The organism is Streptomyces sp. NPDC000151 (assembly GCF_040301705.1).
In the GTDB taxonomy this organism is placed as follows: domain Bacteria; phylum Actinomycetota; class Actinomycetes; order Streptomycetales; family Streptomycetaceae; genus Streptomyces.
This window is the reverse complement of sequence record NZ_JBEPFC010000008.1, coordinates 1-111,685: the sequence shown is the minus strand read 5'-3', so window position 1 is coordinate 111,685 and position 111,685 is coordinate 1. Positions and strand designations below refer to the sequence as shown.

Sequence of the window (111,685 nt, the reverse complement as noted above, 5' to 3'; positions counted from 1 at the left end):
GGGAGCCCGCGGCCCCGGACGTGCCCGCGGCGGGCCGGCCGGTGATCGCGGTCGCGGGCGGCGCCGCCTTCACGTTCTCGTACGCGGAGCACGCCGAGCTGCTGACGGCGGCGGGCGCCGAGGTCGTCACGTTCGACCCGCTGCGTGACGAGAAGCTGCCGCCGGACACGGCCGGGCTGGTGATCGGCGGCGGGTTCCCCGAGGTGTACGCGCCGGAGCTGTCGGCGAACGCACCGCTGCGCGCCGAGGTCGCCCGGCTGGCGGCCGCGGGGGCGCCGGTCGCCGCGGAGTGCGCGGGCCTGCTGTACCTGTCGCGGTCGCTGGACGGCAGGCCGATGTGCGGCGTGCTGCCGGCCGACGGGCGGATGTCGGAGCGGCTGACGCTGGGCTACCGGGAGGCGGTGGCCATCGAGGACAGCGCGCTGGCGGCGGCCGGGACCCGGGTGCGCGGTCACGAGTTCCACCGCACGGTGCTGGAGCCGGGCACCGGCGAGCGCCCCGCCTGGGGCTTCGTCCGTCCCGAGCGCCGCACCGAGGGCTTCGTCCAGGGCGGCGTGCACGCCTCGTACCTGCACGTGCACTGGGCCGCCGAGCCGTCGCTCGCGCACCGGCTGGCGGCGCGGGCCGCGGCGTGGGCGGCGAGCGCCTGATGCGTGCGGCGGCGTCCCTGTTCTCAGCCCGCCAGGCCGACCACCAGCCACATGAAGCCCACGCCGGCGGCCGTACAGCCCAGCGTCGACAGGGCGGGGTGGTCGTGGTGGGCCTCGGGCAGGATGTCGGAGGTCGCGAGGTAGAGCAGGACGCCGCCGAAGAAGCCCAGGTAAAACCCGAGCGGCTGCTCCGGCAGGGTGACGGCCAGCGTGATCGCCGCGCCCGCGAGCGGCGCCACCGCGTCCGCGCCGAGCAGCAGCAGCGCCTTGCGCCGGGCGTTCCCGTAGAGGCTGGCGATCGTGTACGTGTTGAAGCCGTCGGCGAAGTCGTGGGCGATCACGGCGAGCGCCACGGCCACCGCCATGTCGCTGCCCACCTGGTACGCGGCGCCGATCGCGAAGCCGTCCATGAGGCTGTGCACGACCATGGCGGCGGCGGCCGTCAGCCCCACCTGCGGGACGCGCTCCTCCGGGTCCATGCCGTGCGCGGCCTTCCGTACGGCCAGCAGCCGTTCGGCGGCGTGCGCGGCCAGGAAGCCCAGTACGAAGCAGAGCAGCGCGGCGGGGACGCCGAGAAGCCGTACACCGGCCGCCTCCAGGGCCTCCGGCAGCAGGTCGAGGCCGACGACGCCCAGCATCAGGCCGCCGGCGAGGCCGAGGATGAGATGGCGGCGGTCGGTGACCCGGTGGGCGACCCAGCCGCCGATGAGCGTCATCAGGAACGCGCCGACCGCGATGACCACAGGCACTGTCTCGCCCCTTCCGCCGCCGTGCCCGGAGGTGTACCGGTGCCGGTACCCGTGTCACCTGCTTAACGATCCCCGGCCGGTCCCGCATGTCCGGCTCCGCCCTGCTGAAAGGACCCGCCATGCCCACTGAGCGTGAAGCGGAAGGCTCCGGGCGGGACCTGACGGTGGGGATCGGCGCACGGCCCGGAGTACCGGCGGAGGAGCTGACGGCGCTGGTCAAAGCGGTGCTCGCGGAGGCCGGGCTGCCGCTCGCCGCCGTGCGCGCACTGGCCACCGTGGACGCCAGGGCCCGGGAGCCGGGGCCGGTGGCCGCGGCGGCGCTGCTGGGGGTGGAGCTGTGGTCGTACCCGGCCGCCGTGCTGGCCGCCGTGCCGGTGCCGCATCCCTCGGGCGCGGTGCTGGCGGCCGCCGGGACGCCGTCCGTCGCCGAGGCCGCCGCGCTGGCCGCCGCGGGTCCGGGCGGCACGCTGGCCGTGCCCAAGCGGAAGTCCGCGCCGGCGGACGGCGGCGCGGCCCGGGCCACCTGCGCGGTCGCCCGCCGCGCCGCACCGCACGACAGCAGCACGCATCCGACCGTACGCACGCACGAGGAGACGCCGTGACCACCCTGCCCGACCTTCGCCACCACGGGGACGCCGAGGTACGCGGCGCCGCGGCCGGCCTGACCGACCTGGCCGTCAACGTCCGTACGGGCACCCCGCCGGCCTGGCTCAAGGCCCGGATCGCCGCGTCGCTGGACGGGCTGGCCGCGTACCCGGACGGCGCGGACGCGCGCGCCGCGGTCGCCGCCCGGCACGGGGTCCCGGCCTCCCGGGTGCTGCTGACGGCCGGGGCCGCCGAGGCGTTCGTGCTGCTCGCGCGGGCCGTGCGCGCCGCGCGTCCGGTCGTGGTGCACCCGCAGTTCACCGAGCCGGAGGCGGCCCTGCGGGACGCCGGGCACACGGTGCGGCGGGTGCTGCTCACCGAAGAGGACGGCTTCCGGCTGACTCCGGAGGCGGTACCGGAGGACGCGGACCTGGTGGTCGTCGGCAACCCGACCAACCCCACCTCCGTGCTGCACCCCGCGGAGGCCGTGGCGGCGCTGGCGCGGCCGGGCCGCACGCTGGTCGTCGACGAGGCGTTCATGGACGCGGTGCCGGGCGAGGCGGAGTCCCTGGCCTCCCGTACGGACCTGCCGGGCCTGGTGGTGCTGCGCAGCCTCACCAAGACCTGGGGGCTGGCCGGGCTGCGCATCGGGTACGTACTGGCCGGCCCGGAGATCATCGAGGCGCTGGAGCGGGTCCAGCCGCTGTGGCCGGTCTCCTCGCCCGCGCTCACCGCGGCGGAGGCGTGCAGCGGCCCGGAGGCGCTCGCGGAGGCCGCTGAGGCGGCCGGGGCCATCGCGGCCGACCGGGCGTACCTGATCGCGCGGCTGGGCGAGTTCCCGAAGGTCACGGTGGTGGGGCCGGCCGAGGGGCCGTTCGTGCTGATCCGGCTGCCGGACGCGGCGGGCGTACGGGAGCGGCTGCGGGAGCTGGGCTTCGCGGTCCGGCGCGGCGACACGTTCCCGGGGCTGGGCGCCGAGTGGCTGCGGCTGGCGGTCCGGGACCGGGACACCACCGACCGCTTCGTGACGGCGCTGGCGAAGGCGGTCTGAGGCCCTCTCCGGGGTTCTGGGGCCTCCGGCGGCACAGGAGGCACACGCCCGGGTGACGGCGCCGCACGGTCGGCGGTATGTCCGTTTCGCCGGGCAGGGCGCGGGTACTGCGATCCAGTCGTCCGCCGTCAGAGTCCGCCATGGGGGGCTCCTTGTCCACCGCCGCCGCGCGCCTCTTCGAAGCGCCGCTGTCCGACGCCTTCCGCCTCGCCGACGCCTCGACCCGGGGCGACCTCTCGGCGGCCCGCGCCCAGATGGGCTTCTCGCTCGCCTGGCACATCGTGCTGGCGTGCCTCGGCGTCGGGCTGCCGCTGCTCACGCTGGCCGCCGAGTGGCTCGGCCGGCGCACCGGCGACCCGGCCGTCCAGCTGCTCGCGCGGCGCTGGGCCCGCGCGATGGGCGTCCTCTTCGCCGTCGGCGCGGTCTCCGGGACCATCCTGAGCTTCGAGATGGGCCTGCTCTGGCCGGGCCTGATGGGCAGGTTCGGGCAGGTCATCGGCCTGCCGTTCGCCCTGGAGGGCATCGCCTTCTTCATCGAGGCGATCTTCCTGGGCATCTACCTGTACGCGTGGGACCGGCTGCCGCCGCGGCAGCACATGCTGACCGGGCTGCCCATCGTGGTCGCCGGGGTGGCGTCCGCGTTCTTCGTGGTGTGCGCGAACGCCTGGATGAACCAGCCGCGCGGGTTCACGGTCCATGGCGGGCGGGTGACGTCCGTCGACCCGTGGGCGGCGATGCTCAACCCGGCCGCGCCGCCGCAGACCGTGCACATGATCCTGGCCGCCCTGATGGTCGCCGCGTTTCTCACGGCGAGCGTCTACGCGGTGGCGCTGCTGCGCGGCCGCGACGGCCGCTACCACCGCACCGGCTTCTTCCTGCCGCTGTCGCTCGGCGCGCTGGTCACCCCGTTCCAGCTCGTCGTGGGCGACTGGGCGGCGCGGTTCGTCGCCGACTACCAGCCGGTGAAGCTGGCCGCCATGGAGGGCGTGTACCGCACGGCCGACCACGTACCGCTCACGCTCGGCGGGATCGCCGGTACGGGCGGGCTGCAGTACGGGCTGGAGATCCCCAGCGGACTGTCGCTGCTCATCGGGTACTCCCCCGGCACGGTCGTCCAGGGCCTGGAGAAGGTCCCGCGCGCCCAGTGGCCGGCCGTGACCGCCGTCCACCTGGCGTTCGACGTGATGGTGCTGGCCGGGATGTTCCTGCTGGCCATGGGGGTGCTGCTGGCGGTGGCGTGGTGGTGGCGCCGGCGTACGGGCGCCGCCGGCCTCCTGGAGGTGCGCGGCATGCGGCTCTACCTGTGGCCCGCCGCGCTGACCGGTCCGGCCGCCGTGGTGGCCCTGGAGTGCGGCTGGGTCGTCACGGAGCTGGGCCGCCAGCCGTGGGTCGTGCAGGGCGTGATGACCGTACGGGAGGCGGTGAACCCGGCGCCGGGCCTGATGAACGGGCTGTGGCTGGTCCTGGTCGTGTACGCGGCGATGACCGTGGCCACGGTCTACGTGCTGCGCCGGCTCGCCCGGGAACGGCCGGTACCGGCCGCCCCGCAGGAGAGCGACGTGCAGCGGTCACCGGTCGTCTGAGGGGACGGGCCATGCTTGCCGACACCATGCTCGCGGTCATGTGGCTGGGGCTGACCTGTTACGCGCTCTTCGGCGGCGCGGACTTCGGGGCCGGCCTGTGGGACCTGCTGGCCGGCCGGGCGGGCCCCGGGCGGCCCCGGCGGTCCCTGATGGAGCACACGATCGGGCCGGTGTGGGAGGCCAACCACGTCTGGCTGATCTTCGTGATCGTGCTGCTGTGGTCCGGGTTCCCCGGCGTCTTCGCGGCCGTGCTCTCCACGCTGTACATCCCGCTGACCCTGGCGGCGCTGGGGATCATCGCGCGGGGCGCCGCCTTCGCGTTCCGCAAGGCGAGTACGGAGCTGTGGCAGCAGCGCCTGTTCGGCGCCTGCTTCGCCGTCTCCTCCGTCGTCACGCCGTTCTTCCTCGGCACGGTGGCGGGCGGCGTGGCCTCCGGGCGGGTGCCGCCGGGCCTGGCCCGCGGCGACGTCCTCACCAGCTGGCTGAACCCCACCTCGGCGCTGGGCGGCGTGCTCGCCGTGCTGACCTGCGGGCATCTGGCGGCCGTCTACCTGTGCGCGGACGCGGCGCGGGAGGGCGACGCGGGGCTGGTGCGGTGGTTCCGGCGCCGGGCGGTGGCGAGCGGACTCTTCGCCGGTGTCGTCGCGCTGGTCGGCATCGCCGTACTGCATGCGGACGCGCCCCGGCTGTTCCACGGGCTGACCCACCGGGCGCTGCCGCTGGTGATCCTCAGCTCGTGCACGGGCGTGGCGGGGCTGGCCGTGCTGCGCCGCCGCCCGGCCGCGGCCCGCGTGCTCGCCGCGCTCGCGGTCGCGCTGATTCTGTGGGCGTGGGGCGCCGCGCAGTACCCGGCCGTGCTCGTACCGGATGTGACCGTGGCGGGCGCGGCGGCGCAGCCGTCCGTGCTGACCGCGTGCCTGATCTGCCTGGCGGTGGGCGCCGTGCTGCTCGTGCCGTCCCTGTGGTGGCTGTACGCGATCTTCCAGCGTGCGGCTCCCGCCGCCCCGGAGCGGGCCCACGAAGAGGCCGGGGGCGGCCCGTGAGCAGCCGCGCTCCCCGTCCACCATCCGGAACCCCGTTGCTCCGTACACGTAAGGTCGCCGTAAGGTGCCGACGTGACGAACGAGCAGACGAACCAGAAGGCGGCGTCCGAGGGGCCCGCGCCCGCCGCGCCGCACGCGCCGGGGACCGGCGACCTCCCCGCCTCCGACCGCGCCGCGCGGCGCGCCGTCACGCTCTTCCCGCTGCTCGTGATCGTGGCCGGGCTGATCGGCCTGGTCTGGCCGTCGCACTTCACCGGCTGGGCCCCTTCCGTGCCCTGGCTGCTCGGCGTCGTGATGTTCTCGATGGGCCTCACGCTCACCGTCCCGGACTTCGCCGCGGTCGCCAAGCGGCCGTGGGCGGTCGGCCTGGGCCTGGTCGCGCACTACGTGATCATGCCGGGGCTGGGCTGGCTGGTGGCCACCGTGCTGGACCTGCCGCCCGCGCTGGCGGCCGGCGTGATCCTGGTCGGCTGCGCCCCGAGCGGTACGGCCTCCAACGTCGTGACCTACCTCGCCCGCGGCGACGTGGCCCTGTCGGTCTCGGTCGCCACCGTCTCCACCGTGGTCGCGCCCTTCGTGACCCCGCCGCTCACGTATCTGCTCGCCGGGCAGTTCATGCATGTGGACGCCGGGGTGATGGTGACCGACATCCTCAAGACCGTGCTCCTGCCGGTGGTCGCCGGGCTGCTGGTCCGGCTGGTCGCGGGCCGCTTCATCGGCCGGGTGCTGCGCGCGCTGCCGTGGCTCTCCGCGCTGACCATCGCGGTGATCGTGCTGGTCGTGGTGGCGGGCAGCGCGGCGCAGATCAAGGACGCGGCGGCGCTGGTGCTGCTCGCGGTGGTCCTGCACAACGGGCTCGGCCTGGCGCTCGGCTACGGCGCGGGCACCCTGGCCCGGCTGGGCCGCCCGGCGAGCCGGGCCATGGCCTTCGAGGTCGGCATGCAGAACTCCGGCCTGGCGGCGTCCCTGGCCACGGCCCACTTCAGCCCGGCGGCGGCGCTGCCTGCGGCGGTCTTCTCCGTGTGGCACAACATCTCGGGCGCGGTGGTGGCGGCGTGGATGGCGCGCCGCGATCGGATGAGCGCAGGCGCGTAGCCTCACCGCCAGGGCGCCGGGGTGGCCGGGGAGCGTTTTCGGCTACCTGCCGGTGGGTGCCGCTGCGCCCACCCGTGCCGCCCCAGAGGCACGACTGCCCGCAGCGGGGGGAAGGATGGTCAGCTCACCACCCGCCCCCGCAGAATCACCCGCCGCGGCGTACCGAGAACCCGTACGTCTTCCCGGGGATCCGACTCGTACACGACCAGGTCGGCCGACGCGCCCTCCACCAGGCCCGGCCGCCCGAGCCACTCCCGGGCCCCCCAAGCCGTCGCCGAGAGCGCGTCCAAGGCCGGAATCCCGGCCTTGACCAGCTCCCCGACCTCCTGGGCGACGAGACCGTGCGCGAGCGACCCGCCCGCGTCCGTACCGACGTACACCGGCACCCCCGCGTCGTACGCCGCCCGTACCGTGTCGTAGCGCCGCTCGTACAGCCGCCGCATGTGGTCGGCCCAGCGCGGGTACTTCTCGTCGCCACCGGCCGCCAGCTGCGGGAAGGTCGCGATGTTGACCAGCGTCGGTACGATCGCGACGCCGCGCTCGGCGAAGAGCGGAATCGTCTCCTCGGTCAGGCCCGTGGCGTGCTCGATGCAGTCGATGCCCGCCTCCACGAGGGGCGCGAGGGACTCCTCGGCGAAGCAGTGGGCCGTGACGCGTGCCCCCAGCCGGTGCGCCTCGGCGATCGCGGCCTCGACCGCGCCGCGCGGCCAGCAGGACGCGAGGTCGCCGGTCTCCCGGTCGATCCAGTCGCCGACGAGCTTGACCCAGCCGTCGCCCCGCTTCGCCTCCTGCGCGACGTACGCCACCAGGTCCTCGGGCTCGATCTCGTGCGCGAAGTTGCGGATGTAGCGGCGGGTGCGCGCGAGGTGACGGCCGGCGCGGATGATCCGCGGCAGGTCCTCCCGGTCGTCGATCCAGCGGGTGTCGGCGGGCGAGCCGGCGTCGCGGATCAGCAGGGTGCCCGCCTCGCGGTCGGTGAGCGCCTGCTTCTCACTGGTCGCCTCGTCGACCGCGCCGTGCGCGTCCAGGCCGACGTGGCAGTGGGCGTCGACCAGGCCCGGCAGCGCCCAGCCCTCGATGGTGGTGACGTCCCGCGCCCCGGGCGGCCGCTCGTAACTGACGCGTCCGCCGACGACCCACAGGCCGTCCCGTACGTCGTCCGGCCCGGCCAGGACCCTCCCCTTGATGTGCAGCACCGCGCTATCGCTCATGCACGCACTGTACGAGCCGGGCGTGAAGCGCTGGACAGGACGGTCGCCGAGGAAGAATCCCGGAAACCCCATGGCGCTCCGGGCTTTCCTTGCTGTACACCTGTTACCAGAGAATTGCCAATTCTTCAGGTGCGCAGCTTCCCGTATTCTTCTGCCCGCTTTTCCGCAGCTCAAACGCGTCGATTCGGGTGACCCGCAAGTCCCGTAATTCGGACGGATCTCGCGGCCGTTACGCACATGTGACCGACCCCACAGCCGGACTGATTTGCCCCGTATTTTCCGGGCAAACCAAGACATCCCAAGGGTCTTCCGTGCGCCCGTACGCCCCCGCGCGATAACACAGAACCCCCCGTCTCCGTAACCCCATCCCGCGATGCAATTTCGAATTTCCCTCGGTAAATTTAATTCGCATGACCGCCGCACAAGCAGACCTTGCACGTGCCCGAAGCGAATTCAGAGAAATGCCGGAGGGCTTCAAGCTCGATGCCCCGCGAGTGGAGGACGGGGCCGCCATCTGGCGCATCGCCCGGGACTCCCGCACGCTGGACCTGAACTCCTCCTACAGCTACCTGCTGTGGTGCCGTGACTTCGCCGCCACTTCCGTCGTCGCACGCGACGCGAAGGGCGAGCCGGCCGCCTTCATCACCGGCTACATCCGCCCCGCCCGCCCCGAGGCCCTCGTCGTGTGGCAGGTCGCCGTCGACGACGCGCACCGTGGCCGCGGGCTGGCGGCAGCTCTCCTGGACGGCCTCGCCGGCCGCGTCGCGCAGGAGCAGGGCATCACTCGCCTCGAAACCACGATCTCGCCCGACAACGCCGCATCGAACCGGCTCTTCGCCTCCTTCGCGGAGCGCCACGGCGCCTCCGTGGAGCGCGAGGTCCTCTTCGACGCCGGGCTGTTCCCCGAGGAGGGTCACGAGCCGGAGGTGCTGCACCACATCGGCCCCTTCGCCGCCCCTGCCCAGCCAGTGCGCTGAGCGCGCGCACCCCAAGACTTCCCTCTCTGTCACACCCCACATCCCAGGAGCAGCTGTGACCATCACCCAGCCGGATCTGAGCGTCTTCGAAACCGTCGAGTCCGAGGTGCGGAGCTACTGCCGCAGCTGGCCCACCGTCTTCGACCGGGCGCAGGGCAGCCGCATGTACGACGAGGACGGCCACGCCTACCTCGACTTCTTCGCCGGCGCCGGGTCTCTGAACTACGGCCACAACAACCCGGTCCTGAAACGCGCGCTGATCGACTACATCGAGCGGGACGGCGTCACCCACGGCCTGGACATGTCCACCACGGCCAAGCGGGCCTTCCTGGAGTCCTTCCAGAACGTCATCCTGCGGCCGCGCGACCTGCCGTACAAGGTCATGTTCCCGGGCCCGACGGGCACCAACGCGGTCGAGGCCGCGCTGAAGCTGGCCCGCAAGGTCAAGGGCCGCGAGTCGATCGTGTCCTTCACCAACGCCTTCCACGGCATGTCGCTCGGCTCGCTCGCGGTCACCGGCAACGCCTTCAAGCGCGCCGGCGCCGGCATCCCGCTGGTGCACGGCACCCCGATGCCCTTCGACCACTACCTCGACGGCCGCTACCCGGACTTCCTCTGGTTCGAGCGGCTGCTGGAGGACCAGGGTTCCGGTCTCAACACGCCGGCCGCCGTGATCGTCGAGACGGTCCAGGGCGAGGGCGGCATCAATGTCGCCCGCGCCGAATGGCTGCGCGCCCTCGCGGATCTGTGCAAGCGCCGTGACATGCTGCTCATCGTGGACGACATCCAGATGGGTTGTGGCCGCACCGGTGCCTTCTTCTCCTTCGAGGAGGCGGGCATCGTGCCGGACATCGTCACGGTCTCCAAGTCCATCAGCGGCTACGGTCTGCCGCTCGCGCTCACGCTCTTCAAGCCGGAGCTGGACGTCTGGGAGCCGGGCGAGCACAACGGCACCTTCCGCGGCAACAACCCCGCCTTCGTCACCGCCGCCGCCACCCTGGACACGTACTGGGCCGACGGCCAGATGGAGAAGCAGACCATCGCCCGCGGCGAGATCATCGAGTCCCACCTGCGGGCCATCGCCGAGGAGCACCCGCGGGCCGGCGTGGACTTCCGCGGCCGCGGCATGGTCTGGGGCATGGAGTTCGAGGACAAGACTCTGGCCAACAAAATCGCCAAGCGGGCCTTCGAGCTGGGCCTGCTGATCGAGACTTCGGGGCCGGAGAGTGAGGTCGTCAAGCTGCTGCCGGCGCTCACCACCACCCCCGATGAGCTGGACGAGGGGCTGCGCACCCTCGCCCGCGCGGTCCGCGACTGCGTCTGACCGACGTGTACGGGGCCGGCCGGCAGCCCGCCGGCCGGCCCTCGCGGATCTCACCACCCGCAGAACAGAAAGGTTTTGAACCACGTGATCGTTCGCTCGTTCAAGGACATCGAGGGCACCGACCGCCACGTCAAGTCCGCTTCGGGGACGTGGGAGAGCAAGCGCATCGTGCTCGCCAAGGAGGGTGTCGGCTTCTCGCTGCACGAAACCATCCTTTACGCGGGCACCGAGACCGACATGTGGTACGCCAACCACATCGAGGCCGTACTGTGCGTAGAGGGCGAGGCAGAGCTCACCAACCGCGAGACCGGTGAGAAGCACTGGATCGAGCCCGGCACGATGTACCTGCTCAACGGCCATGAGAAGCACACCCTGCGGCCGAAGACGGACTTCCGTTGCGTGTGCGTCTTCAATCCGCCGGTCACCGGTCGCGAGGACCACGACGAGAACGGCGTGTACCCGCTGCTCACCGAGCCCGAGGCGAGCTGACGCCGCTGGATCAGGCCCGCTGCCCCGTCCGGCAGTTGAGGAAGGCACGTACGAGAGGAGAGGAAGGCAACACCATGACCACCGCACCCGAGCGCACCGCCGACCTGTACCCGACCCGTGGGGCCACCGAGGTGATCACCCCGCGCCAGGATCCGGTGGTGTGGTCGCAGCCCGGCACGGCAGGCCCGTTCCAGCCGTCCGAGCTGAGCGACTTCGAACGCGACGGCTTCTTCGCCATCGAGGAACTGCTGACGCCGGACGAAGTCACGGTGTACCGCGCCGAGCTGGACCGGCTCACCCATGACCCGGAGGTCAAGGCCGACCCGCGCTCGATCGTCGAGGCGAAGTCGGACAAGGTCCGGTCCGTGTTCGAGGTGCACAAGATCAGCGAGGTGTTCGCCAAGCTGGTCTCCGACCCGCGCGTGGTAGGGCGCGCCCGTCAGATTCTCGGCTCGGACGTCTACGTCCACCAGTCGCGGATCAACGTCAAGCCGGGCTTCGGTGCCTCGGGGTTCTACTGGCACTCGGACTTCGAGACCTGGCACGCCGAGGACGGCCTGCCGAACATGCGCACGGTGTCCATCTCGATCGCGCTGACCGAGAACTACGACACCAACGGCGGCCTGATGATCATGCCGGGTTCGCACAAGTTCTTCCTGGGCTGTGCGGGCGAGACGCCGAAGGACAACTACAAGCGGTCCCTGCAGATGCAGGACGCGGGGATCCCGACGGACGAGGCGCTGACCAAGCTGGCCGACCGGCACGGCATCCGCCTGTTCACCGGCAAGGCGGGCTCGGCGACGTGGTTCGACTGCAACGCCATGCACGGCTCCGGCGACAACATCACGCCGTACCCGCGGAGCAACGTCTTCATCGTGTTCAACAGCGTGGAGAACGCCGCGGTCGAGCCGTTCGCGGCCCCGGTGCGGCGCCCGGAGTACATCGGTGCCCGGGACTTCACCCCGGTCAAGTGAACCGTCCCGCACGAGACGCCTCCTGTGAGACGTCCCGTAGGAGACGCGATCCCGTGGTGTCCTCTCCCTCGTGACGAGGCGCCCGGTTACGGGCCGGGGGGCCTTGGGTCCCCCAGGGGTCTCCGGCTCACAACCAGGCGAGTGACGCGGCCGTCGCCAGCACATGCTGAGCGGCGGCCGCGTCGCCTGCCTGGCCCCGGCTCACCTCCTGCGGGGTGAGCCGGCCGCCCACCAGCAGGCAGAGGTCGACCGCGTCCAGGACCAGTTCGGCGGCGACCGGCTCGGCGGCCGGGCCCAGTACCCAGTCGCCGCCCGCCTCGCCCTCCACCGCCAGCAGGACGGGCCGGGCCCCGTCCCCCAGCGCCAGGTCCAGGATCCGCACCGCGAGGGCCACCAGCCGCCGCAAGTGCACGGGCGGCGGCGCGGGCACGCCCAGGCCGAGCGCCCGCCCGATGTCCCGGGTGTGGATCCAGGTCTCGAACGCCCTGATTACATAGTGGTCGGCGACCGGCAGCCGGCGGCCCATCAGCGCCGTGGACAGCGCGGCCGGCTCCGCCTCCCGCGCCTCGGGCAGGTCCAGCAGCCCGTGCGCCTGCGTCCGCCACGCCTCGGCCGTCTCGGCGGGCGGCCGGGTGTGCTCGTACGTCACCACCTCTTCCGTACGCGCAGCCCAGCGCACCTCCCACGGCGCCGCGTCCCCGGCTCCCCCGGGTTCGGCGCGCGTCACCGGCAGCAGCCCCAGCCGCTCGGCCAGCGGCTCGTCCGCCGCGATCAGATGCGCGACCGTGCCCTGTACGTCCCAGTCGTGCACCACCGGCGTCCCCCAGCGCGCCGGCGTACCGTCCAGCTCGCGCAGCAGCGCCTCCAGGCTCGCGACCGCCGCGGCGTACGGAGCGGCGTGCGCGGCCGGCGCGTCGTGCCCGGTGCGCGCCGCGCGTGCCGACGCCATCAGCCGCCCCCGGCCGACCTTGTCCGCGCCCCGCTTGCCGCCCTTGGCCGGCTCGGGAGGCGGCCCGTCCAGCCGGTGCACCGCCTCCCGCAGCCGCGCCAGTTCCTCCGCGCACTCCGCGCAGTCCTCGACGTGCGCGCGGATGCGTTCCTCGTCGCCGGACATCACCGCGTCCAGCGCCCAGGCGGCGAGCAGCGCGTCGATCTCGGGGTGTTCCTCCGCGGGGTCCCAGCCCATCAGATGCCTCTCTCGACGGCCGGATCCGGCGGGTCGGCCAGCCGGTCGGCGAGGCTGCGCAGCGCCGCGCGCAGCCGGGTCTTGGCGGTCTCCTCGGGAATGCCCAGCTCCACCGCGGCCTGCCGGTAGGTGCGCCCCGCGAAGTACGCCAGGTGGAGCACCTGCCGCTGGGCCAGGGGGAGTTCGGCGAGCGCGGCGTGGAGCAGCGCGGCGTCGGCGAGCGCGGCCACGGGCTCGCGCTCCTCGTCGCGCACCCGGTCGACGGCCCGCCGGTGGGCGAACATGCTGAGCCAGGCGCGCAGCGAGCCGCGGGCCGGGTCGAAGGCGTAGGGGCGGGCCCACAGCTGGGTGAGCACCTCCTGGACGACGTCCTCGGCGGCGTTCGTGCTGCGGGTGACGCTGCGGGCGACGGCGTGCACCAGCCCGCCGAAGGCGTCGTACACCTCGCCGAGGGCGGACTCGTCGCCGTACACCAGGCGCCGGTGCAGGTCCTCGTCGCGCGGCGGGGTTGACGAACTAGCGGCTCTCCGGTCCACCGGCACCACCTCGTGAGGTCGTGCTGCCATTCGTAGCTCGCCGCGCCGCCGCGCGGTAGCCGTCCGCCCGGCCGAATTGCCCGGCGCCCGGGCGAGGCTAGCCTGACCTGGCGCCGTTCCGGCAGGGAACAAGCGGACACACGCGAACGACTCGAACCGAGGGAGCACCATGACCGTCGACCGGCGGCCGGGGATCGTCCTGACCGACCACGTCCTTCAGGTCCCGCTGGACCACGCGCGCCCGGACGGCGAGCGGATCGAGGTCTGCGGGCGCGAGGCCGTGGCGGCGGGCCGGGAGCACGAGCGGCTGCCGTGGCTGCTGTATCTGCGCGGCGGCCCCGGGCTGACGACGCCGCGCCCGCTCGCCCGGGAGTCCTGGCTGGACCGCGCGCTGCGCGAGTACCGCGTCCTGCTGCTGGACCAGCGCGGCACCGGCCGCTCCACGCCCGCGAACCGGCAGACCCTGGCCCGCCGCGGCGGCCCCTGCGAACAGGCCGACCACCTCGCCCACTTCCGCGCGGACTCCATCGTGCGCGACGCCGAGCTGTTCCGCCGCCACCTGATCGGCGAGGAGCGGTGGAGCGTACTGGGCCAGAGCTTCGGCGGCTTCTGCACGGTCCACTACCTCTCGTCCGCGCCCGAGGGGCTGCGCGAGGCCTTCATCACCGGTGGATTGCCCGGCCTGGACGCGACCGCACAGGACGTCTACCGGGCGGCCTATCCCCGCATCGCGCGCAAGAACGCGGCCCACTACGCCCGCTATCCGCAGGACGTCGAAGCGGTCCGGCGGATCGTCGCGCGGCTGCGCGCGCACGACGTCCGGCTGCCGGGCGGCGGCCCGCTGACCGCGGAGATGTTCCAGACGCTGGGGATGCTGCTCGGCGCCGGCGGCGGCTCGTACGTGCTGCACGACATCCTCGACGAGGCGTGGGTGCCGGGCGTCGGCGGTCCGGAGCTCTCGGACGTGTTCCTGGAGCGGGTACGCGCCCAGGTGTCCTTTGCCGCGCACCCGATGTTCGCCGTGCTGCACGAGTCGATCTACGGACAGCGGTCGGTGGATCCGGCCGGCACCGGCTGGGCGGCGCACCGCGTCCGTCCGGAGTTCCCGGAGTTCGACGCGGACCGGGCCCTCGCGGACGGCGGCCCGGTGTACTTCACGGGCGAGACGATCTTCCCCTGGCTCTTCGACACCGACCCGGCGCTGCGCCCGCTGAAGGAGACCGCGCAGGCGCTGGCGGAGCGGACGGACTGGCCCGATCTGTACGACGCGGAGCGGCTGGCGGCCAACGAGGTGCCGGTCGCGGCCGCGGTGTACGCCGACGACATGTACGTCGACCGGGAGCACGCGCTGCGCACGGCGGACCGCATCCGGGGCCTGCGGGTCTGGCTGACGAACGAGTGGGAGCACGACGGCCTGACCGCGAGCGACGGCGCCGTGCTGGACCGGCTGCTGCGGATGGTGCGCGGGGAGGTGTGACGGCTTCGGTCGGCGGTCCGGGCGGATGGCCGTAAGACACCCCCTAGGGCGCGGCCACCCGCCCGGGCACCCCCGTGCCGGCGGTCAGCCGGTGAGCGCCGGGTAGTCCACGTAGCCGCTGTCGTCGCCGCCGTAGAAGCTCTCCCGTACCGGCTCGTTGAACGGGCCGCCGGCCGCGAGGCGCGCGGGCAGGTCGGGGTTGGCGAGGAACAGCGCGCCGTACGCCAGGAGGTCGGCCTCGCCCTCCTCGACCAGGGACAGCTCCTCGGGCCCGGTGGGCCGGCCCTTGGTGGCGGGGTTCAGCACGAACGTGCCGCCGAAGCGCTTCCGCAGCCGCGCCAGCAGGTCCGCGTCCCACACGTCGCAGGTGTGCAGATAGGCCAGGCCCAGCGGCGCGACGGCCTCGACCAGCGCGGTGTAGGTGGCCTCGGGCTCGGGCTCCGACATGCCGTTGAAGGGGTTGCCGGGCGAGATCCGCAGGCCGGTGCGGTACGCGCCGATCTCCGCCGCGACGGCCTTGGTGACCTCGATGGCGAACCGGGCGCGGGCCTCGTCCGAGCCGCCCCACTCGTCGGTGCGCAGGTTGCTCGCGGGCGAGAGGAACTGGTGGATGAGGTAGCCGTTGGCGCCGTGGATCTCCACGCCGTCGAAGCCCGCCTCGATGGCGTTGCGCGCGGCGACCGCGAAGTCCGCGATGGTCTCGCGTACTTCGTCGTCGGTCAGCTCGCGCGGGACGACGCAGTCCTTCATGCCGTCCTGGGTGAAGACCTGCTGGTCGGCGGCGACCGCCGAGGGGCCGACCGGTATCAGGCCGTCCGGCAGCAGCACCGGGTGGCCGATGCGGCCGCCGTGCCACAGCTGCGCGAAGATCTTGCCGCCCGCGGCGTGCACGGAGTCGGTGACCGTACGCCAGCCCGCGATCTGCTCGGCGGTGTGCAGCCCGGGGGTGAGCGGGTAGCCGCGGCCCACGACGTTCGGCTGGGTGGCTTCGGTGATGATGAGGCCGGCCGAGGCCCGCTGGGTGTAGTAGCGGACCATGGACGGGGTGGGCACGCCGTCGGCGGTGGCGCGGTTGCGCGTCATCGGGGCCATGACGAGGCGGTTGGCGAGCGTCAGCCCGGCCAGGTCGACGGGGTCGAAAGCAGTGGTCAAGGCGTTCCTTTCACAAAAGCCTGTGCGGTCACCGGTCCCCAACACGGCCTGCCGCCGGGACATTCCCGACACCCCCAACTCACCGGTCCCGCTTGCTACTTGAGCAGCTTCAGCAGCCGGTCCACGTCGTCCGCCGTGTTGTACAGGTGGAAGCCGGCCCGCAGCTTCCCCGCCCGTACGGCCGCCACGACGCCCGCCTCGGCCAGCCGTGCGTGCGCGTCCGCGAGGCCGGGGACGGTGACGATCGCGGAGCCGGGTGCGGGCAGCGGCTCGTGCCCCAGCTCGGCGAGGCCGGCGCGGTACCGCTCGGCCAGCGCGGTGTTGTGCGCGTGCACCGCCGCCACCCCGATCTCTTCGAGGAGCGCGAGGGAGTGCCGGGCTCCGACGTACGAGAGGACGGCAGGCGGCTCGTCGTACCGGCGGGCGTCCTCGGCGAGCCGCTCGATCGGGCCGTAGTTGGACCGCATCGGGTCGGCGCCGGCCACCCAGCCCGCGTGCACCGCGGGCGGCTTCGGCGCGTCCGCGCCGACCACCAGGAACGACGCGCCCCGCGGGCACAGCAGCCACTTGTAGGCGCCGCCCACGACATAGTCGAACTCCCGGGCGTCCAGCGGCAGCCAGCCCGCGCCCTGCGTCACATCCAGCAGCGTCCGGGCGCCGTGCGCGCGGGCCGCGTCCCGGACGGCCGCAAAATCGGCGATCCGGCCGTCCAGCGCCTGCACCGCGGCGAAGGCGACCAGCACGGTGTCCGGTCGCACCGCGTCGGCGAGCCCCTCCAGCGGCGCGGTGCGCACCCGCAGCCCCGGCCGCATCGAGAAGGGGTTGGCCACCGAGCTGAACTCGCCCTCGGGGAGCAGTACTTCGGCGCCCTCGGGCAGCGAGGCGGCGATCAGCGCGCAGGACACGGCCACCGAGCCGCCGACGGCGACCCGGTCCGGGGTGGTGTGCAGCAGCCGCGCGAAGGAAGCCCGCGCCGCGTCCGCCGGGCCGAAGTAGTCGTGGCCCATCGTGCCGTACGAGGTGGCGACGTCGATCTCGTCGCGCAGCGCCGCCCTGGTCCTCGCGGGCAGCAGGCCGCTGGCGGGGGTGTTCAGATAGGTCGTCTCGGGCGCGAACTCCGCGCCGCCCAGTCGCTGTTGCGTCATTGCACCACTGTGATCGTTGCACGGCCCGGCGTCCATCCCGACAGTTCTTGGCCGGGCTCAAAGGACGGCTTGGAGAGGGGCCCGGAAGGCGTCTCCGTCGGGGTGGAGGGACCAGTTTTACGCACCCATGGGCGGTTTTGCGCTATCCTCCGGCGCTCGGCGATGCACTTGCCGTGCATCGGCCGTCCGCGCCGTCCTGCGCCGGTACGGTCCGGGCATGACTACGCCGCAAGAACGTCTCGGCTCCTGGGAGAGTGCCGGGACCGACCCCGCCGTCGGCCATCCCTTCGACCCCGCTGCCCTCCGGTCGCAGCTGGCACCCGGCGCGCGGGTGCTGGACCTCGGCTGCGGCAGCGGCCGGCGCACGGCCGCGCTCGCCGCACTGGGGTACGCGGCCGAGGGCGTGGACGGGTCGCGGACGCTGGTCGAGCGCGGGCGGCGGGAGCACCCCGGGCTGCCGCTCACGCACTGCCCCGGGCTGCCGCTGCCCTTCGAGGACGGGCGCCACGACGCGGCGCTGCTCTTCGCGGCGCTCGGCCGGGTGGTGCACGACACCGGGCAGCGCGCGCTCCTCGGGGAGCTGGCGCGCGTGGTGCGCCCGGGCGGGCTGGTGCACCTCAGCGACGTACCGCTGCAGACCGATCCGCGCGCGCGTGCCCGGTACGCCGCGTACGAGGACGAGTTCGGGGCTTACGGGGTCTTCCGCACCGAGGACGGCGCGGTGGTGCGGCACCACGAGCCGGAGCAGCTGCGGCGGCTGCTGCGGATGCACGGCTTCGCCGTCGCCGAGGAGCGCACCGACACCGTCGGCGCGCTGCACGGTCACTCCGTACGCCGGCTCCAGCTCATCGCGCGCCGGCAGTCAGCGTGAGCGCCAGGCTGAGGTGGGTGTCGTCGGGGGCCGGGCGGCGGCCCTCGTCCGGCCGCCAGCCGTGCCGGGCGTAGAAGTCGCGGGCCCGGCGGTTGTGCCAGTACACCTGGAGCCGGGCGAGGGGGTGGCCCGCCGCGTGCCAGGCGGCGACGCAGGCGTCGTGCAGCACGCTGCCGACGCCGCTGCGCCAGTGGCCCGGATCGACGTGCAGCTGGCTCAGCTCGACGCCGTCCGGGGGCACGTCCTTGCCGGGCCGGTACGCGGCGACGCCGACCGGCGCGCCGGACCGCTCGGCGCACAGCACCGTCGTCACCGGGCAGGCCAGGGCCCGCTCCCAGGTCTCGCGCGAACGGGCACGTTCGGCGGGCGTGTCCAGGAGCGCTTCGGGCAGCCGGGCGCTGAAGTACCGGGCGCGCGCCCCGGAGTGCAGCGCGGCCAGCGCGTCGAGGTCACGCGGGGCAGCGGCCCGGACGGTGAGGTCCGGGCCGCTCGCGGCATTCCGCACGGTGTCGTGTCCCGTCCGTCCGGCTACGCCTCGCGGACGCCGTCGACCCGGCGGGGCAGGCCGAGCGGGTTCTCCTCGCGCAGCTCGGGCGGCAGCAGCGCGGGCGGGGTGTCCTGGTAGGCGACCGGGCGCAGCCAGCGCTCGATGGCCGTGCCGCCGACGGAGGTGGAGGTGGAGGTGGTCGCCGGGTAGGGGCCGCCGTGGTGCTGGGCGGGGGACACGGCGACGCCGGTGGGCCAGCCGTTGACCACGACGCGCCCGGCGAGGGCGGTGATCTCGGCGAGCAGTTCGCCGCCGCGGCCCTCGCCCGCACCCTCGGCGGTGGAGAGCTGCAGGGTGGCGGTGAGGTTGCCCGGCAGCCGGCCGAGGACGGCGGTCGCCTCGGCGTCGTCGGCGTACCGCGCGACGACGGTCACCGGGCCGAAGCACTCCTCCAGGAGCAGGTCGTGCGGGCCGTCGGCGGCCAGCCGGGCCGCGGGCAGGGTGAGGAAGCCGGCGGACACGGTGTGCTCGCCGCCCGCGCCGGGCGTCACCGGGGCTTCCACGTCGGGGAGCTGGGCGCGGGCCTGCACCCCCGCGAGGAAGGCGTCCCGCATCCGGTGGTCGAGCAGCACGCCCGACTCGGTGTCGCTGACCTTGGCGGTGAGCTCCTTGACCAGCCCGTCGCCGGCCGCGCCTTCGGGCACCAGCACCAGGCCCGGCTTGACGCAGAACTGCCCGACGCCCAGCGTCATCGCGCCGGCCAGGCCCGCGCCGATCTGCTCGGCGCGCTCCTCGACGGCGTCCTGGGTGACCACGACGGGATTGAGGCTGCCGAGCTCGCCGTGGAAGGGGATCGGGTGCGGGCGGGCCGCCGCCGCGTCGTACAGCGCGCGGCCGCCGCGTACCGAGCCGGTGAAGCCGGCGGCGGAGACGAGCGGGTGGCGGACCAGCTCCACGCCCGCGTCGAAGCCGTGCACCAGGCCGACCACGGCCTCGGGGAGGCCGGTCTCGGCGGCGGCGCGGCGCAGCAGGGCCGCGCACAGCTCGGAGGTGGCGGGGTGGTCCGGGTGCGCCTTGACGACGACCGGGCAGCCCGCGGCCAGGGCGCTGGCGGTGTCGCCGCCGGGCACCGAGAAGGCCAGCGGGAAGTTGGAGGCGGAGTAGACCGCGACCACACCCAGCGGGATCTTGTAGCGCCGCAGGTCGGGGCGGGGCGGGGCGAGCTGCGGGTTCGCGTGGTCGATGTGCACGTCGAGGAAGGCGCCCTCGTCGACGATGTCCGCGAACGCGCGCAGTTGGTAGGTGGTCCGGGTCAGTTCTCCGGTGAGGCGGCCCGGGCCGAGCGCGGTCTCGGCGTCGGCGGCCTCGATGACCGCCTCGCCCGCCTGGTCCAGCAGGTCGGCGGCGCGGCGCAGGAAGGCGGCGCGCACGGTCCGGTCGGCGAGCGAGCCGCGGGCTTCGTGCGCGGCGCGTACGGTCGCGTCGACCTCCTCGGCCGTGGCCTCGGCCGCAACCTCCTCGCGCTGCTTCCCGCTGCGGGGGTCGACACTCCAGACTGGTGCTGCCACCGTGCATTCCTCCCGGGCCGAGTACTTCTGCAGTCCGGGCGTTGTTCGATATACTGAACTTCGTCCCGGAGTATGAATACTCTGGGACTCTATGACTGTCCGAACTGAGGGGTCAAGGGCGATGCCGGCTGCCGAGACCGGGGGATCACAGGTCAAGTCCGCGGTGCGGACGGTCGAACTGCTGGAGTACTTCGCGGGCCGCCCCGGGATGCACAGCCTCGCCTCCGTCCAGGAGGCCGTCGGCTATCCGAAGTCCAGCCTCTACATGCTGCTGCGCACGCTCGTCGACCTCGGCTGGGTGGAGACGGACGCCACCGGCACGCGGTACGGCATCGGGGTGCGCGCCCTGCTCGTCGGCACGTCCTACATCGACGGCGACGAGGTCGTGGCCGCCGCCCGGCCCACCCTGGACCGGCTCTCGGACGACACCACCGAGACCATCCACCTGGCCCGCCTGGACGGCACCAACGTCGTCTACCTGGCGACCCGTCAGTCGCAGCACTACCTGCGCCCGTTCACCCGCGTCGGCCGCCGGCTGCCCGCGCACTCCACGTCCCTCGGCAAGGCCCTGCTCGCCACGCACACCGACGAGCAGGTGCGCAAGATGCTCCCGGAGACGCTTCCCTCGCTCACCGAGCACACCACCACCGACCGCGAAGCGCTGATCGAGGAGCTGCACGCGGTACGGGAGCAGGGGTACGCCGTGGACCGCGAGGAGAACACCCTCGGGCTGCGCTGCTTCGGGGTGGCGATCCCGTACCGCACGCCGGCCCGCGACGCCATCAGCTGCTCGGTGCCGGTCGCCCGGCTCACCCCGGCCCACGAGCAGATGGTCAAGGACGCGCTCTTCGACGCCCGGGACCGGCTGACGCTGGCGACGCGCCGCCTGTAGTACTTCCGCCTTCTGCCTTCTGCGCGGCCGTGGCCGCTCAGGCGCCGGAGCCGCTCAGCTCCGTGAGGGCCGTACGGACCTCCTCCAGGTCCACGTCGGACGCCAGGCCCGCGTGGTACAGCCGCAGCTCGTCGGCGCCGGACGCGGCCGCGTGGGCGGCGTCGGCCGCGAGCGTGTCCGGGCTGCCGCCCATGCCCCGGACGACCGTGAAGTTCGCGGCACGGACGCCGCGCCCCGTGAACGGCGCCAGCGCCGCGGCACGGTCCGACGCGCTCCCGGTGCACGGCACGACCACCCCGTCCGCGTGGTCGAAGATCCGCTCGGGGTCGACGCCCGCGTTGGCGCCGCAGCGGTGCGGTGCGGGGTCGGCGTGCAGCAGGACGCGGAAGTCGGGCCCGGCGGCGGCCCGTACGGCGGCCACGGCGTCGCGCTGCAGCCGCGCGGCGGCCCGGTCCCGCCAGCCCGCGACCACCGCCGTGTACTCCTTGCCGAGCGCCTCGGCCACCTCGGCCCACTCCCCCGCACGGTCACCCGCTCCCCCGGCGCCGCCGCCCGCCCACACCGGGGCCAGCGCGCGCACCACGGCGCGGCGCAGCTCTTCGGGGTCGGCGCCCAGCGCCGCGTACCCCTGCCGGCACTCCGTACAGAAGCACAGCGACATCAGGTACTGCGCCGCGCCACTGAGGCCGACGCCGCCGGTCTTGTCGTGCGCGTGCAGGTGGGCGAGGCCGTACCAGCCGCAGGACTCCAGTTCGGTGCCGCGGGTGCAGGGCCGTACGGCGGCCTCGGCGGCCAGGGTGACGAGGTAGTCGTGCACTTCGGGGCGTGCGATGCAGGGCGCCCAGGGGTAGGCGTCCCCGTAGGCGTTGCGGACGACGGACTCCGGGTGCTCGGCGCCCAGCCGGGAGTTGTGCGCCAGCACCACCCAGGAGTGCACCTCCAGGCCCGCGTCGGTGAGCGCCCGGGCGGCCGCCGCGTACGGGTCGGGCCCCGATACCCAGTCCTGCGCATACGGGCGCAGCGCACGGCCGGCCCAACGCCCCGGGGACGGCGGGTAGAGGACGGCGGAGTGCCGGGCGGTGACGACGCGGTGCTCCGGGTGGCGCGGGGTGAGGGCGCGGGTGGAGTGGTAGGCGGCGGCGAGGGTGACCTGCCCGACGCCGAGCCCGGCGATGCGCCGCGCGGCGTCCGGGTCCCCGACGACGTCCCACGGGTAGAGAAAGGCGGCGGCGCGCATCGAGATCCCTTCGAAGAACCACAACCGCAGAGACGCGTACACAGACGCTGTGCAGACGCATCCATGGCCGGTGTCCATGTGAGTGAACGCGACGACGCTAAAACAGCGCACTCTGCGGGTCAAGAGCCCTTACCCGTCCACCATCTTGACCGGAGCACGTCCCTTCTTTACGTTGACGCCCATGACCGCACCCCGCACCGTCCTGCTCACCGGAGCCGCCGGCGGCCTCGGCACCCTGATGCGCGAACTACTGCCCTCGTACGGCTACCGACTGCGGCTCTTCGACCGCCTGCCCATCGAGGGCGAGCCGGACGCGATCGTCGCCGACCTCGCCGACCGGGAGGCGCTGCGCAAGGCGGTGCACGGTGTCGACGCGGTGATCCACCTCGCGGGCATCTCCCTGGAGTCCTCCTTCGAGAAGGTCCTGAAGGCCAACATCGAGGGCACGTACCACCTCTACGAAGCGGCGCGCGAGGAAGGCGTGCGGCGGATCGTCTTCGCCTCCTCCAACCACGCCGTCGGCTTCACGCCGCGCCCGCGCGACGGCTCGGCCGCGATATCCGTGAACACCCCGCGCCGCCCCGACACCTTCTACGGGCTGTCCAAGGGCTTCGGCGAGGACCTGGCCGCGCTCTACTGGGACCTGCACGGCATGGAGACCGTCTCCGTCCGCATCGGGTCCTGCTTCCCGCGCCCCACGTCCGTGCGGATGCTGTCGATCTGGATGAGCCCCGCCGACTGCGCCCGGCTCCTCCACGCGGCCCTCACCGCCGAGGAGGTCGGCCACACCGTCGTCTACGGCTCCTCCGCCAACACCCGGCTGTGGTGGGACCTGAGCAGCGCCCGCGCGCTCGGCTACGAGCCGCAGGACGACTCCGAGGAGTACGCCGCCGAACTCCTCGCCGCGCAGGGCGAGCTGGACCCGGAGAACCCCGAACACGCGCACCTGGGCGGCGCGTTCTGCACGGACCCGCCGATCTGGCCGTACTGAGGTCCGCCGCCCGTCGGTGGCCGATGGCGGCCGGTGTCGGCTGGTCGTGGCCGGTGGTGGCATACCGCACGGAACTTCGGGCGGTGTCCTCGCGTCCTTGAAGGCGTAACAACCCCTTGCAGGAACGAGGAACACCATCATGGGCATCGTCAGCTGGCTCGTACTGGGGCTGGTCGCCGGCGTCATCGCCAAGGTCCTGCTGCCTGGACGGGACCCGGGCGGCCTGGTCGGCACCACCCTGACCGGCATCGTGGGCTCCTTCGTGGGCGGCTGGCTCTCCACGAAGTTCCTCGACCGCCCGATACCGAAGGACTTCTTCGACCCGGCCATGTGGGTCGCCTCCATCGCCGGCGCCCTGGTCCTGCTGATCATCTACCGGCTGCTCTTCGGGAACTCCCGCGCCCGGAACTGATACGGCGCGCCTCGGTACTGAGGCGCGCGTCCCACGGCCGGCGGAGGATCGAGCGGGTAATGGAACCGTAAAGCGGTGCCGGTCGTTACTGGGGGCATGACCGCTATGACTCCTGGCTCGAATCTCCCGCTCTCCGCAGCGCGGGTCGCGGTGGACGTCACCGCTCCCGTGCGGCTGGACGTGTCGGGCCTGCTGCTGACCCCCGACGGCAAGGTCCGCTCCGACGACGACTTCGTCTTCTACAACCAACCGAGCGGTCCGGGCGTGACCCACACCGCGGGCACGAGCGGCGGCGGCGACACGATCACGGTGGACACCGCCGCCGTGCCGCCCGGCATCGACAAGATCGTCGTCACGGCGAGCCTCGACGCGCCGGGCGCCACCTTCGCCGGCACGGAGCCGACGGCGACGGTCCGCAGCGCCGACGACGGCAGCGTGCTCGCCACGTTCACCCCGCCCCAGCTGGGCTCCGAGACCGCCCTGGTGGTGGTCGAGGTGTACCGCCGCGGCGACGCCTGGAAGGTCCGCGCGGTGGGCCAGGGCTATGCGAACGGCCTGGCGGGCATCGCCACGGACTTCGGCGTCAGCGTCGAGGAGCCCGCGGCGCCGGTCGCGGCGCCCGTCGCGCCGCAGCAGCCCGCCACGCCCCCGGCGCCGCCGCACCCGGGCGCGCCGAGCGCCGGCCAGTGGGGCCCGCCCACCGGCGCCCCCGCCCCGCTCGCCCCGCCGACCGCCGTCCCCGGCGCCCCGGGCTCCCTGGGCACCCCCGCGCCGCCGCCGGCCCCGGCACCGTCCCCCGCCAGTGCGGGGAAGATCAACCTCGACAAGGGCCGCGTCAGCCTCCAGAAGAACCAGACCGTCTCCCTGGTCAAGGGCGGCCAACCGCTGCTCTCCTCCGTCCGGATGGGCCTCGGCTGGGAGCCCGCGTTCCGCAGCAAGGACATCGACCTCGACGCGTCAGTGATCGCGTACGGCCCGGACCGCAAAAAGATCGACAACTGCTTCTTCGGCAAGCTCGCGATCCTCAACGGCGCGATCCAGCACTCCGGGGACAACCTCACGGGTGAGGGCGCGGGCGACGACGAGGCGATCACGGTCCACCTCGGCGGCCTCCCCCCGGAGGTCACGGGCCTGGTCTTCACGGTGAACTCCTTCTCGGGCCAGAAGTTCACCGACGTCGCCAAGGCGTACTGCCGCCTGCTGGACGCCCAGTCCGGCGAGGAGCTGGTCCGCTTCGACCTGACCGGCTCGGAGAAGCGGACGGGCGTACTGATGGCCAAGCTGATCCGGCAGTACAGCGGCGAGTGGGAGATGACGGCCCTGGGCGAGTTCGTCGACTCCCGCACGGTCCGCGGCATGGTCAAACCGGCCGCCCAGGCGCTCTGACGGAGGCGAGTCGCTCCGCACGGAGGTCGGCGACGAGGGCAGCGTCCTCGACCGCACAAGCCAGGTACTGGACGGCCCTGCACAGTTCCGTCCTGGAGGCTGCCGAGTCGCCGACCAGCGCGCGAGCCCGGGACACGTCGGCCTTCGCCGTGCCCAGGATCTCGGCCTCCATGACATCGGCCAGGTGATTCACGATGCCGTCGCCCAACGGCACGTAGGCCGCCCGCCCTTCCTCGGTCCACGGCAGCCGTCGTAGGGTCTCCATGTCGTCGCTCCTTCGTAGCGTCGGCCATGCCCCGGGGCCGGGTGCGATCCGGCCGCCGGGGCCCTTTCGGGCCCAACCTTACGCGGTATCGCGGTTACGCGGTAGCACGCTGACGCGGCTCCGCGCACGCTGTAGGTATGGACCTTGATCGCTCAGTGCCGGTCTGGCCGCAAGTGGCCGCTGACCTCCGCCGTCGTCTCGATGCCGGAGAGTGGGACCTTGGTGAACGCTTCCCCGGCACGGTCACGCTGGCCGCTGAGTACCGCGTAACCCAGTCGACGGTCCAGAAGGCCGTCGTTCAGCTCCGTAAGGAGGGCCGCCTGCGCACGGTCCTGGGTGCCGGCAGCTACGTCACGGGTTGAGCGACCCCGCGACCCAGCTCGGCCACCGCCGCCAGCCGTCGGTAAGAGTCGAGCTGCGCGGCGCGGTCGTACGTGCTCGTGGTGACCAGTAGTTCGTCGGCGCCTGTGGTGGCGAGCAGGTCGGTGACGGCCGGGCGGATCTCGGTTTCCGTGCCGTGGATCTGGCCGGCCAGCGCCGCCTCGTAGAGCTGCCGCTCCTTGGCGGTCATCGTGGACTCGCGGGCGAGTACGGCCTCGGCCGGCTCCAGCGGCGGGAAGACCCCGTGCGTCCGGGAGTACGCCATCGACCACGCCTCCGGGAGCAGCAGCCGGCGGGCCTCCTCCGTGGTGGCGGCCACCGCGACGGTCGCGGAGACGACGACGTACGGCCGTTCCCAGAGCGGGGAGGGCCGGAAGGCCGCCCGGTAGCGCTCGACGGCACGCACCAGCGCCTCCCGGCCGCGCACGTCGCCGATCACCAGCGCGAGCCCGGCCTCCGCGGCGATGTCCGCGCCCGCCCCGGTGGCCAGCACGAACGCGGGGACGGTCAGTCCTTCGGCGGGCCGGGCGTGGACCTGCGGGTGGGCGGTCTGGGTGCCGGTGAACCAGCCGGTCAGCTCGGCGAGCCGGGCGCCGAAGTCCGCCGTGGCGTCCTTGCCGCTGCCCAGCGCCCGGCGGATGCCGTCGGTGAAGCCGACCGAGCGGCCCAGGCCCATGTCGATCCGGCCGGGGAAGAGCGAGGCGAGCACGCCGAACTGCTCGGCGACGACCAGCGGCCGGTGGTTGGGCAGCATCACGCCGCCGGTACCGACACGGATCCGCTCCGTGGCCGCGGCGACGGCCGCGGCGAGGACGGTGGGCGCGGAACCGGCCACACCCGGCACGCTGTGGTGCTCGGAGACCCAGAAGCGGTGGTAGCCGAGCTTCTCCGCCTGCTGGGCGAAGCGCACGGTTTCCTGGAGGGCTTCGGCCTGCGGCCGTCCGGCTCTGGTGCGGGACCGGTCCAGGACCGAGAATCGTGGGGCCGCTGTCGTCGAGTTCACCTTCCGTACAACGTTTTCCGCCGCCCAGGATTCCGGACGTCCGGCGGGCCGCCCCGGCGTCCCGGCGTCCGCCCGGCCGCACGCGAGGAGCCCGGATGCCCGCCGACCAGCCACCCGAAGTCCCCGCCCCCTCCCCCGCGCCCGTCCCCGCCCCTGTCGACGAGATCTACGGGACCTTCGACCTCAGTCATGTGCCCGCGTTCGCCGGTGGGTTCATCAACTTCGGGTACTGGGCGGACGCGCCGAAGGACGGTCCGCTGACCGAAGGCGACCGGATCCGTACGGAGCAGGAGCTGTACCGACTGGTCCTGCGCGCGTTCGAGCGTACGGAGGGGCAGGACGCCGTCGAGGTCGGCTGCGGGCTGGGGCTCGGCTCGGCCCTCGCCCTGTGCGAGTACGGCTTCGGCTCGGTCCTGGGGGTGGACGTGCATCCGGACCAGGTCGCCCGGGCACGGGAGCGGAACGCCGCTGTACGCGACGCGCACCCGGGGCGGCTGGACTACCGGCGCGGCGCGGCCGAGCGGCTGCCGCTGCCGGACGCCTCGGTGGACTGCCTGTTCTCCGTCGAGGCCGCCCAGCACTTCCCCGACGTGCCCGGCTTCGCGCGCGAGGCGGCGCGGGTGCTGCGCGCGGGCGGCCGGCTGGTGCTGACGACGTTCCTGGCCACCCACCAGGAGGCCGCCCGCGCGCTGCCCGGACTGCTGCCCACCTACGCCGACGGCCTGGACCTCGCCCACGTGGCGGACGACGTGACCGCCACGCTGGCGGCGGCCGGGCTGTCGGAGTTGCGGATCCGGACGATCGGGGAATCGGTGTGGGCCGCGTACGACCGGTACCTCGGCCAGGTCCCCGAGCTGCGCGACCTGTGGCCGCGCCGGTTCCTGACCGCGTACGAGAAGGGGCTGCTGGACTACTACGTGCTCACCGCCGACCGGCCGGAGAGCCCGGAAACCGGCTGATCCGGCCGGGCCGGGCTCCCCCCGGCCCGGCCGGTCGGGCGACCGGTCAGCGCTGCCGCCGCCAAGGACCGGTGATCGCGAGCATGATGCCCGGCTCCTGGATGTTGGCGAACAGGGTCTTCCCGTCGGGCGAGAAGACGGGCCCGGTGAACTCGCTGTACTCCGGCTCCTCCGCGGTGCCGATGTTCAGCTCGTTGCGCGCGACGGGGTAGGTCCGGCCGTCCTCGGTGGCGCCGAACAGGTGCTGCACGCCCTCGCCGTCCTCGGCGATGATCAGCCCGCCGTAGGGCGAGACGCTGATGTTGTCGGGGCCGTCGAAGGCGCCGTCCTGCTCGGGGTGCGGGTTGACGCCGAAGCGGACCTTCAGGGTCAGCGTGCGGCGCGCCGGGTTGTAGAACCACACCTGGCCGTCGTGCTGGACCGGGCTCTCCTCGCGGGCGAAGGAGGAGACGACGTACACGCCGCCGTCCGCCCACCACATGCCCTCCAGCTTGCGGGCGCGGGTGACCTCGCCGTCCTTGAACTGCTTGCGCACCGAAGTGGTGCGGGCGTCCCGGTCCGGGACCTCGACCCAGTCCACGCCGTAGACGGTGCCGGGCTCGGTCGCCCGGGAGAGGTCGTCGACGAAGCGGCCGCCGGAGTCGAAGCACTTGAACGCGGCGAGCACACCGGCATTGTCGGCCAGAGTGCGCAGCTGCCCGCGGCCGTGCTTGAAGCCCTGCGGCGGGGTCCAGCGGTAGAGCAGGCCGTTCGGGCCGGAGGCGTCCTCGGTGAGGAAGACATGACCGCGCTTGGGGTCGACGACGACGGCCTCGTGCGGGTACCGGCCGAACGCCTTGACGGGCTTGGGGTCCCGGTTGGCCTTCTGGTCGTACGGGTCGACCTCGAAGACGTACCCGTGATCCTTGGTCATGCCGTGGTCGCCGGCCTTGTCCTCGGTCTCCTCACCGGACAGCCAGGTGCCCCAAGGTGTGCGGCCGCCCGCACAGTTGGTGGAGGTGCCGGCGATGCCCACCCACTCGCTCACGTGCGAGCCGTCGTGCGCGACCTCGACGACCGTGCAGCCGCCGGACGCGGCCGGGTCGTAGACGTGGCCCCGGGTGAGCGGCACCGGGTGCGGCCAGTCGGCGCGCGGACCCTTGAGCTCGTGGTTGTTCACGAGCAGGGTCGCGCCGCGCTGACCCTCGAAGGTGGCGGTGCCGTCGTGGTTGGAGGGCGTGTACTCGCCGCTCTCCAGCTTGGTGACGCCGGTCCGGGTGATGATCTTGTAGCTGAAGCCGGCGGGCAGCGCGAGAATGCCCTTCGGGTCCTCGATCAGCGGGCCGTAGCCGAGGCGCGCGCCGTCCTGACCTGCGGGAACGTGCTGCGCCTCCGCGCCGACGGCGCCGGGCGCGGTGGCCAGCACCCCGACGCTGCCGGCCAGCGCCACTCCGGCGCCGGTGTACGCGGAGCGCTTGGCGAAGTCCCTGCGGGTGAGCGGCATTGTCGTCTCCAAGATGGCCGGTTCCTAGTCCCCTGTGTCTGCGCGGCACACGTTCCCGTGCGTCGCCGAACACCAGTTGAACGGGACACGACGTCCAGGAACCGTTTCTCCGCACGACGGAGAACCATGGCAAAGAAGGTCATCCACGGCATCCCACCGCCAACTACAAGATTTCTGGCTTTCCGCCTTGACCGCCGCGTTGCCCGGCAATAGACAGTGCCTACCCACGCACACGCGGTCCCCGCCCCGGGAGCCGTCGCCCGCCTGCCCGGCGCGCGCACGGCCGGGCGCCGGGTCGCCCACCGGGGAAGAGGTGGTCTGGTGTGAACCAGCCCGAGATGATGCGCGGCCCCACCGGCGGACAGGTCCCTGACACCGCACGCCAACAGGCGCTGGCGGACTTCATGAACCCGCAGCACCCGCTCGCCAACGTCGTCGGCTTCGGCCACGGCGTGAAGTGGACGGGCGGCGAGCCGACGGGCGAGGAAGCGGTCCTGGTCTTCGTGACCCAGAAGGTCCCCGAGTCGGTGCTGTCCGAACGGGACGTGGTCCCGCACGAGATGGACGACGGCACGCCGACGGACGTGGTGGCCGTCGGCCACGTCGCGGCCCAGCACCCCCGCCTCACCGCACCGGGCGGCACGGAGGAGCAGTCCGGCTTCGGCCCCGACGGCGGTACTTCACTGCTGGACCGGCCGCTGCTGGACGAGCTGGGCCGGGAACTCGGCCGGCTCCGCACGGCCGCCGAGCCGCAGCGCCTCACCCGCAAGATCCGCCCGTGCCCGGCCGGCTTCTCGGTCGGCAGCGTGCGGATCACCGCGGGCACGCTCGGCAGCGTGGTCTACGACCTGCTGCCCGACGCGCAGATCAACCCGCCGGAGCCCGGCACCGGCATCCCGGCGACGTACTACATCATGAGCAACAACCACGTGCTCGCGGACGCCAACCGGGCGCCGCTGGGCACCCCCGTGGTGCAGCCCGGCCCCGCGGACGGCGGCCTCGACCCGGCCGACCGGATCGGCACGCTGACCCGCTTCGTCGCGATCCAGTTCGCGCCGCAGGTCCCGCTGACGCAGCAGAACAACATCGTGGACGCGGCGCTGGCGAAGGTGGAGTTCCACGACGCCACCCGCCAGCAGTACTTCAACGGCCCGCCGCGGGCCTGGCGGCGCAAGACACAGGTGGCGGTGGGCGACCGGGTGAAGAAGGTCGGCCGGACCACCAACCTGACGATCGGCCGGATCCTCTCCACCGACGCGACCATCGACGTCTCGTACGGCACGGCCGGCACCGCGCGCTTCAAGGACCAGATCATCACCACCAACATGTCGGCAGGCGGGGACTCCGGTTCCCTGATCACCTCGGTCGACAATGTCGCCGTCGGGCTGCTCTTCGCGGGGTCGCAGCAGGTCACGATCGCGAACCACATCGAGAACGTCCGCGCGCTGCTGCGCGTCGAGATCGCCGAGCAACTGGCCTGACGGGGAGCGAAGCCATGACGAGCGCAGCCAGGAAGCAGGGCCAGGGGCGGGAGCACCGGTTCATCAACGCCCAGGGCTCCGAGGTCAAGACGCGCGACGAGGCCTTCGCCGCGCAGCGCGACGTATCGGCCGAGGCGCTGCGGGTCACCGCGAAGATGCGGCTCAACAACGGAGCGCTCACCTTCGACATGGAGGTGACCTACAACCCCAACACCTACCCGCACGTCGTCACCGGCGGCCGGATCACCTCCGGCATCTGCGGCGCCCCGTGGGACATCACCGGCGGCGAGCTCGGCCCCCGGCTGGTGCTGCGGGCCGCACGCCCCGGCGGATCGGGCACCTGTGCCCAGAGCATGACGGTCGTCGGCCAGTTCCAGGTGCCGCTGTCCTACCGCGGTACGTACGGCTTCAACGGCCAGTCCGCGTCCTTCCCGCACACGACGCAGTACTTGTGCTGAGGGCCCCGACGGACCGGCGGCCCGCCGGGACCACCCAGTACCGACGGGCCGTCAGCCGTCCTTCTTGGAGCGGGCCTTGAAGGCCGCCTTGCGGGCCTCCTTGGCCGCCTTCTTGTCCGGGTGCAGCCGGCCCATCGCCTCCAGGACGTCGGCGGTGGCCGGGTGGTCGACCCGCCAGACCGCGTCGAAGAAGCCGGTGTGCTGACCGACCAGCCCCTCGACCAGGTCCCGCAGCTCTGCCGCGTCCTCGTCGGCGGTGCCCAGCTGCGCCGCGAGGGTGTCCACGGTCAGCCAGAAGATCATCTCCTGGGAGGGCTCGGGGATGCCGGCCGCGCCGTGCTCGGCCAGCCAGACCCGGGCCAGCCCGCCCAGCTGCCGGTCGTCCAGTACCTCGCGGAGCGCGGGCTCGGCCTCCGGGCCGACCAGCGACAGGGTCTGCTGGCAGGCGAGCCGGCGCTGCGGCGCCCGGTCGTCGTCGCCGCGCGCGGCGGCCAGCAGGTCCCGGGCCGCGGTCAGGCCGTCGCGGGCCGCGAGCCACTGCTCGGACTCGGCCTGCGCCAGCGTCTCGGGGTAGTCGGGCAGCGCGCCGAGCAGCACGTCGGCGCCCTTGCCCGCGAGGTCGCCGACGGCCGGGGCCTCGACGCCCGCGTCCAGCATCCGCGCGCGGACCGCGTACATGCCGAGCGGGGTGAGCCGGACCATGCCGTACCGGCTGACGTCCTCCTCCTCCAGCGGCTCGGCGGACCGTACGGTCTCGCCGTCCTCGTCCAGCTCCTCGATGAGCGCCTCGTCCACCGGCTGGTACGCGACCAGGCCGATCGGCTCCAGCACCCGGAACTGGTCGTCCAGGCGCATCATCGCCTCGGAGACCTCTTCGAGGATGTCGTCGGTGGGCTCGTCCATGTCGGCCGGGACGATCATGGAAGCGGCGAGCGCCGGCAGCGGCACGCTCTGCTCCGGGTCCTCGGCCAGCGCGCAGAGCATGTAGAGGTTGCCGAGGATGCCGTCCAGCAGCTCGGCCTCGTCCTCCGGATTCCAGTCGATGGAGTCCAGGTCCAGCTCGCCGCCCTCGGCGATCTGCTCCACGAGGTCGCCGAGGTCGGGCGCCGCGGCGTCGGCCAGTACGGTCTCCATGCCGCCGAGCCAGATGGCCAGCACGTCCTGGGGGCTGCCGGCGGTCAGCAGGCGCAGCTCCTCGCCGGGCGTGGCGGTGCCGGAGGGGGCGCCGTCGGGCAGGTCCTCGTCCTCGCCCGCGTGCTCGTCGATCTCGACCAGGCCGGTGTCCACGGCCAGCTGCCACGCCTCGGCGGCGTAGCCGGTGCCGTCCTCGTCGACGGCCAGGCCGAGGTGGACGGCGGCCTCGGCGAGCTGCTCTTCGAGGAGGTCGCCGCCGACGCCGACCGGTACCTCGCGCTCGGCCCAGCGGGCGAGCTTCGCCGCTCGGGCGAAGAGGGGGGCGCTCAGCGCGTCCCTGGCCAGCTCCGCTTCGGGGTGCAGCCGCACCGGGGGAAGGGTGGGGCGCTCGTCGGACATCTAAGGTTCAGCTCCTCGGGCGGACTACTGCTGGTGCGTCGCCAAGCGTAGACGGAATCGTGATGATCCCGGGCTGTTCACCGGCCCGCCCGGTCCACCTTGACGGGCGGTTCACCGGCCCGCCCGGCGCCGTGCACCGGGCGAGTATTGACAACTACCGGCGGCACACAAGAGATTGACGCGCGTAGCGGACCGTCTCCGATACGCAGTTCCTCCCTCGTTTCCCCACGCTTCCGGAGGCCACCATGCCGTCCCGCCGAACGCTCCGCAGACCGCTCACGCTCGCCTCGGCAGCCGCCGCGGCCCTCGCCGCCGGCCTGCTCGCCGTCCCGCAGTCCGCCGCGGCGGCCGACGCCAGGATCCACGACATCCAGGGCGGTACCCGAATATCCCCGCTGGCCGGGAAGCAGGTCGCCGGGGTGCCGGGCGTCGTCACCGCCGTACGGGCCTTCGGGTCCGCGCGCGGCTTCTGGTTCCAGGACCCGCAGCCGGACCGCGACCCGGCCACCAGCGAGGCCGTCTTCGTCTTCACCGGGAAGCAGACCCCCGAGGTCGCCGTGGGGGACGCGGTGGAGGTGACCGGCACGGTCAGCGAGTACTACCCCGGCGGCAAGGACGCCGGGCTGCAGTCCGTCACCGAGATCACTGGCGCGAAATGGACGGTGAGCTCGGCGAAGAATCGTCTCCCCGCGGCGTTCACGCTGACCCCCGGGTCCGTGCCGAATCGATACGCCCCGGACAACGGCGGCAAGGACATCGAGCCGCTGAAGCTGCGCCCCCGCAGCTACGCGCTGGACCGCTACGAGTCGCTGGAGGGCATGCGGGTCGCGGTCTCCGACGCGCCGGTCGTCGGCCCCACGAACACCCACAACGAGCTGTGGGTGACCGCCGAGTCCGGCCACAACCGCACCGCACGCGGCGGCACGCTGTATGGCTCGTACGCCGATCCGAACCCCGGCCGGATCAAGATCACCTCGCTGATCCCGTTCGCCGAGCGGCCCTTCCCGGTCGCCGACGTCGGCGACGCGCTGACCGGCACCACCGCCGGGCCGCTGGACTACGACAACTTCGGCGGCTACACGATCGAGGCGAGCGACCTGGGCACGCTCGCCGACCACGGGCCGGCCCGCGAGACCACCCGCAAGCAGTCGGCGGACGAGCTCTCGGTGGCCACCTACAACGTGGAGAACCTCTCGCCCAAGACCGCGCAGGCCAAGTTCGACCGGCTGGCCGAGGCGCTGGTGAAGAACCTCGCCTCGCCCGACGTCGTCGCCCTGGAGGAGGTGCAGGACGACAACGGGCCCACGAACGACTCGGTGGTGACCGCGGGCGCCACGCTCAAGAAGCTCACCGACGCCATCAAGAAGGCGGGCGGCCCCGCCTACGAGTGGCGGCAGATCGACCCGGCCGACGACCAGGACGGCGGCCAGCCCGGCGGCAACATCCGCGTCGCCTTCCTCTACAACCCCGAGCGGGTCTCCTTCACGGACACGCCCGGCGGCGACGCGACGACGCCGGTGAAGGTCGAGAAGAAGGACGGCCGCCCGGCGCTCTCCGCCTCCCCCGGCCGCATCGACCCGGCCAACGCGGCCTGGAAGGACAGCCGCAAGCCGCTCGCCGCCCAGTTCTCCTTCCAGGGCAAGCCGGTCTTCGTGGTCGCCAACCACTTCAACTCCAAGGGCGGCGACCAGGGCCTGGACAGCCGCTTCCAGCCGCCGGCCCGCACCTCCGAGGCCCAGCGCACCGCCCAGGCCGAGGCCGTGCACGGCTTCGTGTCGGACGTGCTCGCCGTCGACCGGAAGGCCGCCGTGATCGTCGCGGGCGACCTGAACGACTACCAGTTCTCCCCGGCGCTGAAGAAGCTCACCGCGGGCGGCGTCCTCACCGACCAGGTGAACCGGCTCCCGAAGGCCGAGCGCTACGGCTACGTCTACAACGGCAACTCCCAGGCGCTGGACCACGTGCTGACCAGCCCGGCGCTGTCCCGCGCCGACTACGACATCGTGCACCTCAACGCCGAGTTCGCCGACCAGGCCAGCGACCACGACCCGCAGGTGCTGCGCGTCAGGCCGTGAATCCGGGGTGCGGCGCGGGGGCCTCTCCCGCGCCGCCCTCGGGCCCCTGCTCCCGTATCGGCTCCCCCACCAGGTCGCGTGCCAGCAGCGTCGCGCCCGCCACCGCGCCCGGCATCAGGACCACGGCGACGAACGGCACGAGGAAGAGCAGCACGAGCGGGGTGCCGAAGCCGACGGCGAGCGCCTTGCGGCCGCGCAGCAGCCGCAGCCGCTCGCGCACCGGTATCCCGCGGCGCTGCAGGGCCACCGAGCTCAGCTCCAGGGTGAGGAAGAAGCCGGAGACGCAGAAGCCGATGGCCGGGATCACGGTCTGGCCGATGACCGGCACGAATCCCAGCAGGAAGAAGAGCAGCCCGAAGCCGGCCGCGCGCAGCAGGACGTACACGCTGTCCTTGAGCGCGATCCATATCTCCCGCCACAGCGAGAGGCCGGGCCCCTCCGGGCAGTCCCCCTCGGACTCCTCCACCTTCTCCGACAGCGACTCGTAGAACGGGTCGCCGACCAGCAGCGTGACGGCGGTGAAGGTCAGCACGGACAGCAGCAGGCCGCCCGCGACCAGCAGCGCGACGAACAGCCCGCGCAGCAGCCCCTGCCAGGGCGAGCCCCAGCCGTCGGCGAACGGCGTCGCCCAGGCCGCGAGGTCGTCCGCCCAGAAGAAGAAGCCGGTCAGCGCGACCGCGTACAGCACGAGCGTGAGCAGCGCGGGCAGCAGCCCGAACCCCCACCACCGGCCGTGCCGCGCGACCCAGCGCTGCCCCTTGCCCCAGTACCCCAGCCCCGCCACAAGATCACGCATACGGCAAGACTAGCGGGGACCACTGACAGCGCCGACGGCCCGTGCGATCCGGAGGTTCCGGATCGCACGGGCCGTCGGCCGGCGCACCGTACGCGTCAGTTGTGGTGCAGCACGTCGTTCAGGCCGCCCCACTCCGCGTTGTTCGGGCGGGCCTCCACCACGCCGGTGGTGGAGTTGCGGCGGAAGAGGATGTTGTCGGCGCCGGACAGCTCGGCGGCCTTGACGATCTGGCCGTCGGGCATGGTCACGCGGGTACCGGCGGTGATGTACAGGCCCGCCTCGACCACGCACTCGTCGCCCAGCGCGATGCCCACACCGGCCTCCGCGCCGACCAGGCTGCGCTCGCCGATGCGGATGCGCTCCTTGCCGCCGCCGGAGAGGGTGCCCATGGTGGAGGCGCCGCCGCCGATGTCGGAGCCGTTGCCGACCACGACGCCCTGGCTGATCCGGCCCTCGACCATGGAGGTGCCGAGCGTGCCGGCGTTGAAGTTGACGAAGCCCTCGTGCATGACGGTGGTGCCGGCCGCGAGGTGCGCGCCGAGGCGGACCCGGTCGGCGTCGGCGATGCGGACGCCCGCCGGGGCGACGTAGTCCGTCATCCGGGGGAACTTGTCGACGCCGTACACGGCGAGGTGCAGGCCCTCGGCGCGGGCGTTCAGCCGCACGGTCTCCAGCTGGTCGACGGCCACGGGGCCGAGCGAGGTCCAGGCGACGTTGGCCATCAGACCGAAGATGCCGTCCAGGCTCTGGACGTTCGGCTGCACCAGACGGTGGCTGAGCAGGTGGAGGCGCAGGTAGACGTCGTGCGTGTCCAGCGGCTTGTCGTCCAGGGAGGAGATGACCGTGCGCACGGCCACGATCTCCACGCCGCGGCGGGCGTCGGGGCCGAGCGCCTTGGGCGCGGCCTCGCCGAGCAGTTCGGCGGCGCGCTCGGCGGTCAGCCGCTCGGTACCGGCCGGGCCGGGCTCGGCGACGAGCTCGGGCGCCGGGAACCAGGTGTCCAGGACGGTGCCGTCGGCGGCGACGGTGGCGAGTCCGGCGGCGACGGCGCCGGTCGTACGGGAGGTAGCTTCGGTCATGCGGAAAACCTAACCGGCGGGCCCCCGGCCTGGCGAACCGGTCTCAGCGGTCAGACGTACGACCGCCCGGTACGGGCTCCTCGCCGACCACCCGCGCCACCTCGGCCCGTACCTCCGCGCGGTCGAACGGCCGGTCGGTGAGCAGCAGCTGCAGCAGCATCCCGTCGATCAGCGCGCCGAGCGTCCGCGCGGTGCCGGGGTCGGTGTACCGGCCGAGCACCTCCAGCGTGCCGTCCAGCCACTCGGCGGCCACCTCCTGGAGGGCTGGCCGCCGCAGCGCCGCGAGGTAGAGCTCGTACTCCATCCGCACCCTCCCGCGCCGGCTGTCGTCCATGTACGCCCGGAGCAGGTCCGCGATCCGGTCCGCGAGCGGCGCGTCCCGCTCCAGGTACTCCGTCCAGCTCTCCACCGCGGTCCCCGGCTCGCCGCAGACCTGCCGCAGCGCGGCCACCAGCAGGTCGTCCAGCGAGGCGAAGTGGTACGTCGTCGAGCCCAGCGGCACGTCCGCCGCCGCGGCGACCACGCGGTGGCTGAGCGCCCCGATGCCGCGCTCCTCGGCCACCCGGATCGCCGCGTCGATGATCCGCTGCCGCCGCTCGGGGTCGTACCGCCGCGGCATCAGTGCGCCCCGCCCAGATTCAGGACGACCACGCCGACGATGATCAGTACGATCCCGATCAGCCGCGCCGCGTTCGCCGCCTCCCCGAGGAACAGCATCCCGATCGCCGCGATCACGGCGGTCCCGGCCCCCGACCAGATGGCGTACGTGGTCCCCACGCTCATCGTCTTCAGCGTCTGCGCGAGCAGCACGAAGGCGATCAGGTACCCCGCCGCGGTGCCGAGCGAGGGCCACAGCTTCGTGAACCCGTCGCTGTACTTCATCGCCGTCGTGGCCAGCACCTCCACAAGGATTGCCGCGCCAAGCGTCACATAGGCCATACGTACGAGCGTACACAACGATGCGTACGGGCGTACACAACATGGTGCGCCGCACTGTCCGGCGCGGTCACTCCCATACCTGGACCAGGACCACCACCACCTGCGCGTCCTCGGCCATGGGCCGCACGAGGGCGATCCGGCCCCGGCGGGTGACCATGGCGACCCAGCGCTCCAAGGGCCGTACGGGCACGAGACAGAGAGCGGCCGGGAAGGCGGCCGCCAGCGCCTTCCTGACCACGGCCGCCTGCGGAGCCACGACGCCCGGCCCCAGGTCCACACAACGGCCGGTCGCGACCCTGATGCCGCTCGGGTACATGCGCAGGTCGTCGTCGACGGCGGTCGCCGACGGGGGTACCGAATCCAGGGAGAAGCCGCCTTCGCCACCCCTGTCGCTCTTGCGCAGCCGAATCTCGCCCCGCCAGCGCACATGTGGCGAGCGGCCGGCCGATATGCCCAGCATTCCTTCGGCCCTCCTGCTCTTCCTTGTTGCTTCAGCCGCGGAACGCGACACCGCAGTTCGCCGCCAGGTCGCCCGCGACCGAGCGCGCGAGGTCGCGGAACTCGGCGAGCAGGGAGGCTTCTTCCTCGTCCCCGTCCCGCTCGGCCCGGTTCCGCGCGCTCTCCAGCACGCCGGCACTGGCGGCGTAGCGCGAGCTCGCCGTGAGCAGCAGGCCCTCGGCCGCGTCCAGCCCCGCCAAGGTGAACAGCCCCCTCGCCGCGCTGCTGGACCAGGCGGCGGACGGCGCGTCGGCGGCGCTCAGCAGCCGTTCCAAGTACCTGCGGGCCACGGCCGGATCATTGCGCCGCACGGCGTCCAGGCCCTTCCGGTACGTCTTCTCTTCCCATCCGACCCGCTTGCCGCGAGCCGCCGCTCCTCGCCATGGATGCCACATGCCCAACCCCCTTCGCCCGGTCCGCCGTCCCGGAGCCGGTCCGGCCGGATCCCTACGTTCTGAGCGTGCGGCATATGGAGGCGGGGCGTCGATTACCGACCCCCCTCTACTCTTAAGCGGACGTTCCGCTTACCAGGGATCGACGGGCGGCCAGGGCAGGTCGCGCAGCGTTTCGCGGGTGACACCCAGGTGCTTGTAGATCTCCGTGAGGTGCTTGCTGACGGTGTGCGCGGTGATGTTCAGGCGGGTGGCAATGGCCCTGTTGGTCAGCCCGGCGGCGGCCAGGGCGCCCACCTCGACCTGCCGCTCGGTCAGCCCTTCCAGCCCGGGGCCGACCGGTGTCCGCTCCCGTCCGCCCGCCAGCCGCCGTGCGGCCAGCGCCCGTTCGGCGAGCCCCTCGGCGCCGACCTGGCACGCCACCGACCGTGCGGTGCGCAGCACCTCCCGGGCCTCGGTCGTCCGCCCTGTCCTGCGCAGCGCGTCCCCGTATTCGGTCAGGGCCCTGGCATAGGCGTACGCGTCGTCCGTGGACCGCAGCAGTTCGACGGCCTCCGCCAGCAGCGGCAGCCCGTCCGCGCCTCCTGCCACGATTCCGGCCGCGATCAGCGCCGTTCCGGTGGCCGTCGGGACACCGAACTCACGGGCGCGCTCCACCGCCTGCCAGGCATGTGCGCGGGCCGCCTCCCGGTCGCGTCCCCTCAGGGCCAGCGCGAGCAGCGGCTGCCACGGGCACCCCGCGGGGTTCTCCGCGTGCCGGGCGGTCTGCCGCTCGCGCACCGCGGTCAGCAGCGCCTCGGCCTCGGCGGTGCGGCCCTGCGCGATCCGCAGCTCCGCCAGCACGCAGCGCGGGGCGGGGAGTACGACCGCCGAGGGGAACGGCTCGGTGAACCGCTCGCGGGCGCTCAGCTCCGCCGCTTCCGCCGTTTTGCCGCGGGCCAGCAGCACGCTGATCGCGGTGCTCAGGGCGTACCACCGCGCATGTGTCATCGGGCGCAGCCCCGCGGCGATGTCCAGCGCGTGCTCGCTCTCGCTCTGGGCGGCGGCCAGCCGGCCGGTGTGCAGCAGGACCAGGGCGCGCGAGCTGCGGGCGAGGGCGAGGTGGCCGCCGGACCAGTTCCGGCCGCGCAGTTCGGCGATGCCGGCGTCGAGCATCTCCTCCGCGCGGCGGGTGCGGCCGCAGTACAGGTACACCAGCGCCGCCAGCACACCGCAGTCGAAGTCGCCGTCGTCACCGGTCCACACCAGGCCCACAGCCGTTCCCAGCCGTACGGCGCGCAGCGCGGTGGCGACCGGTTCGCCCCGCAGCGTGGCGTACCAGGCGCGGAGGATCAGCAGCCGGCGCGTCTCGGGCGTGCTGGTGGTGATCCGGTCGCACAGCCGGCGCAGCAGCCGGTGGCGGGGGCCGGCGTCCCCTTCCTCCTCCCAGAACGCGCTCCACAGGAAGCACTCGGCCATCAGCCGCTGCCGGCTGCTGCTGGGCCGTCCGGTCCTGCGGTACTCCTTCTCCAGCAGGCCGACGGCCTCGGCGAGCCGGTTCTCGTGGGCGAGCGCCTTGGCCAGCAGCCGGACGGCGGCTTCGTGCGGTCCGGTGTCGCCGAGCGCGGCCCGGAGGTGGACGGCCGACTGCTGTGGATCGATGGGGTAGGTGGCGACGCCGCGCTCGTAGTGGAGGTCGGCGAGGAGGCCGGACGGCGGGGGTTCGTCCTGGGCGCGGGCCAGCAGCCGGTCGGCGTCCTCGGGAGCGCCCGCGGCCAGGCTCCGGGCGGCGGCGGCGCGCAGCTGCTCGACGGCCCAGGGATCGCCGTCCGGCGGAGCGGCCATGACGTGCACGGCGGCCACCTCGGGGCCGTGTCCGGCATCGGTGAGCAGGCGGGCGGCCCGGGCGTGCAGCCCACCGCGCTCGCCACTGGGAATCGCGTCGTAGACGGCCTTGGCGTAGAGCGGGTGGTCGAACTGCACCCGCTCGGGGTCCAGGACCATGGCGTCGCGCAGCCGGTCCAGGCTCTGGGCGGCCCTGGCCGGGGGGAGCCCTGCCAGGCGTCCGGCCGTGCTGAGGGTGGCGTTCGGGCCCAGTACCGCCACTGCCTGCGCCATCCGGAGGTGCGCCGGGCCGAGCCGGCCGAGCCGCGGCAGCAGCCCCTGCCCGATCCCGGTCATCGCGTACTGGTCGATCAGGCCGGCGGCGCTCGCGGTGGGCCGCACTCCCTCCGCCGCCGCCCTGCGCAGGGTGTCGACGACGCTGAGCGGCACGCCCCCCGTGGCCCGGTACAGCGCGCTGCTGAACGCGGCGTCGGGCTCTTCGCCCAACAGCGTGCCGGCCAGCGCGCGGACGGCGGGGAACGCGAGCGGACGCAGTTCCCTGTGCACGGTGCCCGGCAGGGTGGCCAGTTCCCCGAGCGAGCGCTCGGTGGGCGAGGGTTCCTCGGGGCTGCACGCCAGGACGGCGAGTACCGGCGCCGTCGGCTGCTGTCTGAGGAGCCGGTGCAGCCAGTCGACGGAATTCCGGTCGGCCCAGTGCGCGTCGTCCAGCAGCAGGACGAGCGGGCCGCGCAGATACGCCACGCGGCTGCTGAGGGCGTCGAGCGCGTCGAAGGCGTCCGCGCGTTCCAGGGCGGGCAGGATGCTGTTCACGCCGCGGTCGACCAGCCGGCCCTGCGTCTCCAGCCCCAGCACGCTGCGTTCCAGCGGCTGGAGCAGCAGGGGGCGCGCCTCGGCGAGGAACCACTGCCGTGCCATGAGGTAGGCCCGGCCGGCGTGCGGGAAGCCGCACGCATCGAGGTGGGTGAGGCCCAGTTCCCGGGCCTCCTGCCGGACCATCTCCAGCAGGGTGCTCTTGCCGAGCCCCAGCCTGCCGGCGAAGAGCAGCGGTCCGTGCCGCGCGCTGGGAGCGGCCGCGAAGGCCGTGAGGGTGTCGTGAATCGTCCGTTGCTCGGCCCGGCGGTCCAGTAGCAGGGTCTGGGCAGTGGCACCGCTCCGGCCGACGTCGTCAGCCGTCATCGTCGCGCCGTCCTCGTCCCCGGAAAAGCCGATGGGGCACTACTCAGCGTAGTACCCCATCGGTTGGTTGTGTGCGGCTCGGCGGCCGGGAAACGTCAGACGTTGAACCCCAGCGCCCGCAGCTGCTCACGGCCGTCGTCGGTGATCTTGTCCGGGCCCCACGGGGGCATCCAGACCCAGTTGATCCGCAGTTCGTTGACGATGCCGTCCGTGGCGGACTTCGCCTGGTCCTCGATGACGTCGGTCAGCGGGCAGGCCGCCGAGGTGAGCGTCATGTCGATGGTGGCGATGTTGGCGTCGTCGATGTGGATGCCGTAGATCAGGCCGAGGTTGACGACGTCGATGCCCAGCTCGGGGTCGACGACGTCGTACAGGGCCTCGCGGACCTCTTCTTCGGAGGCCGGCTTGAGGGCCGCGGCGGGCGCCTCAACGGTCTCCGCGGCGCTTGCGTTCTCGGTCATGCGGTCTTCGCCTCCTCGGAGAGGGCTTTGGCGGTCGCGTCCTTCCACGCCATCCAGCTCAGGAGGGCGCACTTGACGCGGGCGGGGTACTTCGAGACGCCGGCGAACGCGACGGCGTCCTCCAGCACCTCCTCCATGGCGTCGTCGGGCTCGATCTGGCCCTTGGACTGCATCAGCTCCAGGAAGGTCTCCTGGATCCGCTGCGCCTCGCCGAGCTCCTTGCCGACCAGGAGTTCATTGAGGACGGACGCGCTGGCCTGGCTGATGGAGCAGCCCTGGCCCTCGTACGACACGTCTTCAATGGTCGCGCCGTCCAGGCGGACGCGCAGGGTGATCTCGTCGCCACAGGTCGGGTTGACGTGGTGCACCTCGGCGTCGCCGTCCCGCAAGCCCCGGCCGTGCGGGTGCTTGTAGTGGTCCAGGATGACGTCCTGGTACATGGAATCCAGCTTCACGGGTCAGTCAGTCCTCGTCCTCATCCGAAGAAATTACGGACGTGCTCCAGGCCGGCGACCAGTGCGTCGACCTCGGCCGGGGTGGAGTACAGATAGAACGACGCTCGTGTCGTCGCAGGAATTCCGTACCGCAGGCAGACCGGGCGGGCGCAGTGGTGGCCGACGCGGACCGCGATGCCCTCCTCGTCGAGCACCTGCCCCACGTCGTGCGGGTGGATGTCGCCGAGCGTGAAGGAGATCGCGGCGCCGCGGTCCTCGGCCGTGGTGGGGCCGATGATCCGCAGGTCGGGGACCTCCAGCAGCCGCTTGACGGCGTACTCGGTGAGCGCGTGCTCGTGCTCGGCGATCCGCTCCATGCCGATGGAGTTGAGGTAGTCCACCGCCGCGCCGAGGCCGACGGCCTGGGCGATCGGGGGCGTACCGGCCTCGAACTTGTGCGGCGCCGGGGCGTAGGTGGAGGAGCTCATCGAGACGGTCTCGATCATCTCGCCGCCACCGAGGAACGGCGGCAGGTCCTCCAGCAGCTCCTGGCGGCCCCACAGGACGCCGATGCCGGTCGGGCCGCACATCTTGTGGCCCGTGAAGGCCACGAAGTCGGCCTGCAGCGCCTGGACGTCCAGCGGCATGTGCGGCGCGGCCTGCGAGGCGTCGAAGACGACGAGCGCGCCGACGTCCTGCGCCTTGCGGACGATCGCCTCGACCGGGTTGACCGTGCCCATCAGGTTGGAGACCAGGGTCAGGGAGACGACCTTGGTCTTCTCCGTGATGAGCTCGTCGATGTTGGAGAGGTCGAGCCGGCCGTCCTCGGTCAGCCCGAACCACTTCAGCTTCGCGCCCGTGCGCTGCGAGAGCAGCTGCCACGGCACGATGTTGGAGTGGTGCTCCATCTCCGTGATGACGATGTCGGTCTCGTGGTCCACGCGGTAGGGCTCGTCGGCCCAGCCCAGCATGTTCGCGACGAGGTTGAGCGACTCCGAGGCGTTCTTGGTGAAGATCACCTCGTCCCGGCTCGGTGCGTTGATGAACTCGGCGACCTTGTCGCGAGCACCTTCGTACAGCGCCGTGGCCTCCTCGGCGAGCACGTGCACGCCTCGGTGGACATTGGCGTTGTAGCGTTCGTAGTACTCGCTCAGCACGTCGATGACCTGGCTGGGCGTCTGCGAGGTCGCGGCGCTGTCCAGGTAGACGAGCTTCTTCCCCTCGTGGACCTCGCGGCCCAGAATCGGGAAGTCCTTACGGATCGCCTCTGTGTCGAGGAGGCCCGGCAGCTGTGTCACGCGGTAGCGCCACCCTTCACGTATGCCTCGTAGCCCTCGGCCTCCAGCTTGTCCGCCAGCTCCGGGCCGCCGGACTCGGCGATCCGGCCGTTGGCGAAGACGTGGACGTGGTCGGGCTTGATGTAGCGGAGAATCCGCGTGTAGTGGGTGATCAGCAGGGTGCCGACCTCACCGGACTCGCGGACGCGGTTGACGCCCTCGGAGACGATGCGCAGCGCGTCGACGTCCAGGCCGGAGTCGGTCTCGTCGAGGATCGCGATCTTCGGCTTGAGCAGCTCCAGCTGGAGGATCTCGTGGCGCTTCTTCTCACCGCCGGAGAAGCCCTCGTTGACGTTGCGCTCGGCGAACGCCGGGTCCATGTTGAGGCGCTGCATGGCCTCCTTGACCTCCTTGACCCACAGCCGCAGCTTGGGGGCCTCGCCGCGGATGGCGGTGGCGGAGGTGCGCAGGAAGTTGGAGACGGAGACGCCGGGGACCTCGACCGGGTACTGCATGGCGAGGAAGACGCCGGCGCGGGCGCGCTCGTCGACGGACATCTCCAGGACGTCCTCGCCGTCGAGGGTGACGGTGCCGCCGGTGATCGTGTACTTGGGGTGACCCGCGAGGGAGTACGCGAGGGTGGACTTGCCGGAGCCGTTGGGGCCCATGATGGCGTGCGTCTCGCCCTGCTTCACGGTCAGGTCGACGCCCTTCAGGATCTCGCGCGGGCCGTTCTCGGCCTCGACGGAGACGTGCAGGTCGTGAATCTCAAGCGTTGCCATGGGGAACTCAGGACTCCTGGGTGACGGAGACGAGCACGTCGTCCCCTTCGATCTTTACGGGGTATACGGGGACGGGCTGCGTCGCGGGAAGGCCGGACGGCTTGCCGGTGCGGAGGTCGAAGCTGGAGCCGTGCAGCCAGCACTCGATGGAGCAGTCCTCCACCTCGCCCTCCGAGAGGGAGACGTTCGCGTGCGAGCAGATGTCGTTGATCGCGAACACCTCGCCCTCGGTGCGGACGACCGAGACCGGGGTGCCGTCGAGCTCGACCCGCTTGGGGGTGTCCTCTTCGAGCTCGCTCAGCCCACAGGCTCGTACGAAGGCGGCGGTCATGCTACGGACGCCTCCAGCTCGGCATCGATCTTGGCGAGGAGGCGCTCCTCGACGTCCGGCAGGCCGATCTGCTGGACCAGCTCGGCGAAGAAGCCGCGGACCACCAGGCGACGGGCCTCGTCGGCGGGGATGCCGCGGGCCATCAGGTAGAACAGCTGCTCGTCGTCGAAGCGGCCGGTCGCCGAGGCGTGGCCGGCGCCGACGATCTCGCCGGTCTCGATCTCCAGGTTCGGCACCGAGTCCACCCGCGCGCCGTCGGTGAGGACGAGGTTGCGGTTGAGCTCGTAGGTGTCCGTGCCGGTGGCGGCGGCGCGGATGAGGACGTCGCCGATCCAGACGGCGTGCGCGTCCTGGCCCTGGAGGGCGCCCTTGTAGACGACGTTGGAGCGGCAGTTGGCCGCCTCGTGGTCGACGAAGAGGCGGTGCTCCTGGTGCTGACCGTTGTCGGTGAAGTACAGGCCGTAGAACTCGGCCTCACCGCCGGGGCCCGCGTACGTCACGAGGGGGTTCAGCCGGACCAGGTCGCCGCCGAAGGTGACGACCACGGACTTGAAGGACGCGTCCCGGCCGACCAGGGCGTTGTGCTGACCCGCGTGGACCGCGCTGTCGTCCCAGTCCTGGACGGAGACGACGGTCAGCTTGGCGCCGTCGCCGAGGAGGTAGTCGACGTTGGCGGCGAGCGTGGCGTCACCGGTGTGGTCGATGACGACGACGGCCTCGGCGAAGGCACCCAGCTCGATGACCTGGTGGCCGTAGGCGACCCCGCCCTCGCCGCGGACGGCGATGCGGATGGGCTCGCTGAGCACGGTCTCCTTGGGCACGGAGACCACGGAGGCCTTCTCGAAGGAGCTGTACGCCTGCGCGGCGACCCGGTCGATGGGCTTGCCGGCCTTGCCGACCCGCGCGTCGTCGCGGCCCGCGGTCTCGACCGTCACGCCCTCCGGCGCGTCGATCTCGACCGTGACGCCGCCGGTGGCGGTGGCGGTGCCGTCGTGGAGGCCCTTCAGGCGCTCCAGCGGCGTGAAGCGCCACTCCTCCTCGCGGCCGTGCGGCACGGGGAAGTCCGCCACGTCGTAGGACGGCGGGGCGCTCATCCGGGTGGCGACGGTGGACTCCGCGGCCACCGCGATCGAGCCGGCGGTGGCGGAGCCCGCCGGGAAGTTCTGAGCCTCAGCCATGGCTGTCGTAGTGCTCACTTTCTGGGTCAAGAATTGTGCTGCGGACGGAAGGGGCCGGGCGCTCCCGGCCCCCGGGACGGTCGGTCAGCCGACCGAACCCTCCATCTGCAGCTCGATCAGCCGGTTGAGCTCCAGCGCGTACTCCATGGGCAGCTCACGGGCGATCGGCTCGACGAAGCCGCGCACGATCATCGCCATGGCCTCGTCCTCGGAGAGGCCGCGCGCCATCAGGTAGAAGAGCTGGTCGTCGCTGACCTTGGAGACGGTCGCCTCGTGGCCCATGGACACGTCGTCCTCGCGGACGTCCACGTAGGGGTAGGTGTCCGAGCGGGAGATGGTGTCCACCAGCAGGGCGTCGCACAGCACGTTGGACTTGGAGCCCGCCGCGCCCTCGCCGATCTCGACCAGGCCGCGGTAGGAGGTCCGGCCGCCGCCTCGCGCCACCGACTTGGAGACGATGTTGGAGGAGGTGTTCGGCGCCATGTGGACCATCTTGGAACCGGCGTCCTGGTGCTGGCCCTCGCCCGCGAAGGCGATGGACAGGGTCTCGCCCTTGGCGTGCTCGCCCATCAGGTAGACGGCCGGGTACTTCATCGTCACCTTGGAGCCGAGGTTGCCGTCGACCCACTCCATGGTCGCGCCCTCGTAGGCCACGGCACGCTTGGTGACCAGGTTGTAGACGTTGTTCGACCAGTTCTGGATCGTCGTGTAGCGGCAGCGGCCGCCCTTCTTCACGATGATCTCCACGACGGCCGAGTGCAGCGAGTCCGACTTGTAGATCGGCGCCGTGCAGCCCTCGACGTAGTGGACGTAGGCGTCCTCGTCGACGATGATCAGCGTCCGCTCGAACTGGCCCATGTTCTCGGTGTTGATCCGGAAGTAGGCCTGCAGCGGGATGTCGACGTGCACGCCCGGGGGCACGTAGATGAACGAGCCGCCGGACCACACCGCGGTGTTCAGCGAGGCGAACTTGTTGTCGCCCGCCGGGATCACCGTGCCGAAGTACTCCTTGAAGAGCTCCGGGTGCTCCTTGAGCGCGGTGTCGGTGTCCAGGAACAGGACGCCCTGCTCCTCCAGGTCCTCACGGATCTGGTGGTAGACGACCTCGGACTCGTACTGCGCGGCGACACCGGCGACCAGGCGCTGCTTCTCCGCCTCCGGGATGCCGAGCTTGTCGTAGGTGTTCTTGATGTCCTCCGGCAGCTCCTCCCAGCTGGCAGCCTGCTGCTCGGTGGAGCGGACGAAGTACTTGATGTTGTCGAAGTCGATGCCGGAGAGGTCCGAGCCCCAGTTCGGCATGGGCTTCTTGCCGAAGAGCTTCAGGCCCTTCAGGCGGAGCTTGAGCATCCACTCCGGCTCGTTCTTCTTCGCCGAGATGTCGCGGACGACCTCCTCGGAGAGGCCGCGCTTGGCGGCAGCGCCGGCGACGTCGGAGTCGGCCCAGCCGTATTCGTAGTTGCCCAGACCCTCGAGCTCGGGGTGAGCAGTCTCCGTGGGGAGCGTCATGCGGGGTTCCTCCCGGCCGTGCTTGCAGATGCTGTGGTGGTCTTTGTGGTGCGGTGGTCGGCCTTGCCGGTGGCCTTCGCAGCCCCGGGAGGGCCCTGGGCCTTGGGGGTGCCCTGGGCGGTCGCCTTGGGTACGAAGGTCGTGCAGACACCGTCGCCGTGGGCGATGGTGGCAAGTCGCTGCACGTGGGTCCCGAGCAGGCGCGAGAAGACCTCGGTCTCCGCCTCGCACAGCTGAGGGAACTGCTCGGCCACATGGGCGACCGGGCAGTGGTGCTGGCAGAGCTGTTCACCTTGCTGCAGGTGGGGGGCGCTGCGCGCCGTAGCAGCGTACCCGTCGGCCGTCAATGCCTTCGCCAGGGCCTGCGTGCGCTCCTCGGGGGACGCGGCCTCGATCGCCGAGCGGTACTCCGCCGCCTGGGCCTCCAGCCGGGCGCGGGCGAACTCCGCGACCGCGGCCTCGCCGCGCTCGCCGCCGCCCGCGGCCTGCGCGATCCAGCGCAGGGCGTCGGAGGCCAGGCTGTCGTACGCCTGGTCGAAGGCGTCCCGCCCGCAGTCGGTCAGCGCGAACGCCTTGGCGGGGCGGCCCCGGGAGCGCGTGCCGTACACCCGCTTCTCGCGGGGCTCGACGACACCCTCGGCCGCGAGGGCGTCGAGGTGGCGGCGGACGGCGGCCTGGGTCAGCTCCAGCCGGAGCGCCAGCTCGGCGGCGGTGGAGGGGCCGTGGTCCAGGATGGAGCGCGCCACGCGGTTCCGCGTGCCGTGCGCCTCGTCCTGGGCGGTGACCTGCGCAGAGGCGGAGGTCACCGGCCCGGCGGCCGAAGTGGCCGCGGGGTCCTGTCGATCCTCGCTCGCGTATTTCACAACGACATTGTTGCGTAATTCTTCAGACCAGGACAACCCTCGCCGGGAAGCGGGCGTGGTGGCCTCTATCACTTAGGGGAACCTAAGTGCAAGGTCGTCGCGCGCCGGGTACGCGCCGGGTACACGGGAGCCCCCGTGGGAGCCGAGGGGTGCCCCTTCGTAGACTGCCGGTCATGCGCAGCACCTCCCCGGGGGACGTTCCCCGGACCCCCGGGCGCGAGCCCGCCGTCGAGGTCACGGGCCTGGTCAAGCGGTACGGGACCAAGACGGCCGTGGACGGGCTCGACCTCACTGTCGCCCGCGGCACCGTCACCGCCGTCCTCGGCCCGAACGGCGCCGGCAAGACCACCACCGTCGAGACCTGCGAGGGCTACCGCCGCGCCGACGCGGGCACCGTCCGCGTCCTCGGCCTGGACCCCGTCGCCGACGCCGCCGCGCTGCGCCCCCGTATCGGCGTGATGCTGCAGTCCGGCGGCGTGTACGCGGGCGCCCGCGCCGAGGAGATGCTGCGGCACACCGCGTCCCTGCACGCCCACCCGGTCGACGTGGACGTCCTGATCGAGCGGCTGGGCCTGGGCTCCTGCGGCCGGACGACCTACCGGCGGCTCTCCGGCGGCCAGCAGCAGCGCCTGGCGCTCGCCATGGCCGTCGTCGGCCGCCCCGAGCTGGTCTTCCTGGACGAGCCGACCGCGGGCCTGGACCCGCAGGCCCGCCGCGCCACCTGGGACCTCGTGCGCGAGCTGCGCACGGACGGCGTCGGTGTGGTGCTGACCACGCACTTCATGGACGAGGCCGAGCAGCTCGCCGACGACGTCGCGATCATCGACGGGGGCCGGGTCATCGCCCAGGGGAGCCCCGAGTCGCTGTGCAAGGGGGGCGCGGAGAACACCCTGCGCTTCACCGGGCGGCCGGGCCTGGACCTCGCCTCGCTCCTGAAGGCACTGCCGGCCGACTGCGCGGCGGCCGAGCTGACGCCCGGCGCGTACCGGGTCAGCGGCACGATCGACCCGCAGCTGCTGGCCACCGTCACCTCCTGGTGCGCCCAGAACGGCGTCATGCCCGACCGCATAGCGGTCGAGCGGCACACCCTGGAGGACGTATTTCTTGAGCTGACCGGCAAGGAGCTGCGCGCGTGAAGCAGGGCCACACATTCTTCGGCCGGGGGTCCGGGGGTTGTCCCCCGGGAGGGCACAGCCTGGAGCTCACGGGTAAGGAGCTGCGCGCATGAGTACGACCACGGGTGTGTTCACCCCGAAGCCGGGCGCGGCGCCGCTGCCCCGGATGATCCGCGCGCAGGCCCTCCTCGAAACGAAGATGCTGCTGCGCAATGGTGAGCAGCTGCTGCTGACCGTCGTCATCCCGACGCTGCTGCTGGTGCTGTTCTCCGCCGTCGACATCGTCGCTGTGCCCACTGATACAGCGGGGGGCTCCGGCAAGGCCGTGGACTTCCTGGCCCCCGGCATCCTCGCGCTCGCCGTGATGTCCACCGCCTTCACCGGGCAGGCCATCGCCACCGGGTTCGAGCGGCGGTACGGAGTGCTCAAGCGGCTCGGCGCCTCGCCGCTCCCCCGCTGGGCGCTGATGGCCGCCAAGACCTGCTCCGTGCTGGTCACGGAGGTCCTGCAGATCGTCCTGCTGACCGTGGTCGCCTTCGCGCTCGGCTGGTCCCCGCACGGCAACCCCGTATGGGTCGTGCTGCTGCTGATCCTCGGTACCGCGGCCTTCTCCGGGCTCGGCCTCCTCATGGCCGGCACGCTCAAGGCCGAGGCCACGCTCGCCGCGGCCAATCTGGTCTTCCTGCTCCTGCTGGTCGGCGGCGGCGTCATCGTCCCGCTGGAGAAGTTCCCCGGCGCCCTGCAGTCCGTACTGCAGCTGCTGCCGATCTCGGCGCTCTCGGACGGGCTGCGCGACGTCCTCCAGCACGGCGCGGGCCTCCCCTGGGCGGACCTCGGCATCCTCGCCGTCTGGACGGTGGTCGGACTGGGCGCGGCGGCGCGGTTCTTCCGCTGGGAGTGAGCGGGCCTCGACTCCCCCCCGGACCCCTCGTGAAAATCCGCACAAGCCTCCGCATAGCATGACCCCGTGCCGAATTCGCTGAATCCCCTGGAGCAGATCGCCCGTCGCTGGCAGCCGTCGGCCGCCTTCGTGCGACGTGCCGCGCTCGCCACGGTCGTCATGGCCATCATCATCGTCGTGACCGGCGGCGCGGTCCGGCTCACCCAGTCGGGCCTGGGCTGCTCCACGTGGCCCCAGTGCACCCCCGGCAGCCTCACGCCGACCCACGAGATGGGCATCAACGCCCTCATCGAGTTCGGCAACCGCCTGCTCACCTACGTGCTGTGCGCGGTCGTCGGCCTCTTCATCATCGCCGCCCGCGCCCGGCACCCCCGGCGCCGCTCGCTCACCCGGCTCGGCTGGGCGCAGTTCTGGGTGGTCATGGGCAACGCCGTGGTCGGCGGCATCACCGTGCTGACCGGCCTGAACCCGTACATCGTCAGCGCGCACTTCCTGGTGTCCTCGGCGCTGCTCACGGTGGCGGTGATCTCCTGGCGGCGGGCCTCCGAGGGGGACGACGCGCCGCGCGACCTGGTCGCCCGGCCGGTCCGCCAGCTGTCCTGGCTGCTGGTGCTGGCCACCGCCGCGCTGACCGTGATCGGCACGGTCGTCACGGGTGCGGGCCCGCACGCCGGCGACGCGCGCAAGGTGCACCGCATCCCGCTGGACTGGCAGGAGATCACCCAGCTGCACGTGGACTTCGTGTACATCGTGATCGGCCTGAGCGTCGCCCTGTGGTTCACGCTGCGTGCCGTGAAGGCCCCGGCCGCGCCCCGCCGCGCGGTGCTGGAGCTCTTCGGCTGCCTCGCCTTCCAGGGCGTCATCGGCTACGTGCAGTACTTCACCCACCTGCCGGAGCTGGTCGTGGGCATCCACATGCTCGGCTCGACGCTGGTGTGGATCTGCGTGCTGCGGGTCTTCCTCTCGCTGCGCGAGCGCGGCCCGCTGGCGGCCGTTCCGGCCCCGGCCGGGGACCAGGAGCCCGTCGGTGCCGCCAAGGCCGCCACGGCGGCCTGAGACGCCTTCCAGCGCCCTTCGCAAAAGCCCGCCGGCCACGCGCCCAGGAACGGGGCCCCCGGGCGGTAGCACAAGAGGCGGGCCCCCCCGGCAGGCGAGGGACGGTCCGCCCACCTGGAGGCCGGCCATCCGCGACCATTCGTAGCGGCCGGTGCGCACCTTGGCGGCCAGCTCGCCGTCGAAGTCGTCGTGCAGGGTGATGCCCGCCTTCTCGGCGCCCTTCTTGGCGGCTTCGTACGAGCGGGCGACGAGGTTGCCCCACTCACCGTTGGCGCCGACCAGGGCGACCCGCGTCCGCCCCCGGCCTATGTGGGCCAGCTGGCCCTCGGCGCTGCCGCCGTGGCTCCTGGCGAAAGCCTGCATCTCCCGGGCGAGCTTGGCGGCCTGCTTCTCGGAGCGCTTGTCCAGCCGCTCGTCCGCCTGCGTGGTCTCTGACATGGCCGCATGCTACCGATCAGTAAACGCGCCACGAAAGAAGGCCGCCGTGACTTCCCGTATGGGATCGGTCACGACGGCCTCAGGGGCGCGGCGCGTGTCAGCGCAGGAAGGGATCGACCGCGACGGCCACGAAGAGCAGCGACACGTAGGTGATCGACCAGTGGAAGAGCCGCATCTCCTTGAGCTTGGCGCCGGTGATCTCGGCCTTGGCGCGGGTCTGCAGGGCGTGCGCCTCCTTCAGCCAGAAGGCACCGCACAGGACGGCCACGACCGTGTAGAACCAACCCGTGTAGCCCAGCGGCTGCAGCAGCAGCGACACGCCGACCATCACCCAGCTGTAGAGCACGATCTGCTTGGCCACGGCCTTGTTGCCCGCGATGACCGGCAGCATCGGCACGCCGGCCCGCTCGTAGTCGTCCTTGACCTTCATCGACAGCGGCCAGTAGTGCGGCGGCGTCCAGAAGAAGATCACCAGGAAGAGGATGACCGCGGCCCAGGAGACGTTGTTCGCGACCGAGGACCAGCCGATGAGGACCGGCAGGCAGCCGGCGATGCCGCCCCAGACGATGTTCTGGGCCGTGCGCCGCTTGAGCCACATGGTGTAGACGAGCACGTAGAACAGCAGTGCGCCCAACGACAGCGCCGCCGACAGGGGGTTGACGAGGAACCAGAACCACGCCGTGGAGCCGACGGCGAGCGCGGTGGCGAACACCAGGCACTCGCGCGGCGAGACCATTCCGGTGACCAGCGGCCGCTGCGACGTGCGGTCCATCATGGCGTCGATGTCGCGGTCGATGTACATGTTGAAGGCGGCGGCGCCGCCCGCCGACATGTAACCGCCGAGGCAGGTGGCGAGCACCAGCCACAGGTCCGGGACTCCGCCGGCCGCCAGGAACATCACCGGCACGGTCGTCATCAGCAGCAGCTCGATGACGCGCGGCTTGGTCAGCGCCACGAATGCCATGACCCGGGCCCCGAACGGCCGGTTCACGGGACCCGGGCTTTCCGGGCTCCGAGAGAGCGCCCCCGCAGGACGGGATTCGACGGCCGTCACGCACACCCCTGGAAGTAACTTCTGCGGCTGACGCCGCGGAGATAAAGGCCAGCAAGCACATTCGGGCCGTGAAGGCCCGGTGAAGACTTGCGCGTACCACGCCACTCTAGACGTTGGGGATAGCGCGATCTTCGCGGGGGTGGGTTCGTGTTGGCGCGGCACCGGCCGGAAGGAATCACACCCGAGTGCCCGGACACGCGGACGTTCAGCGGGCGAAAGGGGGCACCGGACGGCAGTCTGAACCCAGCGCCGACACCCGGTGTCTCCTGGGCGTTCACCTGCTCATTCGGGCGCTCGTTCGGGGTCCTGAAAACTCATGTGTTGCAGGTGACGGCAAGCGGGGTTCCGGCGGAAAAATGCGGCTCCCGCGAAGGTAGGCTCGACAACGTCCGAGGGCATTTCCGACCCCCGGCATTCGACATGTGGAGAGGAGCCCTGACCCAGGGTGAGCACCAAGCCGACCACCACAGGTCTTGAGTGGACCGATCTGGACCAGCGGGCCGTCGATACCGTCCGCGTTCTGGCCATGGATTCCGTGCAGAAGGTCGGTAACGGCCACCCGGGCACGGCCATGAGCCTCGCTCCTGCCGCGTACACCCTTTTCCAGAAGGTCATGCGGCACGACCCAGCCGATGCGGACTGGACCGGTCGTGACCGGTTCGTGCTGTCCGCCGGCCACTCGTCCCTGACCCTCTACATCCAGCTCTACCTGGCCGGTTTCGGCCTGGAGCTGGAGGACTTGATGGCCTTCCGCACCTGGGGTTCCAAGACCCCGGGGCACCCGGAGTACGGCCACACCGTGGGTGTCGAGACCACCACCGGCCCGCTGGGCCAGGGCGTGGCCAATGCAGTGGGCATGGCGATGGCCGCCCGGTACGAGCGCGGCCTGTTCGACCCGGACGCCGCCCCCGGCACCTCGCCGTTCGACCATCACATCTACGCCATCGCCGGTGACGGCTGCCTGCAGGAGGGCATCTCCGCCGAGGCGTCGTCCATGGCCGGGCACCAGAAGCTCGGCAACCTGATCATGCTGTGGGACGACAACCACATCTCGATCGAGGGCGACACCGAGACCGCCATCTCCGAGGACACCGTCAAGCGGTACGAGGCGTACGGCTGGCACGTCCAGCGCGTGGCGCCCAAGGAGAACGGCGACCTCGACCCCGAGGCGCTGTACGCGGCGATCCAGGCGGCCAAGGCCGAGACCGAGCGCCCGTCCTTCATCGCGATGCGTTCGATCATCGCCTGGCCGGCCCCCACCGCCCAGAACACCGAGGCCGCGCACGGCTCGGCGCTCGGCGGCGAGGAGGTCGCGGCCACCAAGCGCGTCCTCGGCTTCGACCCCGAGAAGGACTTCGAGGTCGCCGACGACGTCCTGTCGCACACCCGTGCGCTGCAGGACCGCGCCCGTGACGCCAAGGCCGCGTGGGAGAAGTCCTTCGGCGAGTGGCGGACCGCCAACCCCGAGCACGCGGAGCGGTTCGAGCGCATCCGCGCCGGCGAGCTGCCGGCCGGCTGGGAGGAGCAGCTGCCCTGCTTCGAGACCGGCAAGGCGGTGGCCACCCGTGCCGCTTCCGGCAAGGTCCTGCAGGCGCTGGGCGGCGTGATCCCCGAGCTGTGGGGCGGCTCCGCCGACCTCGCCGGCTCGAACAACACCACCATCGACAAGAACTCCTCGTTCCTGCCGGTGGGCAACCCGCTGCCCGAGGCCGACCCCTACGGCCGCACGATCCACTACGGCATCCGCGAGCACTCCATGGCCGCGGAGATGAACGGCATCGCGCTGCACGGCAACACCCGCATCTACGGCGGCACCTTCCTGGTGTTCTCCGACTACATGCGCAACGCCGTACGCCTCTCGGCGCTGATGCACCTGCCGGTCACCTACGTGTGGACGCACGACTCGATCGGTCTCGGCGAGGACGGCCCGACCCACCAGCCGGTGGAACACCTCGCCTCCCTGCGCGCCATCCCCGGCCTCAACGTCGTCCGCCCCGCGGACGCCAACGAGACCGCCCTGGTCTGGGCCCAGATCCAGAAGCGCTGGACCAAGGAGTTCGGCAAGGGCGCCCCGCACGGCCTGGCGCTGACCCGCCAGGGCGTACCGACCTACGAGCCCAACGCCGAGGGCGTCGCCAAGGGCGGGTACGTCCTGTTCGACGCCGAGGGCGGCGAGCCGCAGGCCGTGCTGATCGCCACCGGCTCCGAGGTGCACCTCGCGGTCGAGGCGCGTGAGCAGCTGCAGGCCGCGGGCGTCCCGACGCGCGTCGTCTCGATGCCGTGCGTGGAGTGGTTCGAGGAGCAGGACCAGGCGTACAAGGACAGCGTCCTGCCGCCGGCCGTCAAGGCCCGCGTGGCCGTCGAGGCGGGCATCGGCCTGACCTGGCACAAGTACGTGGGCGACGCCGGCCGCATCGTGTCGCTGGAGCACTTCGGCGCCTCCGCCGACGGCAAGGTCCTCTTCCGCGAGTTCGGCTTCACGCCGGAGAACGTGGCTGCCGCCGCGCGGGAATCGATCGACGCCGCCGCGCGCTGACGTCCATAGACGACAAGTAGGAGATGCAATTCCCATGACAGACGCACTCAAGCGCCTTTCCGACGAAGGCGTTGCGATCTGGCTGGACGACCTGTCGCGCAAGCGCATCACGTCCGGCAACCTCGCCGAGCTGATCGACCAGAGCCACGTGGTGGGTGTCACCACCAACCCGTCGATCTTCCAGAAGGCGATCTCCTCGGGTGACGGCTACGAGCAGCAGGTCTCCGACCTCGCGGCCCGGAAGGTCACCGTCGAGGAAGCCATCCGCATGATCACCACCGCCGACGTGCGGGACGCGGCCGACATCCTGCGGCCGGTCTTCGACGCCACCGGCGGCCAGGACGGCCGGGTCTCCATCGAGGTCGACCCGCGCCTGGCGCACAACACCAAGGCGACCGTCGCCGAGGCCAAGCAGCTGGCCTGGCTGGTGGACCGCCCGAACACGCTCATCAAGATCCCGGCGACCAAGGCGGGCCTGCCCGCGATCACCGAGGTCATCGGCAAGGGCATCAGCGTCAACGTCACGCTGATCTTCTCGCTGGAGCGCTACCGCGAGGTCATGGACGCGTACATCGCCGGCCTGGAGAAGGCCAAGGCGGCGGGCCTGGAGCTGGGCAAGATCCACTCCGTGGCGTCCTTCTTCGTGTCCCGCGTGGACACCGAGATCGACAAGCGCCTGGACGCGGTCGGCACCGACGAGGCCAAGGCCCTCAAGGGCAAGTCGGCCCTCGCCAACGCCCGCCTGGCCTACCAGGCCTTCGAGGAGGTCTTCGCCGGCGAGCGCTGGGCCGCCCTGGACAAGGCCGGCGCCAACAAGCAGCGTCCGCTGTGGGCCTCGACCGGCGTGAAGGACCCGTCCCTCAAGGACACCCTGTACGTCGACGACCTGGTCGCCCCGGGCACGGTCAACACCATGCCGGAGGCCACCCTGGAGGCCGTCGCCGACCACGGTGACGTCACCGGCAACACCATCGCCGGCAAGTACGAGACGGCCAAGGCCGACCTCGACGCGGTGGCGAAGGCGGGCGTCTCGTACGACGAGGTCGTCCAGCTCCTCGAGGACGAGGGCGTCGACAAGTTCGAGGCGGCCTGGAACGACCTGCTCAAGTCGACCGAGGCCGAGCTGAAGCGCCTCGCTCCTTCGGAGGGCTGAGACTCTTGTCAAGCAGCAACCCGCTGCGTGACGCCGCGGACCGACGGCTCCCGCGTATCGCGGGGCCGTCGGGCCTCGTCATCTTCGGCGTCACGGGCGATTTGTCACGTAAAAAGCTGATGCCCGCCGTTTACGATCTCGCCAACCGCGGCCTCCTCCCGCCGGGCTTCTCGCTCATCGGCTTCGCCCGCCGCGACTGGGAGAACGAGGACTTCGCCCAGGTCGTGCACGACGCGGTCAAGGAACACTCGCGCACCCCCTTCCGCGAGGAGGTCTGGCAGCAGCTCAGCCAGGGCATGCGCTTCGTCCAGGGCAACTTCGACGACGACCAGGCCTTCGAGACGCTCAAGTCCACGATCCACGACCTGGACAAGGCCCAGGGCACCGGCGGCAACTTCGCGTTCTACCTCTCGGTGCCGCCGAAGTTCTTCCCCAAGGTCGTCCAGCAGCTCAAGCACCACGGGCTGGCGGACCAGAAGGAGGACTCCTGGCGCCGCGCGGTCATCGAGAAGCCCTTCGGGCACGACCTGGAGAGCGCCCGCGAGCTCAACCGCATCGTGCACGAGGTCTTCCCGCCGGAAGAGGTCTTCCGGATCGACCACTACCTCGGCAAGGAGACGGTCCAGAACATCCTGGCGCTGCGCTTCGCCAACACGATGTTCGAGCCGCTGTGGAACCGCTCCTACGTGGACCACGTGCAGATCACGATGGCCGAGGACATCGGCATCGGCGGCCGTGCCGGGTACTACGACGGCATCGGCGCCGCGCGTGACGTGATCCAGAACCACCTCCTCCAGCTGCTCGCGCTGACCGCCATGGAGGAGCCCGCCTCCTTCGACGCGGACGCGCTGGTCGCGGAGAAGGCCAAGGTCCTCGGCGCCGTCCGGCTGCCCAAGGACCTGGGCAAGGAGACGGTGCGCGCGCAGTACGCGGAAGGCTGGCAGGGCGGCGAGCAGGCGCTCGGCTACCTCCAGGAAGACGGCATCGACCCCAAGTCGAAGACCGACACCTACGCCGCGATCAAGGTCGGCATCGACAACCGCCGCTGGGCGGGCGTGCCCTTCTACCTGCGCACCGGCAAGCGTCTGGGCCGCCGCGTCACCGAGATCGCGGTCGTCTTCCAGCGCGCCCCGCACTCCCCCTTCGACCACACCGCCACCGAGGAGCTGGGGCAGAACGCCCTGGTCATCCGGGTGCAGCCGGACGAGGGCGTGACGGTCAGGTTCGGCTCGAAGGTCCCGGGTACCTCGATGGAGGTGCGGGACGTGTCGATGGACTTCGCGTACGGCGAGTCCTTCACGGAGTCCAGCCCCGAGGCGTACGAGCGCCTGATCCTGGACGTCCTCCTCGGCGACGCCAACCTCTTCCCGCGCACGGAGGAGGTCGAGCTGTCCTGGAAGATCCTCGACCCGATCGAGCAGTACTGGGACACGCACGGCAAGCCCGCGCAGTACCCGGCGGGTACCTGGGGACCCGTCGAGGCGGACGAAATGCTCGCACGAGACGGACGGAGCTGGCGTCGGCCATGAAGATCGATCTCACCGAAACCACGGCCAGCAAGATCAACAAGGCGCTGGTACAGGGCCGCCGTGCCATCGGCACGCCCGCCGTCGGCATGGTGCTCACCCTCGTCATCGTCACCGACGAGGAGAACGCCTACGACGCGCTCAAGGCCGCCAACGACGCCTCGCGCGAGCACCCCTCGCGCACCCTGGTCGTCATCAAGCGCGTCAGCCGCTCGCCGCGGGACCGCGCCAAGCCGCGCCTCGACGCCGAGGTCCGGGTCGGCGCGGACGCCGGTACCGGCGAGACGGTCGTGCTGCGGCTGTACGGCGAGGCCATCAACCACGCCCAGTCGGTCGTGCTGCCGCTGCTGCTGCCGGACGCCCCCGTGGTCGTCTGGTGGCCCGTCGGCGCCCCGACCGACCCGGCCAACGACCCGCTCGGGTCGCTCGCCCAGCGCCGCGTCACCGACACCTACGCCACCGAGCAGCCGGTGCAGGAGCTGGCCGCGCGCGCCGAGAAGTACACCCCCGGCGACACCGACCTGGCCTGGACCCGCATCACGCCCTGGCGTTCGATGCTGGCCGCGGCGCTCGACCAGCAGCCGAGCGAGGTCAGCGCGGTCACGGTCGAGGGCGAGGAGTACAACCCCAGCTGCGAGCTGCTGGCCATGTGGCTCGCCGACCGGCTGCACGTTCCCGTCCAGCGCACGCTCTCCGCGGGCCCCGGCCTCACGGCCGTCCGCATGGAGACCAAGAGCGGCCCGATCGTGCTGGACCGCGCCGACGGCGCGCTGGCCACGCTGTCCATGACCGGGCAGCCGGACCGCGCGGTGGCGCTGCAGCGGCGGGAGACCGCCGAGCTGCTCGCCGAGGAGCTGCGCCGGCTCGACCCGGACGACACCTACGCGTCCGCGCTGAAGTACGGCGTGCAGCGACTGGGTTCGTACAAGGACGGCCAGCCCGGCGTCTCGGCGAAGACCGCCGAGGCCGCCGAGCAGGAGGCCGAGGCCGAGCCGCAGTCCGCCGAGGACGCCCCCAAGGGGAAGGCCGCGGCGAAGAAGGCGCCCGCGAAGAGGGCGGCCGCCAAGTGAGCGCGCCGCAGGTCGTCGTCCACCGCGACAAGGAGCTGATGGCCAAGGCCGCCGCGGCCCGGCTCATCACGAAGATCGTGGACGCCCAGGCGGCGCGCGGTTACGCGTCGGTCGTGCTGACCGGCGGCCGCAACGGCAACGGTCTGCTCGCCGCCCTCGCCGAGTCCCCCGCGCGGGACGCGGTGGACTGGTCCCGGCTGGACCTGTGGTGGGGCGACGAGCGGTTCCTGCCCGAGGGCGACCCCGAGCGCAACCACACCCAGGCCCGCGAGGCGCTGCTGGACAGCGTCCCGCTGGACCCGGCACGGGTGCACGTGATGGCGCCGTCCGACGGCGGGTACGGCAACGACCCGGACGCCGCGGCCGAGGCGTACGCCGCCGACCTGGCCGCGGCGGCAGGACCCGAGGACCACGGCCCCGTGCCGTCCTTCGACGTCCTCCTGCTGGGCGTCGGCCCGGACACCCACGTCGCCTCGCTCTTCCCCGAGCTGCCGGCCGTGCGGGAGACCGAGCGGACGGTGGTCGGCGTGCACGGCGCGCCCAAGCCGCCGCCCACCCGGATCTCGCTGACCCTGCCCGCCATCCGCGCGGCGCGGGAGGTCTGGCTGCTCGCGGCGGGCGAGGACAAGGCGAACGCGGCCGCGATGGCCCTCTCCGGCGCGGGCGAGATACAGGCGCCCGCGGCGGGCGCGTACGGCCGCAGCCGTACGCTCTGGCTGCTGGACGAGGCGGCCGCCTCCCAGCTGCCGCGCGGGCTGTACCCGCCGGCCTCGGCCTGAGCGTCCGTCGCACGACGAACGGCCCGGCTCCCACGGTGTGATCACCGTAGGAGCCGGGCCGTCGTCGTGTCCGGGCCGGACGCGGGCGCTCAGCCGCTCACGCCTGCCGCTCCTTCTCCTGACGCACCATGGCGTTGGCCATCCGCGCCGGGTCCTGGAGGTCGCCCACCGCGACGCCGTCGACGTCCTCGTCGAGGGTGTTGTACGGGCCGAGGCCGGCCTCCTTGTCGCCCTGCACCGCTTCCAGGTGCCGGGCGGTCACCTCCTGCTGCTTCGCCGCGGGCTGGGCGACCAGCCACTCGCGGTTCTCCGGGGTCAGCAGGTCCAGAAAGCTCGTGAGCGCGTCGTCGTGCACCGGGATCAGCGCCCCCGCATCTGGCGGTAGGTGGCGACCAGCGACTTCGTCGAGGCGTCCAGGCCCTCGACCTCGGTGCCCTCGGTCAGCGCGGGCTCCACACGCTTGGCGAGGACCTTGCCGAGCTCCACGCCCCACTGGTCGAAGGAGTCGATGTTCCAGATCGCGCCCTGGACGAACACCTTGTGCTCGTAGAGGGCGATCAGCTGGCCCAGCACGGACGGGCTGAGCTCCTTGGCCAGGATGGTCGTGGAGGGGCGGTTGCCCTTGAAGGTCTTGTGCGTCACCAGCTCCTCGGGCACGCCCTCGGCGCGCACCTGCTCCGGCGTCTTGCCGAAGGCCAGCGCCTGGCCCTGCGCGAAGAGGTTGGCCATCAGCAGGTCGTGCTGGGCCACCAGGCCAGGGCGCAGGTCGTCCACCGGCTGCGCGAAGCCGATGAAGTCGGCCGGGATCATCTTCGTGCCCTGGTGCAGCAGCTGGTAGTACGCGTGCTGGCCGTTGGTGCCGGGCGTGCCCCAGACCACCGGACCGGTCTGCCAGGACACCTCCTGGCCGTCCCGGCCCACGTACTTGCCGTTGGACTCCATGTCCAGCTGCTGGAGGTACGCGGTGAACTTGGAGAGGTAGTGACTGTACGGCAGGACCGCGTGCGACTGCGCGTCCCAGAAGTTGCCGTACCAGACGCCCAGCAGACCGAGCAGCAGCGGCGCGTTCTCCTCGGGCGGCGCGCAGCGGAAGTGCTCGTCGACGAGGTGGAAGCCGGCCAGCATCTCGCGGAAGTGCTCCGGGCCGATCGCGATCATCAGCGACAGGCCGATGGCCGAGTCGTACGAATAGCGGCCGCCGACCCAGTCCCAGAACTCGAACATGTTGGTCGTGTCGATGCCGAACTCGGCGACCTTCTCGGCGTTGGTGGACAGCGCCACGAAGTGCTTGGCCACGGCCTCTTCACCGGCGCCCAGGCCGGTCAGCAGCCAGTCGCGGGCCGACTTCGCGTTGGTGATCGTCTCGATGGTGGTGAACGTCTTCGAGGCGATGATGAAGAGCGTCTCGGCCGGGTCCAGGTCGCGCACGGCCTCGTGCAGGTCGGCGCCGTCGACGTTGGAGACGAACCGGAACTGCATGTCGCGGTCGCTGTAGGCGCGCAGCGCCTCGTACGCCATCGCCGGGCCCAGGTCCGAGCCGCCGATGCCGACATTGACGACGGTCTTGATGCGCTTGCCGGTGTGGCCCTTCCAGTCGCCGGAGCGGACCCGGTCGGCGAACGTGGACATCTTCGTGAGGACGTGCTGCACGGCCGGGACGACGTTCTCGCCGTCGACCTCGATGTCGGCCGAGCCGGGCGCGCGCAGCGCGGTGTGCAGCACCGCGCGGTTCTCGGTGATATTGATCTTCTCGCCGCGGAACATCGCGTCCCGCAGCTCGGTGACCTTCGTCGCGGCGGCCAGCTCGCGCAGCAGCCGCAGCGTCTCGTCGGTCACCAGGTGCTTGGAGTAGTCCAGGTGCAGGTCGCCGACCTGGAGCGTGTACCGCTCCGCCCGGTCCGGGTCCTGCTCGAACAGCTCTCGCAGATGCGTGCTCGCGAGCTGTTCGCGGTGCTTCCCCAGAGCCGCCCACTCGGAGGTCTGGTCGAGCCTGCTGCGGCCATCTGCGTTCATCTCGGACATCAGCCTTCTTTGGTCTCGTATCGGCCCCGCCACCCTCCAACCTAATTGATCAGAGGGCGATGGGGGCACCTCCCACTCGAGCGAAGCCGAGAGTGGGGGAGAGATGTCCGCCCGCCGTCGAACGGCTGACGCCCGTGTGTCCGTACCGCATTCACCTGCGAGGCCACTCGAACGGCGGAACGCGGCCGGCCCGGCAGGAAGGCCGAAACCCTCCGGCCGGGCCGGTGCACACTCTTCTCCTCCGCCGGACGCGGGCGTTCGGCGCCGCCGGGGCCGCGTCCTCAGATCTCGCCGCGGAGCTTGGCGAGCGCCTCCGCGAGAATGGCCTCGCCGTCCGCGTCCGTGCGCCGCTCCCGTACGTACGCCAGGTGCGTCTTGTACGGCTCGGTGCGCGGCGGGTCCGGCGGGTTGTCCCGGTCCTTGCCTGCGGGGAAGCCACAGCGCGGGCAGTCCCAGGTGTCAGGAATCTGCGCGTCGCCGGCGAAGCTGGGCTGTGTCTCGTGCCCGTTCGAGCACCAGAAGGAGATGCGGATGCGCGGCGCGGACTCGCCCCGCTCGGCCTCCCCCATCGGCCCCGCCCCGACCCGACTTCCTCGGATCGCGTTGCCACTTGCCACGGTCGTAACTCCCTGCGTCATGGTGCTGCGAAGCCTCGATGGGAGCCTCCGCTGCGGGCGCCCCAGTCTACGTAAGGCCCAACGCGCGTCCAGTGACAGGAGTTACCCGGCCACGGAAGGACGCCGCACTCATGATAAGCCGCGTCCCCGACAGAGTGTCAGTTCTCTAGCTGTCCAGCTTCATCAGGATGCCGAGGACGACGATGCAGGCGAACCAGAGCAGGCCGACGACGATGGTGATGCGGTCGAGGTTCCGCTCGGCGACGGAGGAACCGCCGACCGAGGACTGCATACCGCCACCGAACATGTCGGACAGGCCGCCGCCCTTCCCCTTGTGCATGAGCACCAGCATCATCAGCAGCGCGCTGAAGACGATGAGGGCGATCGAGAATCCCATGACCACTGGTGGACCAACTCTCTAGGACTGGCGGACGGAAGAACAAGCCGATCTGACGCTGTGGGGCCGGGGCGGCGTCGTGTGACACCGGGGCCCGGCCCCGACAGCCTACGACGGGCCGGGCCCGTCGTCATAGCTGCTGCTCACGGCGGTACGGAGCGCAGCGTGTCGGCTACTGGTCGCGGAATCGAACGATCTTGACGAACTCGTCCGCGTCCAGCGCCGCGCCGCCGATCAGCGCGCCGTCGACGTCCGGCTGCGCCATGATCGCCGCGACGTTGCCGGACTTGACCGAGCCGCCGTACTGGATGCGCACCTTGTCGGCGAGGTCCTGGCTGTACAGCTCCGCGAGACGGCCGCGGATCGCACCGCAGACCTCCTGCGCGTCCTCCGGGGTGGCGACCTCGCCGGTGCCGATGGCCCACACCGGCTCGTACGCGATCACGATCGTCTCGGCCTGCTCGGCCGGGACGTCCTGCAGCGCGCCGTCCACCTGGGCGAGGGTGTGCTGGACCTGGTTGCCCGCCTTGCGGACGTCCAGGCCCTCGCCGACACACAGGATCGGGGTGATGCCGTGCTTGAAGGCCGCCTTGACCTTGGCGTTGCAGACCGCCTCGTCCTCGCCGTGGTACTGGCGGCGCTCGCTGTGGCCGATGGCCACGTACGCGCACTTCAGCTTGGCGAGCATCGGGCCGGAGACCTCACCGGTGAAGGCACCGGAGTCGTGCGCCGAGATGTCCTGGGCGCCGTACTTGATCTTCAGCTTGTCGCCGTCGACCAGGGTCTGCACCGAGCGGATGTCGGTGAAGGGCGGCAGGACCGCGACCTCGACGGCCTCGTAGTCCTTGTCGGCGAGCGCGAAGGCGAGCTTCTGGACGTGGGCGATGGCCTCGAGGTGGTTGAGGTTCATCTTCCAGTTGCCCGCCATCAGCGGGGTACGGCTACTCACGTTTGTTCAGTCCTCCAGAGCGGCGAGGCCGGGGAGCGTCTTGCCCTCGAGGTATTCGAGGGAGGCGCCGCCACCGGTCGAGATGTGGCCGAAAGCATTCTCGTCGAAACCGAGCAGACGTACGGCAGCGGCCGAGTCGCCGCCGCCGACGACGGTGAAGGCTTCCGAGTCGAGCAGGCCCTGCGCGACGGCCTTGGTGCCGTTCGCGTAGTCCGGGTGCTCGAAGACACCCATCGGGCCGTTCCAGAAGATGGTGGCCGCGTCCTTGAGCTTGGCGGCGTACAGCTCCCGGGTCTTCGGGCCGATGTCCAGGCCCTCCTGGTCGGCCGGGATGGCGTCCGCCGCGACCGTACCGGGGTTGGCCGGGGCCTTGGTCTTCAGGTCGGGGAAGTCGGCCGAGACCATGACGTCGACGGGCAGGACGAACTCCACGCCCCGCGCCTCGGCGCGCGACAGGTACTCCAGCACGACCGGGACCTGGTCCTCCTGCAGCAGCGACTTGCCGACCTCGTAGCCCTTGGCCTTGAGGAAGGTGTACGCCATGCCGCCGCCGATGAGGATGCGGTCGGCCTTCTCCAGAAGGTGGTCGATGACGCCGAGCTTGTCGGAGACCTTGGCGCCGCCGAGCACGACCGCGTACGGGCGCTTGACGTCCTCGGTGAGCTTCTTCAGGACGGTGACCTCGGCGGCGATCAGGTCGCCGGCGGCGTGCGGCAGGCGGGCCGGCAGGTCGTACACCGAGGCGTGCTTGCGGTGCACGGCGCCGAAGCCGTCGCCGACGTACAGGTCGGCGAGCTGCGCCAGCTGGTCCGCGAACGCGCCGCGCTCGGCGTCGTCCTTGCTGGTCTCGCCCGCGTTGAAGCGGAGGTTCTCCAGGACGGCCACCTGGCCGTCGGCGAGGCCCGCCACGGTCGCCCGCGCGGACTCGCCGACCGTGTCGGTGGCGAACGCGACGTCCTGGCCGAGCAGTTCACCCAGCCGCCGCGCCGCGGGGGCGAGCGAGAAGGCCGGGTCCGGGGCGCCCTTGGGGCGGCCCAGGTGCGAGGCGACGACCACGCGGGCGCCCGCGGCGGCGAGCTTGGCGATGGTCGGCTGCACGGCGCGGATACGGCCGTCGTCGGTGATGGTGGTGCCGTCCAGCGGCACGTTCAGGTCGGCGCGGACGAAGACCCGCTTCCCCGCTACCTGAAGGTCGTCGATCGTCTTCATGGTGACTCCGTTCGAACGTCAGTCATGGGACGGGGCCCGTACGACGCGTCGTCGCGTCCTACGAGCCCCGTCCTACATCTCGGTGCCCAGTACTGCGTCAGGCTCGGTGCCTAGTACAGCGTCAGGCAGAGATTATTCAGAGCTGGCCGCCGACGAAGACGGTCAGGTCGACCAGGCGGTTGGAGTAGCCCCACTCGTTGTCGTACCAGCCGACGACCTTGACCTGCTTGCCCTGGGCCATGGTGAGGCCGGAGTCGAAGGTGCAGGAGGCCGGGAAGTTCACGATGTCCGAGGAGACGATCGGGTCCTCGGTGTACTCCAGGATGCCCTTGAGCTGGCCCTCGGCGGCCTTCTGGAAGGCGGCGTTGATCTCGTCGGCGGTGACCTCGCGGTCGAGCTCCAGGACGAGGTCGGTGACCGAGCCGGTGGGCACGGGCACGCGCATGGCGATGCCGTCCAGCTTGCCCTTGAGCTGCGGGAGGACCAGCGCGGTGGCCTTGGCGGCACCCGTGGAGGTCGGGATGATGTTCTCCGCGGCGGCGCGGGCGCGGCGCAGGTCCTTGTGCGGGAAGTCCAGGATGCGCTGGTCGTTGGTGTACGCGTGGACCGTGGTCATCATGCCCTTGACGATGCCGAAGTTCTCGTCGAGAACCTTGGCCATCGGCGCCACACAGTTGGTGGTGCAGGAGGCGTTCGAGATGACGTCGTGCTTGTCGGCCTCGTACTTGTCCTGGTTGACACCCATCACGATGGTGATGTCCTCGTCCTTGGCCGGAGCCGAGATGAGGACCTTCTTCGCGCCACCGGCGAGGTGCTTGGCGGCGTCCTCGCGCTTGGTGAAGATGCCGGTCGACTCGATCACGATGTCGACGCCCAGCTCGCCCCACGGGATGTCCGCCGGGTTGCGCTCGGAGAGCACCTTGATGGTGTGGCCGTCGACCGTGATGGTGTCGGCGGTGTGCGACACCTCGGCCTTGAGGCGGCCCAGGATGGTGTCGTACTTCAGCAGGTGGGCGGTGGTCGCGGTGTCACCCAGGTCGTTGACAGCCACGATCTCGATGTCCGCACCCTGCTCCAGCAGCGCGCGGAAGTAGTTACGACCGATGCGGCCAAAGCCGTTGATGCCTACGCGGATCGTCACGAAACCGATCTCCTCGTTGGTACGGCGGTTTGTGCACCGCCGAGCTGTATGGGATGTCCCCGACCGCCTCCGACCCTACCCCCTGTACGAGACGTACGTGACATTGACATGGGGCTCTCCTTCTGCTCAGGTGAGCGCCCTTGAGCCCCTCTGACGCCCTTGCGCCACGAGCCCCTCGCCAGTACGCACGCGCCCCCGGCACCCAGTGCGGGTGCCGGGGGCGCGTACTGACAAGTAGCGATCCCGTTCAGCCGACCATGCCCTCCGCGAGGTCGTCGGCGAGGTTGGATTCCGTACCCGGAATGCCGAGGTCCTGTGCGCGCTTGTCGGCCATCGCGAGCAGCCGGCGGATCCGGCCCGCGACCGCGTCCTTGGTGAGCGGCGGGTCGGCGAGCGCGCCCAGCTCCTCCAGGGACGCCTGCTTGTGCTCCATGCGCAGCCGGCCGGCCGCCGCGAGGTGCTCCGGCACCTCCTCGCCGAGGATCTCCAGCGCGCGCTGCACACGGGCGCCCGCGGCGACCGCGGCCCGCGCCGAGCGGCGGAGGTTGGCGTCGTCGAAGTTCGCGAGGCGGTTGGCCGTGGCCCGCACCTCGCGGCGCATTCTGCGCTCCTCCCACGCCAGCACCGACTCGTGCGCGCCGAGGCGCGTCAACAGCGCGCCGATCGCGTCACCGTCACGGACCACCACCCGGTCCACGCCGCGCACCTCGCGGGCCTTGGCCGCGATGCCGAGCCGGCGGGCCGCGCCGACCAGCGCGAGCGCCGCCTCGGGGCCCGGGCAGGTCACCTCCAGGGAGGAGGAGCGGCCGGGCTCGGTGAGCGAGCCGTGCGCCAGGAAAGCGCCGCGCCAGGCGGCCTCCGCGTCGCAGGTGGCCCCCGAGACCACCTGCGGGGGCAGGCCCCGGATGGGGCGGCCGCGGCCGTCGACGAGGCCGGTCTGGCGCGCGAGCTGGTCGCCGCCGGCCACGACCCGGACGACGTAGCGGCTGCCGCGGCGCAGTCCGCCGGGTGCCATCACCACCAGGTCCGAGGAGTGCCCGAAGATCTCCAGGATGTCCTTGCGGAGCCGCCGGGCCGCGATGCCCGTGTCCAGCTCCGCCTCGATCACGATGCGCCCGCTGACCAGGTGCAACCCGCCGGCGAACCGCAGGATCGACGAGACCTCCGACTTCCGGCAGCAGGTCCGGGTGACGGGGAGCCGGGAAATTTCATCCTTCACCGCTGCCGTCATCGCCATGGGCCGATCCTTCCATGCATCCGAAAAATACGGTCGTACGCGGCGGCCAGCAGCTCCGGGTCGTGCCGGGCGGAACCACCACCGGGTTTCCCCTGGTCAGGGCCGCCTTGCGCGGCCACGGCCGCCAGCTCGACCGCGCTGCCGAACAGCTCCTTGGCCGCTCCGGTCAGACACTCCCGGTCGGGCACGGCGTCCTGATCGGCCAGCACCACGTCGAAGGCGAGTTTAGGGGCGTGTCGGGCCAAAACCTCCAAATGACGCTGCGGGGAAAACCCGTCCGTCTCCCCCGGCTGGGGTGCGAGGTTCAACGAGAGGACCTTACGTGCCTTGGTCTCCTCCAGCGCCTCGCGCAGCTGCGGCACCAGGAGATGCGGGATCACGGAGGAGAACCAGGACCCGGGTCCGAGCACCACCCAGTCCGCGTCCCGTACCGCCTCGACGGCCTCCGGGACGGCGGGCGGGTCCTCCGGGACGACGTGCACGGACTGCACCTCACCGCGGGTGAGCGCAACCGTGGCCTGGCCGCGGACGGTGGAGATCTCGTCCGGACGGCCCTCGTGGTGCCCCTTGACCAGGGCCTGGAGCTCCAGCGGCACGGCGGACATCGGGAGCACCCGGCCCTGCGCGCCCAGCAGCTTGCCGACCAGGTCCAGCGCCTGGACGTGGTCGCCCAGCTGCTCCCACAGGGCGACGATCAGGAGATTGCCCACCGCGTGGTCGTGCAGCTCGCCGCCGCTCTGGAAGCGGTGCTGGATCACCCGGGACCAGGTCTGGCCCCAGTCGTCGTCGCCGCACAGCGCCGCGAGGGCCTTGCGCAGGTCGCCGGGCGGCAGGACGCCCAGCTCGTCGCGGAGCCGGCCGCTGGAGCCGCCGTCGTCGGCGACCGTGACCACGGCGGTCAGGTCGCGCGTGATGCGGCGCAGCGCGGCGAGCGAGGCGGACAGGCCCATGCCGCCGCCGAGTGCGACGACCTTCGGGGTGGCGCCCTTCTGCGTGCCGCCCCGTACGAGCCGGCGTACGCGGCGCATCCGGGGCGCACGGGCAGTCATTCGCGCCCCATGTCCCGGTGGACGACGACCGTCTCGACCCCTTCGGAGACCAGCCGGCGGGCCAGCTTCTCCGACATGGCGACGCTGCGGTGCTTGCCGCCCGTACAGCCGACCGCGATGGTGACGTACCGCTTGCCCTCGCGGCGGTACCCCTCGGCGACGATGCGCAGCAGCTCGGCGTAGCCGTCCAGGAACTCCTTGGCGCCGGGCTGGCTGAAGACGTAGTTGGAGACCTCTTCGTTCAGACCCGTGTACGGCCGCAGCTCCGGGACCCAGTGCGGGTTCGGGATGAAGCGGCAGTCCACGACGAGGTCGGCGTCGACCGGCAGGCCGTACTTGAAGCCGAAGGACATCACCGTCGCGCGCAGCTCGGGGACCTCCTCGCCGGCGAACTGGGCGTCCATCTTGGCGCGCAGCTCGTGGACGTTCAGGCTGGAGGTGTCGATCACCAGGTCGGCGTCGCCGCGCAGCTCGCGCAGCAGGTCGCGCTCGGCGGCGATGCCGTCGACGATGCGGCCGTCGCCCTGCAGCGGGTGCGGGCGGCGGACCGACTCGAAGCGGCGGACCAGCGCCTCGTCGGAGGACTCCAGGAAGACGATGCGGCGCTTGACCTGCGCGGCGTCCAGCGCGGCCAGGGACTCCTTGAGGTTGTCGAAGAAGCGGCGGCCGCGGACGTCGACGACCACCGCGATCCGGGCGACGTTGCCCTGGGAACGGGCGCCGAGGTCGACCATCGGCGGGATGAGCTCGGGCGGGATGTTGTCGACCACGAACCAGCCGAGGTCCTCCAGGCACTTGGCGGCCGTGCTCCGTCCCGCGCCCGACATCCCGGAGATGATCACCAGCTCGGGGATCGCGGGACTCCGGTCCTGGTCATCGCGCACCGGCGCCGCACTCACCTGCGCGCCGTCTCTTCCGGTCTGCTGCTCGGGGCTGCTGTCGCTCATCGTTCCTGTCCCTGTTCTGAAGGCAACGCGGCCTGCGGTGCCCCCTCATCTTCAATGATCTCTCCGGTGGCGGTGTTGACCGCCGGGGCGGCCGGAACGGCCTGGGCCAGGGTCGCCGCGACGGTCTCGGCGGTCTTGCGGCCGACGCCCGGCACCTCGCAGATCTCCTCGATGGTGGCCCCTCTGAGTTTCTTCAGGGAACCGAAGTGCTTCAGGAGGGCCTGGCGGCGACTCTCGCCGAGGCCGGGCACGGTGTCCAGGGGGCTTGCCGTGAGCCGCTTGCCGCGCTTGTTGCGCTGGTAGGCGATGGCGAAGCGGTGCGCCTCGTCCCGGACGCGCTGGAGGATGTACAGGCCCTCGCTCGTCCGGGGCAGTACGACCGGGTCCTCCTCGCCGGGCACCCAGACCTCCTCCAGGCGCTTGGCCAGCCCGCAGACCGCGACGTCGTCGATGCCCAGCTCCTCCAGCGCCCGCTGCGCCGCGGCGACCTGCGGCCGGCCGCCGTCGACGACGACCAGCTGCGGCGGGTACGCGAAGCGCTTGGGGCGGCCCTCCTCGTCCTTCGGGCCCGGCGCGGCACCGGAGAGGTCCGCAGGGCCCGGCACGGCCCCGGAGACCAGATCGGCGGCGTCCGCGCCGGTCTCCTCCTCCCACTCGCCGGTCTTCTGCTTCTCCTGCAGATACCGCTTGAAGCGGCGGGAGATCACCTCGTGCATGGACCGGACGTCGTCCTGGCCCTCGAAGGACCTGATCTGGAAGCGTCTGTACTCGCTCTTCCTCGCCAGCCCGTCCTCGAAGACGACCATCGACGCCACCACGTCGTCGCCCTGGAGGTGCGAGATGTCGAAGCACTCGATGCGCAGCGGCACCGAGTCCAGCTCCAGCGCCTCGGCGATCTCCTCCAGCGCCCGGGAGCGGGTGGTCAGGTCCGAGGCGCGCTTGGTCTTGTGCAGGGCCAGCGCCTGCTGGGCGTTGCGCTGGACCGTGGCCATCAGGTCCTTCTTGTCGCCGCGCTGCGGGATGCGCAGCGAGACGTTCGACCCGCGGCGCTCGGTCAGCCACTGCTGGACCGGCTCGACGGGGTCGGGCAGCGCCGGCACCAGGACTTCCTTGGGGACGGCGTCGCCGCGCTCCTCGCCGTACAGCTGCTGCAGGGCGTGCTCCACGAGGTCCGCGGTGTCGACGTTCTCGACCTTGTCGGTGACCCAGCCGCGCTGGCCGCGCACCCGGCCGCCGCGGACGTGGAAGATCTGGACGGCGGCCTCCAGCTCGTCCTCGGCGAGCGCGATGAGGTCGGCGTCGGTGGCGTCGGCGAGCACCACGGCGCTCTTCTCCATGGCCCGCTTCAGCGCCTCTATGTCGTCGCGCAGCCGGGCGGCCCGCTCGTACTCCATCTCCTCGGCGGCCTCCGCCATCAGCCGCTCCAGGCGGCGGATGTACGCGCCCGTGCGGCCTGCCATGAAGTCGCAGAACTCCTCGGCCAGTTCGCGGTGCTCCTCGGCCGAGACCCGCTCGACGCAGGGGGCCGAGCACTTGCCGATGTATCCGAGGAGGCAGGGGCGGCCGATCTGGGCCGAGCGCTTGAAGACGCCCGCCGAGCACGTCCGCACAGGGAAGACCCGCAGCATCAGGTCGACGGTCTCGCGGATCGCCCAGGCATGGCCGTACGGGCCGAAGTACCGCACGCCCTTCTTCTTGGCGCCGCGCATCACCTGGACCCGCGGGAACTCTTCGTTGAGCGTGACGGCGAGGTACGGATAGCTCTTGTCGTCGCGGTACTTGACGTTGAACCGCGGGTCGAACTCCTTGATCCAGGTGTACTCCAGCTGGAGCGCCTCGACCTCGGTGGAGACGACGGTCCACTCCACGGACGCGGCGGTGGTGACCATCGTGCGCGTCCGCGGGTGGAGATTCGCCAGGTCCTGGAAGTAGTTCGACAGGCGTTGGCGCAGGCTCTTGGCCTTGCCTACGTAGATCACCCGTCGGTGCTCGTCCCGGAATTTGTAGACCCCCGGCGAGTCGGGGATCTGTCCCGGCTTGGGTCGATAGCTGCTGGGGTCCGCCATGTCCGCCACCCTACTGGTGACCACTGACAACCCGGGCACAGGTGAGGAAGCCGGCCGGGGCCGGTCCGGGGGAACGTGGCGCCGCTCACGCAGGCCCCACGGACCGGCTACGGAGCGCGGTCAGCGGCGCAGCCTCCGGGAGACGAGCGCCCCGCCGATCGCCAGCACCACCAGTGTGCCCAGGGCGGTCAGCACGGCGACGAGCGGGCCGCTGCTTCCGGTGGTGGCCGCCGCCGCACCGGTGGCGGCCACCGCGGTACCGGAGCCGGCCACCGCGGTACCGGAGCCGGCGGCCTCCCCGTAGCCGCCGGCCTCCCCGCGCCGGTCGTACGCCGAGCCGGGCAGCTTGTCCCCGTACGCCGCGTGCACGCGCTTCTGGTACGCGGCGACCGTGGTCCCGGCCGCCCCGACCGCCCGCTTCGCGTCCGCGTCCAGCGGCTGGACGCGGTCGCCGCGCTGGACGTACCAGGCGTCGATCTGCGGCTCGTGGAAGAGCGTGCCGCCCTTCGCCTTCGCCGCGTACTCCGTCTCGTCGGCCCCGGTGGCGATGTTCACCACCCGCCAGCTGTCCGCGCCCTTCGGCCGCACGGTCCACACCGACGCCTCCTGGCCGTCGGCGGAGACCGCCTTGCTGGCGAGGAAGTCCAGCCGGGCGACCGGGGCGCCGGAGCGGCCGCGGACGAAGTCCGGCGAGAGCACGTAGACGGGCACGGTCGCGCCCTCGATGCGCGGCTCGGCGGCCTTGGCGCTCACCTTGCCGTCGCGGGCGAAGAAGCGGGCGAGCGTGTGCAGCGTCCCAGGGGCGGTCGCCGCGTCGTGGGCGGCGGCCACGCTCGCCGCGGCCGGGGCCTTGGGCGGTGCGGGGGTGTCCGCGGCCAGGGCCGCCTGCGGGGCGAGCCCGGCGAGAGCGGTGGCCAGCGCCGCGGTGACGGCGGCGCGCGTCGGGTTCCGGTGCGTCATCGCCTCAGGCTCCGATCCGGTAGAGGGAGTGCGTCCAGGAGAACTCGCTGCCATCGACGTAGTAGCGGTAATCGCCCCAGTTGTAGCGGTTGTTGTCCGGCCAGGGGTCGCCCCAGTACACCCAGTTGTTCGCGGTGTCGAAGCCGTACAGGACGTGCATGTGGCCGCCCCCTGAGGACCACTGGATGCGGGTCTCCACGGGCCGCTTGGCGTTGATCTCGCTCTGCACGGTGCTGTAGTTGAGGTAGCCGCTGACGTAGTTGCCGGAGCTGATGCCGGCCCATTCCAGGCCGTTCTGCACGTCACCGAGCGTGGCCTGGCTGTTGGGGCAGGTGGTGCCCTGCTGGCGCCCGAAGGCGGCGTTGCAGAACTGGTTCTGGCTGTAGTTGCGGCCGAACCAGGTGGCGATGGTGTTTCCGGAGGCCGCCCAGCACCAGTTGCTGTTCTGCTGGGCCTGCATGGTGATGTTCAGCCTGTTACTGGCGAGCGCGGTGTCGGGGGCGGCCGTCGCCGTCGCGGCGGGGAAGCCGGTGAGGACGGCGGCGACGGCCGCGGTCAGGAGCCATCTGCGGCGCGTGGAGCGGGGACGGGACGAGCGTGTGCGGCGGGACGGGCGGTGCATGGCGGTCCTCCCGAGGGGGGTGGGAAGAGGGAGAGGAACGCATCCGGATGCTGCTGAGGAGCATCAAGTGTTGTCCGGGGCTGGTCAACACGCTTCAATGCGAGGTGACGCGGCGGTGTGGACGGACGAGCCCCGATGTGAACGTCCCCTGCCCGGCGATCTGCGAGGAACGGACAGGGTCGGCGGGATGTGTGAACTCCGGTTGTGAACGTTCACCCCGCGCACCGGAGGGTTGGCAATGGCACAGGACACCGCCGCATCGGCCGAGCTCGCACAGGCGCTGCGCACCGGCCCGTTCCACCTGGCGCTGCGCGCCGCGCTGGCCGAACGCGGCCTCGCCCTGCACCGCGTGCAGTACAAGCTCGCGCAGCGCGGCATCAAGGTCGGCGTCACCAGCCTCAGTTACTGGCAGCAGGGCGCCCGCCGCCCGCAGCGCCCCGAGTCGCTGCGCGCGGTGACGGCGCTGGAAGAGGTACTGGAGCTGCCCGCCGGCGCGCTCATCAGGCTGCTGGAGTCGCAGACCCCGGTGTACCCGGACGTCGAGCGCCCCACGGGCCGGTCGTACCGCACCCTGACCGAGGACTCCGACGTCGTACGGAAGCTCCTCGCCGACCTGGGCGCCCCCACGGACGGCGGGCTGCACACCGTGGGGCAGTCCGAGCGGGTCCTCATAGGGGCCCGCCGCGAGCTGCTGGACCGCGAGTCGCAGCAGGTGGTGCGCGCGCACCGGGACGGCGTGGACCGCTATGTCGCCATCCACTGCGGCGACGAGGGCGCCGACCCGGCACGGATGACCGTGCGGGCGACGGAGAACTGCCGGCTGGGCCGGGTGCGGCACGTCCCCGAAGCGCCGCTCGTGGTCGCCGAACTGCTCTTCGACACCCGGCTGCGGGCCGGCGACACGTACGTCTTCTCCTACGGGTTCCGCGACGGCACCGCGGGCGAGAGCACCGAGTACTTCCGCGGCTTCCCCTTCCCCGGCGGGCAGTACGTCCTTCAGGTGCGCTTCGACGAGGCAGCGCTCCCGGTGCGCTGCGGCCGCTTCGCGCAGGCGACGACGACCGCGCCGCGCACCGCCCGCCAGGAACTGACGCTGAGCGGGCAGCACCGCGCCGTCCACCTGGTGGACCAGTCGGTACGGCCCGGACTGCTCGGGATCGAGTGGGACTGGGGGTGAGCCCTTCGGGGTGCGCGGGCCTCGCCCCTTCAGGGCGCCCAGGGGCGGGTCAGCCCGCGATCAGCTTGCCGCCCTTGACCTTGACCGGGATCTCCTCCAGTGGCGAGGTCGCCGGGCCGTGCACGGGCTTGCCGGTCGCCACGTCGAACTGGCTGCCGTGCAGCGGGCAGGTCGCCACTTCCTTGTCGAGCTTGTTCAGGATCGCGCCCGCGTGCGTGCACACCGAGCTGAAGCACTTGAACTCGCCCTTGGCCGGCTGCGAGACGACCAGCTTCTCCTCGGGGTAGAGCCTGGCGCCGCCGACCGGTATCGCGTCGGCCGCGCCCAGCTCGGTCTCCTGGGTGGGCGCCTTCGGGACCGAGCCCGACTTCGAGCCGCCCGCGGAGCACGCGGCGGCGCCGACGCAGGCGATGCCCGCGAGCGCGGCCCCTCGCAGCACAGTACGGCGGTGGAGGGGCTCGCTCATGGTCATGACTCCTGCTCTCAGGGGGTGGCGCTGCCCGACGATACCGGGGCGGAATCCGCGGCCCCGACCGGGCCCGCGGTACCCCGGAGCAGGTCCTGTTCGATCTCCTCCAGGCTGCGCCCCTTGGTCTCCGGGAGCAGCTTCCGTACGAACACGAAGGCGAGGAAGGTCATCACCGCGAAGAAGAGGAAGTTGGCGCCCGCCCCGAAGGTGTCCAGGAGCGAGGGGAACACCAGCGCGACCGCCATGTTGAACAGCCAGTTGAAGATCACGCACAGGCCGACCGCCGCGGCCCGCAGCCGCATCGGGAACAGCTCCGGCAGCATCACCCACTGCACCGGGCCCCAGGAGACGGCGAACGACGCGATGTACAGCGCGATCCCCAGGAGCGTGAGGGTGGACAGCAGCGCGCCGTATCCCAGCCCCGAGAGGTTGGTGACGGCCAGCACCACCATCGCCACGCACATGCCCAGCGCGCCCCACAGCAGCAGCGGCTTGCGCCCCTTGCGGTCGATCAGCCGCATGGCGGGCAGCGTCATCAGCATGTTCAGCGCGCCGACGCCCATGGTGGCGATGATCGCGCCGCTGTCCCCGAAGCCGACGTTGGTCAGCAGCCGGGGCGCGTAGTAGATGATCGTGTTGATGCCGACGAAGTTCTGGAAGAACACCAGCAGCATCCCGACCACGAAGACCGGCCGCAGCTTCGGCGACAGCAGGTGCCGGAAGGTCAGGCTCTCGGTCTGCGCGCGCTCGGTCCGTACGGTCTCCTCGATCTCCGCCAGCTCGGCGCGGGCCGACTCACCGTCCCCGCGCAGCTGCAGGAGGACCCGCCGCGCCTCGTCGCCGCGCCCCTTGCCGACCAGCCAGCGCGGGCTCTCCGGCTGCGTGACGATGCCGATCGCCAGGACGGCGGCCGGGACCACGCCGAGCCCGATCATCCAGCGCCAGGCGCCGGAGTCGTGGAAGGCGTAGTCGGTGACGTACGCGAGGAAGATGCCGACCGTGACCAGCAGCTGCATCAGCGAGGCCAGCCCGCCGCGCACGTGCTTGGGCGCCAGCTCGGTCAGGTACAGCGGGACGACGACGGACGCGATGCCGACGCCGATGCCGAGGACGAAGCGGAAGACGATCAGCACCCAGACGTGCGTCGCGAACGACGCGCCGAGCGTGCCGAGGATGAAGACCCCGGAGGCGGCGAGGATCAGCCGGCGGCGGCCCCAGGAGTCCGAGAGCCGCCCGGACAGGCCGGCGCCGAGCATCGCGCCGACCAGCAGCCCGGAGACGACCATGCCCTCCAGCAGCGGGCTCATGGGGAGGTCCCGCTTGATGTAGAGCAGCGCGCCGGAGATCACGCCGGTGTCGTAGCCCCACAGGATGCCGCCGAGGGCGCCGAAGACCCAGATCAGCGCGTTCTTGAGGCGAGGTGCCGCGGTACGGGGCGCAGCCGTACGAGGGGCTGCGGTACGAGGTGCCATGCCCGTCACCCCTTGGCCGGCGCGAGATGGATCTTGCGGCCCGTGCCGGCCTTGAAGCGGGCCACGGCTTCGTCGAAGTCCTCCAGGCCGAAGACGTCGCTGACCAGCGGGTCCAGGTCGAGCCCGGAGGCCAGCACGTCGATGGCGGGCTGGAAGCTGTTGTGCACGGCCATCGACCCGATGATGTCGATCTCGCTGTTGTAGACGAGGTACGGCGAGAACGCGGCCTTACGGGACGGGTCCGTCACGCCGAACTGCAGGAACGTGCCGCCCTTGCGGACGCGCCCCAGCCCGTCCTCGATGGCGGGCACGGCGCCGGTCGCGTCCACGACCACCTCGAAGCCCGGCCCCTTGCCCCGCGCGAGCTTGTCCGCGCTGGTCACGGCCGCGTCCAGGCCGAACGACTCGGCGAACGCCAGCCGCTCCTCGTTCAGGTCCACCACCGATACGGAGGCGGCGCCTGCCGTCCGTACGAGCGCGGCCATCATCAGGCCCATCGTGCCCGCGCCGTAGATCAGGTAGTGCTCGCCGGGGCGGCGCGGCAGCCGGTTCAGGCCGTGCACCGCGCAGGACAGCGGCTCGATCAGCCCGGCCGCGGCCTCGGAGAACGAGTCGGGGATCACGTAGGCGCAGCGGGCCGGCACGGCGACCCGCTCGGCGAAGCCGCCGGCCTGCGTGACGCCGATCGCGCGGTAGTCCTCGCAGAGGTTGCCGCGGCCGATCCGGCAGTAATGACAGGCGCCGCAGGGCATGTTGGGGTCCACGGCGACCCGGTCGCCGACGGCCGGGACGGCGACGCCCTCGCCCACCGCGATCACCTCGCCGGTCAGCTCGTGCCCGGGGATCACCGGGTACGTCACGGGCGGCAGCTCGCCGCCGAGGATGTGCATGTCCGTCCCGCACAGGCCGCACGAGGAGACGCGGACGACGACCTCGCCGGGTTCGGGCCTGGGGTCCGGCACGTCGGCCGGGGCGGCTCGGCCCGGCTCGGTGACCACGACAGCGCGCATACTCGCGCCTCCACTTCGTTGTGCTGGTCTGTTGCTGGTCTGTTGGGGGTGCTGCGGCTCGGTGCCGCATCGCCGGTCCTGCGTCCCGCAGCGGCTCGGTCCCGGGGAGGCTAGCCCCGGCGTAAACGCTTACGCAAGCGTTTACGCGATGCTTCTCATGCGTTACGGTTTCCCCACAATCACGCACGCCGTCGGAGACGTCGGCCACGTCGGGGAGGACGGCACCGGATGGCGACGATGGTGGATGTCGCACGTCGCGCGGGGGTTTCCGTGGCGACGGTCTCGCACGTCCTGAACGAGACCCGCCCCGTGCGCCCCGACACCCGCAAGTCCGTCCTGGACGCGATCGACGAGCTGGGTTACACGCACAACACGCTCGCCCGCTCCCTGGTGACCTCGCGCACCCGCTCCATCGGCCTCGCGGTCTCCGCGATCAGCAATCCGTACTTCACCGAGATCCTGCAGGGCGTCGAGGCGGGCGCGCTGGAGGCCGGGTACAGCCTGCTGATCGCCGATCCGCACGACGACCCGGTGCACGAGCGCAAGGTCGTCCAGCTGCTGCACGAGCGCCGCGTGGACGGCATGATCGTCGCGCCGTCCGCCGAACCCGCGGCCCTCGTCGAGTACGTCACCAAGCGCGCGGTCCCCACCGTCTACCTCGACCGCCTCGTCGGCGACACGCACGACCAGGTCTGCGCCGAGAGCACCGCGCCGATACGGCAGCTGGTCGAGCACCTGGCCGACCTCGGGCACACCCGGATCGGCCTGATCGCGGGCCTGCCGGGGCTGAGCACGACCACCGAGCGCGTCGCCGGCTACCGCGAAGGACTGCGGTCCCGCGGGCTGCCGTTCGCGCCGGAGCTGCTGGCGGGCGGCAACTCCGAGGCGGAGGGCGCCGAGGACGCCACCCGCCACCTGCTCGCCGCGCCCGAACCGCCCACCGCCGTGATCACCGCCAACAACGCCATGACCATCGGCGCCCTGAAGGCCCTGGGCGAGATGGGCCTGCGGGTACCGCGCGACATCGCGCTCGCCTGCTTCGACGACTTCTCCTGGGCGGACCTCTTCTCCCCCCGCCTCACCGCGATCTCCCAGCCCAGCCGGGAGATCGGCGCGGCAGCGGTCCAACTCCTCCTGGACCGCCTGGAGAACCCGACCCGGCCACCGCGCACCATCCGCCTTCCGTGCACGTTCGTCCATCGGACGTCGTGCGGGTGCGGGGGTGGGTCCTGATGCTCCATGCGTCGGGCCGTGGCTGTGGGGTGCGACCGGGTGACGGGTGGGGGGCACGTGGCGACTGCGGGCCGCGGGTCGGTTGCACGCCGCGAGTCGGCTGCGGGCCACGTGGCGACTGCGCCGCGTATCGGCTGCGGGCCGCGGCCGGGCCCGCCGGCGTGCTCGTCGACCGGCCGTGTGCGGCCCGCCCTGTCGCCCGACCCGCCCCGCCCGTCGTCCGCCCCGCCTGTCATGCGCCTCGCCCGTCGTGCGCTCCGCCCGTCGTGCGGTGGCGCCGCATGACACACCCGTACTGCCCCGGACCGGCCCCGGAAAGGACCCCCTCGTGATCGTCGTCGCCGGCGAAGCCCTCATCGACCTCGTCCCCGCGAACGCCCCCGCCCCCGCGAACACAGCGGACGGCGGGCGCGCGCCCGCGGACGGCGCCGCGCTGCCCGCGTTGCCCGCACTGCCCGCGCTGTCGCCGCAACGGGGCGGGGGCCCGTACAACACCGCGGTCGCGCTGGGCCGGCTCGGCTCGCCCGCCGCCTTCTGCTCACGGGTCTCGACGGACGCCTTCGGCGGTTCGCTGCTGGACGGCCTGCGGGCGGCCGGCGTGGACATCTCGCTGGTCCAGCGCGGCGCCGAGCCCACGACACTGGCGCTCGCCGACATCAGCCCGGACGGCTCGGCCGGCTACGGCTTCTACGTCGAGGGCACCGCCGACCGCCTCTTCACCCTGCCGCCCGCCCTCCCCGACGACGTGCGCGCCCTCTCCCTGGGCACCTGCTCGCTGGTACTGGAACCGGGCGCGAGCGCGTACGAAGCGCTGATGCGGCGCGAGGCGGCGCGCGGCGTGTTCACCGCCCTGGACCCGAACATCCGCGCCGGCCTGATCCCCGACCCGGACGCCTACCGCGCCCGCTTCCGCTCCTGGCTGCCGCACATCGCCCTGCTGAAGCTCTCGGAGGAGGACGCGCGGTGGCTGGCCGGCGCGGACGGCCTGCCGGCGGCGGCCGCCGCCGACGCGGTGGCCGGGGCGGTGAAGGAGTGGCTGGCCGCGGGCCCGGCGGCGGTGGTGCTCACCCGGGGCGGCGACGGCCTGACCGCCGCGACCCCGGCCGGCGAGGTGTCCGTACCGGGCGTACGCGTCGAGGTCGTGGACACGATCGGCGCAGGCGACACGGTCAACGCCGCGCTGCTGCACCGCCTGGACGCGCACCACGCGCTCTCCCCCGCCGCGGTGGCCCGGCTGGACGCGGACGCCTGGCGGGACATCCTCGGCTTCGCCGCCCGCGCCGCGGCCCTCACCTGCTCCCGCGCGGGCGCGGAACCGCCGTACGCCTCGGACCTGGCCTGAGGTTTCCTCCGGGGGCGGCGGACCGGCTGATCAGCCGGGCGGGCGGATCACGCCAGCGACAGGAAGAGCTTCTCCAGCTTGGCGCGCATCTCGGCGCGCTCCATCTCCGGCGCCCCGCCCTCGGCCTCGGCCGTCAGGCAGTGCTCCAGGCCCGTGGCGATGATCGCGAAACCGGCCCGGTCCAGCGCGCGGGAAGCGGCGGCCAGCTGCGTGACGACCTCTTCGCAGGACCGGCCCTGCTCGATCATCCCTATGACCCCGGAGATCTGCCCCTGGGCCCGGCGCAGCCGGTTGACGGCGCCCTTCAGTTCCTCTGCTGGCAGCTCCACGGCCTTCCCTTTCCACGAATACCCCGGTGGGTATGGTAGCGCCGGCCCTTGCACCCGCATTCCCGGTGCGCCCGAGAGGCCCCTCATCGACGTCGCGCCCCCGGGGAGTACGCCTCCGGAAGTACGCCCCCGGACACCTCCCCGGCGCCCTCAACGTGCTCGTCGACCAGCTCGACCGCGCCGTAACGGCCCTGCTGCCCGGAGGAGCGTACGGGCTCGGACACCAGCAGTCCGGCGCACCGCCGCGGCGATGGAGGGGCACCCTCCGCGCGGCGACCGGGCCGCCCGCTGAGGCGGTACGGCCGGCCCGGACGGCTCAGGGTCTGCGCCCTTGCCGCCCCCGGGCCCGCGGCCGCCCAGCGCCTGTCCGCCCCCGCCCGTCCCTCAGGACTTCCCCTTCGACTTCACCGCCTTCGTCACGGTCTTCTTCTTCGCCGGCGTCTCCGCGGCCACGGTCTTCTTGGCCGCGGTCCGCTTCGTCGCCGTCTTCTTGGCCGCCGTCTTACTGGCGGCCGACGTCGTCTTCTTCGCCGCCGAGCGCTTCGCCGGTGCCCCCTTCGACGGGGTCGCGTCGCTGACCCGGTCGCCGAGGATGTCCCGCAGGAACTTGCCGGTGTGGCTGGCCGGGACCCCCGCGACCTGCTCGGGCGTGCCCTCGGCGACGACGAGGCCGCCGCCGTTGCCGCCCTCCGGGCCCATGTCCACGACCCAGTCCGCCGTCTTGATCACATCGAGGTTGTGCTCGATGACGATCACGGAGTTGCCCTTGTCGACCAGCCCGGACAGCACGCGGATCAGCTTGTTGATGTCCTCGAAGTGCAGGCCGGTCGTCGGCTCGTCCAGGACGTAGACCGTGCGGCCCGTGGACCGCTTCTGCAGCTCCGACGCCAGCTTCACGCGCTGCGCCTCACCGCCGGAGAGCGTCGGCGCGGACTGCCCGAGCCGGACGTACCCGAGGCCGACCTCGTTGAGCGTCTTCAGGTGCCGCGAGATCGTCGGCACCGCCTCGAAGAAGTCCAGCGCCTCCTCGATCGGCATGTCCAGCACCTCGGCGATGGACTTGCCCTTGTAGTGCACCTCCAGCGTCTCGCGGTTGTACCGCGCCCCGTGGCACACCTCGCACGGCACGTACACGTCCGGCAGGAAGTTCATCTCGATCTTGATGGTGCCGTCGCCGGAGCAGTTCTCGCAGCGGCCGCCCTTGACGTTGAAGGAGAAGCGGCCCGGCAGATAGCCGCGGACCTTCGCCTCCATCGTCTCCGCGAACAGCTTGCGGACGTGGTCGAAGACGCCGGTGTACGTCGCCGGGTTCGACCGCGGCGTGCGGCCGATGGGCGACTGGTCCACGTGCACGACCTTGTCGACCAGGTCGTCGCCCGCGACCCGGGTGTGCCGTCCCGGCACCGACTTGGCGCCGTTCAGCTCCCGCGCCAGGTGGGTGTAGAGGATGTCGTTGACCAGCGTCGACTTGCCCGATCCGGAGACGCCCGTGACGGCGGTCAGCACGCCCAGCGGGAAGGACACGTCGATGTCGCGGAGGTTGTTCTCCTTCGCGCCGTGCACCGTGAGGCGGCGGTCGTGGTCCACGGGCCGGCGCACGCCCGGCGTCGGGATGACCTTCGTCCCGGACAGGTACTGCCCGGTCGCCGACTCCTCGTTGGCCAGCAGCTCCTTCAAGGGACCGCTGTGCACGACCTTGCCGCCGTGCTCACCGGCGCCGGGGCCGATGTCCACCACCCAGTCCGAGGCCTTGATGGTGTCCTCGTCGTGCTCGACGACGATCAGGGTGTTGCCGAGGTCGCGCAGCCGGACCAGCGTCTCGATCAGGCGGTGGTTGTCCCGCTGGTGCAGGCCGATCGACGGCTCGTCGAGCACGTACAGCACGCCGACCAGCCCGGAGCCGATCTGGGTGGCGAGCCGGATGCGCTGCGCCTCACCGCCGGAGAGGGTGCCCGCCGCGCGGTTCAGCGAGAGGTAGTCCAGGCCGACGTCGACCAGGAACCGCAGCCGCTCGTTGACCTCCTTCAGCACCCGCTCGGCGATCTTCTTCTGGCGGGCGTCCAGCTTCATGTCGCGCAGGAAGTCGGCGCAGTCGCTGATCGACATGGCGGCGACGTCGGCGATGGACTTGTCCTGCACCGTGACGGCCAGCACGATCGGCTTCAGGCGCGTGCCCTCACAGGCCGGGCAGGGCACCTCGCGCATGTAGCCCTCGAAGCGCTCGCGGCTGGAGTCGCTCTCCGCCTCGGAGTGCCGCCGCCGGACGAACGGCAGGGCGCCCTCGAACGGGGTGGTGTACCGCCGCTCGCGGCCGTAGCGGTTCCGGTAGCGCACCTCGATCTGCGTGCGGTGGCCGTTGAGCAGGGCCTTCTTGGCGCGCTGCGGCAGACCGGCCCAGGGGATGTCGGTACGGAAGCCGAGCGCGTCGGCGAGCGCGCCGATCAGCCGGCCGAAGTACTCCCGGTTGTGGCCGTGCGACCAGGGGTGGATGGCGCCCTCGTCGAGCGACTTCTCCTCGTCCGGGACGATCAGCTCGGGGTCGACCTCCATGCGCGTACCGATGCCCGTGCACTCCGGGCAGGCACCGAAGGGCGAGTTGAAGGAGAAGGAGCGCGGCTCCAGCTCCTCGAACGACAGGTCGTCGTACGGGCAGTAGAGGTGCTCCGAGTACATCCGCTCGCGCTGCGGATCGTCGGCGTCGAGGTCGACGAAGTCGAGGATGACCATGCCGCCGGAGAGGCCGAGCGCGGTCTCGACGGAGTCGGTCAGCCGGCGCTTGGCGGTCTCCTTGACCGTGAGGCGGTCCACGACCACCTCGATCGTGTGCTTCTCCTGCTTCTTCAGCTTCGGCGGCTCGGAGAGCTGGATCGTCTCGCCGTCGACCCGGGCCCGGCTGTATCCCTTGGTCTGCAGATCGGAGAAGAGGTCGACGAACTCGCCCTTGCGCTCGCGGACGAGCGGCGAGAGCACCTGGAACCGACTGCCCTCGGGCAGCTCCAGCACCTTGTCCACGATGGCCTGCGGCGACTGGCGGGCGATCGGCCGGCGGCACTCGGGGCAGTGCGGCTTGCCGATGCGGGCGAAGAGCAGGCGGAGGTAGTCGTAGACCTCGGTGATCGTGCCGACCGTGGAGCGCGGGTTGCGCGAGGTCGACTTCTGGTCGATCGAGACCGCCGGGGACAGGCCCTCGATGAAGTCCACGTCGGGCTTGTCCATCTGCCCGAGGAACTGCCGGGCGTACGAGGACAGCGACTCGACGTAGCGCCGCTGGCCCTCGGCGAAGATCGTGTCGAACGCGAGCGAGGACTTGCCCGATCCGGAAAGACCCGTGAACACGATGAGGGAGTCGCGGGGGAGATCGAGCGAGACGTTGCGGAGATTGTGCTCGCGAGCGCCACGGACGATGAGACGGTCTGTCACGCCGGTCGGCACCTTTCGTGAGAGGGGCGGGGTGCCGCGCACCCCCGCCCCAGGGTATGGGGGCCGCCGCGGCAATGTCTGTCGATGTCGTTTCGATGCCACACACGAGCCTATAGCACGTGCATTCGATTTCTGGTCTCCGTCGTCCGTCTTCACCCGAAGGTGTTGCCGGACGGCGCTCCGCTGACGCGAGGGCACCGGTGACCCGGCGCACGACAGCGCAGCGGCCTGCTGCACGGTGGAACCGGACGCCTGGTCACGCCGCGCCGAACGCCTGCTCACGGCGGCGCCGGACGCCGGATCCCACCACGCCCTTCACCGTAGCGCCGGGGTCTGACAACGCCCCTTCCCGAACCGGGCACAGCACCGCTGACCTGCACGGATGCGCCCGAGAACCGACGAGCGCGCAGGCCCGGACGCCTCGTCGGCCCGGCCCGGCGCACTCCTCGTACAACACCGGAACCGTCCCGTCCCTTCCCCCTGCCGCGTGCCCGCACCGTCGTGCGCTCCCGGCTGGCGACGTGCGCCGACTCCCGCCCCGACGGCGGTGGCGCTAGCTTCGGACCATGACCGACACCGCACAGGAATTCGCCTATGACGCGGCAGCCGTCCACGCCGCCACCGACCGCCTCCTAGTCTCCGTGGCCAAGCTCGACGACGAGGCCGTCGGGGAGCCCTCCCTGCTGCCCGGCTGGACCCGCGGCCATGTGCTCGCCCACCTCGCCCGGAACGCCGACGGGCTCGCCAACCTCTTCGCGTGGGCGCGTACGGGCATCCGCACGCCCATGTACGCCACGCCCGCCGCCCGCGACGCCGACATCGAGCGGGACGCCGACCGGCCGCTGGCCGCCCACCTTGAAGACCTGCGGTCCAGCGCCGAGCGCTGGGAGACGGCCTGCTCGGCGCTGGGCCCCGAGCGCCTGTCGTACGAGGTGGAGATGCGCAACGGCGTCGTCGAGCGGGCCGGGCGGCTGCCCTTCCGCCGGCTCGCCGAGGTCGAGCTGCACCACGTGGACCTCGGCGTCGGCTACACGGTCGACCATCTGGCGACGGAGTACGTGGACGCCGAGCTGGCCTTCCTCGCGGAGCAGCGGCTGAAGGGAGACCGGGACGTCGCCGCGCTGGAGCTGTGCACCGATGACGGGCGGAGCTGGCGGACGGGCCGCCCCGACGGCGCCCCGCTCACCGTCAGCGGTTCCCCGGCGGCACTGGTCGGCTGGCTCACCGGCCGCTCGAAGGGCGCCGGCCTCACCACCCCCGACGGCGCCGGCCTGCCGGAGCTGCCGGATCGCTGACCGGGGCGTCGGCCGGTGCCGCGGTACACCCCCCGGACGCGATGCTTCCAGGGCCCCGGCCAGTAGGCTGCGGGCATGGCGTACACCGGAGCAGTCAAGGTCGGCGGACCGGCCGACGTACACGAGCTGACCGATCTGATGATCTCCAAGGTCGCGGTCGGTCCGACGAACAACAACGCCTACCTGCTGCGCTGCCGCGCGACCGGCGCGCAGGTACTGATCGACGCCGCCGCGGAGCCTTCGACGCTCCTCGGGCTGATCGGCGAGAGCGGCATCACCTCGGTCGTCACCACACACCAGCACGGTGACCACTGGGGCGCGCTGCGCGAGGTCGTCGACGCGACCGGCGCCCGGACCTTCGCGGGCCGCTACGACGCCGAGGGCATTCCCGTCCCGACGGACGTCCTGGTCGAGGACGGCGACACCATCAGCGTCGGGCGGGTCACGCTCACCGCCCGCCACCTGGTCGGCCACACCCCCGGCAGCATCGCCCTGGTCTACGACGACCCGCACGGCCACCCGCACGTCTTCACGGGCGACTGCCTCTTCCCCGGCGGGGTCGGCAACACCTGGGGCGAGGCGAAGAACTTCGCCAGCCTGATCGACGATGTCGAGAACAAGCTCTTCGCGCGGCTGCCCGACGAGACCTGGGTCTACCCGGGCCACGGCGCGGACACCACGCTGGGCGCCGAGCGCCCGCATCTCGCGGAGTGGCGCGAGCGCGGCTGGTAGGAGCCACCGGGAAGCGAGACGGCGCGGTGTACGGGCGAGAGGCCCGCACACCGCGCCTTGTTGTGCCGCGCCGGCGCCTCAGGCGCCTATCGAGTCCTTGTCCTTGCCGTCCGCGTCGCCGGCCGCCTCGGCCTGTGCCTGCTTCTTCGACGCGCGCAGGCTGGTGATCGTCGTGATGACCAGCACGGCGCAGATGACGCCCAGCGAGACCGGGATGCTGATCTCCGGGACGTGCACCCCCGACTCGTGCAGCGCGTGCAGCACCAGCTTCACGCCGATGAACCCGAGGATGACCGACAGGCCGTACGAGAGGTGGACCAGCTTGCGCAGCAGTCCGCCGATGAGGAAGTACAGCTGCCGCAGACCCATCAGGGCGAAGGCGTTGGCCGTGAAGACGATGTACGGGTCCTGGGTGAGGCCGAAGATCGCGGGGATCGAGTCCAGCGCGAAGAGGACGTCGGTGGTGCCGATCGCCAGCATGACGATCAGCATCGGCGTCATCAGGCGCTTGCCGTTCTCCACGATGAACAGCTTGGTGCCGTGGTACTTGTCGGTCGACGGGAAGCGCCGCTCGACCATCTTCAGGAAGCGGTTCTCCTCGAACTCCTCGTCCTCCTCGTCGGCGCGCGCCTCCTGGATGAGCTTCCAGGCCGTCCAGATGAGGAAGGCGCCGAAGAGGTAGAAGACCCAGGAGAAGTTGGCGATGATCGCCGCGCCGGCGCCGATGAAGACGGCCCGCAGCACCAGCGCGATCAGCACGCCGACCATCAGCACCCGCTGCTGGTATATCGACGGCACCGCGAACTTCGCCATGATCAGGACGAAGACGAAGAGATTGTCGACGCTCAGCGACTTCTCGGTGATGAAGCCGGCGAAGAACTCACCGGCCGGCTGCCCGCCGCCGAACAGGAAGAGCCCGAGCCCGAAGAGGGCGGCGAGCGCGATCCAGACACCGGTCCAGACACCGGCTTCCTTGATGCTCACGTCGTGCGGCTTGCGGCCGCCGATGAAGAAATCGGCGGCGATGAGGGCGCACAGACCAAGAATGGTCAGCACCCACAGGGTCAGGGAAACGTCCACTGCTCCTCCGGCAGGTCGTAACAACACAAACAGCGTCGTCGCTGCCGGAGGTCTCTTCCGCCCCGAGATCGCGCGCCGTGCTCCGCGACCCTGAGTGGGCCGACGCCCCGGGATCTCCAACCGATCCGTGATGACGGGTACGCCGCAGGCGGGAATACTCCCCTCCGCACAAACAAGCGTAAAGTAATGCCATGGATAAGTAAAGAGTTAGATAAAATGCCAGGTCAGAGGCGGTGCGATAGACGGTACAGCAGAGGGTCCCGACCTCTCCGCAGACGCGCCGGTGGGCGTACGGGCTCAGCCCGTACGCCCACCGATTCCCCGCCGCCCCGTTCCCCCGGTCCGGTGACTTCAGCCCGGTTACTTCAGTCCGGCCTCCCGCATCTGGCGCAGCTCCTTCTTCAGCTCGCTCACCTCGTCGCGCAGCCGGGCGGCGACCTCGAACTGGAGCTCCGCGGCGGCCGCCCGCATGCGGTCCGTCATCTCCTCGATCATCTCGGCCAGCTCGGCGGCGGGCCGGTCCGTCGGCACACCCTCCGCGGCCTTGCCCTTCGCGCCCCTCTTGGCGCCCTTGCCGGCCTTCTCCGCGGCGCCGCCCAGCGCCGGCACCGGCGCCTTGCCCTTGGCGTCCTTGCCGTCGGCCGCCTTGCGGTACCCCGAGCCCAGCAGCTCCTGCGTGTCGACGTCCTCGCGCGCGATCGTCGCGACGATGTCGTTGATCTTCTTGCGGAGCGGCTGCGGGTCGATGCCGCGCTCCTTGTTGTACGCGAGCTGCTTCTCGCGCCGCCGGTTGGTCTCGTCGATGGCCTTCGCCATCGCGGGGGTGACCTTGTCCGCGTACATGTGCACCTGGCCCGAGACGTTGCGCGCCGCGCGGCCGATCGTCTGGATCAAGGACGTGCCCGACCGGAGGAAGCCCTCCTTGTCGGCGTCGAGGATCGCCACCAGGGAGACCTCCGGCAGGTCCAGGCCCTCCCGGAGGAGGTTGATGCCGACCAGCACGTCGTACTCGCCGGCCCGCAGCTCACGGAGCAGCTCCACCCGGCGCAGCGTGTCCACGTCGCTGTGCAGATAGCGCACCTGGATGCCCAGCTCCAGGAAGTAGTCCGTGAGGTCCTCGGACATCTTCTTGGTGAGGGTCGTGACCAGGACGCGCTCGTCTTTCTCGGTGCGCGTGCGGATCTCGTGGACCAGGTCGTCGATCTGCCCCTCGGTGGGCTTGACGACGACCTCCGGGTCGACGAGGCCGGTCGGGCGGATGATCTGCTCCACGTGGCCGTCGCCGCGCGAGAGCTCGTACGGCCCCGGGGTCGCGGAGAGGTAGACGGCCTGCCCGATGCGCCCCTGGAACTCCTCCCACTTCAGCGGCCGGTTGTCCAGCGCGGACGGCAGCCGGAAGCCGTGGTCGACCAGCGTCCGCTTCCGGGAGGCGTCGCCCTCGTACATCGCGCCGATCTGCGGCACCGTGACGTGCGACTCGTCGATGACCAGGAGGAAGTCCTCCGGGAAGTAGTCGAGGAGGGTGTTCGGCGCGGTGCCCCGCTCGCGGCCGTCGATGTGCAGCGAGTAGTTCTCGATGCCGGAGCACGTGCCGATCTGGCGCATCATCTCGATGTCGTACGTCGTCCGCATCCGCAGCCGCTGGGCCTCCAGCAGCTTGCCCTGCTTCTCCATCGTGGCGAGCTGCTCGGCGAGCTCGGCCTCGATGCCGGCGATCGCCTTCTCCATGCGCTCGGGGCCCGCCACATAGTGGCTCGCGGGGAAGACGTACAGCTGCTGGTCGTCGCTGATGACCTCGCCGGTCAGCGGGTGGAGGGTCGACAGCGCCTCGATCTCGTCGCCGAACATCTCGATGCGGACGGCCAGCTCTTCGTAGACCGGGAAGATCTCGATGGTGTCGCCGCGCACCCGGAAGGTGCCGCGGGTGAACGCCACGTCGTTGCGGGTGTACTGGATCTCCACGAAGCGGCGCAGCAGCTGGTCGCGGTCGATCTCCTCGCCAACCTTCAGGGGCACCATCCGGTCGACGTACTCCTGGGGCGTGCCCAGGCCGTAGATGCAGGACACGGAGGAGACCACGATCACGTCCCGCCGGGTGAGCAGCGAATTGGTCGCCGAGTGGCGCAGCCGCTCGACCTCCTCGTTGATCGAGGAGTCCTTCTCGATGTACGTGTCGGACTGCGGGACGTACGCCTCGGGCTGGTAGTAGTCGTAGTACGAGACGAAGTACTCGACCGCGTTGTTCGGCAGCAGCTCGCGGAATTCGTTGGCGAGCTGGGCCGCGAGGGTCTTGTTGGGCGCCATGACGAGGGTCGGGCGCTGCAGCTTCTCGATCATCCACGCGGTCGTCGCCGACTTGCCGGTGCCGGTGGCGCCCAGCAGGACGACGTCCTTCTCACCGCCGCGGATGCGCTGCTCCAGCTCGGCGATGGCCGCCGGCTGGTCGCCACTGGGCTGATACGGGCTGACGACCTCGAAAGGCGCCACCGTGCGTTCGATCTGGGAAACGGGCCGCATGGAACCCACCGTACGACCCACCACTGACAACCGGCGTCCATAACGCCGGCGCCGACGCCGCGGAAGCGTCCGGACACGCGCCGTCACGAGGCATTTCCTGCTTCACAAGGCCCTTCTCGCCCGTGCGGCCCCGACTGTCACCGGCTCCCCGGGGCTCCCCCTGGCTCCCCCTGGTCGGCCTTCCGGCGCTCACGCGGGGCGGCGCGATCGCACGCAAGAGGTGAACCGGCCAAAAGCGCCCGTCGCCCAAAAGGCGACGATCTGCCACCAGGCGCCCTTGAACAGCGGTCAAGCGCCGGTTTCCGCGGCCTCGGCCAGGACCTCCGTTGCGCGATCACGCCGTCCAAATCATCCCCGTACGGTCCCAAACCCGGGACACACGACACTTCTCGTTCAATTTATGTCCATCCCTGACCTATCTTCCAGTACACCGCCGTTGGGAACCTGCCGCAGACCGCCCCCCACAGACGTCGAATCCGAGGAGTCCGTATGCACATTCGGCCTGCCGCCGCCACTGCCGGCGCGCTCGTGGGGCTGACGGCGCTCTGCCTCCCCGCTGCCGCCGCCCAGGCCGCGGACCACCCGCACAGACCGATCACCGTCGCGCACAGAGGAGCCTCGGCCTACGCCCCCGAGAACACCATCGCCTCCATCGACGCCGCGCACGACATGGGCGTGGCCTGGGTGGAGAACGACGTCCAGCGCACCAAGGACGGCAAGTTGATCGTCATGCACGACACGACGCTCAACCGCACGACCAACGTCGAGGAGCTGTACCCCGGCCGGGCGCCGTGGAAGATCTCCGACTTCACCCTCGGCGAGATCGAGAAGCTGGACGCGGGCAGCTGGTTCGACGCGAAGTTCAAGGGCGAGCGGGTCCCCACGCTCGAGCGCTACATGGACGAGGTCGGCCACAACCACCAGAAGCTGCTGATGGAGCTGAAGTCGCCCGAGCTCTACCCCGGTATCGAGGCGCAGGTCCTGCGGCAGCTGCGGAAGGAGGGCTGGCTGGACCGGCAGCACGTGAAGCACCGGCTGGTCGTCCAGAGCTTCAACGGCGACTCGATCAAGAAGGTGCACGAGCTGCGCCCGGACATCAAGACGGGCTTCCTGGGCACTCCGGCCATCGCCGACCTGCCCAAGTACGCGCAGTTCACGGACCAGATCAATCCCAGCTACAAGACGATCAACATGGCGTACGTCTCGGCCGTGCACGCGTTCCAGGGCGCGCACGGACGCCCGCTGGAGGTCTACACCTGGACCGTCAACGACGCGCCCACGGCCAAGCAGGTCGCCGGCTGGGGCGTCGACGGCATCATCACCAACAATCCGGACGTCGTGAGGAACGCCCTGAAGGACTCCGGGTTCCTGGTCCCGGCCGCGTAATCCGCCGCGTCTCGGGGCACGAGCCCCAGCCGTCGGGAGTGGGAGTGGGAGCAGTGCTGCCGTCCCGCTCCCCACGGCGGTTGCCGGTGATCCCCGCTCCCCCGGCTTCTTTCCACGGCGATTGTCAGTGGGGGGTCCTAGGCTGAAGCCGTGACGATTTCCGAGGAACACGAGATCTCGGCGGCCGGGGCGCCCGAGGCGTCCGCCGCCGAGGGGCCCGGGGCGTCTCCGGGGGCCGTGGGCGACGGCCCGCCCACCCCGGCCCGGACATCGCGCGACTGGGCGTGGCGCATGCTGGACACCCCCATCGGCCCGCTCCTGCTCGCCGGCACCGACGCCGGTCTGGCCCTGGTCGTCTTCCACGCCGACGACAGGGCCCGGACCAGGTCGCTCGCCCGGCTGCGCGGCGCGTTCGGCGCCGAGCCGGTCGCCGCGATACCGGCGGTGGACACGGCCGCCGCGGAGCTCGTCGCGTACTTCTCCGGTGAGCTGCGGGACTTCACGGTTCCGCTGGACTGGTCGCTGTCCTCGGGCTTCAACGAGCGGGTGCTGCGCGAGCTGGCCGCCCACGTGCCGTACGGCACGGTCGTCGGCTACCAGGACCTGGCCGACCGGGTCGGCGAGCCCGGCGGCGCCCGCGCGGTCGGCGCCGCCATGGGCTCCAATCCACTGCCGGTCGTCGTGCCGTGCCACCGCGTCGTCGAGAGCGGCGGCGGACTCGGCGGCTTCGGCGGCGGACTGGAGACCAAGCGGCAGCTCCTGGCGCTGGAGGGAGTGCTGCCGCAGCCGCTGTTCTGAGCGACGGGGAGGGGCTGCTCCGCTGACTGGCCGGGACAGGCAGCCGACGCCTCACGCTGTCTCCCGTGCCACGCCTTCTCCGCTACGCCTTCTCCGCTACGCCTGCCCCTGCGAAAGGTCCCGCTCATGTCCCGTCAGGTCGCCCTGCTCCGCGGCATCAACGTCGGAGGGCACCACAAGTTCCCGGTGGCGCAGCAGCGCGCGCTGATGGCGGAGCTGGGCTTCGAGGACGTCACCGTCCTCCTCCAGACCGGCAACATCGTCTTCGCCGACCCCGGCGTCGCTCCGGAGGAGACCGCGCGCGCCCTGGAGGCCGGTTTCGCGGCGGCGCTGGGCTTCTCCGTACCGGTCATGGTCCGTACTCGCGACGACATCGCCGCCGCCGTCGCGGCCAACCCGTTCCCCGAGGCGGTGGCGGAGCCCAAGACGCTGCACGTCACGTTCCTGTCGGAGTCGCCCGCCGACACGGCCCCGCTGGACGCCCTGGACCCGGCCGGGTACGCGCCCGACACCTTCCGGCTGCTCGGCCGCGACCTGTACCTCTGGTGCCCGGAGGGCGTCGGGCGTTCGCGGCTCGCCGCGGCCGTCACCGCGGCGAGCCTCAAGCTGGGCGTCACGGCCACCGCCCGCAACTGGAACACCGTCAACAAGATCCTGGCCGTGGCCGACGGCGGGTGACACCGTCGTGGCCCGTGACGCCGTCGTGGCGCGTGCCGGCCCGTCAGCGCCAGCCGTAGCGCTCCCGCAGCCTGTTCACGACCAGGTTGAAGCGGCCCCGGTCCAACGCACAGGCTTCCCGCCGCATCCCGTCCGGATGCACCCTCAGCACCCGGTCGAGGGCGATCCACGAGGGGCGCCCGGCGCGGTCCCAGGGACCGGAGCCGATCGCCACCCACTCCCGGTCGTCGTGCCGCTTACTGGACAGCTGCACGGCGAGCAGCGTGCCCGTCCGCTCGCGGGCGACGACCAGCACGGGCCGGTCCTTGCCGCGCCCGTCGTTCTCCTCGTACGGCACCCAGGTCCACACGATCTCGCCGGGGTCCGGGTCGCCGTCGGGGTCCGGCGCGTACACCGTCCGGACCGCGCCGACCGTCTGCGGCCGCGCCTCCATCGTCGCCGTCGCTCCGGTGCTGCCCGGCAGCGCCGCCACCCGTTCGCCCACTTCGTCGATTGCCATGGCCTCACCGTAACGGGCAGTGGATCATGGGTTGATGAGGGTCCTTTCGCGGGCTGATGGCGGGAGCGCGGTTCGCCGGCAGCTGATGAGGGGCCGTCCGCGGGTCGGCGAGGTGCCTCCACGCGCCGCGTCTGCCGATCGCTCAGATACCGTCCCGTCGGCCGAGGCCGATACCGCTCCACGCCGGGCGGCACGGATCGTCGGCCCGTACGACGACGTCGGCGGCCTCCCTGGGCCCCACTTCCGCCTCGTACCGCGCGAACGCCGGCAACGTCCACCGCTCGCCCGCCTCCGTACGCCGCTCCAGCGCGCCCGGCGACAGCCCGAGGTGCACGGTCAGATCGAACGGGAACCACTGCCCGAGCAGCAACGGCCCGTGCAGGATCAGCACGCCGCCGGGCGGCAGCCGGACGTACGGGCTGCGCGTCGCCCGGTCCCGTTCCGGGTCCCACAGGTCCGGGAGCACCCGGCCGCTGCCCCCGGCCTCCAGCGGGTTGAACACCTCCCGCCACAGCGCCTGCCGGTCGAACCACTCGTCGTAGTACGCGTCCGGATCGTGCCGCCCGTACTCCAGACGCAGCGACGCCGGCCGCAGGAACCCGTATGCGCCGCTCTTCTGCACGAAACGGCCGCGCAGCCGCAGCGCCTCGGCGAGCAGCCCGGCCGGCTCCCCGGGGCGGGCGGCGGGAGCCGCGTCGATGCCCACGCGCAGCCAGGGACTGCCGTCCTGTGCCGTCATGCCCGCCACCTCTTCGGCGAGCGCGTCGGTCAGCCGTTCCCAGGTGATCGCTTCGAGCCGCACACCGTCATTCTGCCGCCGCGGCGCCTCGTACGTCACTGACCTGCGTGATCCGTACGTCACTGACCTGCGTGATCCGTACGTCACTGACCTGCGTGATCGTGCGACATTGCCCGCTCGGCTCCGTACATGGGCCGAGAGGGCCCGCCCGTCCCTGCGCGTCGTTGACCTCCGGCGCCGTGTAGTTGATCATGAAGCGGGAGGCTCTCCGGCCGCACGGACAGCCGGCCGGCGGGCTTCCTCCCCTCAGCCGTCCAAGAGGCGCCGCGCCAGGGCGAGATGATCGGTGGGCTTCCGGAGCGGGGCCTGACTGCGGTGCGCGGGCGTGCGTTCGACGACGGTCGTACCGGTCTCAGCTTCGAGCGCCGGGGCGTAACCGGCCGCACGCAGGGCATCCAGGGTGGGCCCCGGCTCCTGCGCGCTGACGAGCACGGTCGGCGCGATCGCCCGCAGCCCGAGTCCGCGCAGCTCCCGGTGGGCGGTCAGCTCATGGACGAGCGCGGCGTCATCGGAACGGATGCAGCAGCCGGCGCGCACGACCCGTATGCGCCCGTGCGTGCGCGCCGTGTCCTTGATCAAGTACGTCAGCGGGGGCGGCAGCGGTCCCGTCGCGGACGCCGCGGTGAGGTCGTCGATCAGCGCGTCAGCGGTGCGGCCCGCGTCCAGCGCCCGGCGGATGGAGGCACCGCTGAACCGCCACGCGGTGGCGCTGTCGTCGGACTCGCGGTCGGCGGCGAGCGCGAGCAGCGCGGACAGCTCGGCGGACGGTGGCCCCGGCACGACGGCCGTCAGATCGCCCTGAAACAGGGCTTGTTCGAGCGGTGGAGGAAGCAGCGTACGAAGCGCCGCGCGCAACGGGGCCGGATCGGCTGCCGTCTCCGCACGGAGGAGGGCCCGACCGACGGACGTGAGCGTCCCGTACGCGACAAGGCCCAGGAAGGCGGCCTCGTCGAGCGTGTGGGCAGCGCGTTCCAGAATCATCGGCTCGTCGGCGACGGCCAGCGGCCGGTGCCAGCCGGCGACCGCCACCAGCGGCCGCAGCACTTCCAGCGACGACGCGTCCGGGGATGGGATCGAAACCCCGGGGCCGGGCGCGGCACAGCCACCGGCGCCTGTACTGGTATTGGTACTTGTGGCGAGGGCGGCGAGCAGGCCGTGGCGCAGGGCGGGCGCGCGGCGGTCGTCCCCGCGCTCCAGGGCCGTCGGGGTCTCCCCGAACGGCGTCCACGTCGCGATCGCCCAGTGCCGGGCCCACGCGGTGAGGACCGGCAGCAGTCGCTCGCCGGGCGGCAGCGCGAGCCAGTCGTCGTACCCGCTGGTGGGCAGCGCGACGGTGCCGGCGGGCGTACGGCTCAGGGCGATCAGATCGGCCGCGAGCGCGAGGTCGAGCAGGAGTCTGGTACGTGGCTCGGAGGTGCCGGCCGCCTTCGCCAGCCGCCGGATCTCCCGTACGGCGGGCCCGCCCGACTTGCGCAGCGCCGCGGGCTGCACCGCCAGCGCGGCGAGCAGCCGCTCCAGCGCCCCGACGAGCGCGGCGGCCGCCGCCTGCGACTCGGCGGTCAGGGCCCGTTCGTCGACCGGTCCCGTGCCTGTACCTGTACCTGTACCCATACGGGTATCCGTACCCGTAGACGTAGTCGTAACGGTCGCGGGCGTGGTCGCCAGGGACGCGGGCGAGGGGGCGGGCTCGAAGGCGCCGAGGTCGTGAGCGCCGATCAGCTGCGCCGTACGAGGCGGTACGACGACCCGGCCGTCCTCCATCGGCGCGGCGAGCCCCGCCTCGTACAGCGCCTCCAACGCCGTCCCGACGGCCTCCCGGTCCGCACCGAAGGCCGCGTACACGTCCGCCACCGGCACCGGCTCCGTCGCCAGATCCGGAAAGGCCAGGCTGTGGGCCATGAGGGACTGGTAGCCGGCGCCCGGATCGGGGGCGGCCGGCCCGTGCGCGGCCTCCCGGGCACGGGCCTGGCTGATCCGGGCGGTCGCGGCCAGCACATGGAGGCACGGCCGGTCGAGCCCCAGCACTACTTGGTGGAGCGTTTCGTACGACCACAGGGAGGCGGCCAGTTCACGGAGCCGGGCCGGCGCGGGGCGGCGCGAGAGCGGCTCGGCGTGCCGGGCGAGGAGCGCGGCGAGCTGCTCGGGCGTGCGCCGCGCCAGGGCGTTGGTGAGTGTGTCGAGACCTTCCACGGGGTGACTCTCTTCGGTCGTCTCTTGAGTCGTCTCTTCAGCTGGCTCTTCAGCTGTCTCTCTTCAGCCGCTCAGTCGTCTACTCCGTTGCGAGCAGCGGAGTGAGAGCGCCCACGGGGTCGGCGTCGGCGCGCCCTGTGGGCCACCAGTCCTCCACCCCGGGATCGGATTCGTACGGATACCAGCGGCCGTCGTGGCCGAAGCGCAGCTGTATGCCGCGGTCGGCGTCCGTGAGGTGGTTGTGCCGAGGCCGCAGCGAGGGGAGGTCGGCGGCCGACAGGGCACTGCGGGCGCGGTCGAAATCACCGGCCGGCGGGTCCCACGTCGTCTCCAGAAGGCGGAGCCCTTCCGGTCCGCCCTGCCGCCAGGCGGCCACGGCACGCGCGACGTCGTTCACCGGGCGGTCGGTGGCCTCGGCGACGCTGCGGTAGATCTCCCTCGTGCTGGCGGTCAGCCCCGAGGTGGGGTGCGCCCCGGCAACCAGCCGGATCGCGTCCTCCCAGAGGGTGCGGGCGGGGAACGGCGATGCCGCGGCCTCGGCGGGCGCTGCCCTGGATGGGGCGGGCCGCCCGGTGGGCGCGGTGGCTGCCCGGGCGTCGGCCAGGCACGTGCGGGCCCGGGCGGCGGCATCGGCGGCCAGCAGTTCGATGGCGGCCGGGTCGATGGCCGGGTCGTCGGCCGTCGGCAGCACCAGGGGCCGCTCCGGGTGGGCCGGCACGGGCAGCGGGGGCGGCAGCGGCGGCAGGTCCCGTACCTGCAGGGCTGCGCGGGCCGGTATTCCCGGGAGCGCCGCGCGGGCCGCCCGTTCGGAGTGGGCGCTGTGCGTGGCGTTGCGCCGCGAGAGGTCGTCGAGCAGCTCCCGCTCGCCGCGTCCGCGCATGAGGAGCAGTACGAACGGGTCGGCGTCCAGTAGGCGGGCGGCCTGGAAACACAGCGCCGCGGCGTGCTTGCAGGGATGCCCGCGGTCGGGACAGGAACAGCGTGGTACGAGATCCCCGGGGCCGGGCAGCAGCCGCACGCCCACCTCGTCCTGTCGCTCGGCCAGGGCCCGCGGCACCGTCCTGCCCAGCAGGGCCGCCAGGTGGGCGGGCCGGGCGGCGACGCCGTCGAGGAATGCCTCCCACGCCGCGTCCGTGAAGGGACGCAACCGGAGTTCAGCCCGGTACGGATACGGTCGGCTGCCCGTCACCGGCGCGGAGATGCGGCCCGGGGCCACGGTGATCCGGCCGACGTGCCCGCCGCTCGCGTAGTCCCGGCCGCGCGCGAGCCGCGCCGTGTCGAGCGCCGTGCTCTCCAGCGCGTCGAGCCATGCCCGTCCCCACCAGGTCTCGGCGAACTCCTCACCGTCCCCGCCACCGGCCGCCACCGCGGGGAACACCCGGGCCCGTCCTGCCGCACGACTCGCCGCCTCGGCGCCGCCGCCCTGTACGCTCCCCGCGTTCCCGGTGCTCCCCGCGCCGGGACCACCGTGCGCTCCCTTCAGCGCGTCCCCCAGGCTCCGAAGCCCCGGCCCCGACCGCTCCGGCGGGGTGCGCCGCTCAACGGCTTCCAGGCCACTGCCGGCACGCGCCAGCCGCCCCGCTCCGCCCTCCGAAGCCGCGCCTCCGGACGCAGTGGTAACCACATCCGACGCCGTAGCCACATCCGACGCCGCAGCCGCAGCCGCAGCCGCATCGCCAACTTGCTTGATTTCAGTGGTCTCAGCGGGCTTCTCGCCTCCCCCCGCCTCATCGGCACGCGCCTTCTCGTGCTCCGCGCGTGACAGCGCTTGGCGAGCCCGCTCCGCAGCCGCACTCCGGCGCACGGCCCCCTGCTCCGCGCCCTCGTTGGCCGCCCCCGCGCCCTCGTCCGTCACCGGGGACTCCTGCGGCTGGGCCGACTGTGCCCGGAACGGCTGCGCCGGGGATACCTGCGCCGGGGACGCCTGCCCCTGAGACGCCCGCTTGTGGACCGGCTGCTTCTGGGATGCCCGCACCCGGGCGCGCCTCGCTTCTCCGGCCGCCCGCTTCAACGCCTGCCGGGCCCGCTCCGCCCCCTGGCTCCGGCCTTCCTCGCCGTCACCGGCCGCGCCTGCCGACGAGCCGTTGTCCGGTGCCGCGTCAGCCGACTGCGGGGCCGACTGCCGGGGCCCATCTGCCTCACGCATGGGACGCCCGGGCTCCTGTCCCGTACGCCGCACAGCCTGCCGCGCACGTTCGGCCGCCTCACTCCTCCGCCGGGCCCCGGCCCCGGGCTCCTCGGCTTCGTCGGCAGGCCGCACGCCGTCACGCGCTTCCGCGTCCGCACCGCGTCCAGCCCCTTCCCCCGCACGCGCCGCGTCTCCCGGCACGTCCTCGGCCTCCCGGTCACGGCTCGCCTCCGCGGCGGCCTCACGCGCCCGTGCGATGGCCCGGCCGCGCTCCAACTCCCGGCGGACCCGCTCCAGTCCCTCGCCCGTGGCCGCCGCCCCCTGCTCCTCGTTACCCCGGCCGTGCTGGTCGCCGTCCTGCCCCTTCGGGCTGTGCCCCTCGTGCTGGTCGTGGCCGCTCATGCCGACCTCCTCAGCGTGACGAGATCGGAGAGTTCCGCGTCCGTGAGTTCGGTCAGGGCCGCCTCGCCACCGGTGAGCACGGCATCGGCCAAGGAGCGCTTGGCGGCGAGCAGTTCGGCGATCCGGTCCTCCACCGTCCCTTCCGTGACCAGTCGGTGCACCTGGACGGGCTGCGTCTGCCCGATCCGGTAGGCCCGGTCGGTGGCCTGCTCCTCCACGGCCGGATTCCACCAGCGGTCGTAATGGATCACATGGCCGGCACGGGTGAGGTTCAGTCCCGTACCCGCCGCCTTCAACGACAGCAGGAACACGGGAACTTCGCCCGCCTGGAAGCGGTCGACCATCGCCTCCCGCTGCGCGACCGGTGTCCCGCCGTGCAGCAGCTGAGTGGGTACGCCACGGGCCCTGAGGTGCTCCTCGAGAAGGCGCGCCATCTCCACGTACTGCGTGAAGACGAGCGTCGCGCCGTCCTCCGCGAGGATCGTGTCCAGCAGTTCGTCGAGCAGTTCGAGCTTCCCGGAGCGCGCGGTGAGGCCGGGCGCGGCCTCCTTCAGGTACTGCGCCGGGTGGTTGCAGATCTGTTTGAGCACCGTGAGCAGCCTCATCACGAGGCCGCGCCGCGCCATGCCGTCAGCCGCCTCGATACGGGCGAGCGTCTCGCGGACGGCCGCTTCGTACAGCGCCACCTGCTCGCGGCCCAGCGGCACCGGATGGTCGGTCTCCGTCTTCGGCGGCAGCTCGGGGGCGATACCGGGGTCGGACTTCTTCCGCCGCAGGATGAAGGGCCGTACGAGCCGGGCGAGGCGTTCCGCGGCGCCCGGCACCTCACCGCCTTCGATGTCCCGGGCGTGCAGGGCCCGGAAGGTCTTGAGCGGCCCGAGCAGTCCGGGCGTCGTCCAGTCGAGCAGGGCCCAGAGCTCGGAGAGGTTGTTCTCCACGGGGGTGCCGGTGAGGGCGACCCGCGCGGGCGCCTTGATCGTGCGCAGCGCCTTGGCCGTGGTGGACTGCGGGTTCTTCACATGCTGCGCCTCATCGGCGACGACCAGCCCCCAGGAACACTCGGCCAGCCTCTTGGCGCTGCTGCGCATCGTCCCGTACGTGGTGAGGACGAAGCCGCCTTTCAGGTCCTCCAGGCTGCGGCCGGTGCCGTGGAAGCGCCGCACGGGGACGCCGGGGGCGAACCGCTCGATCTCCCGCTGCCAGTTCCCGAGCAGCGAGGCCGGGCACACCACGAGGGTGGGGTCGGGGTGGTCGCGGTGGAGGTGCAGCGCGATGGTGGTGACGGTCTTGCCCAGGCCCATGTCATCGGCGAGGCAGCCGCCGAGCCCGAGCGCGGTCATCCTGTCCAGCCAGGCCAGGCCGCGGAGCTGGTAGTCCCGGAGGGTGGCGTGCAGCCCGGCGGGCTTCTCCAGGGGCGCGGCGTCGGCGGTGAGGCGTGTACGGAGGTGGGCGAGCACCCCGAGCGGTACGACTTCGACGCGCTCTCCCTCGACCTCGGTCTCACCGGCGAGCGTCACGGCGAGCGCCTCTGTGGGATCGAGGTATCCCAGCTCTCTCTTGCGGGCTTTGCGTACGAGGGCGGGGTCCACGAGCACCCACTGGTCGCGCAGCCGCACGAGGGGGCGGTGCGCCTCTGCCAGTACGTTCATCTCCGCGTCGCTCAACGGGGACCCGCCGAGTGCCATCTGCCATTCGAAGCGCAGCAGTCGCTCGGCATCGAAGAAGCCGAATCCGTCCGCCGCGGAACCGGGCGCGGGCCGCACGACAGCGGTGCTGGTCAGCCCCCGGGCCAGCTCCTTGGGCCAGTGGACGGCGACTCCCGCCGCCTTCAGGCGCGGCGCGGCATCGCCCAGCAGCTCATACAGCTCTTCTTCGTCGAGCGGCAGCACATCGGGGACGGGGTGGTCCAGCAGCCGGCCGAGCGGCGGCCAGACCCGGGCCGCCCGGCGCAACGCGAGCAGCGTGTCCACCTGCGCGCGCGGCCCGAAGCCGTCGGGCGCCTCCCCGTCCCACAACTGCCGCGCGTCCGCGACCAGCGTCGGATCGGTGAGATGGCTGACCTGGAGAACCGCTGCCGCGGCCCCGGCCCTGCCGCTCGTCCCGTACTCGTCCGCACCACCGGGCGCCGCCTCTTCTTCTCCCTCTCTCTCCCTCTCTGTCTCCCTCTCCGTGTCCTCCTCCGCCGACATGTCGAACAGCTCGTGTGCCGACAGGTCCAGCCGCAGCGAGATCCGTACGCCGCTGTCCACGCCGGCCGCGACTTCCGCCGCCCAGTCCCGCGCGCCGGGCAACCGCTGCGGACCGGCCGCGGCGAACGGGGCGCCCGCCACATGCACCGCGGCCGGCGTGCGTGGCAGGACATCGACGACCGCGTCGATGAAGGCGCGGACCAGGGCATTCGGCGCATGCAGCTGGAGGGGCTTGCTGCCGGGCACGGGGACGGCATGGGCCTCGGCAGGCATGGCGGCGGCGATCGCCCGGAGCTGCGCGGCGTCCTCGGCGTCCAGCGGCCCGGCACGCCATGCGTCCGCGTCGTCGGCGGTGAGGCCCGGGAGGATGCGGCCGCGCGCCACCAGATGGAGCGCCTGACAGGCGGCCGCACCCCAGCACGCGGTGGCTGGGTGCGCCGTCGGGTCATGGCGGGCGCGGACGAGCAGGGGCACGGCCTCAGCGACGGTCAGTTCGAGCGCGGGAACCGTACGACTGCGGACAGAATTGCCGTGCCGTCGCACGACCTTCAGCTCCGTGGCCTTCGCCGCTCCCGGCGGCTCGGGCAGCGGCTCGCCCTCCGGACTCCAGAAGGCGATCTTTCCGGCGCGCGGCAGCTCGGCCGGCAGAAACACCGCTGCATGCCGGGTCACACCGTGCGACGCCGCGGCCGGACCCGCACGACCGTCGGGGAACGGCCCGGACGGCGCGGCGCCGGTCGACCAGGCCTGCCCGGCCTCGCCCCGCGCGCTCGTCTCCCGCCGTCTCGCCATGCCGTTCCGTTCGTGTCGTACTCCGACTCGTGAGTCTACGGTCGCCTCCATCAGCTCCCCCTCCCGTCCGCGATGCGGCCGCCGCTGCAAGCCGCGACCCTGCGTGAAAACCATGGAAGCAGACGGCACTGACAATCCCGCCGGAACGATCACCAAGCCGGTTATCCACAGGCAAAGCCGCTGGTCAAAAATTTCTTGCCCGCCGAGCCCAGCGATCCGCTACCTTTCAACCGTCAGTGACTCTACGTGACTGTCGATGCGTGCCGAGCAAGCCTCCGAGCCGTCACCGGCCTCAAACGAATCCCCTCTCCCCAAGACATTCCGCCGGAGACCCCCATGACCGACCAGCCCCAGGCATTCACCACCTCACCAGCCACCTCCACGTCCCACGCCGCGCACGGACGCGCTGCCCACACACCACGCACCCGAAGCCGCCCACCCGACACGCACCACCGTGACGGCCCGGGCGGGCCCACGCCTCCTACTCCGCACTCCCCCACCTCTGAGCAACTGGCCGCCGCCGACGCCTTTCACGCGGGCGACCACCTCGTACTCCAGGCCGGAGCGGGCACAGGCAAGACGACGACCCTGGCGATACTGGCCCGCAGCACGCGCCGGCCCGGCCGCTACCTCGCGTTCAACAAGGCCATCGCGCAGGACGCCGCCCGGCGCTTCCCCGCACACGTGACGTGCAGTACGGCCCATTCCCTGGCGTACGCGGCCGTGGGCCACCGGTTCCAGCGGCGGATGAATGCCCCCCGTCAGGCAGGCTGGCGGACCGGCTCGGCCCTGGGCATCGACACCGACTTCCGGCTCCGTATCGGTACGCGAACGGTGAGCAGCAAGGCCCTTTCGTACACAGTCCTGCGCACCGTCACCGAGTTCTGCCGCTCCGCCGACCCCGTACTGACCGCTGCCCATGTGCCTCGCCTTCGTGGCGCCGAATCGGACGCGTTGCACGGACAGCTGGCGCACGCCGTGCTGCCGTACGCCCGCAAGGCCTGGGCCGACCTTCAGGATCCCGACCGCGGCGCCGTCCGCTTCGAGCACGATCACTACCTCAAGATGTGGGCGCTGAGCGCACCGGTCATCCGGACCGATTTCCTGCTCCTCGACGAAGCCCAGGACACCAACCCCGTGGTCGAGCAGGTCTTCAGCGCCCAGCGTGCGCACGCTCAACTGGTGCTCGTCGGTGACTCGGCGCAGGCGATCTACGGCTGGCGGGGCGCACGCGACGTGATGACCGGCTTCCGCGGCAGGCAGCTCACGCTCTCCCAGTCGTTCCGGTTCGGGCCAGCGCTCGCGGCAGCGGCGAATCGATGGCTGGCGATCGTCGACGCCCCTGTCCGGCTCATCGGCTCGCCACTGCTCGACACCGAGCTGGGGCCCGTTCCCCGTCCCGACGCCGTCCTCTGCCGGTCCAATGCGGGCGCGATGGCGGAAGTCATAAGGCTGCTGTCGGACGGCCGCAGGGTCGCCCTGGCAGGTGGCGGCGACTCGCTGACAGCCCTGGCCCGGGCCGCGTACGAGCTCCAGCGCGGCAGCCGGACCGCCCACCCCGAACTGACTCTCTTCGAATCCTGGGAAGAGCTGCGGGAGTACGCCACCGCCGACCCGTCCGGCCGGGATCTCCTGCCACTCGTCGAACTCCTCGACGAACACAGCGCGGAGAGTGTGCTCCGCGCGCTGGGATGCCTTGCGAGCGAGGACAGGGCCGAGATCACGGTGTCCACCGCCCATCGGGCGAAGGGCCGCGAGTGGTCGAGCGTGCGCATCGCAGCCGACTTCACGGAGCCGGAGGAGCTGGAGGAGACCGGCGAGGACGGAGAACCGCTGCCGGGCCCGGTCGACCTCGACGAGGCCCGGCTGGCGTACGTAGCGGTCACCAGGGCAAGGAAGCGGCTCGATCTGGGCGGCCTGTCGTGGATCAACAGCCACCCGGCCGGGGATGCGCTCACGCACCACGGACGGTAGCGACACGGCCGCCCGGGTATCGCGCCTCCGCGAGCCGTCCAAAGTTATCCACAGGCCGGACAGGGGACGTGACGGGCGGACCGAACCGGAGGATCCTTGAGGAAGAGAAAGCCGGTCGGGTCGGTAAGAAACCCAGGTCAGCGCTTAATGGTGTGATGCGTGCGGTGGTCCGGCCGGCACCTGCGCCGAGCCCCGCACCCCAGCAACGTCAAAGTGACCGGAGGCGAAGACGAGACGGACACGAAGCGGCCAGAGGCGAGAGACAGAGAGTAACGGGCGCGTCGGTGACGACGAGCAGCGAGCACCAGACTTCCGGACTTCCGATGAAGCGACCAAGGCGGGGATCGTGGTGAGCGGTGATGCGTACGGGCAATGAGCCCTTGGAGGCGCGGAGTCTGCTGAAAACGCGGCGAGCTCTGGCCCTGTGGGGGCTGATATGGGCGGCGGCCGGCGTGGCCATCTTCATGGTGGTCGGTCGCCCCGGTTGGGCAGCCGCCTGCGCGGTCGTGGCGGCGCTGGCTGCGACAGACCTTGCGATCGTATGCCGCCACATACGTCAGGGGCCGCACTACCAGCCCGGCAAGGACGTACCACCGTACGAGCCGGACGGCGGTCGCAACGACCTCACGGGCTGGCGAGGCGATGGAGCGGGGCCTGACGTGGGACCTGGAGAGGGCCCTGGCGAGCCTGGCGTAGGGCCTGGCGAGGGGCCTGCCTGGGGTCCAGAGGGGCGCGGGGAACGCCGGGGGCGCGGGGGACGCAAAGGACCTTGGTGAGGGACAAACGAAGACTAAAAATCGGGGGGGGGAGGTGGGGTGGGGGCGGGGGGGGAGGGCCCCCGGAGCGGTCCTAAGAGCGGGCCCCCGGAGCGAACCCCCAGAGGTGAGCGCGGCCCCCAATCTCGAAGGAAGCCAAAGGCAACAACCGAAAGTAAGACCCACCCCCAGCCCCCTCCCTCACTCCCCCGCGTCATCCCCCGGCAGCGGGAATTGTGCTGCTTCGATGAAGTCCGGGCGGGGGTCGAGCGCGGCGGCGAGTCGGAAGTGGCGCAGCGCCTCGTCCGGGCGGTTGGCGCGCTGCAGGGTGCGGCCCAGGGCGAAGTGGGCGAACGCGTTGTCGGGCTCCCGCTCCAGGACGACCTGGAACTCCAGCTCGGCGGGGCGCAGTTGAGCGGCCAGGAAGAAGGCGCGGGCTCGCAGCAGTCGGGCGGCGGTGTTCTCCGGATGAGCGGCGATGACCGGGTCCAGGAGTTGTACCGCGCCCCGCGGATCGCGCGCGGACAGCAGTTGTTCGGCTGCCCGGAAGTCGATGACGTGTGTCTCGGGGGTGCGCTCGGTCACGGCCGTCTCCTCTCCGACACGTACGGACTCACCGCATACCGTTGGGGTAACGGCGGCTTGCGTACCGGCGACTTGCCACGAACAGGTGGCTCATTGCCGACGGGCAGCCCGTATCGCCGACCGCCCGGTCGCTACGTGGGCACAACAAACCCGGCCGCCACCGCATTCCCGACGCCCGCCACAGCACCCGTCACAGCATCGGCTGCGCGCGCCAGTTCGCCCTACCTGCGCAACACTCGGAGGCCCAATCCAGGCCCAGCCCGCAGCCCGCAGCCCGCAGCCCGCAGCCCGCAGCCCGCAGCGCAAATCCAAGGCCAAGCTCCGGGCGGCCCAAACCCAAGCCCCTACAAACTGATGTGATACGCCTTCCGCAGCGTCTCGTGCACCGTCCACCGAGTCCGGTCGCCCTCGCGCAGGAAGCACGCGTCGCCGGGGCCCACGTCGAGGACCGAGCCGCCCTCGACCTCGATGGTGGCGCGGCCGGAGACCACCACGAACAGTTCGTTGGCCTCGATGTCGGTCACGACGCCCGGCGTGATCTGCCAGATGCCGCGGACCTGCTTGCCGTCCGGGGACTCCCAGAGCACCTTTCCGGTGACGACCGGATCGCCGGAGACGACCTGGTCCGGGTCGAGCGCTTCGGGCTCCAGTTCGGCGTCCGGGATGCCGGGGACGTTGACGACGAACGATGCGGGGACAAGATCGGAAGCAGTCATGGCGTGAGGCTACCGCTCCGTCTCAGCGGGCCCGCAGCCGCTCCCAGATCTCACGTACTTGGGGCTCCAGGGCTTCCAGCGGGCCGTCGTTGTCGATGACGAGGTCCGCGATCGCGAGGCGCTGTTCCCGGGTGGCCTGGGCGCTCATGCGGGTCTTCGCCTCGTCCTCGGTCATGCCGCGCAGCGCGACCAGCCGCCGCAGCTGGGTCTCGGGGGCGGCGTCGACCACGACGACCGTGTCGTACAGGGGGGCGAGACCGTTCTCGGTCAGCAGGGGTACATCGTGGATGACCACCGCGTCCTGGCCGGCCGCGGCCTCCAGTTCGGCGGAGCGGGCGCCGACGAGGGGGTGCACGATGGCGTTGAGCGCCTTGAGCCTGTCGGGGTCGGCGAAGACGAGGGCGCCCAGCTTGGGCCGGTCCAGGGTGCCGTCCGGCGTCAGTACGTCCGTACCGAACGCCTCGACGACGGCGGCGAGACCGGGCGTACCCGGTTCGACGACCTCTCGCGCGATCTTGTCCGCGTCCACGATCACCGCGCCGTACGACGCGAGCAGCCGCGACACCTCGCTCTTGCCTGCGCCGATGCCGCCTGTAAGCCCCACCTTCACCATGGGCCCCACGCTATACGGCGCTCCAGCTTCCGCCCAGAGCCGACCCCGCCCCCGGACCCGCCCCGAGCCCGGTCTGCGCCGGACAGCTCCCCCTCTCAAGCCCCCGCCTTTTCAACGCCCCGTCACCTTCCAGCGTTCCCTCAATTGCCCCCGTCCCCCATGTCCCGTTCCCGGTCGGCCAGGAAGGCTTCGAGTTCGCGGCCGATTTCGTCGGCGGACGGGAGTTCAGCGGGCTCGGCGACGAGGTTGCCGCGGGTTTCGGCGCCGGCCGCCGCGTCGTACTGGTGCTCGAGACCGCTGACCAGTGCGACCAGTTCCTCGTCGCCCTCGGAGAGCTGCCGCTCGATCTCCTCTTGAGTGCGCAGCGCTTCCGTACGCAGGGTGTGCGCGGCGCTTGGCAGGACCAGGCCCGTCGCGGCGGTGACCGTTTCCAGCGCGGTGAGCGCGGCGTCCGGGTAGGCGGAGCGCGCGACATAGTGCGGTACGTGGGCGGCGACACCCAGCACGTCGTGTCCGGCCTCCGCGAGGCGGTACTCGATCAGCGCCTCGACGCTGCCGGGGACCTGCGCCTGTTCGAAGAGGTCGCGGTGGCCCGGGGTCAGGTCGGTGCGGTTGCCGTGCGGGGTGATCCCGACGGGCCGGGTGTGCGGAACGCCCATCGGGATGCCGTGGAAGCTGACGGACAGGCGTACGTTCAGCCGCTCGACGGTCTCTCGTACGGCCGCCGTGAAGCGTTCCCATTCCACGTCCGGCTCGGGACCGGAGAGCAGCAGGAAGGGCGCGCCCGTGGCGTCGTGGACGAGGCGCAGCTCGATGCTGGGCGTCTCGTACGAGGACCACTGGCCGTGGTCGAAGGTGAGCATCGGGCGGCGGGCCCGGTAGTCCACCAGCCGGTCGTGGTCGAAGCGGGCGACGACCTGGTGTGGCAGCCCCTCCAGGAGGGACTCGACAATCTGGTCACCGGCTTCGCCGGCGTCGATGTAGCCGTCGAAGTGGTACAGGAGCACCAGCCCGGCGGAGTCGCGGGAGGCGATCGCGTCGACCGCCGCGAGCCCACTCGGCTCCCATTCGTACAAATCCTGGGGATCCAACACAGTGACCGCTCCTCCTCGATGTCCGCCCGGCACAACGCGGTACGGGGCGCGCGCATTCCCCGCCCTTACGTCATCACCCGCTCGTGCAGCGCTGTCACCACATTTCGCGCCGAGGAGAACGTGCCGTGCTGCCAGGCGTTGGCGCGGACGGCCCCTTCATGCCGCTGGACTCGTTGTGGATACAGGCGTTGGCGTTCGTGTGCGCGAACAGCTCGAGGGGAGCTATCAGTTCGCGGCAGTAGCCTCCTGATACGGCCGCGCCACCGGCCAGCAGACACCCAGACAGCCACGCACCCAGGCACCCAGGCACCCAGGCACCCAGGCACCCAGGCAGCTGAGCCAGACACCACGACAGCACGAAGGCCCGCCCCCCAAAGGGAGCGGGCCTTCGTGACGCTATCGGCTAGCGCCTAGCGGTGAGCGTGCTCAGCTCTGGCCGCCGGCCAGCTTCTCGCGGAGCGCGGCCAGGGCCTCGTCCGACGCCAGGGCGCCGGAGTTGTCCGCCGACTCCGAGGAGTACGAGCCGCCGGAGACGTTGCCGCCACCGCCGCCCTGGCTGCCACCGGCCGCCGGCGCCGCAGCGCCCTCGGCCGCAGCCTGCTCGTCGGCCTCGCGCGACTTGATGACCTGGGCCTGGTGCTGCTCGAAGCGCTGCTGCGCCTCGGCGTACTGGTTCTCCCACGCCTCGCGCTGCGCCTCGTAGCCCTCGAGCCAGTCGTTGGTCTCGGGGTCGAAGCCCTCGGGGTAGATGTAGTTGCCCTGGTCGTCGTAGGACGCGGCCATGCCGTACAGGGTCGGGTCGAACTCGACCGCCGACGGGTCGGCACCGAAGGACTCGTTGGCCTGCTTCAGCGAGAGGCTGATGCGGCGGCGCTCGAGGTCGATGTCGATGACCTTGACGAAGATCTCGTCGTTGACCTGGACGACCTGCTCCGGGATCTCCACGTGGCGCTCGGCCAGCTCGGAGATGTGGACCAGGCCCTCGATGCCCTCGTCGACGCGGACGAACGCACCGAACGGAACGAGCTTGGTGACCTTACCCGGGACGACCTGACCGATCTGGTGGGTCCGGGCGAACTGCTGCCACGGGTCTTCCTGGGTCGCCTTGAGCGACAGGGACACGCGCTCGCGGTCCATGTCGACGTCCAGGACCTCGACCGTGACCTCCTGGCCGACCTCGACGACCTCGGAGGGGTGGTCGATGTGCTTCCAGGACAGCTCGGAAACGTGGACCAGACCGTCGACGCCACCCAGGTCCACGAAGGCACCGAAGTTGACGATCGAGGAGACGACGCCGGAGCGCACCTGACCCTTCTGGAGGGTGGTGAGGAAGGTCTGGCGGACCTCGCTCTGGGTCTGCTCGAGCCAGGCACGGCGGGACAGGACCACGTTGTTGCGGTTCTTGTCCAGCTCGATGATCTTGGCCTCGAGCTCCTTGCCCACGTAGGGCTGAAGGTCGCGGACGCGGCGCATCTCGACCAGGGAGGCGGGAAGGAAGCCGCGGAGGCCGATGTCGAGGATGAGACCACCCTTGACGACCTCGATGACGGTACCGGTGACGATCCCGTCCTCTTCCTTGATCTTCTCGATGGTGCCCCAGGCGCGCTCGTACTGGGCACGCTTCTTCGAGAGGATCAGGCGACCTTCCTTGTCCTCCTTCTGGAGAACCAGGGCCTCGATCTCGTCACCGACGGCGACGACCTCATTCGGGTCGACGTCGTGCTTGATGGAGAGCTCGCGGCTGGGGATGACGCCTTCGGTCTTGTAACCGATGTCGAGCAGGACCTCGTCCCGGTCGACCTTCACGATGACGCCGTCGACGATGTCGCCGTCGTTGAAGTACTTGATCGTCTCGTCGATCGCGGCGAGGAAGGCTTCCTCGTTACCGATGTCGTTGACCGCAACCTGCGGGGTGGTGGCGGTGGTCTCGGTGCTGCTCGTCATGTGGGAAAGGGCTCCGGTACGGACATTGAAGTCGTAGGTACTGCTACGCCGTGAGCCTTTATCGCCTCTGCAGAAGTCGACAGCAATGAGGCGCGCTCCCGAGATTCCTGAGAATCCGGTCAGCGCCTCGAAACCAAGAGGACATACAACAGATGCAAGCGCGACCTGCTCCGTCTGAGGTGCGCAGGCCCGCAGCGCAACTTGTAGCATACGGGGGCAGCCGGACACGGTCAATGCGCGAAGGCCCACACCGCGGGCGGATCGCCGCATAACCGGCACACGCCGGACGCGAGAAGAGCCGCTCGGCCTTGCCGTCGCAGGCCACAGGGGCCTGACGAAGGTCCTCACAGGACTGCGACCAGCCGGCCCCGTGAACCTCAGAAACTACAAGCTTTAACGAAGAATACGACGACGGGCGCGATGAACCAACACGACGACTCCGCAGTCACCGGTTGTGCGGCCACGGCGACCGGCTCCACGGTCCCCAGCGGCGCGGAAACCGGGCCCGACCTCGAGGCCTGGGACGACGCCGAGGCCGTACGGCGCACCACCGGGGAGGCGGAGAGCAGCCGGGCCAGCCGCGGCTGGTGGGACCGCAACGCCGATGAGTACCAGAGCGAGCACGGCGCGTTCCTGGGGGACGACCGCTTCGTATGGGGGCCGGAGGGGCTGGACGAGGCCGAGGCCGGTCTCCTGGGCCCGGCCGCCGAGCTCAAGGGCCGGCGCGTCCTGGAGATCGGTGCGGGCGCGGCACAGTGTTCGCGCTGGCTGGCGGCACAGGGGGCGCACCCGGTGGCGCTGGACCTCTCGCACCGGCAATTGCAGCACGCCCTCCGGATCGGCGGGGATCTCCCGGCGCGCGGTACGGAGGCGCCGGGTGTGGCTCTCGTGCAGGCCGACGCCGGGGTGCTCCCGTTCGCGGACGGCAGTTTCGATCTCGCGTGCTCGGCGTACGGGGCGGTGCCGTTCGTGGCTGATCCGGTACGGGTCTTCCGTGAGGTGCACCGGGTGCTGCGGCCGGGTGGCCGGTGGGTCTTCTCGGTGACGCACCCGATCCGCTGGGCCTTCCCCGACGAGCCCGGCCCCGAGGGGCTGTCCGTCGCGGCGTCCTACTTCGACCGCGTGCCCTACGTGGAGCAGGACGAGCAGGGCAACGCGGTGTACGTGGAGCACCACCGCACCCTGGGCGACCGGGTGCGTGACGTGGTGGCCGCGGGCTTCCGCCTGGAGGACCTGGTCGAGCCGGAGTGGCCGGCGTGGAACACCCAGGAGTGGGGCGGCTGGTCGCCCCTTCGGGGCGGGCTGATCCCGGGTACGGCCATCTTCGTGTGCCGACGGGACCGGTAGACGGGACCGGTAGACGGGACCCGTAGGCGGGACCCGTAGGCGGGCTGTCTTACCGGAGCCGGCCCTCCGGTACGCGGTTCCGTGCCGCTCTTGCAGGGCACGCCGAAGCTCAGCCCCTGATGCGCCGCGGCACAGCGCCTCCGGTACGCCGTCGGCCCCGCGAGAGACTGGGCGGGTGATCCGCCGCGATGAACTCGATGCTCTGCCCGTACGGTCCGCGCTGCCCGCACTCCAGGAGGCGCTGGAGGGTGCCGGGACCGCCGTCCTGTGCGCGCCTCCGGGGACCGGCAAGACGACCCTCGTACCCCTGGTGCTGGCGGGCCTGACGGAGGACGGCGCGCCCGTACGCAAGGTGATCGTCGCGGAGCCGCGGCGGATCGCGGCGCGTGCCGCGGCGCGGCGGATGGCGTGGCTGCTCGGGGAGCGCGTGGGCGAGCGCGTGGGGTTCACCGTGCGCGGGGAGCGTGCGGTGGGAGCGCGCACTGTCGTGGAGGTGGTGACGACGGGCGTCCTGCTCCAGCGGCTCCAGCGTGATCAGGAACTCCCGGGCGTGGAGATCGTTGTACTGGACGAGTGCCATGAGCGGCATCTCGACGCGGACACGGCGGCGGCGTTCCTGCTGGACGTGCGGGAGGCGTTGCGGCCGGAGCTGCGGGTGGTGGCGGCGTCGGCGACGACGGACGCGGAGGGCTGGTCGCGGCTGATGGGGGACGCGCCGGTGGTGGCGGCGCAGGGGGTGTCGCATCCGGTGGAGACGGTGTGGGCGCCGCCGGAGCGGCCGGTGCGTCCGGCGCACGGGATGCGGGTGGACCCGGCGCTGCTGACCCATGTGGCGTCCGTGGTGCGGCGGGCGGTGCGCGAGCGAGAGGGGGACGTGCTGTGTTTCCTGCCGGGCGTGGGCGAGATCGCGCGGGTGGCGGGGCAGCTGGCGGATCAGGGCGCTGCCGGGGTCGAGGTGCTGCAGGTGCACGGCCGGGCGCCGGCCGCCGTGCAGGACGCGGTGCTCGCCGGTGCGGGTGACCGGCGGCGGATCGTCTTGGCGACGTCGGTGGCGGAGTCGAGCCTGACCGTGCCCGGGGTGCGCGTGGTGGTCGACTGCGGGCTGGCGCGCGAGCCGCGGATGGATCACGCGCGGGGGCTGAGCGCACTGACGACCGTACGGGCGTCGCAGGCGGCGGCGCGGCAGCGGGCCGGCCGCGCGGGACGCGAGGCGCCCGGTGTGGTCTACCGCTGCTGGTCGGAGGGTGAGGACGGGCGGCTGCCGCGCTTCCCGTCCCCGGAGATCAAGGTCGCGGACCTGACGGCGTTCGCGTTGCAGGCCGCGTGCTGGGGCGATCCGGGTGCCGCGGGACTTGCGCTGCTGGACGCGCCGCCGGCCGGAGCGATGGCGGCGGCGCGGGACGTGCTGACCGCGGTGGGCGCGGTGGACGCGGCCGGGCGGGCGACGGAGCGCGGCGTACGGATGGCCCGGCTCGGCCTGCATCCGCGGCTGGCGCGGGCCCTGCTGGACGGCGCGGCGCAGGTCGGCGCGCGGCGGGCCGCCGAGGTCGTCGCGCTGCTGAGTGAGGAGCCGCCGCGCGAGTACGGCGACGATCTCGCCGACGCCTGGCGCACGGCCCGCCGCGGGCGGG

Annotated in this window: 100 protein-coding genes and 2 pseudogenes; 41 read left to right on the top strand and 61 right to left on the bottom strand. The window is 71.9% G+C overall.

Annotated elements, in window-relative coordinates; all coding sequences use genetic code 11:
• A pseudogene (locus ABT381_RS04945) lies at nucleotides 1-650 on the top strand (cobyrinate a,c-diamide synthase); the annotation flags it as partial.
• 23 nt (nucleotides 651-673) lie between these two features.
• On the opposite strand, the gene ABT381_RS04940 reads toward ABT381_RS04945, so the two are convergent.
• The gene (locus ABT381_RS04940; RefSeq protein WP_467754774.1) at nucleotides 674-1,366 is read right to left on the bottom strand and encodes a ZIP family metal transporter; all 693 of its coding nucleotides are present in this window, start codon (nucleotides 1,364-1,366) and stop codon (nucleotides 674-676) included.
• 152 nt (nucleotides 1,367-1,518) lie between these two features.
• On the opposite strand from ABT381_RS04940, the gene ABT381_RS04935 reads away from it, so the two are divergent.
• From ABT381_RS04935 to ABT381_RS04915, 5 genes are all read left to right on the top strand, one after another.
• Entirely contained in the window at nucleotides 1,519-2,001 is a 483-nt protein-coding gene (locus ABT381_RS04935; RefSeq protein WP_351587764.1) for a cobalamin biosynthesis protein, read from the top strand.
• Nucleotides 1,998-3,035, top strand: a complete 1,038-nt coding sequence (gene cobC / locus ABT381_RS04930; protein WP_351587761.1) for an Rv2231c family histidinol phosphate aminotransferase CobC — start codon at nucleotides 1,998-2,000, stop codon at nucleotides 3,033-3,035. The genes ABT381_RS04935 and cobC overlap by 4 nt, the downstream gene beginning before the upstream one ends.
• A 188-nt stretch (nucleotides 3,036-3,223) precedes the next feature.
• On the top strand, nucleotides 3,224-4,618 hold the full coding sequence (locus ABT381_RS04925; protein WP_467754775.1) for a cytochrome ubiquinol oxidase subunit I: 1,395 nt from the start codon (nucleotides 3,224-3,226) through the stop codon (nucleotides 4,616-4,618).
• An 11-nt stretch (nucleotides 4,619-4,629) separates the two neighbouring features.
• Nucleotides 4,630-5,661: a cytochrome d ubiquinol oxidase subunit II gene (locus ABT381_RS04920; RefSeq protein WP_351587755.1), complete on the top strand. Its 1,032-nt coding sequence runs from the start codon at nucleotides 4,630-4,632 to the stop codon at nucleotides 5,659-5,661.
• Nucleotides 5,662-5,733: 72 nt separating this feature from the next.
• A complete protein-coding gene (locus ABT381_RS04915; protein ID WP_351587752.1) occupies nucleotides 5,734-6,756 on the top strand; it encodes a bile acid:sodium symporter family protein in 1,023 nt (340 codons plus the stop codon).
• Nucleotides 6,757-6,875: 119 nt separating this feature from the next.
• On the opposite strand, the gene ABT381_RS04910 is transcribed toward ABT381_RS04915, so the two are convergent.
• Entirely contained in the window at nucleotides 6,876-7,967 is a 1,092-nt protein-coding gene (locus tag ABT381_RS04910; RefSeq protein WP_351587749.1) for an amidohydrolase family protein, read from the bottom strand.
• Between the two features lie 410 nt (nucleotides 7,968-8,377).
• Here ABT381_RS04910 and ectA point away from each other — a divergent pair, with 410 nt between their 5' ends.
• The 4 genes from ectA to thpD all read left to right on the top strand — a co-directional run bounded on the left by ectA (nucleotide 8,378) and on the right by thpD (nucleotide 11,731).
• On the top strand, nucleotides 8,378-8,944 hold the full coding sequence (gene ectA / locus ABT381_RS04905; protein WP_351587746.1) for a diaminobutyrate acetyltransferase: 567 nt from the start codon (nucleotides 8,378-8,380) through the stop codon (nucleotides 8,942-8,944).
• Nucleotides 8,945-8,999: 55 nt separating this feature from the next.
• The gene (gene ectB, locus ABT381_RS04900; RefSeq protein WP_351587743.1) at nucleotides 9,000-10,268 is read left to right on the top strand and encodes a diaminobutyrate--2-oxoglutarate transaminase; all 1,269 of its coding nucleotides are present in this window, start codon (nucleotides 9,000-9,002) and stop codon (nucleotides 10,266-10,268) included.
• Between the two features lie 84 nt (nucleotides 10,269-10,352).
• Nucleotides 10,353-10,757: an ectoine synthase gene (locus tag ABT381_RS04895; RefSeq protein ID WP_351587740.1), complete on the top strand. Its 405-nt coding sequence runs from the start codon at nucleotides 10,353-10,355 to the stop codon at nucleotides 10,755-10,757.
• 74 nt (nucleotides 10,758-10,831) lie between these two features.
• A complete protein-coding gene (thpD, locus tag ABT381_RS04890; RefSeq protein WP_351587737.1) occupies nucleotides 10,832-11,731 on the top strand; it encodes an ectoine hydroxylase in 900 nt (299 codons plus the stop codon).
• Nucleotides 11,732-11,858: 127 nt separating this feature from the next.
• Here thpD and ABT381_RS04885 read toward each other — a convergent pair whose 3' ends face one another.
• On the bottom strand, nucleotides 11,859-12,917 hold the full coding sequence (locus ABT381_RS04885) for a maleylpyruvate isomerase family mycothiol-dependent enzyme (protein WP_351587734.1): 1,059 nt from the start codon (nucleotides 12,915-12,917) through the stop codon (nucleotides 11,859-11,861).
• Nucleotides 12,917-13,483 carry a sigma factor gene (locus ABT381_RS04880; protein WP_351587731.1) on the bottom strand — a complete coding sequence of 189 codons (567 nt, stop codon included), beginning with the start codon at nucleotides 13,481-13,483 and terminating at the stop codon, nucleotides 12,917-12,919. Before ABT381_RS04880 ends, ABT381_RS04885 begins: the two co-directional genes overlap by 1 nt.
• A gap of 139 nt (nucleotides 13,484-13,622) precedes the next feature.
• On the opposite strand from ABT381_RS04880, the gene ABT381_RS04875 reads away from it, so the two are divergent.
• Nucleotides 13,623-14,930, top strand: a complete 1,308-nt coding sequence (locus ABT381_RS04875) for an alpha/beta fold hydrolase (RefSeq protein WP_351587728.1) — start codon at nucleotides 13,623-13,625, stop codon at nucleotides 14,928-14,930.
• Between the two features lie 84 nt (nucleotides 14,931-15,014).
• Here ABT381_RS04875 and ABT381_RS04870 read toward each other — a convergent pair whose 3' ends face one another.
• Together ABT381_RS04870 and ABT381_RS04865 are read right to left on the bottom strand one after the other, a co-directional pair.
• Nucleotides 15,015-16,082 carry an alkene reductase gene (locus ABT381_RS04870; RefSeq protein ID WP_351587725.1) on the bottom strand — a complete coding sequence of 356 codons (1,068 nt, stop codon included), beginning with the start codon at nucleotides 16,080-16,082 and terminating at the stop codon, nucleotides 15,015-15,017.
• Nucleotides 16,083-16,177: 95 nt separating this feature from the next.
• Nucleotides 16,178-17,263 carry an aminotransferase class V-fold PLP-dependent enzyme gene (locus ABT381_RS04865; RefSeq protein WP_467754771.1) on the bottom strand — a complete coding sequence of 362 codons (1,086 nt, stop codon included), beginning with the start codon at nucleotides 17,261-17,263 and terminating at the stop codon, nucleotides 16,178-16,180.
• 181 nt (nucleotides 17,264-17,444) lie between these two features.
• Here ABT381_RS04865 and ABT381_RS04860 point away from each other — a divergent pair, with 181 nt between their 5' ends.
• Nucleotides 17,445-18,098 carry a class I SAM-dependent methyltransferase gene (locus tag ABT381_RS04860; protein WP_351587720.1) on the top strand — a complete coding sequence of 218 codons (654 nt, stop codon included), beginning with the start codon at nucleotides 17,445-17,447 and terminating at the stop codon, nucleotides 18,096-18,098.
• On the opposite strand, the gene ABT381_RS04855 is transcribed toward ABT381_RS04860, so the two are convergent.
• Nucleotides 18,073-18,603, bottom strand: coding sequence for a GNAT family N-acetyltransferase (locus tag ABT381_RS04855; RefSeq protein WP_351587717.1), 531 nt, complete (start codon nucleotides 18,601-18,603; stop codon nucleotides 18,073-18,075). The genes ABT381_RS04860 and ABT381_RS04855 overlap by 26 nt on opposite strands.
• Nucleotides 18,604-18,626: 23 nt before the next feature.
• Entirely contained in the window at nucleotides 18,627-20,153 is a 1,527-nt protein-coding gene (locus ABT381_RS04850; protein WP_351587714.1) for an aldehyde dehydrogenase (NADP(+)), read from the bottom strand.
• Nucleotides 20,154-20,274: 121 nt separating this feature from the next.
• On the opposite strand from ABT381_RS04850, the gene ABT381_RS04845 reads away from it, so the two are divergent.
• Nucleotides 20,275-21,045, top strand: a complete 771-nt coding sequence (locus tag ABT381_RS04845) for an IclR family transcriptional regulator (RefSeq protein WP_351587711.1) — start codon at nucleotides 20,275-20,277, stop codon at nucleotides 21,043-21,045.
• A gap of 37 nt (nucleotides 21,046-21,082) precedes the next feature.
• On the opposite strand, the gene ABT381_RS04840 is transcribed toward ABT381_RS04845, so the two are convergent.
• Nucleotides 21,083-22,282: a hypothetical protein gene (locus ABT381_RS04840; protein ID WP_351587708.1), complete on the bottom strand. Its 1,200-nt coding sequence runs from the start codon at nucleotides 22,280-22,282 to the stop codon at nucleotides 21,083-21,085.
• A gap of 181 nt (nucleotides 22,283-22,463) precedes the next feature.
• Between ABT381_RS04840 and ABT381_RS04835 the strand changes: the two genes are divergently transcribed.
• The 3 genes from ABT381_RS04835 (at nucleotide 22,464) to ABT381_RS04825 (ending at nucleotide 25,071) form a co-directional block, all read left to right on the top strand.
• Nucleotides 22,464-23,273, top strand: coding sequence for an NAD-dependent epimerase/dehydratase family protein (locus ABT381_RS04835; RefSeq protein ID WP_351587706.1), 810 nt, complete (start codon nucleotides 22,464-22,466; stop codon nucleotides 23,271-23,273).
• Between the two features lie 139 nt (nucleotides 23,274-23,412).
• Nucleotides 23,413-23,685: a GlsB/YeaQ/YmgE family stress response membrane protein gene (locus ABT381_RS04830; protein WP_351587703.1), complete on the top strand. Its 273-nt coding sequence runs from the start codon at nucleotides 23,413-23,415 to the stop codon at nucleotides 23,683-23,685.
• Nucleotides 23,686-23,790: 105 nt separating this feature from the next.
• Complete coding sequence (locus ABT381_RS04825; RefSeq protein ID WP_351587782.1) at nucleotides 23,791-25,071, top strand: TerD family protein; 1,281 nt, start codon at nucleotides 23,791-23,793, stop codon at nucleotides 25,069-25,071.
• Here ABT381_RS04825 and ABT381_RS04820 read toward each other — a convergent pair.
• Entirely contained in the window at nucleotides 25,046-25,336 is a 291-nt protein-coding gene (locus ABT381_RS04820) for a hypothetical protein (RefSeq protein ID WP_351587701.1), read from the bottom strand. The genes ABT381_RS04825 and ABT381_RS04820 overlap by 26 nt on opposite strands.
• Nucleotides 25,337-25,473: 137 nt before the next feature.
• On the opposite strand from ABT381_RS04820, the gene ABT381_RS04815 reads away from it, so the two are divergent.
• Nucleotides 25,474-25,698: a GntR family transcriptional regulator gene (locus ABT381_RS04815; RefSeq protein WP_351587698.1), complete on the top strand. Its 225-nt coding sequence runs from the start codon at nucleotides 25,474-25,476 to the stop codon at nucleotides 25,696-25,698.
• Here the strand turns inward: ABT381_RS04815 and ABT381_RS04810 are convergent.
• Nucleotides 25,683-26,720, bottom strand: a complete 1,038-nt coding sequence (locus ABT381_RS04810; RefSeq protein WP_351587695.1) for an MsnO8 family LLM class oxidoreductase — start codon at nucleotides 26,718-26,720, stop codon at nucleotides 25,683-25,685. The genes ABT381_RS04815 and ABT381_RS04810 overlap by 16 nt on opposite strands.
• Before the next feature lie 95 nt (nucleotides 26,721-26,815).
• On the opposite strand from ABT381_RS04810, the gene ABT381_RS04805 reads away from it, so the two are divergent.
• On the top strand, nucleotides 26,816-27,679 hold the full coding sequence (locus ABT381_RS04805; RefSeq protein ID WP_351587692.1) for a class I SAM-dependent methyltransferase: 864 nt from the start codon (nucleotides 26,816-26,818) through the stop codon (nucleotides 27,677-27,679).
• Between the two features lie 46 nt (nucleotides 27,680-27,725).
• Here the strand turns inward: ABT381_RS04805 and ABT381_RS04800 are convergent, their stop codons facing one another.
• The gene (locus tag ABT381_RS04800) at nucleotides 27,726-29,162 is read right to left on the bottom strand and encodes an alkaline phosphatase PhoX (RefSeq protein WP_351587779.1); all 1,437 of its coding nucleotides are present in this window, start codon (nucleotides 29,160-29,162) and stop codon (nucleotides 27,726-27,728) included.
• A gap of 323 nt (nucleotides 29,163-29,485) precedes the next feature.
• On the opposite strand from ABT381_RS04800, the gene ABT381_RS04795 reads away from it, so the two are divergent.
• Complete coding sequence (locus tag ABT381_RS04795; RefSeq protein ID WP_351587689.1) at nucleotides 29,486-30,643, top strand: chymotrypsin family serine protease; 1,158 nt, start codon at nucleotides 29,486-29,488, stop codon at nucleotides 30,641-30,643.
• 14 nt (nucleotides 30,644-30,657) lie between these two features.
• A complete protein-coding gene (locus ABT381_RS04790; protein ID WP_351587687.1) occupies nucleotides 30,658-31,101 on the top strand; it encodes a hypothetical protein in 444 nt (147 codons plus the stop codon).
• Between the two features lie 51 nt (nucleotides 31,102-31,152).
• Here the strand turns inward: ABT381_RS04790 and ABT381_RS04785 are convergent, their stop codons facing one another.
• Nucleotides 31,153-32,634, bottom strand: a complete 1,482-nt coding sequence (locus tag ABT381_RS04785) for a hypothetical protein (RefSeq protein WP_351587684.1) — start codon at nucleotides 32,632-32,634, stop codon at nucleotides 31,153-31,155.
• A 245-nt stretch (nucleotides 32,635-32,879) separates the two neighbouring features.
• Here ABT381_RS04785 and ABT381_RS04780 point away from each other — a divergent pair, with 245 nt between their 5' ends.
• Nucleotides 32,880-34,709: a DUF8508 domain-containing protein gene (locus ABT381_RS04780; protein WP_351587681.1), complete on the top strand. Its 1,830-nt coding sequence runs from the start codon at nucleotides 32,880-32,882 to the stop codon at nucleotides 34,707-34,709.
• Here the strand turns inward: ABT381_RS04780 and ABT381_RS04775 are convergent.
• From ABT381_RS04775 to ABT381_RS04705, 15 genes are all read right to left on the bottom strand, one after another.
• Nucleotides 34,699-35,505 (bottom strand): EI24 domain-containing protein, encoded by an 807-nt coding sequence (locus ABT381_RS04775; protein WP_351587678.1) that lies wholly within the window; start codon nucleotides 35,503-35,505, stop codon nucleotides 34,699-34,701. The genes ABT381_RS04780 and ABT381_RS04775 overlap by 11 nt on opposite strands.
• Nucleotides 35,506-35,600: 95 nt before the next feature.
• A complete protein-coding gene (dapD, locus tag ABT381_RS04770; RefSeq protein WP_351587676.1) occupies nucleotides 35,601-36,584 on the bottom strand; it encodes a 2,3,4,5-tetrahydropyridine-2,6-dicarboxylate N-succinyltransferase in 984 nt (327 codons plus the stop codon).
• 43 nt (nucleotides 36,585-36,627) lie between these two features.
• Entirely contained in the window at nucleotides 36,628-37,203 is a 576-nt protein-coding gene (locus tag ABT381_RS04765) for a TetR/AcrR family transcriptional regulator (RefSeq protein ID WP_351587673.1), read from the bottom strand.
• A complete protein-coding gene (locus tag ABT381_RS04760) occupies nucleotides 37,203-37,523 on the bottom strand; it encodes a DMT family transporter (protein ID WP_351587670.1) in 321 nt (106 codons plus the stop codon). The genes ABT381_RS04765 and ABT381_RS04760 overlap by 1 nt, the downstream gene beginning before the upstream one ends.
• 67 nt (nucleotides 37,524-37,590) lie before the next feature.
• The gene (locus ABT381_RS04755) at nucleotides 37,591-37,983 is read right to left on the bottom strand and encodes a hypothetical protein (RefSeq protein ID WP_351587667.1); all 393 of its coding nucleotides are present in this window, start codon (nucleotides 37,981-37,983) and stop codon (nucleotides 37,591-37,593) included.
• A 31-nt stretch (nucleotides 37,984-38,014) separates the two neighbouring features.
• Nucleotides 38,015-38,416 (bottom strand): hypothetical protein, encoded by a 402-nt coding sequence (locus ABT381_RS04750; protein WP_351587664.1) that lies wholly within the window; start codon nucleotides 38,414-38,416, stop codon nucleotides 38,015-38,017.
• Nucleotides 38,417-38,545: 129 nt separating this feature from the next.
• On the bottom strand, nucleotides 38,546-41,413 hold the full coding sequence (locus ABT381_RS04745) for an ATP-binding protein (RefSeq protein WP_351587662.1): 2,868 nt from the start codon (nucleotides 41,411-41,413) through the stop codon (nucleotides 38,546-38,548).
• 95 nt (nucleotides 41,414-41,508) lie between these two features.
• Nucleotides 41,509-41,874 carry a metal-sulfur cluster assembly factor gene (locus ABT381_RS04740; RefSeq protein WP_351587659.1) on the bottom strand — a complete coding sequence of 122 codons (366 nt, stop codon included), beginning with the start codon at nucleotides 41,872-41,874 and terminating at the stop codon, nucleotides 41,509-41,511.
• Nucleotides 41,871-42,329 carry a Fe-S cluster assembly sulfur transfer protein SufU gene (gene sufU / locus ABT381_RS04735; protein WP_031065219.1) on the bottom strand — a complete coding sequence of 153 codons (459 nt, stop codon included), beginning with the start codon at nucleotides 42,327-42,329 and terminating at the stop codon, nucleotides 41,871-41,873. The genes ABT381_RS04740 and sufU overlap by 4 nt, the downstream gene beginning before the upstream one ends.
• Before the next feature lie 20 nt (nucleotides 42,330-42,349).
• Nucleotides 42,350-43,606: a cysteine desulfurase gene (locus ABT381_RS04730; protein WP_351587656.1), complete on the bottom strand. Its 1,257-nt coding sequence runs from the start codon at nucleotides 43,604-43,606 to the stop codon at nucleotides 42,350-42,352.
• Nucleotides 43,603-44,367, bottom strand: coding sequence for a Fe-S cluster assembly ATPase SufC (gene sufC / locus ABT381_RS04725; RefSeq protein ID WP_351587653.1), 765 nt, complete (start codon nucleotides 44,365-44,367; stop codon nucleotides 43,603-43,605). The genes ABT381_RS04730 and sufC overlap by 4 nt, the downstream gene beginning before the upstream one ends.
• Nucleotides 44,368-44,374: 7 nt before the next feature.
• Complete coding sequence (locus tag ABT381_RS04720; RefSeq protein WP_351587650.1) at nucleotides 44,375-44,698, bottom strand: bifunctional 3-phenylpropionate/cinnamic acid dioxygenase ferredoxin subunit; 324 nt, start codon at nucleotides 44,696-44,698, stop codon at nucleotides 44,375-44,377.
• On the bottom strand, nucleotides 44,695-45,876 hold the full coding sequence (sufD, locus tag ABT381_RS04715) for a Fe-S cluster assembly protein SufD (protein WP_351587647.1): 1,182 nt from the start codon (nucleotides 45,874-45,876) through the stop codon (nucleotides 44,695-44,697). The genes ABT381_RS04720 and sufD overlap by 4 nt, the downstream gene beginning before the upstream one ends.
• An 84-nt stretch (nucleotides 45,877-45,960) precedes the next feature.
• Nucleotides 45,961-47,382, bottom strand: coding sequence for a Fe-S cluster assembly protein SufB (gene sufB / locus ABT381_RS04710; protein WP_351587645.1), 1,422 nt, complete (start codon nucleotides 47,380-47,382; stop codon nucleotides 45,961-45,963).
• On the bottom strand, nucleotides 47,379-48,245 hold the full coding sequence (locus ABT381_RS04705) for a helix-turn-helix transcriptional regulator (RefSeq protein ID WP_351587643.1): 867 nt from the start codon (nucleotides 48,243-48,245) through the stop codon (nucleotides 47,379-47,381). The genes sufB and ABT381_RS04705 overlap by 4 nt, the downstream gene beginning before the upstream one ends.
• A gap of 173 nt (nucleotides 48,246-48,418) precedes the next feature.
• Between ABT381_RS04705 and ABT381_RS04700 the strand changes: the two genes are divergently transcribed.
• The 3 genes from ABT381_RS04700 to ABT381_RS04690 all read left to right on the top strand — a co-directional run bounded on the left by ABT381_RS04700 (nucleotide 48,419) and on the right by ABT381_RS04690 (nucleotide 51,317).
• Entirely contained in the window at nucleotides 48,419-49,381 is a 963-nt protein-coding gene (locus ABT381_RS04700) for an ABC transporter ATP-binding protein (RefSeq protein WP_351587641.1), read from the top strand.
• Between the two features lie 88 nt (nucleotides 49,382-49,469).
• On the top strand, nucleotides 49,470-50,261 hold the full coding sequence (locus ABT381_RS04695) for an ABC transporter permease (RefSeq protein WP_351587638.1): 792 nt from the start codon (nucleotides 49,470-49,472) through the stop codon (nucleotides 50,259-50,261).
• A gap of 66 nt (nucleotides 50,262-50,327) precedes the next feature.
• Complete coding sequence (locus ABT381_RS04690) at nucleotides 50,328-51,317, top strand: COX15/CtaA family protein (protein WP_351587636.1); 990 nt, start codon at nucleotides 50,328-50,330, stop codon at nucleotides 51,315-51,317.
• Between the two features lie 99 nt (nucleotides 51,318-51,416).
• On the opposite strand, the pseudogene ABT381_RS04685 reads toward ABT381_RS04690, so the two are convergent.
• Both ABT381_RS04685 and ABT381_RS04680 read right to left on the bottom strand, forming a co-directional pair.
• Nucleotides 51,417-51,755: pseudogene (locus ABT381_RS04685) on the bottom strand (hypothetical protein); the annotation flags it as partial.
• A gap of 97 nt (nucleotides 51,756-51,852) precedes the next feature.
• Complete coding sequence (locus ABT381_RS04680) at nucleotides 51,853-52,815, bottom strand: heme o synthase (RefSeq protein ID WP_467754772.1); 963 nt, start codon at nucleotides 52,813-52,815, stop codon at nucleotides 51,853-51,855.
• A gap of 439 nt (nucleotides 52,816-53,254) precedes the next feature.
• On the opposite strand from ABT381_RS04680, the gene tkt reads away from it, so the two are divergent.
• The 5 genes from tkt to pgl are packed head-to-tail and all read left to right on the top strand — an operon-like array spanning nucleotide 53,255 to nucleotide 59,873.
• Nucleotides 53,255-55,345, top strand: a complete 2,091-nt coding sequence (gene tkt, locus ABT381_RS04675; protein WP_351587631.1) for a transketolase — start codon at nucleotides 53,255-53,257, stop codon at nucleotides 55,343-55,345.
• Nucleotides 55,346-55,379: 34 nt separating this feature from the next.
• Nucleotides 55,380-56,498, top strand: a complete 1,119-nt coding sequence (tal, locus tag ABT381_RS04670) for a transaldolase (protein WP_351587629.1) — start codon at nucleotides 55,380-55,382, stop codon at nucleotides 56,496-56,498.
• A 5-nt stretch (nucleotides 56,499-56,503) separates the two neighbouring features.
• Nucleotides 56,504-58,027, top strand: coding sequence for a glucose-6-phosphate dehydrogenase (zwf, locus tag ABT381_RS04665; RefSeq protein WP_351587626.1), 1,524 nt, complete (start codon nucleotides 56,504-56,506; stop codon nucleotides 58,025-58,027).
• Nucleotides 58,024-59,094 (top strand): glucose-6-phosphate dehydrogenase assembly protein OpcA, encoded by a 1,071-nt coding sequence (gene opcA / locus ABT381_RS04660; RefSeq protein ID WP_351587623.1) that lies wholly within the window; start codon nucleotides 58,024-58,026, stop codon nucleotides 59,092-59,094. Before zwf ends, opcA begins: the two co-directional genes overlap by 4 nt.
• Nucleotides 59,091-59,873: a 6-phosphogluconolactonase gene (gene pgl / locus ABT381_RS04655; RefSeq protein ID WP_351587620.1), complete on the top strand. Its 783-nt coding sequence runs from the start codon at nucleotides 59,091-59,093 to the stop codon at nucleotides 59,871-59,873. The genes opcA and pgl overlap by 4 nt, the downstream gene beginning before the upstream one ends.
• Nucleotides 59,874-59,970: 97 nt before the next feature.
• Here pgl and ABT381_RS04650 read toward each other — a convergent pair whose 3' ends face one another.
• From ABT381_RS04650 to ABT381_RS04590, 13 genes are all read right to left on the bottom strand, one after another.
• Nucleotides 59,971-60,228 carry a hypothetical protein gene (locus tag ABT381_RS04650; protein ID WP_351587617.1) on the bottom strand — a complete coding sequence of 86 codons (258 nt, stop codon included), beginning with the start codon at nucleotides 60,226-60,228 and terminating at the stop codon, nucleotides 59,971-59,973.
• A 5-nt stretch (nucleotides 60,229-60,233) separates the two neighbouring features.
• Complete coding sequence (pgi, locus tag ABT381_RS04645) at nucleotides 60,234-61,886, bottom strand: glucose-6-phosphate isomerase (protein ID WP_351587776.1); 1,653 nt, start codon at nucleotides 61,884-61,886, stop codon at nucleotides 60,234-60,236.
• Between the two features lie 290 nt (nucleotides 61,887-62,176).
• On the bottom strand, nucleotides 62,177-62,512 hold the full coding sequence (locus ABT381_RS04640; RefSeq protein ID WP_078600932.1) for an RNA polymerase-binding protein RbpA: 336 nt from the start codon (nucleotides 62,510-62,512) through the stop codon (nucleotides 62,177-62,179).
• Nucleotides 62,513-62,678: 166 nt separating this feature from the next.
• The gene (gene secG, locus ABT381_RS04635) at nucleotides 62,679-62,909 is read right to left on the bottom strand and encodes a preprotein translocase subunit SecG (protein WP_037801115.1); all 231 of its coding nucleotides are present in this window, start codon (nucleotides 62,907-62,909) and stop codon (nucleotides 62,679-62,681) included.
• A 172-nt stretch (nucleotides 62,910-63,081) separates the two neighbouring features.
• The gene (gene tpiA / locus ABT381_RS04630; protein ID WP_351587612.1) at nucleotides 63,082-63,858 is read right to left on the bottom strand and encodes a triose-phosphate isomerase; all 777 of its coding nucleotides are present in this window, start codon (nucleotides 63,856-63,858) and stop codon (nucleotides 63,082-63,084) included.
• A 6-nt stretch (nucleotides 63,859-63,864) separates the two neighbouring features.
• Nucleotides 63,865-65,067: a phosphoglycerate kinase gene (locus ABT381_RS04625; RefSeq protein WP_351587610.1), complete on the bottom strand. Its 1,203-nt coding sequence runs from the start codon at nucleotides 65,065-65,067 to the stop codon at nucleotides 63,865-63,867.
• 136 nt (nucleotides 65,068-65,203) lie between these two features.
• Nucleotides 65,204-66,208 (bottom strand): type I glyceraldehyde-3-phosphate dehydrogenase, encoded by a 1,005-nt coding sequence (gap, locus tag ABT381_RS04620; RefSeq protein ID WP_351587607.1) that lies wholly within the window; start codon nucleotides 66,206-66,208, stop codon nucleotides 65,204-65,206.
• 247 nt (nucleotides 66,209-66,455) lie between these two features.
• On the bottom strand, nucleotides 66,456-67,445 hold the full coding sequence (gene whiA / locus ABT381_RS04615) for a DNA-binding protein WhiA (RefSeq protein WP_030264446.1): 990 nt from the start codon (nucleotides 67,443-67,445) through the stop codon (nucleotides 66,456-66,458).
• Nucleotides 67,436-68,494 (bottom strand): gluconeogenesis factor YvcK family protein, encoded by a 1,059-nt coding sequence (locus ABT381_RS04610; protein ID WP_351587604.1) that lies wholly within the window; start codon nucleotides 68,492-68,494, stop codon nucleotides 67,436-67,438. The genes whiA and ABT381_RS04610 overlap by 10 nt, the downstream gene beginning before the upstream one ends.
• On the bottom strand, nucleotides 68,491-69,441 hold the full coding sequence (gene rapZ / locus ABT381_RS04605) for an RNase adapter RapZ (protein ID WP_467754633.1): 951 nt from the start codon (nucleotides 69,439-69,441) through the stop codon (nucleotides 68,491-68,493). The genes ABT381_RS04610 and rapZ overlap by 4 nt, the downstream gene beginning before the upstream one ends.
• Nucleotides 69,438-71,507, bottom strand: a complete 2,070-nt coding sequence (uvrC, locus tag ABT381_RS04600) for an excinuclease ABC subunit UvrC (protein WP_351587601.1) — start codon at nucleotides 71,505-71,507, stop codon at nucleotides 69,438-69,440. The genes rapZ and uvrC overlap by 4 nt, the downstream gene beginning before the upstream one ends.
• A 120-nt stretch (nucleotides 71,508-71,627) precedes the next feature.
• Nucleotides 71,628-72,467, bottom strand: coding sequence for a hypothetical protein (locus ABT381_RS04595; RefSeq protein WP_351587598.1), 840 nt, complete (start codon nucleotides 72,465-72,467; stop codon nucleotides 71,628-71,630).
• 4 nt (nucleotides 72,468-72,471) lie between these two features.
• Entirely contained in the window at nucleotides 72,472-73,089 is a 618-nt protein-coding gene (locus ABT381_RS04590; protein ID WP_351587595.1) for a papain-like cysteine protease family protein, read from the bottom strand.
• A 238-nt stretch (nucleotides 73,090-73,327) separates the two neighbouring features.
• Between ABT381_RS04590 and ABT381_RS04585 the strand changes: the two genes are divergently transcribed.
• A complete protein-coding gene (locus tag ABT381_RS04585) occupies nucleotides 73,328-74,266 on the top strand; it encodes a hypothetical protein (RefSeq protein WP_351587592.1) in 939 nt (312 codons plus the stop codon).
• A gap of 49 nt (nucleotides 74,267-74,315) precedes the next feature.
• On the opposite strand, the gene ABT381_RS04580 is transcribed toward ABT381_RS04585, so the two are convergent.
• The 3 genes from ABT381_RS04580 to ABT381_RS04570 are packed head-to-tail and all read right to left on the bottom strand — an operon-like array spanning nucleotide 74,316 to nucleotide 77,217.
• Entirely contained in the window at nucleotides 74,316-74,732 is a 417-nt protein-coding gene (locus tag ABT381_RS04580) for a Rieske (2Fe-2S) protein (protein WP_351587589.1), read from the bottom strand.
• A 17-nt stretch (nucleotides 74,733-74,749) separates the two neighbouring features.
• Entirely contained in the window at nucleotides 74,750-76,207 is a 1,458-nt protein-coding gene (locus ABT381_RS04575; protein WP_351587586.1) for a sugar porter family MFS transporter, read from the bottom strand.
• A 5-nt stretch (nucleotides 76,208-76,212) separates the two neighbouring features.
• Nucleotides 76,213-77,217, bottom strand: coding sequence for a zinc-dependent alcohol dehydrogenase family protein (locus tag ABT381_RS04570; RefSeq protein WP_351587583.1), 1,005 nt, complete (start codon nucleotides 77,215-77,217; stop codon nucleotides 76,213-76,215).
• 228 nt (nucleotides 77,218-77,445) lie between these two features.
• Between ABT381_RS04570 and ABT381_RS04565 the strand changes: the two genes are divergently transcribed.
• Together ABT381_RS04565 and ABT381_RS04560 are read left to right on the top strand one after the other, a co-directional pair.
• Nucleotides 77,446-78,450: a LacI family DNA-binding transcriptional regulator gene (locus ABT381_RS04565; protein ID WP_351587580.1), complete on the top strand. Its 1,005-nt coding sequence runs from the start codon at nucleotides 77,446-77,448 to the stop codon at nucleotides 78,448-78,450.
• Nucleotides 78,451-78,778: 328 nt separating this feature from the next.
• Nucleotides 78,779-79,792 (top strand): carbohydrate kinase family protein, encoded by a 1,014-nt coding sequence (locus ABT381_RS04560; RefSeq protein WP_351587577.1) that lies wholly within the window; start codon nucleotides 78,779-78,781, stop codon nucleotides 79,790-79,792.
• 47 nt (nucleotides 79,793-79,839) lie between these two features.
• On the opposite strand, the gene ABT381_RS04555 is transcribed toward ABT381_RS04560, so the two are convergent.
• The 3 genes from ABT381_RS04555 to uvrA form a co-directional block, all read right to left on the bottom strand.
• Nucleotides 79,840-80,181, bottom strand: a complete 342-nt coding sequence (locus ABT381_RS04555; protein ID WP_351587574.1) for a metal-sensitive transcriptional regulator — start codon at nucleotides 80,179-80,181, stop codon at nucleotides 79,840-79,842.
• Nucleotides 80,182-80,204: 23 nt separating this feature from the next.
• Complete coding sequence (locus ABT381_RS04550; protein WP_351587571.1) at nucleotides 80,205-80,345, bottom strand: hypothetical protein; 141 nt, start codon at nucleotides 80,343-80,345, stop codon at nucleotides 80,205-80,207.
• A gap of 160 nt (nucleotides 80,346-80,505) precedes the next feature.
• Nucleotides 80,506-83,541 (bottom strand): excinuclease ABC subunit UvrA, encoded by a 3,036-nt coding sequence (gene uvrA / locus ABT381_RS04545; RefSeq protein ID WP_351587568.1) that lies wholly within the window; start codon nucleotides 83,539-83,541, stop codon nucleotides 80,506-80,508.
• A 566-nt stretch (nucleotides 83,542-84,107) separates the two neighbouring features.
• On the opposite strand from uvrA, the gene ABT381_RS04540 reads away from it, so the two are divergent.
• Nucleotides 84,108-84,836, top strand: coding sequence for a maleylpyruvate isomerase family mycothiol-dependent enzyme (locus ABT381_RS04540; RefSeq protein ID WP_351587565.1), 729 nt, complete (start codon nucleotides 84,108-84,110; stop codon nucleotides 84,834-84,836).
• Between the two features lie 75 nt (nucleotides 84,837-84,911).
• Nucleotides 84,912-85,568 (top strand): MBL fold metallo-hydrolase, encoded by a 657-nt coding sequence (locus ABT381_RS04535; protein WP_351587562.1) that lies wholly within the window; start codon nucleotides 84,912-84,914, stop codon nucleotides 85,566-85,568.
• Nucleotides 85,569-85,646: 78 nt separating this feature from the next.
• Here ABT381_RS04535 and ABT381_RS04530 read toward each other — a convergent pair whose 3' ends face one another.
• Together ABT381_RS04530 and uvrB are read right to left on the bottom strand one after the other, a co-directional pair.
• A complete protein-coding gene (locus ABT381_RS04530; protein WP_351587559.1) occupies nucleotides 85,647-86,648 on the bottom strand; it encodes a TerC family protein in 1,002 nt (333 codons plus the stop codon).
• 360 nt (nucleotides 86,649-87,008) lie between these two features.
• Entirely contained in the window at nucleotides 87,009-89,165 is a 2,157-nt protein-coding gene (gene uvrB / locus ABT381_RS04525) for an excinuclease ABC subunit UvrB (RefSeq protein ID WP_351587556.1), read from the bottom strand.
• Between the two features lie 489 nt (nucleotides 89,166-89,654).
• Here uvrB and ABT381_RS04520 point away from each other — a divergent pair, with 489 nt between their 5' ends.
• From ABT381_RS04520 to ABT381_RS04510, 3 genes are all read left to right on the top strand, one after another.
• Nucleotides 89,655-90,551: a glycerophosphodiester phosphodiesterase gene (locus ABT381_RS04520; RefSeq protein WP_351587553.1), complete on the top strand. Its 897-nt coding sequence runs from the start codon at nucleotides 89,655-89,657 to the stop codon at nucleotides 90,549-90,551.
• Nucleotides 90,552-90,842: 291 nt separating this feature from the next.
• Nucleotides 90,843-91,349 (top strand): methylated-DNA--[protein]-cysteine S-methyltransferase, encoded by a 507-nt coding sequence (locus ABT381_RS04515; RefSeq protein ID WP_351587770.1) that lies wholly within the window; start codon nucleotides 90,843-90,845, stop codon nucleotides 91,347-91,349.
• Nucleotides 91,350-91,475: 126 nt separating this feature from the next.
• Nucleotides 91,476-92,027, top strand: coding sequence for a DUF1697 domain-containing protein (locus ABT381_RS04510; RefSeq protein WP_351587550.1), 552 nt, complete (start codon nucleotides 91,476-91,478; stop codon nucleotides 92,025-92,027).
• 43 nt (nucleotides 92,028-92,070) lie between these two features.
• Here ABT381_RS04510 and ABT381_RS04505 read toward each other — a convergent pair whose 3' ends face one another.
• The 5 genes from ABT381_RS04505 to ABT381_RS04485 all read right to left on the bottom strand — a co-directional run bounded on the left by ABT381_RS04505 (nucleotide 92,071) and on the right by ABT381_RS04485 (nucleotide 101,026).
• Entirely contained in the window at nucleotides 92,071-92,526 is a 456-nt protein-coding gene (locus ABT381_RS04505; protein WP_351587547.1) for a type II toxin-antitoxin system PemK/MazF family toxin, read from the bottom strand.
• 142 nt (nucleotides 92,527-92,668) lie between these two features.
• Complete coding sequence (locus tag ABT381_RS04500) at nucleotides 92,669-93,328, bottom strand: nucleoside/nucleotide kinase family protein (protein WP_351587544.1); 660 nt, start codon at nucleotides 93,326-93,328, stop codon at nucleotides 92,669-92,671.
• Nucleotides 93,329-93,571: 243 nt separating this feature from the next.
• Nucleotides 93,572-95,515 (bottom strand): helicase-associated domain-containing protein, encoded by a 1,944-nt coding sequence (locus ABT381_RS04495; protein WP_351587541.1) that lies wholly within the window; start codon nucleotides 95,513-95,515, stop codon nucleotides 93,572-93,574.
• A 79-nt stretch (nucleotides 95,516-95,594) separates the two neighbouring features.
• Nucleotides 95,595-96,893 (bottom strand): SWIM zinc finger family protein, encoded by a 1,299-nt coding sequence (locus tag ABT381_RS04490; protein WP_351587538.1) that lies wholly within the window; start codon nucleotides 96,891-96,893, stop codon nucleotides 95,595-95,597.
• A gap of 1,148 nt (nucleotides 96,894-98,041) precedes the next feature.
• Nucleotides 98,042-101,026 carry an SCO1167/SCO6262 family helicase gene (locus ABT381_RS04485; RefSeq protein ID WP_351587535.1) on the bottom strand — a complete coding sequence of 995 codons (2,985 nt, stop codon included), beginning with the start codon at nucleotides 101,024-101,026 and terminating at the stop codon, nucleotides 98,042-98,044.
• Between the two features lie 336 nt (nucleotides 101,027-101,362).
• Here ABT381_RS04485 and ABT381_RS04480 point away from each other — a divergent pair, with 336 nt between their 5' ends.
• The gene (locus ABT381_RS04480) at nucleotides 101,363-103,000 is read left to right on the top strand and encodes a UvrD-helicase domain-containing protein (protein WP_351587532.1); all 1,638 of its coding nucleotides are present in this window, start codon (nucleotides 101,363-101,365) and stop codon (nucleotides 102,998-103,000) included.
• A 359-nt stretch (nucleotides 103,001-103,359) separates the two neighbouring features.
• Nucleotides 103,360-103,776, top strand: coding sequence for a DUF6343 family protein (locus ABT381_RS04475; protein ID WP_351587529.1), 417 nt, complete (start codon nucleotides 103,360-103,362; stop codon nucleotides 103,774-103,776).
• Nucleotides 103,777-103,956: 180 nt separating this feature from the next.
• On the opposite strand, the gene ABT381_RS04470 is transcribed toward ABT381_RS04475, so the two are convergent.
• The 5 genes from ABT381_RS04470 to rpsA form a co-directional block, all read right to left on the bottom strand.
• The gene (locus tag ABT381_RS04470) at nucleotides 103,957-104,340 is read right to left on the bottom strand and encodes a tetratricopeptide repeat protein (RefSeq protein WP_351587526.1); all 384 of its coding nucleotides are present in this window, start codon (nucleotides 104,338-104,340) and stop codon (nucleotides 103,957-103,959) included.
• A 344-nt stretch (nucleotides 104,341-104,684) separates the two neighbouring features.
• On the bottom strand, nucleotides 104,685-105,056 hold the full coding sequence (locus tag ABT381_RS04465; RefSeq protein ID WP_351587523.1) for a cupin domain-containing protein: 372 nt from the start codon (nucleotides 105,054-105,056) through the stop codon (nucleotides 104,685-104,687).
• A 22-nt stretch (nucleotides 105,057-105,078) separates the two neighbouring features.
• The gene (coaE, locus tag ABT381_RS04460; protein ID WP_351587520.1) at nucleotides 105,079-105,669 is read right to left on the bottom strand and encodes a dephospho-CoA kinase; all 591 of its coding nucleotides are present in this window, start codon (nucleotides 105,667-105,669) and stop codon (nucleotides 105,079-105,081) included.
• 140 nt (nucleotides 105,670-105,809) lie between these two features.
• Complete coding sequence (locus ABT381_RS04455; protein ID WP_351587516.1) at nucleotides 105,810-106,763, bottom strand: PAC2 family protein; 954 nt, start codon at nucleotides 106,761-106,763, stop codon at nucleotides 105,810-105,812.
• A gap of 426 nt (nucleotides 106,764-107,189) precedes the next feature.
• Nucleotides 107,190-108,707 (bottom strand): 30S ribosomal protein S1, encoded by a 1,518-nt coding sequence (gene rpsA, locus ABT381_RS04450; protein ID WP_351587513.1) that lies wholly within the window; start codon nucleotides 108,705-108,707, stop codon nucleotides 107,190-107,192.
• 420 nt (nucleotides 108,708-109,127) lie between these two features.
• On the opposite strand from rpsA, the gene ABT381_RS04445 reads away from it, so the two are divergent.
• Together ABT381_RS04445 and ABT381_RS04440 are read left to right on the top strand one after the other, a co-directional pair.
• Entirely contained in the window at nucleotides 109,128-110,054 is a 927-nt protein-coding gene (locus ABT381_RS04445; RefSeq protein WP_351587510.1) for a class I SAM-dependent methyltransferase, read from the top strand.
• A 175-nt stretch (nucleotides 110,055-110,229) separates the two neighbouring features.
• A partial coding sequence (locus tag ABT381_RS04440; protein ID WP_351587507.1) for a helicase-related protein occupies nucleotides 110,230-111,685 on the top strand: 1,456 nt, incomplete at its 3' end.

What these genes read in the sequence shown, in the direction of transcription:
- ABT381_RS04940 (WP_467754774.1), bottom strand. Translation starts at nt 1,366, where the DNA reads ATGACGCTCATCGGCGGCTGGGTCGCCCACCGGGTCACCGACCGCCGC.
- ABT381_RS04935 (WP_351587764.1), top strand. Translation starts at nt 1,519, where the DNA reads ATGCCCACTGAGCGTGAAGCGGAAGGCTCCGGGCGGGACCTGACGGTG.
- ABT381_RS04920 (WP_351587755.1), top strand. Translation starts at nt 4,630, where the DNA reads ATGCTTGCCGACACCATGCTCGCGGTCATGTGGCTGGGGCTGACCTGT.
- ABT381_RS04910 (WP_351587749.1), bottom strand. Translation starts at nt 7,967, where the DNA reads ATGAGCGATAGCGCGGTGCTGCACATCAAGGGGAGGGTCCTGGCCGGG.
- ectA (WP_351587746.1), top strand. Translation starts at nt 8,378, where the DNA reads ATGACCGCCGCACAAGCAGACCTTGCACGTGCCCGAAGCGAATTCAGA.
- thpD (WP_351587737.1), top strand. Translation starts at nt 10,832, where the DNA reads ATGACCACCGCACCCGAGCGCACCGCCGACCTGTACCCGACCCGTGGG.
- ABT381_RS04885 (WP_351587734.1), bottom strand. Translation starts at nt 12,917, where the DNA reads ATGGGCTGGGACCCCGCGGAGGAACACCCCGAGATCGACGCGCTGCTC.
- ABT381_RS04880 (WP_351587731.1), bottom strand. Translation starts at nt 13,483, where the DNA reads ATGGCAGCACGACCTCACGAGGTGGTGCCGGTGGACCGGAGAGCCGCT.
- ABT381_RS04875 (WP_351587728.1), top strand. Translation starts at nt 13,623, where the DNA reads ATGACCGTCGACCGGCGGCCGGGGATCGTCCTGACCGACCACGTCCTT.
- ABT381_RS04865 (WP_467754771.1), bottom strand. Translation starts at nt 17,263, where the DNA reads ATGGACGCCGGGCCGTGCAACGATCACAGTGGTGCAATGACGCAACAG.
- ABT381_RS04860 (WP_351587720.1), top strand. Translation starts at nt 17,445, where the DNA reads ATGACTACGCCGCAAGAACGTCTCGGCTCCTGGGAGAGTGCCGGGACC.
- ABT381_RS04845 (WP_351587711.1), top strand. Translation starts at nt 20,275, where the DNA reads ATGCCGGCTGCCGAGACCGGGGGATCACAGGTCAAGTCCGCGGTGCGG.
- ABT381_RS04840 (WP_351587708.1), bottom strand. Translation starts at nt 22,282, where the DNA reads ATGCGCGCCGCCGCCTTTCTCTACCCGTGGGACGTCGTCGGGGACCCG.
- ABT381_RS04835 (WP_351587706.1), top strand. Translation starts at nt 22,464, where the DNA reads ATGACCGCACCCCGCACCGTCCTGCTCACCGGAGCCGCCGGCGGCCTC.
- ABT381_RS04830 (WP_351587703.1), top strand. Translation starts at nt 23,413, where the DNA reads ATGGGCATCGTCAGCTGGCTCGTACTGGGGCTGGTCGCCGGCGTCATC.
- ABT381_RS04825 (WP_351587782.1), top strand. Translation starts at nt 23,791, where the DNA reads ATGACTCCTGGCTCGAATCTCCCGCTCTCCGCAGCGCGGGTCGCGGTG.
- ABT381_RS04820 (WP_351587701.1), bottom strand. Translation starts at nt 25,336, where the DNA reads ATGGAGACCCTACGACGGCTGCCGTGGACCGAGGAAGGGCGGGCGGCC.
- ABT381_RS04815 (WP_351587698.1), top strand. Translation starts at nt 25,474, where the DNA reads ATGGACCTTGATCGCTCAGTGCCGGTCTGGCCGCAAGTGGCCGCTGAC.
- ABT381_RS04805 (WP_351587692.1), top strand. Translation starts at nt 26,816, where the DNA reads ATGCCCGCCGACCAGCCACCCGAAGTCCCCGCCCCCTCCCCCGCGCCC.
- ABT381_RS04800 (WP_351587779.1), bottom strand. Translation starts at nt 29,162, where the DNA reads ATGCCGCTCACCCGCAGGGACTTCGCCAAGCGCTCCGCGTACACCGGC.
- ABT381_RS04790 (WP_351587687.1), top strand. Translation starts at nt 30,658, where the DNA reads ATGACGAGCGCAGCCAGGAAGCAGGGCCAGGGGCGGGAGCACCGGTTC.
- ABT381_RS04785 (WP_351587684.1), bottom strand. Translation starts at nt 32,634, where the DNA reads ATGTCCGACGAGCGCCCCACCCTTCCCCCGGTGCGGCTGCACCCCGAA.
- ABT381_RS04780 (WP_351587681.1), top strand. Translation starts at nt 32,880, where the DNA reads ATGCCGTCCCGCCGAACGCTCCGCAGACCGCTCACGCTCGCCTCGGCA.
- ABT381_RS04775 (WP_351587678.1), bottom strand. Translation starts at nt 35,505, where the DNA reads ATGCGTGATCTTGTGGCGGGGCTGGGGTACTGGGGCAAGGGGCAGCGC.
- dapD (WP_351587676.1), bottom strand. Translation starts at nt 36,584, where the DNA reads ATGACCGAAGCTACCTCCCGTACGACCGGCGCCGTCGCCGCCGGACTC.
- ABT381_RS04765 (WP_351587673.1), bottom strand. Translation starts at nt 37,203, where the DNA reads ATGCCGCGGCGGTACGACCCCGAGCGGCGGCAGCGGATCATCGACGCG.
- ABT381_RS04760 (WP_351587670.1), bottom strand. Translation starts at nt 37,523, where the DNA reads ATGGCCTATGTGACGCTTGGCGCGGCAATCCTTGTGGAGGTGCTGGCC.
- ABT381_RS04755 (WP_351587667.1), bottom strand. Translation starts at nt 37,983, where the DNA reads ATGCTGGGCATATCGGCCGGCCGCTCGCCACATGTGCGCTGGCGGGGC.
- ABT381_RS04750 (WP_351587664.1), bottom strand. Translation starts at nt 38,416, where the DNA reads ATGTGGCATCCATGGCGAGGAGCGGCGGCTCGCGGCAAGCGGGTCGGA.
- ABT381_RS04745 (WP_351587662.1), bottom strand. Translation starts at nt 41,413, where the DNA reads ATGACGGCTGACGACGTCGGCCGGAGCGGTGCCACTGCCCAGACCCTG.
- ABT381_RS04740 (WP_351587659.1), bottom strand. Translation starts at nt 41,874, where the DNA reads ATGACCGAGAACGCAAGCGCCGCGGAGACCGTTGAGGCGCCCGCCGCG.
- sufC (WP_351587653.1), bottom strand. Translation starts at nt 44,367, where the DNA reads ATGGCAACGCTTGAGATTCACGACCTGCACGTCTCCGTCGAGGCCGAG.
- ABT381_RS04720 (WP_351587650.1), bottom strand. Translation starts at nt 44,698, where the DNA reads ATGACCGCCGCCTTCGTACGAGCCTGTGGGCTGAGCGAGCTCGAAGAG.
- sufD (WP_351587647.1), bottom strand. Translation starts at nt 45,876, where the DNA reads ATGGCTGAGGCTCAGAACTTCCCGGCGGGCTCCGCCACCGCCGGCTCG.
- sufB (WP_351587645.1), bottom strand. Translation starts at nt 47,382, where the DNA reads ATGACGCTCCCCACGGAGACTGCTCACCCCGAGCTCGAGGGTCTGGGC.
- ABT381_RS04700 (WP_351587641.1), top strand. Translation starts at nt 48,419, where the DNA reads ATGCGCAGCACCTCCCCGGGGGACGTTCCCCGGACCCCCGGGCGCGAG.
- ABT381_RS04695 (WP_351587638.1), top strand. Translation starts at nt 49,470, where the DNA reads ATGAGTACGACCACGGGTGTGTTCACCCCGAAGCCGGGCGCGGCGCCG.
- tal (WP_351587629.1), top strand. Translation starts at nt 55,380, where the DNA reads ATGACAGACGCACTCAAGCGCCTTTCCGACGAAGGCGTTGCGATCTGG.
- opcA (WP_351587623.1), top strand. Translation starts at nt 58,024, where the DNA reads ATGAAGATCGATCTCACCGAAACCACGGCCAGCAAGATCAACAAGGCG.
- pgi (WP_351587776.1), bottom strand. Translation starts at nt 61,886, where the DNA reads ATGAACGCAGATGGCCGCAGCAGGCTCGACCAGACCTCCGAGTGGGCG.
- secG (WP_037801115.1), bottom strand. Translation starts at nt 62,909, where the DNA reads ATGGGATTCTCGATCGCCCTCATCGTCTTCAGCGCGCTGCTGATGATG.
- ABT381_RS04625 (WP_351587610.1), bottom strand. Translation starts at nt 65,067, where the DNA reads ATGAAGACGATCGACGACCTTCAGGTAGCGGGGAAGCGGGTCTTCGTC.
- whiA (WP_030264446.1), bottom strand. Translation starts at nt 67,445, where the DNA reads ATGGCGATGACGGCAGCGGTGAAGGATGAAATTTCCCGGCTCCCCGTC.
- ABT381_RS04610 (WP_351587604.1), bottom strand. Translation starts at nt 68,494, where the DNA reads ATGACTGCCCGTGCGCCCCGGATGCGCCGCGTACGCCGGCTCGTACGG.
- rapZ (WP_467754633.1), bottom strand. Translation starts at nt 69,441, where the DNA reads ATGAGCGACAGCAGCCCCGAGCAGCAGACCGGAAGAGACGGCGCGCAG.
- uvrC (WP_351587601.1), bottom strand. Translation starts at nt 71,507, where the DNA reads ATGGCGGACCCCAGCAGCTATCGACCCAAGCCGGGACAGATCCCCGAC.
- ABT381_RS04595 (WP_351587598.1), bottom strand. Translation starts at nt 72,467, where the DNA reads ATGACGCACCGGAACCCGACGCGCGCCGCCGTCACCGCGGCGCTGGCC.
- ABT381_RS04590 (WP_351587595.1), bottom strand. Translation starts at nt 73,089, where the DNA reads ATGCACCGCCCGTCCCGCCGCACACGCTCGTCCCGTCCCCGCTCCACG.
- ABT381_RS04585 (WP_351587592.1), top strand. Translation starts at nt 73,328, where the DNA reads ATGGCACAGGACACCGCCGCATCGGCCGAGCTCGCACAGGCGCTGCGC.
- ABT381_RS04580 (WP_351587589.1), bottom strand. Translation starts at nt 74,732, where the DNA reads ATGAGCGAGCCCCTCCACCGCCGTACTGTGCTGCGAGGGGCCGCGCTC.
- ABT381_RS04575 (WP_351587586.1), bottom strand. Translation starts at nt 76,207, where the DNA reads ATGGCACCTCGTACCGCAGCCCCTCGTACGGCTGCGCCCCGTACCGCG.
- ABT381_RS04570 (WP_351587583.1), bottom strand. Translation starts at nt 77,217, where the DNA reads ATGCGCGCTGTCGTGGTCACCGAGCCGGGCCGAGCCGCCCCGGCCGAC.
- ABT381_RS04565 (WP_351587580.1), top strand. Translation starts at nt 77,446, where the DNA reads ATGGCGACGATGGTGGATGTCGCACGTCGCGCGGGGGTTTCCGTGGCG.
- ABT381_RS04555 (WP_351587574.1), bottom strand. Translation starts at nt 80,181, where the DNA reads ATGCGGGTGCAAGGGCCGGCGCTACCATACCCACCGGGGTATTCGTGG.
- ABT381_RS04540 (WP_351587565.1), top strand. Translation starts at nt 84,108, where the DNA reads ATGACCGACACCGCACAGGAATTCGCCTATGACGCGGCAGCCGTCCAC.
- ABT381_RS04535 (WP_351587562.1), top strand. Translation starts at nt 84,912, where the DNA reads ATGGCGTACACCGGAGCAGTCAAGGTCGGCGGACCGGCCGACGTACAC.
- uvrB (WP_351587556.1), bottom strand. Translation starts at nt 89,165, where the DNA reads ATGCGGCCCGTTTCCCAGATCGAACGCACGGTGGCGCCTTTCGAGGTC.
- ABT381_RS04520 (WP_351587553.1), top strand. Translation starts at nt 89,655, where the DNA reads ATGCACATTCGGCCTGCCGCCGCCACTGCCGGCGCGCTCGTGGGGCTG.
- ABT381_RS04515 (WP_351587770.1), top strand. Translation starts at nt 90,843, where the DNA reads ATGCTGGACACCCCCATCGGCCCGCTCCTGCTCGCCGGCACCGACGCC.
- ABT381_RS04510 (WP_351587550.1), top strand. Translation starts at nt 91,476, where the DNA reads ATGTCCCGTCAGGTCGCCCTGCTCCGCGGCATCAACGTCGGAGGGCAC.
- ABT381_RS04505 (WP_351587547.1), bottom strand. Translation starts at nt 92,526, where the DNA reads ATGGCAATCGACGAAGTGGGCGAACGGGTGGCGGCGCTGCCGGGCAGC.
- ABT381_RS04485 (WP_351587535.1), bottom strand. Translation starts at nt 101,026, where the DNA reads ATGGCGAGACGGCGGGAGACGAGCGCGCGGGGCGAGGCCGGGCAGGCC.
- ABT381_RS04480 (WP_351587532.1), top strand. Translation starts at nt 101,363, where the DNA reads ATGACCGACCAGCCCCAGGCATTCACCACCTCACCAGCCACCTCCACG.
- ABT381_RS04475 (WP_351587529.1), top strand. Translation starts at nt 103,360, where the DNA reads ATGCGTACGGGCAATGAGCCCTTGGAGGCGCGGAGTCTGCTGAAAACG.
- ABT381_RS04465 (WP_351587523.1), bottom strand. Translation starts at nt 105,056, where the DNA reads ATGACTGCTTCCGATCTTGTCCCCGCATCGTTCGTCGTCAACGTCCCC.
- coaE (WP_351587520.1), bottom strand. Translation starts at nt 105,669, where the DNA reads ATGGTGAAGGTGGGGCTTACAGGCGGCATCGGCGCAGGCAAGAGCGAG.
- rpsA (WP_351587513.1), bottom strand. Translation starts at nt 108,707, where the DNA reads ATGACGAGCAGCACCGAGACCACCGCCACCACCCCGCAGGTTGCGGTC.
- ABT381_RS04445 (WP_351587510.1), top strand. Translation starts at nt 109,128, where the DNA reads ATGAACCAACACGACGACTCCGCAGTCACCGGTTGTGCGGCCACGGCG.